Below are 115,343 nucleotides of genomic sequence, written 5' to 3'. Positions count from 1 at the left end.
CTATCAAAAGCTCGAAGCCGAACATGGTCAGGTGACGCCGATCAGCTGTACCAAGGCGTCGTTCAAGGCTCCGTTGCTCTTTGATCCGGGCACGCGGTGGTGGTATGGAACCTCACTCGACTGGGCCGGTCAGGTGGTTGAGGCGATCCGTGGCGAGCGGCTTGGCGCGGTCATGGCAGACCGGATCTTTGAGCCGCTCGGGATGTCCCAGACCACCTTTTCCCGGACCGAGGAGATGAAGGCGCGCTCTGCCACGATCCACGCGCGCGGCGAGGACGGTTCGCTGAGCCCGATGATCGGGTTTGGGCTACCGGACGCGCCCGAGGTCGATATGGGGGGGCACGGGCTATACGGCACCGTACCGGATTATCTGCGGTTCATCCGCATGTGGTTGAACGATGGCCGTGGGGAGAACGGGGATGTCCTGAGGCCCGAAACCATCCAGATGGCCAGCCTTGGCCATCTTGGCGAGGGGCTGGAGGTCGTGGGCCTCAAAACGACAGACCCGACGCTGACCAATGATGCGGAGTTCTTTCCCGGCCAGCAAAAGGATTGGGCGCTGAGCTTTATGGTCAATGCCGAAACGGCACCCACGGGGCGTCCGCCGGGTGGTCTTGCCTGGGCCGGGCTGGCCAATTGTTTCTACTGGATTGACCGCGAATCCGGTATCGGTGGATTCTGGGCCACGCAAATCCTGCCCTTCGCGGATGCGATCTCGTTTACGCGCTATCTTGAGTGGGAAACGGCCGTCTACTCTCATATGCAATCACGGGCCGCCGCTTAACCAGATCGATGGGACTTGATCACCGAGAGGGGCACAACGCCACGCCTATTCGATGGCAATCCCTGACCCGTTGGGTCGCGGGCAAAACCCTCCGGTCGAGCGATGGGCTCGACTGGGGTGGGGTAGGGTTGCGATCCTTTGAGTTTCAAAAGCAACGTGCAGAAGTGCCCGCACTTCGCGATTACACGCTGGTCTCCTACGATGCCGACCTGTCGCCGATGCGGCGCAGTTTGGACGGCAGATGGAAAGAGGCCGTCCTGGAACGCGGCGCGACGTCGCTTTTGACGCGCAAGCAGGAATCGATCTGGGATTGGGACGAGACCGCGTATGTCACGCATATCTACCTTTCCCAGGAACTGATGGAAGGGGTCGCCGAAGAAATCCTTGATGGGCAGGGCGACAACATCGATCTTCCCGATGTGCTGCACGCGAAGGATTCAGTGATCAGGAAGATTGTTGTCGCGTTCTCTCGCGAAGCGGCCTGCGGTGGTCTGGGTGGACCGCTCTATGCCGAAGCGTTGTCCCGTGACCTGATTATCCATCTGCTGCGCAGTTACGCGGCTGTCTCCTCGCCTTGGAAAAGGCCCGATGGCGACCTCAGCATCTCAATGCGGCGCCACATCTTGGAATACATCCAAGAGCATCTTGCGTTTCAGATTAGCCTCGAAGAGATGGCGGCCCAGGTGGGGCTGCCCCCCTGGGCCTTTGCACGGCGGTTCAAGACCGCCTTTGGCCAACCGCCTTATGCCTTCGTCCTGTCATGCCGGGTCGAGCAAGCCAAACGCCTGTTGATCAGCACGAGCCTGCCCCTGAGTGAAATCGCAGCGATGTGCGGGTTCTCGGACCAGGCCCATTTGACCCGGATCTTTCATCGGACCTTTGGCATGCCGCCTGGCAAATACAGGCGGCATGTTCTGTCTTGATGTCGCGCCTCCGGCTCAGGTCAGCCGGAAGCCCAGATACCCGCTCTCGGCGACATCGCGGCACTTGTCCTTATATGTATTGGCTCCGCCCGCATAGGCCAGCACCCGGCGCGGTTTGCCGTCGACATTGGAGCCGACCCACCAGCTGTCGGTCTTGGCGATCAGGGTGGCGTTGGCAATCTCGTCGTGATGGGCGACCCAGGCGTCTTCGGTCGCTTCGAGCGGTTCGATTGAGGTCTGCCCTGTTGTCCGGACATGCCGGATGCAGTCGGATATCCACTCCGTCTGCTGCTGCAAGCAGGTCGGCAGGTTGCACAGCGCCGCAGATGGCGCCAGCGGCGCGCCGGTCAGAAAGAGATTGGGATAGCCGTGCTTTTGAAGGCCCATCGTTGTGCGGATGTCGCGCCCCCAGTCTTCGCGCAGGCTGCGCCCGTCCCTGCCTCGGACATCGATCCGGGCCAGCGCCCCGGTCGAGGCGTCAAACCCCACCGCCATCACGATCACATCCAACTCGTGCAGCGTGCCGTCCTGCATGCGAATGCCCTTGGCTTCGATATGAGAGATCGCGGTTTTGCGCAGGTTGACCGCATGGACATTGTCGCGCCGGTAGGCCTCCAGATAACCGGTATCGAGAGGAACCCGGCGGGTGCCAAAGCCGTATTCGGTGGGCACCAGCGTCTCGATCAGTTCGGGATCTTTCAGCCGTTCGCGCATCTTGCCGCGCACGAACTCAGAAACCTCTTCGGACACGTCCTGCTGCGACAGGATCTCGGCGAAACCGGCCAACCATATCTTGAGCGATCCGTCCTCGTAAAGCGTCTCCAGACGCTCCAGGCGTTGCTCGGGCGTCAGGTCTGCCCAGGCGACCTCGAAATCGTACTCGAAGCCGGTGAACGTGTTGAAGAGTGTGCTGCGCAGCTCGTCAAAGCGGTCCTTATACGCCTCGACATCGGAGGGGCCGTATTTGGGGTTTTTCATCGGTATGATGTATTGCGGGGTCCGAACGAAAACCGTCAAATCCGCCACCTGCGGTGCGATTGTCTGGATGACCTGAACGCCTGTGGCGCCGGTGCCGATCACGCCAACGCGCTTGCCGGTCACGTCAATGCCGCCTTCGGGCCAGCGCGAGGTATGCAGGATGTCACCTTCAAACGTGTCCTCGCCCGGATAGAGACCGCCCAGAGGCACCGAAAGAACACCCGTGCAGGACACCAGAAACTGGGTGCTGTAGGTCACGCCCGTGTCTGTCGTCACCCTCCAGCGTGCGGTGGCCTCATCGAAATGGGCGGCCGTGACGGTCGTGCCGAAACGAATGTTCTTGCGCAGATCCAGCCGGTCGGTGACATACTGCATCCAGCGCTCGATTTCAGGCTGGCCGGGGAACCGTTCGCTCCATGACCAGTCCTTATAGAGCGCTTCATCGAACAGATACTGATAGATATAGCCTTCGGAATCGAAACGCGCGCCGGGGTAGCGGTTCCAGAACCAGGTGCCCCCGACATCGCTTGCGGCTTCGACAGCGGCCACCGAAAGGCCCTGCTCGCGCAGCTGATAGAGCTGATAGAGCCCTCCGACGCCCGCTCCGATGACCAGCGCGTCAAGCGTGACCTCGTCCTGGTCTGACGGCGCGGCCTGGGATGATGTGTTTTGATCTAGCATGGTTTCCTCCCTTTATTGTACGTGCAGGACGTCAGGTCCTGGCGCGATACAACAAGGCTAGGGAAAGACTTGCCGCCCCGTCTTGAACGATCCAGAGAGAGGCCGACGTTTCAGTCCCGCGTCACCGGCATCGGGAACAGAATCGCCCTTGGGCCTGGCCGACGATTGGCGACGCAGGCCTTAGAACGTCGCTTTGAGGTGCTCGGAGATCACGGCCTTGAGCTCCAGCCCCTCGACCTGCTCAAAGGCCAAGCCCGTCGTTCCGAGATACGTGGCTTGGTTGATCGCGGTCCAGGCATTCACCGCCAGCCTGTAGGTCCTGGATTTATCCAGATCGACCGCCGCGACATGGACATAGTCGCCGGTGCGACCCTCCAGATTCTGGGCCGTGAACTGATTGGACCGGGCCAGGATTGGCGCCAGATCCGCGCCCGAGATTTCGGTGACCAGCAGCCGTCCTCCAAACCGGACAAAGGCGTCGAAATCGTAACGGGTCAAAGGCCCCGCAGCCAAGGGCGCGCCAAATGTCGTATGGCCGATCATCGCCAGGTCCGCTTGGGTGGCGATGCGCACCGCCTCGGTCGCCACCAGGATCGATGCATGCAGATCGAGTGCCAAGGGCAGTGTCGCAATCACTTCGGTATCTTGCGCAGTAAGATGCTGGGCCTTTTGGGCATCGATCAACGCCGCGAGCGCCGCGTCGCCGCCGCTCGGGGCCACCGCTTGGGTCCGGTAATCCGTCCGGACGCCGTCCGCCCCTTTGGTCAGCGACAGCAGGCCAATCTGCGCGCCCCAGCTGCCACCGTGAAAATAGCGAACATCGTTGTGAACCAGATCGAAGCTCAGGTGATCATGCGCGCCTTGGATCACCGTCCCCGCAGGCAAAGCATCGATATAGGTCTTGTCAGGGGCAACGCCCGCATGGCTCATGATCAAGGCGAGATCGGCTCCGGCAGAGCTTTCTTCAAACGCGTCTTCAACGAACTGTGCCGTGTCCAGAAATGTCAGCGTTTCGCGAACGGCGGGGCGGTAGACAAACGGGTTCGTTGCAGCAAGCCCCAGTACGGAAATGTCGATGCCACCAAGGCCCAGCCGATCTGATATCGGTGCGAAAAACCGCCCCGTCCGGCGGTCAATCAGGTTGGAGATCACACCGATACCCGCCTGATCCGCCCGCGCCGCAAACGTCACCATGTCATCCAGAATGGCCGTTTCGTGATTGCCCAGATTGACCACGACCGGCATCTCGGCGGCGAGTGCGGACAAAAACGCCCAATCGACTGCACCGCCCGAGCGCTCGCAGACGACATTGCCCCGCTCAAAGATATCTCCGTTCAACAGCACCGCGCTGGGAAGGCCTGCCTGCGCCTTCATTGTACGGATCGTGTCCAACACAGCAGGCAAGCGGACATAAGGCGCGTGCAGGTCAGACAGGGTAAACAACACAGCGTCGGCGGCGTCCTGTGCTCCCACCGTCGACGGCAGCGCGGCTGCGGTCAACGCCGCAGCCCCTCCTGCCAACACCAGACGGCGATCCACGACAAAGCTGGCTTTCTTGGACATTGGAGCGATCCCTTTCAACGGTTTGGAACCCCATGTAGCTGATCTTGTTGTGGCCTACCGATCAAGATTGACGCAGCTATGACATGGAATGGTCTGGCGGGCCTGCGCGCCGCAAAAGGCGCATGTCCTGAACGGCCTTCCGATGACGGCACAAAATGAGACCTTCGCCAAGCCTTCAGAAAACCATACTTCGGACGCAGATCACCCGCCTTTGGGATGCGTCACGGGGCGTCATCGGCCTCAGGTCAGGGCGGTTTTCAGCGCGGCAAGCTTGTTGTTCAGATGCTCTTTCAAGAGCGTACTCAGGCGCGAGCCATCGCGGGTTTCGACCGCTTCGAGGATGCCGCGATGCTCTTCGACCGCCTCCGCCCAGCGGCTGTCCGAGACATTTGCCAGAAGGCGCGCCCGCTCGACCCGCGAGGACAGCATCGCGTAATGCTGGGCCAGCACGGGATTGCGCGCCGCGGCCATAAGGGCGGCGTGGATATCGTGATTGGCCTGAAAATACGCGGGTCTGTCGCCCGCGTCATAATATCGGAACATGTCGTGATGACGCGTGACGATCTGGGCGATCTCTTCATCCGTAGCCAGAGCGCAGGCCAGCTCCCCGGCCAGACCTTCCAGAACGGCGATCACCGGAAACGCGGCTGCCAGCTCCTCCATCGTCACGTTAGAGATGCGTGCGCCCCGGTTCGATTCCAGGATGACAAGCCCTTCGTTGGCCAGAACCTTGAGCGCTTCGCGCAATGGTGTACGCGACACACCCAGGTTTTCGCACAGTTCCCTCTCCGGCACTTTTGCGCCGGGCTCCAGTGAACCCTCCACGATGGCTTGCCGCAATCGGGTCACCAGCTCCTCATGAAGCGATGGCCGGGCCAACGGGGTCGACAGGTTCATGTTATTGGCCTCCCTCTGCAAGGGCCATTTCCAGCACGCGTGCCACATGTATGGCCTGGCGGTCAGCCCCATCGGCGATCTGGTGTCGACAGGACGTGCCATCGGCAACAATCAATGTATCGCGCGATGCCTGTCGTACAGCCGGAAGCAGATCGGCCTCGGCCATCTTTAGCGATACATCTACCGTATCACGGCCATAGCCGAAAGCCCCGGCCATTCCGCAGCAACTGGTCTCGATGACGTCCACCTCGGCATCCGGGATCCTGTCGAGGGCGGCCTGAACGTCCGGCATCACCTGATGCGCCTTTTGATGACAGTGTCCATGCAACAGGATTTTCTGACCCAGAGCCCGCAGCGGCAGGTTGACATCATGCTTGACCAGATACTCCTCCAGCATTAGGGCCTGCGCGGCGACCGTCTCGGCCCGCCCATCGGTGATCAGCGCCGGAATTTCATCGCGCAGGGTCAGCAGCGACGACGGTTCGAGCCCGATAACCGGTATGCCCGCCTCGGCATGGGGCAAAAGCGCCGCAACCAGCCGCTCGGCCTCGGCGCGGGCGTTCTCGACCAGCCCAACCGAGAGGAGCGTCCGACCACAATCCAGCGGACGCCCTCCGTGGACGGGAGTGGCCACCTGCACTTTGAGGCCAGCGGCCCTCAGAACGCGTCCTGCAGCACGCAGGTTCTCGGGCTCGAAATACCGATTGAAGGCATCCGCGAAGAGGATGACGTCGGGGTTGGGATCTGCAAATTCCGCGTCGCGGAACCGGTTGGCCGACCAGGTCGGCAGATCGCGGGCGGCCGCAAATCCGGTCAAACCCTCGGTCAGCTTTGCAAGGCCCGGCACGCGGTTGCGCAGGTTCATCAGCCACGGCGCGCGCGCGGCCCAAGGGGCATAGCGGGGCATGTAGCCCACCAGGCGGTCATGCAGGCTCAGCCCGTGCTTCTGCACCCGCGCCGCCAAGACTTCGGTCTTCATGCGCGCCATATCCACGCCGGTCGGACATTCGCGTTTGCAGGCCTTGCAGGACACGCAGAGCTTCATCGTCTCGGCCATCGCATCCGATGTCAGGGCATCCGGTCCAAGCTGCCCCGAGATGGCCAGGCGCAAGCTGTTGGCACGACCACGCGTGACGTCGCGTTCATTCCGGGTCACGCGGTAGGAGGGGCACATCGCGCCACCCTTCAGCTTGCGACAGGCGCCGTTGTTGTTGCACATCTCGACCGCGCCCTGAAATCCGCCACCTGCGCCCGGCCAGGCGGACCAGTCGAAGGCCGTTTTCAGCGCCGGGACGGAGTAGTCCGCGCTATAGCGGAACAGACTGCGGTCATCCATTTTGGGCGGGTCGACGATCTTGCCGGGGTTCAGCACCCCATCCGGGTCGAACCGCTGTTTCACATCCCGGAAGAGATCGGTGATCTCGGTCCCATACATGCGTTCATGAAACTCCGAGCGGACGATCCCATCGCCATGCTCACCCGAATGCGACCCTTTGTATTCGGCGACCAGGGCAAAGGCCTCTTCGGCGATGGACCGCATCTTCTTCACATCGTCTTCCAGCTTGAGGTTCAGAACCGGCCGAACATGTAAGCATCCGACGGACGCATGGGCGTACCAGGTGCCTTGGGTGCCGTGACGCTCAAAGACGTCGGTCAGCCGCGCGGTGTAATCCGCCAGGTCAGTCAATTCGACGGCGCAATCCTCGACGAAGGAAACGGGTTTGCCCTCCTGCTTCATCGACATCATGATGTTGAGGCCGGATTTGCGCACCTCGGCGATCTGCCCTTGCAGGCGCTGGTCGGTGATCGGTTTCACACCACCCCAGTTGCCGCCCTCACCGCTCCAGGAGAACCCCAGATCGTTCATGCGCGCTTCGATGTCTTTTAGTTTCCCGGCATTGGCCTCGGCTGAGCCTTCGTCGAACTCCACCAGGAGAACCGCCGCAGGATCGCCGTTGACGAAATTCTCGATCGTGCGCCGGAACAGTGGGATCTGCCGCGAGAGGCCAATCATCGTGTTGTCGACCAGCTCAACCGAAAGCGGGTTCAGCGCGACCAGGTGCTGGGTCGCATCCATCGCCTGATAGAAGCTGGGGAAGTGGCAGACCGCAAGGACACGCTCCCCTACCAGCGGCCAGAGCTTCAGCTCGATGGCGGTGAAATAGGCCAGCGTCCCTTCGGAGCCAACCAAGAGATGCGACAGGTTTATTGGCGCATCTCCAGGGGCCAGAGCGTCGAGGTTATAGCCGCCGACCCGGCGGTTCAGCTTGGGAAACCGCGCATCGATCAGATCGCCATGGGCCGCACCAAGACGAAGCATATCGTCCACGATCGCTTGTGCGGGATGGTTCGACAGGGTGCCGACGGGAACCTCACCGAACCGTGCCTCGGTGCCATCGGCCAGGATCGCGTCGATGGCGTGCACGTTGGACCGCATCGTGCCATAGCGCAGGGAGCGTCCGCCGCAGGAGTTGTTGGCCGCCATGCCGCCGATGGTCGCGCGCGACGCCGTCGAGACATCGACCGGGAACCACAGACCATGGGGTTTCAGCGCCCGGTTCAGATCGTCCAGCACCACGCCGGGTTCTACGATGGCGCGGCGGCCTTCGACATCAATCTCCAGAATGCGGTTGAAATGCTTGGAGTTGTCGAGGATCAGGCCGGAATTGACCGTCTGGCCACATTGAGACGTACCGCCCCCGCGCCCCGTCACCGGCATTCCGGCGGCCCGCGCGGCCTCCAGCGCGACGGAGATATCGTCTCTGGAGCGGGGAATCGCGACTGCCGATGGCATTATCTGATAGATCGATGCATCGGTCGAATAACGCCCTCGGGAAAAGGCGTCCTCAAGAATTTCCCCGGAAAACCGGCCCTTTAGCGTATCTAGCGGCATGTTTGTCTCCTCCCCGGCGACGTGGCTTGACAGCTCATCTTTTCAAATTGTATTCATAATTCAAGATTATGCATTCGGCAACACGCGTCCCTGTGTTTGAACCGGATCAGTGTGGAGGATAATCAATGACATCGAGAAAAGCCGGGCGGCACTTTCTGCAAATTCCTGGCCCAAGTGCGGTTCCTGACCGTATCCTGAGGGCAATCAGTGCCCAAACGATTGACCATCGTGGACCGGATTTCGCGGCGGTCGGTCAGGCAGCGCTTGACGGCATGAAGTCGATCTTCAAGACGCAAGTCGGCCAGGTGATCATCTATCCCGCTTCTGGTACCGGCGCCTGGGAAGCGGCCCTGATCAACACGCTGTCCGAAGGCGACCGGGTCCTGATGTATGAAACCGGGCATTTCTCGACGCTCTGGATGACAATGGCCAAACGCCTTGGCCTGGCGCCTGAGTTCATCGAAGGTGACTGGCGCGGTGGCGCGGACCCCGAGGCCATTGCAGAACGGCTGCGCGAAGACAAAGCACACCAGATCAAGGCGGTCTGCGTGGTGCATAACGAAACCTCCACCGGTTCGGTCTCGCCTATCGCGGAGGTGCGTGCGGCGATTGACGGGGTGGGCCATCCCGCACTCTTGATGGTCGATTCCATCTCGGGCCTGGCGTCGGTCGATTTCCGGTTCGATGAATGGGGTGTCGATGTCTGTGTGTCGGGCTCGCAAAAGGGTCTAATGCTGCCGCCGGGGATTTCGTTCAATTGCGTGAGCCAAAAGGCGATGGAGGTGTCGCGCAATGGCGGGATGCGCCGGTCCTACTGGGATTGGCAAGATATGACCGGCCCGAATGAAACCGGCTATTTCCCCTACACGCCCGCCACAAACATGCTTTATGGCCTGAACGAAGCGGTCGCGATGCTGCACGAAGAGGGGCTGGAAAACGTCTTTGCGCGGCATGCCCGCCATGGCCGTGCCACCCGTGCTGCCGTCCGGGCCTGGGGGCTTGAAGTGCTGTGCAGCCAGCAGGGCCAGGAAAGCGGCGTTCTGACCGCCGTGATGATGCCTGAAGGCCATGGCGCTGATGCATTTCGCGCGACGGTGCTGAAGAATTTCGACATCTCGCTGGGCAATGGCCTGTCCAAGGTGGCGGATCGCGTCTTCCGCATCGGGCATCTGGGGGATTTCAACGACGCGATGCTGATGGGCACGTTGTCGGGGATCGAAATGGGGCTGTCCAAGGCGGGCATTCCCCATTCCAGCGGTGGAACAGCGGCCGCGATGGAGGTCCTGGAGGAGGACCTTCCGCACACTCTCGCCGCTGAGTGACGATCTAGGGGACGCCCCATTTATGTGTGGCACCGGGGCGCCCTTCCAAAAACATGCCACACGATACTGACAGAATTCTTGGAGGAGAGAATATGTTGTCCCTGAAAACCGCCACCATGGCCGCCTTTATGGCAGGCACCACATTGGCCGTACCCGCGGCACTGGCGCAGGATTATCCCACGCGCACAATCGAAGTCATCCACTCTTACGGGCCTGGGGGTGGCACCGACCGGTTCATCCGCGCGGTGGGCGTGCCCTTTGAAGAGATCTCGGGCCAGTCGATGGTGCCGATCTCGATCCAGGGCGGGGGCGGGATGCCGGCCTATGCCAATTTCCAGCAACGCCGCGTCGATGGCTATACGCTAATGGCGATCAGCCCCGATCAGATCATTGCCCATGTGCTGGGCCGGATCCAGATGGACTCGTTCCAGCCGCTGGCACGCGTTCAATACGATCAGGGTATGATCCTGGTTCCCGAATCCAGCCCGTTCCAGACCATCCAGGACTTTATGGCCCACGCCCGCGAGAACCCAGGTGATCTGACCGTCGGTATCACCAATGCCGCCGGGTTCGACGACACGGTGATGGGTCTGTGGAACATCGAAACCGGCGCCGAGGTCACGACCGTGCCGTTCGGCTCGTCCGAGATGGTGTCGAACACGTTGGGCGGTCAGGTGGACGCCATGCATGAGGAATACGGGCCTGCGCGCGGCCTGATCGAATCCGGTGATATGCGCCCGCTTGTTGTCTTTTCCGATGAGCGTCTCCCGGTGCTGCCCGATGTGCCGACCGCCGTTGAGCTTGGCTATGACGTGACATTGGGACGGTGGCGTGCATTTGCCATGCCTGCGGATGCCGATCCTGCGCATGTCGAAACGCTTTATGGACTTGTGTCCGAGGCCGTGGCGACCGACGCATATCAGCAGATACAGGAACAGGCGGCGCTTCAGTATCGCTCTGTGCTGCTGGGGCCCGATGAGTTTCAGGCCTTTATCGAAAGCGAGATCGAAGTCTACACCCGCGTGCTTGACGCGCTTGGTCTGACGGACTGATCATCCTGCCTGTCGCGCATTTCTGACCGGCAACGGTTGAGAGCGCGACGGGCCATCCCAATACCTCCAAGGAATGGATACCATGGCCCATCGCCTGCTTGATCTGGCCTTTGCCAGTCTCCTGTTTGGTTTGTCGATCTTCTTGTGGTTTGTGGCGGACGGCTTTCCTGAGTCGCGCAGATTTGCCCAGGCCGACGCCGATTTCTGGCCCAAGATCATTTTCGCGACGATGGCTCTGATCACGGGCATTCTGGCGATCCGGTCCGTCCTGAGCCTGCGCCAGAGCGGTGAGGAGATGGCAGGCGCCTTTACCATGACGGCGGATTTTCGTGCCTCGGCGCTGCGCGTGTGCGCGATGGGGGCGCTGATCCTGATCTATTTCGTCGCCTTCCAGCATCTGGGTTTTATCCTCGCCACCTTCGCGTTTCTGATGCTGGCTAGCTTCGTGATCCCTTACAAAAACAACGTGACGCGGGTTATCTTCGCGGCCTGTTTCACCGTGGTCCTCGTCCTGTTCTTCACGCAGGCGCTTGAGTTGCCGCTGCCCCGGGGCAGTGGCGTTTTCTACGACCTGAACGTGCTGTTCTACTGAGCCCCGGAAGGATCCTTCACCATGTTGGAAGCATATGGCTCCGCGATCGCCTATCTTTTTGGCAACCCGTCCTCCTTTCTGCTGATCATCTTTTCGGTTGTCTGGGGGATCGCCTTCGGGTCGGTTCCCGGACTGACGGGGATCGTTGGGGTGGCCCTTCTGATCCCCTTTACCTTTGTGTTCGATCCCACCGCGGGGCTGCTTTTGCTGTCAGGCGTTTATGTGGGCTCAACCTTCGGAGGGTCGATCTCTGCCATTCTGTTCAACACGCCCGGCAGTCCCGAGGCCGCCTGTACCGCGCTCGACGGCTATCCGATGGCCAAGAAGGGGCAGGCCGGCAAAGCACTGGGCATCGCGCTGGCCTCGTCTGCGATCGGCGGGATCTTCGGAACCATCGTGCTGATGCTGCTGGCCCCGCCCATGGCGCAGTTTGCCCTGAATTTCGGACCACCGGAGTATTTCGCGCTGGCCGTTCTGGGGATTACCGCGATCTCGGCCATCGGCGGTGGATCGGTCCTGAAAGGTCTGGTTGCTGGGCTTCTTGGTCTTGGTATCGCCACTGTCGGCCTCGATCCGATCACCGGGACCGAGCGGTACACGTTCGGCAATCTCTCGCTGCTGACAGGCATAAGCTTTGTTCCGGCCATCATCGGCACATTTGCACTGGCCGAAGTGCTGCAACGGGCCGGTGAACGGACATCGACCGCAGATGTGATCACCGATGTTTCCACCAAATTGCCGAGCATGAAGGAATTCCTGGCGACACGGTATACGCTGTTGCGCTCCTCGTCGATTGGCGCCTTTATCGGTGCGCTGCCGGGTGTCGGCGCCACCACCGCTGCCTTTATCAGCTATTCCGAGGCGGTGCGTTGGTCCAAGAGGCCGCAGGACTTTGGCACCGGGGTGGCCGAAGGTATTGCCGCGCCGGAATCGGCAAACAACTCCGCCGTCGGTGGCTCCATGATCCCGCTTTTGGCCCTTGGTATCCCAGGCAGCGCGACCACAGCCGTGATGCTGGGTGGACTGACGATCCACGGGATCATTCCAGGCCCCCTGTTGATGGAGACCAACACGCAGCTCGTTTATACAGTATTTATCGGCATGTTCATTGCAAACATCCTGATGCTGGTTTTCGGGATCCGCGCCGCGCGGTACTTCGCCCTTGTCCTCAAAGCGCCCTATGCGCTGGTGGGTCCCGCGATTGTCGTGCTGTGTATGACCGGTGTCTATGCGCTGAACTCCAACATCGTCGATGTCGGCGTGATGCTTGCCATGGGCGCATTCGGCTTCCTTCTGCGGAAACTGAAATACCCCATCGCGTCATTCGTTATCGGTCTGGTCCTTGGTCCGATAGCCGAACGGAGCCTACGCCAAGGGCTTGTGATCAGCGATTATGATTACTGGGATTTCGTCTCTCGACCGATCACGGCAGTTTTGCTCATCGCCAGCCTTGTGTCGTTGATCTATGGCTTTTATGGCCAATGGAAGCGGCATCAGGACGCGCAAGCGGCCAAGATGGCCGCGGGCTAGGGCAAGTGAGGCCCAAGCGGCAGGCATGAAAGGCGCGCCCCCGGATCCCGTGCAACGGATGCCGGGGGTGAACCAGAAGACCGACATCCGATTTGGCCCTGATGCGCTGAACATTGCTCTGGAGCCCCTTTCGCGTCGGCAGGATGACCGATTAGCGTGTCCCGGCTCGGGCGACACCTCGCGGGTCTGACCGGTCCAACCGTTTCGAGCGGCCGTTCTTTGCGCCAGCACAGGACATTGTGGAACCAAACGCCCTGTCGCGCGTTGTCGTGTCAGATACCTGGTGCCGCCCTGGCGGCAATCGCAAACCGATAGGAGTTGAAAATGGTTGAGATCGCAGGACTTGGAAGTCTTATCTTGATGGCGCTGAACATCTGGGCGTTCATCTCAATCGTCACGTCAGGGGCGACCACCGGATCCAAGGTGCTTTGGTGCCTGCTGGTCCTCATTCTTCCGCTGATCGGGTTTATCATCTGGTTTGTTGCCGGGCCACGCGGTCGGCCGAGTACAGCCTGACATTGCCGAGTGACCATTGCAAAGGTGGCCCCGGTTCCAGCCGGGGCCACCTTTTTTGGGTCATAGGAAAGGCCGCTTCTTCGGTGGTTCGACCTCGGCCTGTGCCATCTTTGCAAGTGCCGCAAGATCGTTGATCTGCAAAATGCCCTCTGACCACGCGGCCAATTGACGATCGCGCAATTTGACCAGGGTCTTGTTGGTATGCACCAGCGAGAGCCCCAGCGCATCGGCCAGATCCTGTTGGCGGAACGGAAACGGCATCCGAGACCGGGAGACAAGCCCCAGCGCCTGGCCCCGCTGGAAGACCTTTAACAACGCCCATGAGACGGCCTCAATCGCGGAACGCTGGCCGATTGTCGCCAGGGCGTCGCCCAGAAAATGCTCTTCTACCGCCGAGAGCCATGTCACGTCGAATGCACGTGATGGGTTGGTCTTGAAAAAATTGTAGAGTTCGGACCGGTCAAAGACACACAAGGTCATGGCCGTTGTCGCCTCGACCGAATGCTGCATTTCTCCCATGATGCCGGCTTGCAAGCCGATAAAGTCGCCCGGAAAGATAAAATTGATGACTTGCCGATCCCCGCTGGGAAGCACCACATAGCGCAGCCCCATGCCCCGCAGCGCCGTATAGAGCTGCGGCGCGTTCGACCCTTGCGACATAATCGGGGTTCCTGGATCGACCATCAACTCACCGGATTTGAACCGCTGGGTGCTGCGGCGGTCTTCCATGGACACTTCTGAGAAGATATCTGCCCCGTGCAATGGGCACTGCTCGCAACGCGTCGCCATTCGTTTCCCTTCCTTTACGTCAGTATGTCACAGTTTAATGCGCGATACGGCCAGAGGTTCCATAATGCGATCCCAACCGTATCAAAAAGGCATCCCGCGTGAGCATTCTATTGATCGAGCAGGATCCGTTCGTCCGCACAGACATGGCGCAGGCGCTGCGTTCGGCGTTTCCGGACCTAGCGGTGATCTGCGCCGAGCGCTCTGAATGCTGCAGGATCGACAAGACGCCGTGGATCGTCCTGTCAGATCATGTCCTGAAAGAGGACGAGCCGTATCTCCAAGCTCGGCGCTGGAAGGCTGCCGAGATGGCCTTTATCTGGACCGACTCGAACGGTCGGGATACCCCGCCGCATTGGTTATGCCTGTCGCGTCCCTTCACCGATGCGATGCTCATCAGAATCGTGCGAGAGGCGCTGGGTCAAGAAGTCGTCAAGGCTTGAGCCCGGGAACAGTGCGGTCTGACGTTCCTGCACAGGTCCGGCACGGCCCGACGAAAGACCGGTCGGCCTATGCCCGATGCACTCGTGATTGCCCTGATATCGAGATCGTCGAACGGTCGCTCCACGGTACCACCCGGTAGCAGACTGCGCGCACATCGTCTTGGCACATTGCGGCGCCCGTTCATCCAAGCCATTGGCGCCAGATCCCCGACGGGTCAGGCTCAAGCCGTGCTTGCGTTGCCGCCGGTTGTGACAGCCCGATGGTCTGTTCCTCTTCAAACCGGGGAAATGTACCCCGCCTTTGCGGCGGGGCCTTTCGTTTTTCGTGGCCGAAAAGCTCTAGGCCTTCAGGGTCTCCGTTGACGAAAAGAACATCGCCTGGCTTACGGCGGAGCGCACCTGTGCCTCCGTATAGGGTTTGGAGATCAGGAACGCGGGCTCAGGGCGCTCTCCGGTCAGCAACCGTTCGGGAAACGCGGTGATGAAGATCACCGGGCGTTTGCCCTGAGCATCCAGAATTTCGTTCACGGCGTCGATGCCGGATGAGTTATCGGCCAGTTGAATATCTGCCAAAACCAGATCAGGAACATCCTTTGCGGCCAGACTGACCGCCTCTTTACGGGTTCGCGCCACGCCGGTCACGAGATGCCCCATATCGGCAACCACGTTCTCGAGATCCATCGCGATGATCGCCTCATCCTCGATGATCATTACCCGGCCCGAGACGGCGTCCTCCATCTCGCGGCGGGCCACGGTGATCAGATGATCCGCTTCGCTCTGTTCGATCTGCATGATTTCGGCGACCGCCGACACGCTGAATTCCTCGATCGTATGCAGCAACAGTGCCTCGCGGGTGTTCGCCGTCAGCTTGGAGAGGTGTTTTTGCGCTGCGGCCCGCAGCCCGGTTTCTTTGTCTTCCACTGGTGCACCGGAACTCAACCAGATCGAATGAAACACCTTATAGACCCCGATCTTGACGGTCGAGGCTTCTTCGGCAACGCTACGGTCTTCCAAGATCGCCTCAAGCGTGGCCGCAGCATAGCTGTCGCCGGTTGTCTGATCTCCGGTCAAGGCGCGACCGTAGCGCCGCAAAAGGGGCAATGCGGTGCTGACAGAAGTCGTGAAATCGACTGACGTTGTCATTTTTTGTGATCCCTTACACTTTGTATGGAACCTAACGCGTGGTCGTGCGTTTGGTTCCGGACAAACTAGATTTTTAGATCAGCCAAGAGGCAGCTTGCGGAAAATGGCGCAGAACAAGCAAAGACCCAAGGGGCAAGATACAATCGATGAGAACCTCAAACGTGTGTACCAAGACACGCTGGAAGAAGAGGTCCCTGACCGCTTTCGTGCCCTTTTGGATCAACTCAAGGCGCAGGATGCGGCACAATCCCGTCAGAGCAATGGTGATGAGACATGAATCACCCCGACCCAAGGGACGCGCTGGTGGACCATCTGCCGGCCATGCGAGCGTTTGCGACATCGCTGACGCGCAATTCCGCAACGGCCGACGATATGGTGCAGGACACCTTGGTTAAGGCCTGGACGAATATCGATAAATTCGAGGCCGGGACGAACATGCGCGCGTGGCTCTTTACCATTTTGCGCAACACGTATTACTCCAACCGCCGCAAGGCGAAACGCGAGGTGGCGGATGTCGACGGCGTTCATACGGAGTCGTTGTCGCAAAAGCCCGATCACGATGGCCGCTTGCACATGTCGGATTTCCGGGAGGCCTTTGCGAAACTGCCGGATGAGCAGCGCGAGGCATTGATCCTGGTCGGCGCCTCGGGCTTTGCCTATGAAGAGGCAGCGGATATGTGCGGCGTCGCCGTCGGCACGATCAAAAGCCGCGTCAACCGAGGGCGCAAGCGGCTTGCAGAACTGATGCATCTGGATGACGAAGAGACCATGGAACTGACCGACAGTGCGACCATGGCTGTCGTGAATGCGCGCACGAACGGTGCGATGCGATGACGCAATCGGTCGCGCTGCACAGGCGGCTGACCACCCGCGTCCTTTTCTTCCTGACACTTGCGTTGCTTCCTCTTGGCGTGATCGGCGTGTTCCAGAACCTGCGCCTGAGCGCGGAAGTCGAGCAACGAACTGAGCTGTCGCTTTTGGCACTGACGGAGCGGGCCGCCTCCGGCGAGAGACAAATCATCCAGCGGGCCTTCGGAGCCGCTCAATCGCTGAGCGGGATCGGCACCGAAGTGCTCAATGACATCGCCCGGTGCCGAGACTATGTCAGGCGCTTCAAGGCCTCTGACACGAATTTCGCCTTTGCAGGCTTTGTCGGTGTCGATGGAACAAGTACCTGCTCGACCGCATATGATGTGCTGGACTTTTCGGATTATCCCGGCTTTGCCGATCTGATCGCCTATCCTCGGCTCAGCGTCCAGGTCAACCTCAACGCGCCCGGATCGGGGCAGAGCGTGATGATCATCAACCAGCCGCATTTTGCCGACGAGGTCTTTCTGGGTTACATCTCGCTTTCGTTGCCGCTGAGGGATGTGGGGGAAACCTTTGATTTTCTGGGCGACGCCGATCCGATCGCCCTGGTTACTTTCAACGCCGAAGGCCAGCTTTTGTCGACCGAACAGGGGCGCGCCCGGGCTCAGCGTTTTCTGCCCCGAGACATATCGCTTAACAGCCTTGCCCATGGCCGGGCCCGTACGCTGATCGCCACCAGTACCGTGGGTCAGGACGTGGTCTATTCGATCGTGCCGATTGTCCCGGACGTGGTCTATGCGATGGGTGCCTGGCCGCGCAGCACGCTTACGATGTCCGGGCAGATGGCTCCGTTCGCGACGGTCGCCTTGCCGTTTTTGATGTGGCTGGCCAGCCTGCTCGTCGTGTGGTTCGTAACGGATCGACTGGTGATCCAGCATATTCAAAAACTCAACCTGGCAGTGCGGCGGTTCGCCAAGGACCGTAAAGTGCCGGTGGACCCGCAGCGTCGCGCGACACCCACCGAACTGGCCGAGCTTGAAACCGCTTTGCACGGGATGACGCATGACATCTTGCAGGACGAGGCCCGCCTCGAAGATCAGCTGCGCGAAAAATCCGTCCTTCTCAAGGAGGTGCATCACCGGGTCAAGAACAACCTGCAGATCATCTCGTCGATCATGAACATGCAGATTCGCAAGGCGCGGGCAGAGGAGACCAAGCGGGCGCTGGGGCAGGTTCAGGACCGAATCATGGGCCTCTCTGGGGTCCATCGCACGCTTTACCAGGCCGACAGCCTGACGCAGGTGAATGCGGCGACACTGATTGAGCAGATCCTTGAGCAGAGCCGCGCCATCGGTGCAGCCCACGAGAGCGATATCGCAATAGAGACCGCATTGGATGCGGTCACGGTTTTTCCTGATCAGGCGGTGCCGCTGGCGATGTTTGTCTCAGAGGCGCTGACAAACGCCATGAAGTACCTTGGCGGAGATGCGCCAAGCATTCGTTTGTCGCTGACCCATGACGATCAGAACCACGCGCGGCTGACTATCGAAAACAGCAAAGGCACGCCACAACGCGATATCCACCCCGACAGGGAAGAGACGTCAACCGGCTTGGGCCAGCAGCTTATCCGGGCTTTTGCAACCCAGTTGGGCGGACAGATTGAAGTTTCGGAGACAGACGCGCAGTATTGCCTGTCGCTGGATTTCACGGTTGAGGAGTTCAGGGAAGATCCCCTGGATTACTGAGCAATGGCCGCCAAGATTACCACCGATACATGCGACATCCTGATCACTGCGGAAGAGGCGTTCCGCGCGTTTGAAACAGCGGTCTTGCGGGCCGAGACGCGGGTCGATGCGGGATTTCGCGTGTTTGATTTCACCACAAGCCTGCGGTCAGACGAGGCCCTTGCGATTGGCGACACCTGGTTCGATTTGCTGGCTTTCAAGCTGGACCAAGGCGTTGACGTCTCGCTCAAGCTCACCGATTTCGATCCCGTAGTGGCAGGAGAGATGCATGCCCACACCTGGCGGACGATCCGTCAGGCGGCCGCATTGCGCGAGATTGTGCGCCATCCCGAGCGGTTGACAGTGCGGGCCTCGATGCATGGCGGGCGGATCGGTTGGCTGGCGGCGATCGGGCTTTGGGTCAAATCCCGCGCGCTGGTCAGCAAAGCGGCAGAGCGTTACAATAGTCTGGACGGCAGAGCAAAGGCGCTGTTTGCGCTCGAACGCCCCGGTTTGCGGCCGCTGCTTGAGGTCGATTCAACGGGGACGGCCCGCGCCCAACGCTGGCCGCCAGCGCGCCTTGTGCCCGCGACACACCATCACAAACTGGCCGTCATTGATCGCAAGACCGTTTATATCGGCGGGCTTGATCTGAATGACCGCCGGTATGACACCAAGCGTCATGACAGGGACAATTCCGAAACCTGGCATGATGTGCAAGTGATGGTGCGGGACGCCGATCTCGCCCAGGCGGCGCAGGCGCATCTGGCCGAGTTCGATCAGATCACGTCGGGACAAACCGCGCCGACCGAGCTGCCCAAACCGTTCTTGCGCACACTGTCCGCGCCCCGCGCCGCTCCGGTCCTTTCCCTGTCGCCCTCCTGCCGGACGCGAAGCATCCGACAGGCTCATCTGGATCACATCGCCGCCGCGCAGGACCTGATCTATCTTGAGACGCAATTCCTCCGCGACCGCGACATTACACGCGCCCTTTGCAACGCTGCCAGGCGCAGGCCTGATCTGGGGCTTGTCGTCGTCCTGCCCGCCGCGCCCGAAGAGGTTGCCTTTGAAAATGCGGCCGGGTCTGATTCGCGATATGGGGAATACCTGCAAGCCAAGAGCCTGCTCCGGTTGCATCGCGCATTCGGGCTACGCCTGTTCGCGGGATCCCCGGTACAGCCCATCCGCAGAAAGTCGGATGACCGGAGCACGCTCAGCAACGCGCCCATGCTTTATGTCCATGCCAAGGTCTCTGTTTTTGACGATACCGCCGCGATTGTCTCCTCTGCCAATCTCAACGGGCGCAGCCTGAACTGGGACACCGAAGCGGGCGTCGAGGTGACGGATTCGGATCTTGTGAAACATCTCAAGCAGCGGTGCATCGGGCACTGGTTGCCCGACCGGGATCTTGAGCCGTATCTGAGGGGCAAGAACACCGTCCAAGCGTGGCACACCCATGCTCGGCTGAACGCAGAGACGGCGCCCGACATGCGCCTCTCCTTTATCGTGCCTTACAAGGTTGGCCCCGCGCGGCGCTTTGGCCGGAACCTGCCGGGTGTGCCGGAGGAAATGGTCTGACGCCCGCTTGCGCAGACCTCCCCACTGCGTCCGCGTGTTTGTCTGGCAGATCACAGCACCACGAAAAAAGAGACCCATGAACCGGGGCCAGATCCAAGGCGGAGAAGACTGCCGAAAGCCGCCGCGCAACATCGCCGGGGCGATTTGATGACGGCTGGCTTTCAGCCCGGCGATGGCGACCGGGAAATGCTCAACGGATTTTTTATGAGAGAGACCGCAAGGCCAAGGCCGGGATCCGGGAAGACGCCCGTCGATGGTTTGGCAAACCTCGTTGGCCAAGGACGCGCCCTGGACGACCGGGAGAAGGAAAGCGTCGGCACCGATTGTATTGGCCCGGCCTTTGCCGGGTTGCGCGGATATCCGCTCTGCTGGTCTGGATCTGGAACCGAAGACATATATAGCGCGTTGATCTTAGACCCGACCGGACTGGAAACGTCGCTGTATGCGACAGTCGACCGGCCAGCTGCATGCACCAAGGAGCCTAACCATGTCGGCAGACCAACCCGTGAGCACCGTTGTGGCGGCACTGGAAGAGGCGACAGAGACCGACGAGGTGTGCCTGCGCGATATCCTGTCGAACTTCGGCTCGGCCTCCTTCCCGTCAATTCTGCTGTTGGCTGCGCTGTTGCTGGTTTCTCCGCTCAGCGGTGTTCCTTTGCTGTCGAGCGCTATTGGCGGCCTGATCTTCCTGGTGGCGGTCCAAGGTATGATCGGACGCACATATCTCTGGCTACCGCGCCGGCTTATGGCCTGGAAACTCAACACCGCGCGGTCCGACAAGCCCCTTGATCGCGTCCTGCGCTTTGCGGAATGGCTGGATCGCGGCACCCAGGCGCGCTTGGCTCCGTTGGTCTCGCCTCCCGCCTCACGGGTCCTTTATGCCTTCTGCGCCTTGAGCGGCATATGCTTGCCATTGCTGGAGCTTCTTCCCTTCACGTCCAGCATGATCGGGGTCGCGGTGGCCTTGATCGCAACCGGGCTTTTGGCACGCGATGGGCTGATCGCGGTCCTGGGACTGGTCACATTGGGTTTGACCTCCTTGATTCCAGCCTTCGCCTTCTCCGCGCTCTTTGCGTAATCTTCAGATCTGATCGTCCCTGTCTGCTTGCTGCGCGGACGTTGCGTCACGATCGGATCGCTGGCGGCGGCGCAGCGACCAGGATGATGAGACCGCGATGACCCCGAGTGCCACCAGGACCACCCCAATTAGTCCGAACAGGAAAATCTCGTTCGTCATGCCGCGCAGTCCTTTCATCGGGTCTGGTCAAAAACGGTTTGGCGGGGGGAAAAGTTCCGGCATGTCCCTTTGGCCGCGCGCGACCCTCATACGGATCGGGCAGCGCCGTTCACTCAGACCTACGCGACAAGCGACTGAGTGCGGCCAAAAACATAGTCATCCCAAAGAAATTCCGGCGGAATGAAACCTTCCGGCCCGCAGTTCGTTTGTTAGACAGAGGACATTGAAAGGAGACAGACTGATGAAAACCGGATTCATTTTCGCCGCGATTGTCGCCGTCGCCGCCTTGGCGTTTGGCATCTATATGGTCGACATTGAGCAGACCGAAGAGACCAGACTGCCGAAAATCGACGTGACTGTTGAAGGCGGCAACGCTCCGGAGTTCGACGCACAGATCGGCGATATTGAAACGGGCACTGAGAAGGTCACGATCAGCGTACCGACCATCGATTTCCAGAGCCCGGAAGAAGAGGCGGCGGATAACAGCTAACCGTTCCCGCCCTCACATTGAGCCATTCAAGGAGCGCTCCCTGCAACGGGTGCGTTCCATTTTTGTGAACTGAAATTGATTATTGATGTCGGCAGGGACGTTGATGCGCTCAAAAGCGACATCGCAATCGAATATGGAACCAAGTCACGCCGCCCGCGTTGAGTGGTCCGAAGGCAGTTGGCGTGGGCCAACCGCCGCCACACTTATCAGGAGGTCAGGTTCATGCTTGGTTGGGCAGCTACATTTCTCGTCATCGCACTCATCGCCGCCGTTCTTGGGTTTGGCGGTATCGCAGGTGCATCCACAGGCATCGCGAAAATACTTTTCCTGATAGCAGTCCTGTTCTTTTTAGGATCCCTTGTCGCGCGTGCTTCGCGAAGCTAACCGAAACGCTTGGGTCCAGACATCCTGTCCTGGGTCACCCTTGACCGCCCGATCTCAAGCGAAAGCTGATCGGGCGGTTTGTCGTTTTGTGGCATTCCGGTGCACGGCCCAGGCCTAGGGGTCAGCTCAAGCGACGTGCCCTTCGTCAGACCGCCCATCCCAGTCCCGAACAAAAACAGACCGCTCGTGCCGCCAAATGGGACAGGACCCCGGAAGTCTTATCCGACAGAAGGCCCCGGATCCTATTAAGAGGGCAAATCAGGGGGGCGGTGTTGATAAAAGGGCAAATGCCGGTCAGGCTCTGCCAACGGCGATTGCCGATATGGGCTGAGCCTGTGACCATCAGGGCAGGCATATCAGCGCGCCAAACCCAGACCAAAGGACGCTATGCGCAACCTGCTTCGCCTCAAGATCGTTCCCTACCTGCAAGCCGCAAGGCGGATCAGCCGGATCTTGTGGGTGCGCGTGGCGATGATTCTGGCGCTCTCCATTTTGGCGGCGCTGTCGGCCGAAGCGCTGAACCCGCTGATACCTCAAGGGCCGAAAGACCGCTTTACGTCCGCCGCGACACTACCGATCCTCACGATCCTGGCCAATAGCATGCTGGCCGTCGCGACATTCTCTCTGGGTGTCATGGTCTCGTCGCACCGAACCATGGCCGAGCAGACAACCCCTCGTATTCACCGCCTGCTGATGGAAGACACCTCAACCCAAACAATGCTGGCGACATTCGTTGGCGCATTTGCGTTTGCGCTCTCGTCGATCATCCTCTTTCGGGCAGGGTATTACAGCGACAGCGCCTCCGTCATCGTATTCGGAGCCACGGTCTTGGTGGTGCTCGCAATCATCTTTTCGCTGGTGCGCTGGATCCATCAGCTCTCGCGGATCGGCAGCATGGACTACGCGCTTGAACGGATCGAGGACACGGCTCGCGAAACACTCATTGAGATGAAAAAACATCCCAATCTGGGCGGGCAGCGACACCCCGCTGATAAGCCCGCGCCAACGGAGGCTTCCGTGGTTCCGGCCACAGTGTCCGGCTATCTGCGCCGGGTCGACATGCAACAGCTGCAAGAGCTTGCTGAATCCGGCGGCAGTGTCGTTTACCTGAGCGTGCTACCGGGGGATTTGATCCTGACGGCAGAGCCTGTTGCATATGTTACGGGATCCGCGGATCTCAAGAAGATTGCGGATTGCATCGTGATTGCAACCAACCGCAGCTATGAGCAGGATCCAAGCTATGCCATCCAGGCAATGCGTGAAACGGCGTCAAAGGCCTTGTCGCCGGGGATCAACGATCCCGGCACCGCCATAGACGTTGTAACCCGGTTGGAGCGCTTGTTGTGGGATGTGTTGCAGACCGAGCCTGTCCAAGCTCAACCTGTCTATGACCGTGTTTTTGTCAGGCCCATCCCGGACAGCATCTTGATCGCCTCGGCATTTCGAGACATCTCACGCGACGGGGCGGCCTTTGTCGACGTTTTGCTGGCCGTTTCCCGAGCCCTGTCCTCGATGTCGAGCCGGTGTGACGCTTCGGCCCGAGACGAGGTTGAGGCATTGCGGACCGCGTTGCACGAATACGCCGAAATCGGGCTGACGACCCAGTCAGAACGCGAGAGGTTTCAAGCGGGACCGGCCTAGCGCACAGACCGTCTGCGGCGCTCCGGCGCCGTCCAGAGAGCGGATTTCGAGCCTTGCGGTCCACGATCCCGCACGCCGTGGCCATTCGAAGTGCGTCCGGTTGCAGCGCCAAAGCTTCACCCGCGCAGGGTGATCCCGGACGGATTGCAAGGCGGCGCATCAAACCACCTGGATCGTTTGACCTCGGACACCTAGTCCTCCACGCTCCCTCGCATCCGTTTGACTGCGCCTCGCACCTTCTTTTCTTTCAATCGACGTTCGACCGACCCTTTGGTGGGGCGGGTCGGTCGCCGCTTCTTGGGCACCACGATCGCCTTGCGCACCAGTTCTGCCAGCCGGTCACGCGCGATCTCTCGGTTGCGGGCCTGCGAGCGGGTCTCGTCGCATTGGATCACCAGCGCCCCTTCCTTGGTCCAGCGACGCCCGGCCAGACGTCGCAGGCGGCGCTTGACCGGCTCGGTCAGCGCCGGAGACCGCTCTGCCTCAAACCGAAGCTCTACTGCCGTGGCAACCTTGTTCACGTTCTGCCCGCCGGGCCCCGAGGCGCGGACGAACTGTTCGGTCAGCTCCCACTCCGCGATCTCGATAGTGTCGTTGATCCTCAGCATGATGTCCTGATGCGTCTCGTCTCTCTGTGTCCAGGTTCCAGTTTCTCACGAAAAAGGGCCACCTGTAAGGGCGGCCCTTTCGAAAGCTTCAGGAGGGGGTGTCGGTTAGACCTCAAAGGTTAATCGACGCCACCGTGGGTGGTCATGCGACCACCAAGGGTTGCCTCAGCAGGCGACCTCCCACGTTGTCCCGACACCTCTCTCCAACATCTTTCTTGACACTGGATCACCTCCTTTCGATTTGTTGAACCTAGTCTGAGCATGGCACGGCTCTTTCCAAGCTCCAAACAAAATCGTCACACCATATGCGCGCGCCGCTCCAACCGCTGAACGATCAGGCGGAACGGGATCAGGGCGATCAGCGCGAGCGACAGCTTGACCATCCAGTCTGCGACAGCGAGCGAGACCCACAACGGCACCTCGGGCCCCATTCCCAAAAGCGGCAGAACCTCATTGGCCCAGGCGACATCTGTCGCGGGGTCGATCCAGCCCAACGTGTCCGAGAACGCAATGGAGAAGAAAAGGGCAGTGTCCACGGTCGAGCCGATCAGGGTGGAGGCCAGCGGGGCGATCCACCAGACACGATCGCGCAGGGCCGAAAAGATCCCCACGTCCAAGAGCTGAGCCGTCAGGAATGCCAGGCCCGAGCCGATGGCAATGCGGAAGGTGACCAGGGGGCCGAACTCTCCCATGATCTGGGTGCCGATGAGTGAGCAGAAGATCCCCACAAGAAACCCGATGAACACAACCGTGCGCGCAGGTCCCGCGCCATAGATGCGGTTCATCAGGTCAGTGACCAAGAACGCCAGTGGATAGGTAAAGGCGCCCCACGTCAGCCAATTGCCGAACAGATGTTGAACAAGGATGTTGGAGGCGACAACGATGGCCGCCATGGCGATGATTCCGGGAAGATGTGCGCGTGTCATGTCTGCTTTCCGTTTTGACAAGGTTGCGGAGACTTGGCCCCGAACGGGACAGCCGCGCACCTAGCCCGTTGCGCGGGATCGCGCAAGTCATTCCGTCAGGACATACTCGACGATCTGCGTGCGCATCACCGACCAGAAATTGTTATCCGCGACCATTGATACGACTAACCGACCCGTGCCGTCGCGCCACAATGACAACCCTTCGAGATTGCCGAACTGTCCGGGTCGGCTGGTGAACAACGCTAACTCATCCTCCGGTCCGTCTGGCGCCAGCGTCCATCGACGCAGGCGGGACTGAAAGCCCAGAAACGTGACGCGGCGCTCAAGCAAGTAGAAGTGCCCATCAGGCCCGATATCCGCTGATACGGCCAGAAACCCAGCCCGTTTGCGCAGGAAGAACGCGCGCTCCCAATATGCGCCGTCCCATCGCCATACCGGAAACCCCTGCCGACCGGAGCGGGGGCGCTCTGGCAGGGTGTAAAGGCGGCCTTGTGCGTCGATGGCCAGCGCCTCCATCCCGGTATTGCGCCCGAAATCGGCAAAGGCGTCCGGGACCGGCAGGCGAATGGTCCTCCCGCGTGTCAGATCATAGCGGCGCAGGCTGTGATCCTGCTCGAACGAAATGAAGAGCGCGCCATCGGTGGTCTTGGCCATACCTTCGCTGTCAGAACGTCGATTGGCGAAACGGCGGTTATTCTCATCGCTGAGCTGTACCTGGCCATCGATCTCGATACCCGTGATGTTATCTCCTGCCCGCAAGACTGTTGTCTGAAAGAGGGTGCCGCGGTCGGTCAGGACCGTCGCGCGGGTGCCGTCGGCCTCTATGACAAGGGCCGACAAGCCGCCAATACCCGGCGCCGACCAGTCATAGACACCTGTCAGCCGCGCGCCTGTCTCACCGGGCCAGACCGGGCGCAGGACGATCACGATCAGACACAGGACTATTGCGAGCGCAGGACCGAGGCGCATTGCTGTGGCAGATCGGCCAGAACCAGTTCACGCCGAGGGGTGCGCGGGGTCTTGGGGGCATTGGGATCGGGCGGCGGCGGGTTGAGAATGTTATTGACCCATTCCTGGGCATCGGCACATCCATCCCCACGCGGCGGCGGATCCTGGTCTACGCATCCGCGCATGCCCCTTGGGCAGGCCAGCCGCACATGAAAATGATAATGGTGCCCGAACCATGGCCGGATTTTCCGCAGCCATTTGCGATTGCCCTTTTCGTCATTGCACATTTGCACCTTGGCGCCCGGGAATACGAAAATGCGCGCCACCCGCGGGTCTTTGGCGGCCGCGCGCAGAATGCGGTGGTGGGCGCGGCTCCAGTCGCCGTTGACAAAGGCACCCTTGGCCCGCCGCATGGAAATCGACGAGATGTCTTCGCGTTTCGAACGGCTGAGGTTGAGGTTTGACGCGGGCAGCATCCAGATGTCGATGTCCAGCCCGATCTGGTGAGAGCGGTGCCCGCTCAGCATCGGCCCGCCGCGCGGTTGGCTGATATCCCCGATGTAAAGCCCGCGCCACCCCGGTTGGGTGGCGGCAAAGGCGCTGAGATCCTTGACGAAATCAATCGCATCCGGATGCCCCCAGTTGCGGTTCCGGCTCAATCGCATGGCCTGCCAGGTGGGGCCGGTTTCGGGCAATTGCACGGCGCCCGCGACGCATCCCTTAGCATAACTGCCCAGCGGAGTGGGCGCTTGGGCGGAGGCCGTCTTCTTCGCGCCGAACTGTTGCTTTGCCAAAGGCTCGGCCGCCGCCGGAGCGGCCAGTGCCAGGCCCAGCCCGAGAATGGAAAACAGATGTCGCAGTCTCATGCGCGCGTCTCTCCGTCCGGTTTGACCCAGATTAGCAGAAAAAGACCCAGTCCGAAAAGAAACACCAGCGGGGTAACGCCCAGCCGCTGACTGCCCGTGATGTCCGAGACCAGCGCGATCAGTGCGGGTGCCACGAACGTGGTGGCCTTGCCCGACAGCGCATAGAGGCCGAAGGCTTCGGTCATGCGTTCAGGGTTTCCTTGGCGGGTCAGCATGTTGCGGCTGGAGCTTTGCAGCACGCCACCCGCAGCCCCGATCAGAATGCCCGCCAGATAGAACATCTGGTTGGGCAGGGCCGATCCGTCGGCCACAGGCAGCCACAGGACAGAAGTCGGCGTCAGCGAGATGATCAGGAGTGCTGTCAGCATCATGATCAGGCAGCAGGTCACGATCACCGGTTTTGGTCCCACCGCGCGGTCGATATAGCCCGCGATCCAACAGAAAATCGCGCCGCTGATGGCAGCCGTGATACCGAAAATGCCGATCTCGATAATCGACCACCCCAGCACGCCCGCGGCATAGATCCCGCCGAACGTATACATTCCGTTCAGCGCATCGCGGTAGAACATCGACGACCCGAGATAGGCCAGAAGACTGGGATTGCCCGGCAGGTTCTTCAACGTGTGGATCAGTTCGGTAATGCCCGAGCCGAAGCGGTACTTCAGGCGCGGCTCATATGCGTCGTCGCGCACCCACAAAAAGAACGGGATCATAAAGACTGCGAACCATATCGCGGTCATTGGTCCCACGATACGGGTATCGGCCTTGGTGCCCGGATCCAGACCGAAGAGCGGCTCTATCCCCGCCATCGTTACCCCGTTCGGGCCTGCCTGAAACAGCATCAGCATGATGATCAACGCCACCACGCCGCCGACATATCCAAACGCCCAGCCCGAGCCCGATATCCGGCCCAGTTCGTTCTTTGGGCCCATCGAGGGGAGGTAGGAGTTGGTGAAGATCGTGGCGAACTCCATCCCGATCAGGCCGATCCCGAAAAAGGCAAGGACCATGGCAGGATCGAACGCCTCCGGTGCGCTCCACCAGGTGCCAACGGCACCGATGAAATAGAGGATCGAAAACAGCTTGATCCACGGCATTCTCTTGCCTGTGCTGTCGGCGATCGAGCCCAGGATAGGCGCAAGAATGGCGATCATGATCCCCGTGATGGTCAGGCCATACCCCCACCAGGCCTGCGCCTGTGCCTGGGCGGCCAGTTCCGGTATGCCATCCGCCATCAGATGCGCCGCCGCCGTCTGGGCGAAATAAGGACCGAAGATAAAGGTCAGCATGAGCGTATTGTAGGGCTGGCTGGCCCAGTCAAAGAAGTACCAACCCCAGATCCGTTTGCGCAATGAAATGCCGCCAACCATCGCGGGATGTGCCGTATCTGCCATGAGGCCTCGCTGTGTTTAGGCCGAATGAGACACGGGAATTGTAACAGGGGCAAGTTATTCTTTTACCAATTGGTCAACCATGGCTTTGCACGAACACTTGCCCTTTGTTCACCCGGCGCTTAGGTCAGAAGCTGAGAACAAAAGGAGCTTTGCGCCCATGCTCGCTATTTACGGTCCGCTGCAACTGATCCTCAGCGTCGTTTATTTTGTGATGATCGTACACATCATCATGAGCTGGCTGATCAATTTCCAGGTGCTGAACCTGAACCAGCCGCTGGTGTCTCAGATCTGGGCGGGGCTGAACCGGCTGCTGGAGCCGATCTATCAGCCGATCCGCCGCTTCATGCCCGATACGCGGCCGTTGGATCTGGCGCCGCTGGTTGCACTGATCATCGTGATCTCGCTCAGGGCCTATGTGCTGCCGGTGTTGTTCGGTTTTGCGTGATCTGACCTTGTTCACCGAATCTTAGTATGGGACAGTCACCCGTAAGAGCAGATAGATAAAGTCTTACAGGGTTCCCAAGATGCCGCCTGCCGCCACGCTTTTGCGCGACGTGTTTGGATTCGATGCCTTCCGCCCCGGGCAAGAAGAGATCGTTGACGCCGTATGCGCCGACCAGAATGTGCTGGCGATCATGCCAACGGGGGGCGGCAAGTCCTTGTGTTTCCAATTGCCCGCGCTGATGCGCGATGGGGTGACGGTGGTGATCTCGCCGCTGATTGCATTGATGCGCGATCAGGTTCGCGCCTTGCAAGAGGCCGGGGTTGCGGCGGGCGCGTTGACCTCTGGCAACACGCCGGAGGAGACGGATGCCGTTTGGCAGGCCCTGGAAAACGGGCGGCTCAAGCTTCTTTACATCGCACCCGAACGGCTGTCGTCCGGATCTGCGACGGACATGCTGCGCCGCATCGGCGTCAGCCTGATCGCGGTGGATGAGGCGCATTGCGTCAGCCAGTGGGGTCATGATTTCCGCCCCGACTACCTGCGCATCGGTGCGTTGCGGCAGGCGCTGGATGTTCCGCTGGCTGCGTTCACGGCGACCGCAGACGCCGAAACCCAGGTCGAGATCGTCCAAAAGCTCTTTGACGGGGAGGCGCCCCGCGCCTTTCTGCGCGGGTTCGACAGGCCCAACCTGCATCTGGCTTTTGCGGCCAAGGACAATCCGCGCCGCCAGATCCTGGGCTTTGCCGATGCCCGCCGGGGCCAATCCGGCATTGTCTATTGCGGCACGCGGGCCAAGACGGAAACGCTCGCCCTCGCCCTGCGCGAAGCGGGGCATAGCGCGTGCCACTATCACGGCGGGATGGAGGCTGAGGATCGCCGCACCACCGAACGCCGGTTTCAGCAGGAGGACGGCCTGATCGTAGTGGCCACTGTCGCCTTTGGGATGGGGGTCGATAAGCCTGATATCCGTTGGGTGGCCCATGCCGACCTGCCCAAATCCATCGAAGCCTATTATCAGGAAATCGGCCGCGCGGGCCGCGATGGCGCCCCGGCCGAGACGCTGACCCTTTTTGGGCCCGATGATATCCGCCTGCGCCGCAGCCAGATTGACGAAGGGCTTGTCCCGCCCGAACGCCGCATGGCCGATCACGCACGGCTCAATGCGTTGTTGGGGCTGGCCGAAGCGCTGGAATGCCGCCGCAAGACCCTGCTGGGATACTTCGGAGAGACCGAGGTGAGTTGCGGGCACTGCGATCTCTGCGACAGCCCAGCCGAAACCTTTGACGGCACAACGCCGGTGCGCATGGCGCTGTCGGCGATCCTGCGGACCGAAGAATGGTTCGGGGCAGGCCATCTGATCGATATCCTGACCGGTACGCTGACCGATAAGGTGCGGGCGCGTCGTCATGATGATCTGCCCACGTTCAATGTCGGCAAAGACTATGACCGGCGCCAATGGCAGGCGGTGTTTCGCCAGATGATGGGCCATGATCTGATCCGCCCCGACCCCGAACGCCATGGCGCGCTGCGGATGACTGACGCCGCCCGCCCGATCCTGCGCGGCGAGGCCCAGATCACGCTGCGCCGCGACAGCATCGCCAAGGCGCCCCGCAGACCCGCAGTCAAAATGTTGGTTTCCGAAGAGGATGCGCCGCTGCTTTCGGCGCTCAAGGCCAAGCGGCGAGCTCTGGCCGAGGCCGCGCGCGTGCCGGCGTATGTGATCTTTCCCGATCGCACCCTGATCGAAATGGCCGAGAAACGGCCCGCGACCCTGGATGACATGGCGCGCATCGGCGGGGTGGGCGCAAAAAAGCTCGATCGCTATGGCCGCAGCTTTCTTGAGGTGATCGCGGGCGATGCGCCCCCCGTGCATCCTGCACGCCAGAAACTGGCGGGGCGCGAGGCCGGATCGCTTTATGACCGCCTTCTTGAAGTGCAGGCTGACCTCGCCCGGGGTGCAAACGGCGCCGACAAGCCCTTGAGCTGTTCGGCGTCGCTTTTGGCGAAGGTGGCACAGATCCGCCCGAACAACGCCCAGACAATGGAGCAGCTGTTGGGCGAGCGCCGTGCGCAACGCTTTGGAGAGGCGTTTCTGGACGTCCTGCGCGCAGCGAGCTAAATCAAGATCCAACTTCAAACCAAGGGGGAATTCATGCTGGTCGTCATCTCACCTGCCAAACGTCTGGACTGGTCCGAACGCAACGGACCCGTCACAGAGCCGGAGTTTCAGACCGACGCGATCCGGCTTGTCAAAACCGCGCGCAATCTGACGCTGGGCGATCTGCAACAACTGATGGATATCAGCCCCGATCTGGCGCGCCTGAACCGCGACAGGTTCCGGGACTTCGCCGAAACCCCCGAGGCCGAGGCCGTGCGCCCCGCCGCGCTGGCCTTTGCGGGCGACACCTATCAAGGGCTGGAGGCGGCCACGCTGGACCCCGATGAAATGGCCTGGGCGCAGGATCATCTGCGGATCCTGTCGGGGCTTTATGGTGTGCTGCGTCCCCGTGATGCGATCCAGCCCTACCGGCTGGAGATGGGCAGCCGCCTCAAGACCCGGCGCGGGCCATCGCTCTATGCCTATTGGGGCGACCGGATCGCCAAGGCGCTGAATGCGCAGGCCAGGGCAACGGGCGCAAAGGTGTTGATCAACTGCGCCAGTCAGGAGTATTTCGGCGCGGTCGATCTCAAGGCGCTCGACCCCCGCGTGATCACGCCGGTCTTCATGGAGGACAAGGACAAGGGCCCCAAGATCGTGAGCTTTTTTGCGAAAAAGGCGCGCGGCGCCATGGCGCGTTTCGTCGTGCAGCGGCGTCTGACCGATCCCGCCGCGTTACAGGATTTTGACCTGGGCGGCTATGAGTTCCGCCCGGACTTATCGGAGGCGGACAAGCCGGTCTTCGTGCGGCCTCAGATGGCACTGAAAAAGGCGTCATAGGGGCGCGGGCCATATGCCTTTGGTTCCGGGCGCAGGGGTCGCCAACGGTTGTGCCATGCCGGTAGGAGGGCGATCGCCCAATGTGGCGCTCAAATCGGTTGTCGCAGCAGTCTGGTTTGAAGGGTGTGCCCTGAGCCGCGACTTGTGCTGCACCCTTGGCGGAGGAGCGTATCGTGGCACGTGTGCAAGAAGGTTTGCCTTGCCATGTGGCCGCGCCCCGGTCGCGCATGGACCTCAAGCCGGGCATCACGCGCAGCAGGGGATGCGCCCGATCCGCACCGCCTGGTGTTCATTCCTAGAACCGCTGTGACCACCGAGATGACCCACCCGCATGGGCAATCCGGATAGGGGCAGAGACTGGAAGCGGCCCCGCCGTGCAGTCATTGGCGGACCCAGACGGTTATCGCCGCACTGCGCATCGAAGACCGGGTCATGCTCTGCGATCTGGACGATTCAATGCACCGTGCACCTTTCGAGTTCGATGTGGAATCACAACGCGCGCCGATATGTCAGAGGGGCGGAGTGACGATGACCGGCAATCTGTCCTCCAGCAAGTCGGCATGAGCGCACGGAAATCGGCCGCTGTTCGTGCCGCCCCACGGTTCAGATCCCTCCCTGATCGAGAGGGCCTGGTCCGAACTGATGGCCCATCTCCGGCGCCTCATGGCAAGATCGCTCGATGTGCCTTTTCGCTGCATCGCACAAACACGCACCCCTTGCCGCCAGACGATCACATAAACGTCTTCACAACCCTTGGGCTTCTTGCATGTCGCGGAGCGGTGTCGTGGCGACAATTGTCGGCTCGGTATCCGTTACCAATACCGCCAAGACGGCAATGGCAAGCGGGCAGGCGGTGATCTGCTTTGATTGTCCCCGATCCAAGCATTCGGGCACATCGCAACACCCGTGACGCCACTTTGCGCCCCGGAACCTTGGTCGCTCACGGTGTGGCCTCCCGGTTCAGCGACCGAAGGTCGGTGGGCCGATGCGCGGTAATTTCATCCAGAATGACCTGCTTGCGCAGCGGTTTGGTAATGCATTTGTCAATCCCGGCCGAAAGGATTTCTGCCTGTTCGGTCTCCATCATATGGGCGGTCAGCGCCACGATCGGCACCTGGCGGCCTTGCGTGCCCTCCATCTGGCGGATGTGGCGGGCCGCCTCCTTGCCATCCATGATCGGCATGGAGATATCCATGAACACCAGATCTGGCTCAAATTCGGGGAATGCAGCAATCGCCTCTTCGCCGTTTTCGGCAAAGCGCAGGTCGACCTGTTCGTTCTTGAGCATCCGGCTCAGGATCAATCGGTTGGTTGCATTGTCTTCGGCGGCGAGAATACGCATCTTACGAGCCTGCGGGTCCAAGGGCGGCTCGGCGGGCTCCTGCCGCGGGGATCCGTCCTGGGATGTTGCCGCTTCGCGCATCGCGTCCAGCTGCGAAAACAGCGCGGCCCGGCCCACCGGTTTTTGCAGCACTCCAGCGAAAAGATCCGGTGCGATTGCCTCCATCGACTGGCCAGAAACCAGGATAACCGGCAAATCGACACCGCCCTGGCGCAAGGCTTCGGTCAACTCTACCGCACCCATGTCAGGCATGTCCTGATCCAGTATCATCGCATCGAACGGCCCATCCTGTTGCAGGGCGGTCAGCGCATCGGTGCCGCTGACGCAGGGGGTGGCGGCAATGCCAAGCTGATCCAGCCGTTTGCACAGGATGCTGCCGCTGAGCGCGTTGGTGTCCACCACGAGCACGCGTTTTAGCACATCCGACATATCCGGCGGTAAAGCGTGCGCGCCAGCCAGCGGCAGCGAAATGCGAACACCAAAGCAGGCGCCTCGCCCGGCTTCGGATTCGACCCACATTTCGCCATCCATCAGCTTGACCAGCCGCTGGACAATCGCCAGACCCAGCCCTGTCCCTTCGAACTTGCGGTTCTGGGAATCCTCAACCTGATTGAACTCGCCAAAAATGTGCTCGATTTTGTCGGCTTCGATGCCGATCCCGGTATCCTCCACCGTGATGTGAATATCGACGGTCTGTTCATTTTCGGCCAACACACCGGTCAACCGGATCAGAACATGGCCCTTTTCGGTGAATTTGACCGCGTTCCCGGCAAGGTTGGTCAACACCTGGCGGATGCGCCCGACATCACCCATGACCGAAACCGGCAGGAAGAGATCGCAATCCACAGCAAGCATCAGCCCCTTGTCGCGCGCTGCGGGTTGGAGCAACATGATGACCTCATGCACGCACCGTTCCAGATCGAAAGGTTCAGGATGCAGTGTCAGCTTTTGCGCCTCGATCTTGGAGTAGTCGAGGATGTCGTTGATGATCACCAGCAGCGCCTCGCCTGAATTCTTGATGGTCGAAACATAGAGGCGCTGTTCCTCTGTAAGATCTGTGTCGGTCATCAATTCGGCCATGCCGACGACACCGTTCATCGGCGTTCGGATCTCATGGCTCATATTCGCCAGGAAAGCCGATTTGGCTCGGCTTGCCGCCTCGGCCTTGGCGCGGGCGGCTTCAAGCTGTGCCTCATAACGGACACCGGCAGTGATGTTGAGCGCCAATGAAACCACGTCGCCGCCATGTCCGCGTTGGTCGATCAACCGGATGAACTGGTTGTTCCACAGCCGGATCACCACCGGCTCGGGCGTGGGGCATCCCCATCGCTCAAGCATCCAGGCGCGCCACTCGTCAGGCGCGCGATCTTCGGTATTGACGATCCCTTCATCGGTCATGATCTGCAGGATACGTGCATAGCTGATCCCGGGACCGACCTCCTCAAGCTTGTCAAAGACTGACAGATACGAGGTATTGGCGCCGATCATACGCCCATCCACATCGAAAAAGGCAAAGCCGTCCTGGATTGTGCGGATCGACAGCCAAAGGCGACGCTCAGCAATCTCGACCTTTTCGTTCGCGATATCCAGATCGTAGCGATAACGCTCATTCTCGTCACGGACAGTGGCAACCTCCGCCTCTGTCGCGCCAATGCGGCGGGTCAGCGCCAAGGCGTGCTGGCCCAGCTTGCGGTTCGCGGCATGTAGTTCGGCCTGCTTGAGCTCAAGCAAGCGTTCCGCTGCCAGCCGCGCGCGCCGCTCCTCCGCCAGTTTTCCAGCAAGGTTCATCCCAAAGGCTCCACCGGACGCATCGGCCCCGATCTTGTGTTCGCACCTGCCAAAATGAAACGTCAGGGTGAAGGATTCCTTAATCCAGCCAAAGGATCGCGCATCAAATCAGGTCAGCGCCCAGGGCAGAGTTGCCAGACCCCGTTGCTCCGTGTCACCCTGACCCCGGTCCTGAATGTGAGAGGTGCGAGATGGTCCGTTTGTTGATGACAGTGCTGGCATGGGGAATCGCTGCCCCGGCGCTCCTGGCTCAAACGGCGGTGCCTGAGCATCGCTATCAGGTCACGCGGGACGTGGATTTTTATGGCTCTGACCTTCAGGCGCTTTTTGATACGGATCTGACCACCTGTATCCGGGCCTGCGCCCAGGACCGCGCTTGTGCCGCATTCACCTTCAACACCCGCTCGAACGCGTGTTTTCCCAAGTCGCAAGTGACAGAGCGTACCGATTACACCGGTGCCATCTCTGCCGAAAAGATTGCCACGGACGCGGCCATTCTGGCGGCGGCCGAGGGGCGGCGTGCCGCGCTGTCTTTTCTGTCAGACGATGTGATCAGTGATGCCGCGGTCGAGGCGCAGCGGATCGGGTTTCGCCATGCAGCGCCGGGGTTCGATCTGGCGGCGGTTCTGGATGCGGTCCGCGCCAGGGAAAACGCGGACCAGGTGCAGGAGGCGATGCGCTGGATGGGAGTGGCGGTGGCACTTACGGACCGGGCGGACCTCTGGACGGACTATGCCCGGCTGAACCTGAAACTTGCGACCCAGAACAGCAACGCTCGCAACACCGCCGAGCGCCGGGCGCTTCTGGCGGCGACGAATGGCTACCTGCGCGGGACCACCGGTGCCCTGCGCGCGAATGCCTTGGTGCAACTCAGCGTCGCACTGGAGCGGCAAGGCCGGGGTCGCGATATGGTCCGCGCCTTGCGACTTGCGATGGCCGAGGCGCCGCGTGCCGATATCGAGGCTGCGCTTGAGGCCGCGATTGCGAAATACGGGTTTCGGATCGTCAGCACCCAGGTCGACAGCGATGCAGCCGCCCCGCGGATCTGTGCTGAATTCTCCGAGCCGCTGGCCAAGACGGGCATCGATTACGAGCCTTTCGTGCGGTTGCCATCCAGTGATCTGGCGGTACAGGTGGAGGGGCGGCAGATCTGTATCGACGGGCTTGATCATGGCGCGCGGTACAGCATGACGTTCCGCGCGGGCCTGCCCTCGGCCGAGGGGGAGGCGTTGTCCAAGGATACCCCGGTCACCTTATATGTACGTGACCGCACCCCGCTGGTGCGCTTTCCCGGGCGCGCTTATGTTCTGCCCAAATCTGCGGATGCCGCGATCCCCGTGGATACCGTCAACCTTACTCGGATCGAGCTGAAGCTGCGCAAGGTATCGGACCGCAACCTGCTCAGAGCGATACAAGAGGATTACTTTGGCAGGCCGCTCTCGAAATGGCAGGATGACAGCTTTGCCAGCGACATCGCCCGTCAGGTCTGGACCGGAATGGCAGAGGTGCAGGGCAATCTCAACCGCGACATGACCACCCGTTTGCCGCTGGGCGATGTGTTGGCCGATCTGCCGACCGGGATCTATGCGCTGACCGCGCGCAACCCCGATGCGGATGAATACGAAGAGGCGGGCGCAACACAATGGTTCGTCCTGTCGGATCTGGGGCTGAGCACGATAAGCGGGACGGACGGCTTGCATGTCGATGTGCGCGGTCTTTCGGATGCCGCGCCCCGTGCAGGTGTGGAGGTGACACTGATTTCGCGCGCAAATGAGGTACTGGGCCGCACCGTCACGGATAACGCGGGGCGGGCGCGGTTCGATCCCGGTCTCGAACGGGGGCAGGGGGCTTCCGCTCCGGCGCTGGTTCTGGCCGAGTTGGGCGCGGATGACATGGCCTTCCTGCCGCTCACCGATCCGGCCTTTGACCTGTCGGATCGCGGGGTGGAGGGGCGCGCGCCCGCCGGGCCGGTGGATGTGTTCCTGACGTCCGATCGCGGTGCTTACCGCGCAGGCGAGACGATTCATATCACGGCGCTTGCGCGGGACAGCGATGCACGCGGCATCGACGGTCTGCCAATGACCGCCATCCTGACGCGCCCTGATGGCGTGGAGTATGCCCGCCGCGTCTCCTCTGGCGCTGGGGCGGGCGGTCATGTTCTGGCCTTTCCGCTGGGCCTGAGCGTCCCGCGCGGCACTTGGTCCTTGACCCTAAAGGCCGATGCAGACGGCGCGGCGCTGGCCACTACTCAGATTCTGGTCGAGGATTTCCTGCCCGAGCGTATCGATTTCACCATCTCGCTGCCGGACGCCCCGCTGCGCCCCGGTGACACGCCACCGCTGACCGTCGAGGCGCGGTATCTCTTCGGAGCGCCGGGCGCCGGTCTACCGGTCGAAGGGTCCGCGGCCCTGCGTCCGGTCCGTATACTGGCGGATTGGCCCGGCTACCGGTTTGGCCGTTATGACGAAAGCACCCGGTCCCGTGCCGCGTTTTTCAGTGGCGGTCCCACCGATGCGCAGGGCCGCGCGGTGGTTCTGGTTGAGTTGCCGGAGGCCGGAGCGCCCGGCATGCCCATGCAGGCCACTGTCACCGCCCGCATCGCCGAAGGGTCGGGCCGTCCGGTCGAACGCCAGCTTGACGCACCGGTCGCGCCCTCAGGTCCGGTGATTGGCATCAAGCCACGGTTTGACGGGGTCGTCGCCGAAAGCTCCGATGCGGTGTTTGACGTGATCGCGCTGACCCCAGATCTGACACCCCAGGCGATGGAAGTGCGCTGGACCCTCAACCGGATCGAAACCCGGTATCAGTGGTATCAGCTCTATGGCAACTGGAACTGGGAGCCGATCACGCGGCGCAGCCGGATTGCAAGCGGCGAGGCCCAGATCGGGGAAGGGCCCCTCACAATCTCCGCCCCGGTCGATTGGGGCCGGTACGAGTTGGTGGTGGAGCGCAATGACGGCTCCTATGTCGCCGCCGCGCAGGATTTCTATGCCGGGTGGTATGCGCCCGCCGACAGTTCAGACACGCCCGACACACTGGAGCTGTCGCTGGATCGACCCGACTATACCCCGGGTGATACGGCCCGGCTGCGCATCGTACCGCGCTATGCCGGAACCGCGCTTGTTACCGTAGTATCAAACCGGGTGATCGACCGCCGCGCCGTCGAGGTGAGCGAGGGCGAAAACCTGATCCCGCTGGACGTGACGGAAGCCTGGGGCGCTGGCGCCTATGTCACCGCGTCGGTCATTCGGCCGATGAATGTCTCTGCCGGGCAAAACCCGGCGCGCGCGTTGGGACTGGCCTATGCCAAGATTGCGCCGGGGGATCGGCAATTGGCGGTGGCGATTGATGTCCCCGAGGTCACGCAACCGCGCCAGAGCCTGCGCGCCGGGTTGACCGCAACGGGTGCGCGGGAGGGTGACGAGGTCTGGCTGACGCTCGCCGCCGTCGATCTCGGCATCCTCAACCTCACCGGGTTCGAGGCGCCCGACCCCTCGGCCCACTATTTCGGCCAGCGCCGCCTGGGGGTCGAGCTGCGCGATATCTATGGGCGTCTCATCGACGGGATGAACGGCGCGCTGGGCCGCGTCCGGTCCGGTGGGGACCGAAATGCAGGCATGCGCATGCAATCGCCGCCGCCCACTCAGGAGCTGATGGCGCAGTTTTCGGGTCCTGTGCGCGTGGGTTCGGATGGAATGGCCTATGTGAACATCGACCTTCCCGCCTTCAACGGCACCCTCCGCTTGATGGCGGTTGCCTGGAGCCCTCGCGGAGTTGGCCAGGCAACCGCAGATATTATTGTGCGCGATCCCGTCGTGGCGACGGTCAGCCTGCCCCGGTTCCTTGCCCCCGGCGATCAGAGCCGGATGCGGATCGAGCTGGTTCATGCCGAAGGCCCCACCGGTGAGATGCGGCTACGTCTCGACACACCATCCGCCGTTAACCTCAGTGCGCGTGCGGCAGAGGTTGCGCTCAGTCCGGGCGGGACAGAGACACTGGATCTGGCGCTCAGTTCGGATCAGATCGGCGATCATCCGATCACGCTGGTGCTGGTCACGCCGGATGGCACCGAGCTGACCCAGCGCTTTGTCCTACCTATCCGTGCAAATGACCCGGAGGTCGCGGTGACGCGCCGATTCAGCCTGGGCGTTGGAGAGACGTTTACGCTGGATACCGCCGTCTTTGCCGACTTGCGCCCCGGGACGGGCAGTGCGCTGCTCTCTGCCGGGGCGCTGGCGCGGTTCGACGCGCCGGGGCTTTTGTCGGCGCTTGACCGGTACCCCTATGGCTGCACCGAGCAGGTGGCGTCCCAGGCGATGCCGCTTCTCTACCTCGGTCCGGTGGCCGAGGCGGCGGGGCTGGGGAAGGGGTCCGATATCGACGCACGCATCGCCGATGCGATCCGCCGGGTTCTGACGCGTCAGACCTCAAACGGGGCGTTCGGGCTTTGGCAGGCCGAGGCGGGTGGTGATTTCTGGCTCGACGCTTATGTGGTGGATTTCCTCAGCCGTGCGCGCCTGCAAGGGCATGCCGTGTCCGATCTGGCGTTCCGAATGGGCGTGGACAACCTGCGCAATCGTCTGAATTTTGCCGCCGATTTCGACAGTGGGGGGGAGGACATCGCCTATGCTCTGCTGGTCTTGGCCCGAGAAGGGGCCGCCGCGATGGGCGATTTGCGCTACTATGCCGACCAAAAGGCCGAGGCCTTCGCGACACCGCTGGCGCTGGCGCAGCTGGGGGCGGCGCTGGCGGCCTATGGCGATCAATTGCGTGCAGACCGGATGTTCGGTCTGGCACAAGAGAGGCTCGATAGTCAAACGGCGCAGGAACGGCCGGTTTGGCGCGCCGATTTTGGCACTGGGTTGCGTGATGCGGCCGGCGTTCTGGCGTTGGCGTCCGAGGCAGGCAGCACGGCGGTGGATACTGATGCGCTGGTCCGCCGGGTTGCGGCGCGCGACGGGCGTCGCTCGACGCAGGAGGCCGCATGGTCCCTGCTGGCGGCGCATGCTTTGGCCCAGACGCCCGCATCCGCCGGTTTGCGGGTCAATGGTGCGGCGGTCAGCGGCCCGTTTGTGCGGCTATTGGAGGATGGCATCGCGGGCGACAGCCTTGCGATCACGACGGGTGCGGCCACCGATCTGACGCTGACCACGATCGGCGTGCCGCTGGTGCCACCGCCTGCTGGCGGTACCGGTTATGCCATCACGCGCGCCTATTACACGATGGAGGGCGATGCGCTCGACCCCGCCAGCCTCATCGTGGGCCAACGGTTTGTCACCGTTCTGACGGTTGACCCTGCGTCTGACACCGGCGCGCGGCTGATGGTCGACGATCCGCTGCCTGCTGGGGTCGAGATCGACAACCCCAGCCTGCTGCGCTCGGGGGATGCCCGCGCGCTCGATTGGCTGGAGCTGTCGGAGGCCGAACATGCCGAGTTCCGCGCGGACCGGTTTCTGGCGGCGGTCGATCTCAGGGCGCGCCAGCGGGTGACGCTGGGTTATGTCGCGCGGGTGGTGACACCTGGCACATACCATCACCCCGCCGCTGCGGTCGAAGACATGTACCGCCCCCGTTATCGCGCCAATACGGACACGAGCCGGGTGACGGTGCGTCCGTGATCCGGGCCGCCCCCATCCTGTTCGCACTGGGCCTGTCGCTGGCCGTTGCGGGAGGGCTGCGCGACGCGGGTGCGCGCTGGGTGGCGACCACCGATCTACCGCCCGTGTTGGCCGAGACCTCGCGTGAGGTCGTTGACCGCCATGGCCACCTCCTGCGCGTGTTCCCGGTCGAGGATGGCCGTTGGCGGCTGGCCGTTCGCACCCATGATGTGGACCGCAGGTTTATCGAGATGCTGCTGCGCTATGAGGACCGGCGGTTCTGGCGTCATCCCGGTGTCGACCCGCTGGCCCTGATCCGCGCGGCAGGACAGGCGGTCCGGCATGGACGGGTGGTGTCGGGCGGGTCGACCCTGACCATGCAGGTGGCGCGTTTGCTGGAAAACGGCAGCACGGGCGTTTGGCCCGGAAAACTACGCCAGATCCGCGTGGCCCTGGCCCTTGAACAGCGGTTTTCCAAGGAAGAGATCTTTTCCCTTTATCTGCTGCATGCGCCATATGGCGGCAACCTCGAAGGGGTGCGGTCGGCCAGCCGCGCATGGTTCGGCAAGGATCCGCGTCGCCTGACAGTGGCGGAGGCGGCCCTTTTGGTTGCGCTGCCACAGGCACCGGAGGTGCGGCGCCCCGACCGCAACCAGGGTCAGGCGCGCGCCGCGCGCGACAGGGTCCTGACCCGTCTGGCGGATCAGGGCGTTCTGAGCCAGGCGGAGGCCGAGGGCGCGGGGCACGCCGCACTCCCCCGCCGGCAGGCCAGGTTCCCGGCGCACGCACCGCACCTGACCGAAGCCGCCTTGCGCGCCGATCAGACGGTGCATCGCCTTCGCCTGACACTGGATGGCGCGATGCAGGCGCGTCTGGAACGGCTGCTGGCCGAAGCCCTGGCGGATGCTCCGCCACAGGTGTCAGGGGCGATCCTGGTGGCCGATCACCGGACCGGTGAGATCCTCGCCTCGGTCGGCGCCCCCGACTACACGGATACGGCACGGCAGGGCTTTGTCGATATGACGCGCGCAGTGCGCTCCCCCGGCTCGACGCTTAAACCGCTGATCTACGGCTTGGCCTTCGATCAGGGTTTGGCACATCCAGAAACGCTGATCCATGACGGCCCGGTCCGGTTCGGGCGTTATGCGCCGCAGAATTTCGACGGGCAGTTTCGCGGCGATGTGCGTATCCGCGATGCGCTGCACCTGTCGCTGAACATTCCGGTTGTCAAATTGACCAGGGCGCTGGGACCCGCCCGCGTCATGTCAGCGCTTTCGCGTGCCGGAGTGCAACCGCATCTGCCGGGGGGGCGCCCGGGCCTGGCGATCTCTCTGGGCGGCCTGGGCCTCAGCCTGACCGATCTGGTGCAGCTTTATAGCGCGATAGCACGGGGCGGAGAGGCGATCCCGCTCCGTTACAGCGCCGGTTCGGTGCCGCACGGCGCGCGGATGATCTCGGCTTCGGCGGCCTGGCATCTGGGCGACATCCTGTCTGATCTCGCTGCGCCGCCTGGCGCGCCCAATGGGGCGATGGCTTACAAGACCGGAACGTCCTACGGCCACCGTGATGCCTGGGCCATTGGCTGGGACGGGCAGCATGTTGTTGGCGTCTGGGTCGGGCGGCCAGACGGCACGCCGGTACCGGGGGCGTTTGGAGCCAGTGTCGCGGCGCCAATCCTGTTCCGCGCGCTGGGCGGCATCAAACCGCAATTCGCGCCCCTACCTCCGCCGCCACCAGAGACGTTGATTGTGGGCTCTGCCACACTGCCTCAGCCTTTGCAGCGGTTCCGCCCTCCAGGAAGCGTGCAGACCGACCGCGCCGATACACCGGAGCTGACCTTTCCCCCAACCGGGGCGCTTCTGGCGTCAGGCGATGGTCCGCTTACGCTGAAACTGCGCGGCGGGGTGCCGCCCTATTCGGTGCTGACGAACGGATCACCGGTGCTGACTGGCAGCCACAGCCGGGAAATGCAGGTGCCCAGCCCCGGCCCGGGCTTTTCCGCGATCACGGTTGTGGATGCCAGGGGCCAGTCCACGCGAGTGGATATCCGGCTGAGCGACTAAGGCGTTTCTCGAAACACCCCAGGCATGACCGATCGCCCAACGCGGTGATGTCTTTGGTTCCAGCCAGCATCGGGTAGGTCATGCATGTCCGAAGATACCATAGAGCGCCCCGCCCTTATCTTGATACGCTTATCGCCTTTTGCGTTTGAAGCGCAGCCGGAAGGTCCCAGATAAGCATATGATGGTTGACCCGAGGCGCCGCAGTCTTCAGCGCCGTCCCTCGCGCAGCCATCCCGCCAGAATAAAGCCCGACGCCAACAGCAACACCAACCATGCAGGCAAGAGCGGGATCTGCGTCACATCGCTGGTCTCATAAGCCTCGCGCGGGGTCAGGCCGATCCAACCGCGCCCGGCGGCAGGGCGCCCTTCGCGCACCGACCGCAGGGTCGGGATGCCGTCTTCCAGCCGCAGGATACCGCCACGCATCGAGGTCACGACAGGCTCCAGAAGATCGCCGCTCGCGATGGTTTCCTCAAATTCGCGCGGGGCGGCAGGGCCAAGGCCGATGACGGCCTCATTCTCTCCCTCCACCAGCCGGTAGAGCCCGATCTCGGGGCCTTCGTAAAGCGCCTCGAACCGACCGGGGCTGACCTCGCGCAGCTCGACCTCCACCGCGTCGCCGACCGGCGGGGTGACGGTGACCGGCCCGATCTCTTCATCAAGGGTCCGGCGGATGATGCGCATGGTCTGGCCGGTGGCCTCGGCCCAAAGCGCTTCTTCCTCAAGCTCGGGCTCTTTCATCATCCAATGGGCCAGACGGCGCAACAGCTCCATTTGCGGTCCCCCGCCCTCGTACCCCCGGCTCCACAGCCAGGCATGATCGGAGGCCAGAAGTGCCACGCGTCCCTCCTCGACCCGGTCGAGGATCAGCAGAGGCCTTTCATCGCTCCCGGTCATGACCACATTGCCGGTTTGCGGCAGAACGTCGATCTGGCGCAGCCAGGGGCCCCAATCCTCCGCCCGCCCCAGATCGGAGGTAACGGGGTGGCGCGCACCCAGATCGGTGACGGTTGGATCGAACCGTTCCTCGATCACCCGCGCACTGGGTTGGGCGGGCAGGATCGCCGCCAGCGGGGAGCGGTAGATGCTGTCGGCGGTCGCGAAATCGGGCCCTGCGGCCACCAGCACAGCACCGCCATTGCGCACATAGCTTGAGACATTATCGAGATAGATCGCAGGCAGAATGCCGCGCCGCTTGTAGCGATCAAAGATGATCAGATCGAAATCGTCGACCTTTTCCAGAAACAGCTCGCGCGTGGGAAAGGCGATCAGGCTGAGTTCATTGACCGGCACGCCGTCCTGTTTTTCCGGCGGGCGCAGGATGGTGAAATGCACCAGATCGACCGAGCTGTCGGATTTCAGCAGGTTGCGCCAGGTGCGCCCACCCTGATGCGGCTCGCCCGAGACCAGCAGCACGCGCAGCCGGTCGCGCACCCCGTTCATCTGAATGAGGGCGGTGTTGTTGCGATCCGTGAGCTCGCCTTCGGCGGCGGGCACGGTGAACTGGATCACGTTGCGCCCGCCATGGGGCAACGTGACCGGCAGTTCCAGATCCTGCCCGATGGGCACCTCGACGCGCTGGGGTGCTGCTCCATCCACCGAGATATCCAGAGGAGCCCTGACCGCGTTGGCAGGGGCCGCGCCGCTGTCTTCGATCCGCAAGGTCAGTGTCACCGGCTCTCCGATAATGGCAAAGGCTGGTGCGTTGCGCACGATCAGGCGCCTGTCCCAGTCGCCGTCACGCCCGGAGAGCAGGACATGGAAAGGTGCGGGCAGCTCTGGCGTGCGGTCGAGATCATGAACCCGCCCGTCGGTGAGTGCGATGATGCCAGCAATGCGCGCCCGCGGCTCTTCGGCCAGCGCCTCGGTGAGGGCCGTCATCAGTTGGGTCCCTGCGTCGCCCTCGCCGTCGCCCAAGGTCACGCGGCGCAGCTCGGTGTTGCTGCGTGCTTCGATCTGCGCGGCCAGGGCTTCGGCCGCTTCATCGGTTTGCACGGGACGGTCGCTGAGCGATTGGCTGGCGCTTTGATCCTCGAGCATCACGACGATATCGGTCAGCGGTGTGCGGTCTTCCTCCTGGTACACCGGGCCGGTCAGCGCGCCCACGACCATCAGCCCGGCCAGCGCCCGCAGGCCCCAGCCCGAAAGACCGCGCAGCGCCGCCAGCAGGATTGTCGCCACCGCCACCGCCGCCACGGCCATCACTGCAGGCCAGGGGATCAGCGGATCAAAGATGATCGTTCCGGTCATTGGCCCAACCTGTCCAAAAGAGCAGGCACATGCACCTGATCGGATTTATAGTTCCCGGTCAGCACATGCATGATCAGGTTAACGCCGAACCGAAAGGCCAGCTCGCGCTGCCGTTCCCCGGTAAAGCCGCGCCCTACGGGCAAAAGCGCATTGCCCTGCGCGTCCACCGCCCAGGCCGCGGCCCAGTCATTGCCGCCGATCACAACCGGAGTGACCCCGTCATTGAGGTTGCGAAACGGCATCCCCTCGATCTGCTGGGCATCCGGGGGTGCCGCCTCCACCCAGACATCGCGGCCGATGTGGCGTCCCGGGAAGTCCTGTAAAAGGTAGAACGTGCGCGTCAGCACATGATCCGACGGCAGCGGTTCCAGCGGCGGCACATCCAGCGGTGCCGCCAGCTGTTGCAGCTTGCGCCCGTTGGGGCTGGCTGATCCGAACTGGGCGATATCGGCATCGCGGGTATCGAATACGATCATTCCGCCTGACCGGAGATATGTGTTGAGCCGCGCATAGGCTTCGACCGACGGCGTCGGCTGATCCTGCGTGATTGGCCAGTAGAGTATCGGAAAGAACGCGAGCTCATCGCGCTCCAGATCAACGCCGATAGGGTTGGCGGGCTCTACCGAGGTGCGAAAAAACAATGTATCGGACAGACCGCGCAGGCCTGCTTCTGACACCTCGTCCACCCGCGCATTTCCGGTCAGAACATAGGCCAGCACGACCTCTGCCGTGGCATTGACGGCGTCGGCCTCATCGCTTGGCTGGGCAGTGGCCTGGGGGGCCAGCGGTGCGCTCATGAGGGCCAGCACCATCGCCGCAGTCCCGATGGCGCGTGACCGCCCCAGACGCCCCGAGATGGCCAGTGCAGCAATCACATCCAGCATCAAAAGGCCAATCGCAAGGCTCAGGAGCAGACCGCCCAGCGGCAACTCGGCCCGGATTGACAGCCCTTCAACAGGGATCCGCGCAGGCCAGATTGCAGGGGACAGCCTGTCTTCGGGACCCATCACATTGCGGGCCAGGCGCCGGTCCTCGCTGTCGTAGAGTCCCGGCAGCAGATCCGGCCCTACCGGATCGGTGACCAGTGTAGGGCCATCGACCCCCGGCAGGTTGCCCGCGTCGCGCAGCCGTCCGAAGCCGTCCATCACCTGAACCGGGCTCCAGGTCGTGCCCTCCAGATCACTGGCCGTGGGGTGTTTGGAGGCAGAAGAGACCGCCAGCCGTTCCAACATCTCGACGAAGAGGCCCGACAGGGGCAGTGTCGACCATTCCGCATTGGCCGTGACATGGAACAGAACGACCTGCCCCTGGCCCAGATCCTTGCGGGTCACCAGCGGTGTGCCATCGCTCAACGCGGCGATGACCCGGTCGGCCAATGTCGGATCGGGCTGGGCCACGACCTGTGCCGTCACGGTCACGTCGCGGGGAATGGCAAGACCGAAAAACGGCGAGCCTTCCTCGAAGGGCGCCAGCTCCTTGGGTTCCCCCCAGCTCATCGCGCCGCCGACGCTGCGCCCGCCCGCGCGCAGGCGCACGGGCATCAAGGGGTGTTCATCGGCGCGGCTGACATCGCTCGCGGCCAGTCGCGGCCCGGCAAAGCGCAGGAGCATACCGCCCTCTTCGATCCAGTCAGTCAGCGCCTCTTCCTCACCCGCCGACAGGGTCGCGACATCGGCCAGCGCGATCACATCGGGGTTGGCAGGCAAGAGATCTAGGAGCGAGCCCGACAGCAGCTCCGCCGTCGGCACCAATGCCTGTTCAAGGTAATGAAGCGGAGAGAGCAGCTCCAGCCCCTCGCGATCCTCGCGCGCGGCGATCAGCGCCACCTCCCGCCGTCGCAGGCTGTCATCCGACAGTGTCGTGGCCCCGGCAGACCTGCGGCCCTGAACCTCAAAGCGCGAGATCCGCCCGCGCAGCTCGGCTGGCAGCGACAGGGCGGTGGTGGCGTCGGTTGCATCCGCCGCGAAACCGGCATCGACCGACGCAAGGATGCGTTCGGTCCCGGCCGGGTCGCGCCCGATGGCCAGGATGGTAAGATCGCGCTGGGTTCCCGACATGGCGCGGCGCGCAGTGAGTTGAATGGCACCATCCTCGAACGTGGCGGGAGCCAGGGCGATCACCGGGGCGGATGTCTGAAAGACACGGACGGCGCCGCGGGCTTCCAACTGGGCCAGCAGGGTATCACGCCCGGGAAAATCGAGCGCATCGCTGAGCCAGTACGTATCGAAAGTGGTATCCTCGAGAGCGGCGATCATCTCTGCCCCGCGGGTCGCATCGGCTTGCCAAGGGCTGGGTGCGAACCCGGCCAGGCGGCTACGCCAGACATCCGCGGCCTGAAACACCGGCTCGTCCGGGTTGGTGAGCTGGGCAATGGCCACTGGCCGCCCGGCGCGCCCGGCATCGGCGAGCTTGACCTCGACCAGGTCCATCTTGGCGGACCATTGTGCGGCGCCTGCCCAACTGCCATCGAGCAGAATCAATAGCGGACCATTGCCGCCGCGATCCTCTTCTGGGTTCAGCACAGGGCCCGCCAGCCCGAGGATAAGGGCAGCCACCGCCAGCATCCGCAGCAGCAGCAGCCACCAAGGTGTGCGGTCCGACACGCTTTCCTCATCCGTAAGCCCCAGCATCAGGGCCACGCCGGGGAACCGGCGGCGGATCGGTGCGGGCGGCACGGCACGCAGGATCAGCCACAGGATCGGCAGCGCGATCAGGCCCAGCAGCAGCCACGGCGCCGTAAACCCGATGCCCCCGAATATGGTCATGATGTGCCCCCGTCCAGCGCGCGATAAAGCCACAAGAGCGCGGTTTGCGCGCTGTCGCCGGTGTGGTGCAGGCCCAAATGCCAGCCTGTCGCGCGGGTCAACTGGGTCAGTTCGGCCTTACGCTCGGCCAACCGCTCCAGATACCTGTCCCGAAGATCTGCGGCTTTGAGCGTCTCGTGGCTGAGCGTGCCGCCGACACTTTCAAAAATGGTGCGGCCCTGAAACGGAAACGCCTCCTCGCTGGGATCGAGGATCTGGAGCAGCACGCCGCGCACCCCGCGATCGGCGGCCTTGGTCAGCGCCAAACGCACATCCGCCATGTCGCCCAGAAAATCTGAGATAAAGACCGCGCGGGCATGCGGGATCATCGCACGGTGTTCCGGTGCCGCGTAATCGCTTTGGTCATCCACGCTGAACGCTTCGGCCAGGCGCAGGATCTGTTCATTGCCCCGGCGCGGCGGCAGGGTGGTGCCGGTCAGGCCCACGCGTTCGCCGCCACGGATCAGCAGAATTGCGGTAGCCAAGGCCAGGACGCGCGCGCGCTCGGCCTTTTCGGGCAGGTTCGCCTCGGAGGCAAAGCGCATGGACGCGCCCTGATCGACCCAGAGCATTACCGATTGTGCAATCTGCCATTCACGCTCGCGAACGAACTGCACATCGCCCATCGCGCTGCGCCGGTGGTCGATCAAACGGCGACTGTCGCCGACTTGCGCTGGACGGTACTGCCAGAAATCATCCCCCAACCCCGCGCGCCGTCGCCCGTGCTCGCCCAAAAGGACCGTTCCGGCCAGGCTTTCGGCCCTCGCCAGTAAGGCAGGCAGGCGGGCTGCTTCGACTTCGGCGCGCTCGCGAAGGGTCAGGTGTGGGCTCACGCGGCAGCCTCGGTTCGGGTCAGACCTGTGGCTGTCGTCTCGATCAGCTCCGACAGGCTGTCGCCTCGGGCGCGCGCGGCAAAGTTCAACGCCATCCGGTGGCTAAGCACGGGGCGCGCCATGTCGATCACATCTTCGGCATTGGGGGCCAGACGGCCCTGCAACAGCGCGCGCGCGCGCACTGTCAGCATCAGGGCCTGAGCTGCGCGTGGGCCGGGACCCCAGGCCACGGTGTCGCGCACACGGTCGGATACGCCCGCTTCGTCGGGGCGGAACGCGCGTACCAGATCGAGGATCATATCGACCACGCCATCACCGACCGGCATCCGCCGCAACAGCGTTTGCGCGGCCAAAAGCCCGTCTTGGTCAAAGACCTGGGTCGAAGCCTCTTCGCTGACGCCAGTGGTGGCCAGCAGGATGTCACGCTCGGTCTCGCGGTCGGGATAGTCCACGTCGATCTGCACCAGAAACCGATCCAGTTGCGCCTCGGGCAGGGGATAGGTGCCCTCCTGCTCGATGGGGTTCTGGGTGGCCAGCACGTGGAAGGGCGGCGTAAGCTCGCGGTCCTGGCCCGCCACCGTCACCATCTTCTCCTGCATCGCCTGAAGCAATGCCGATTGCGTTCTGGGGCTGGCGCGATTGATCTCATCGGCCATCAAGAGCTGGCAAAAAATCGGCCCGGGTACGAACCGAAAGGACCGCGTGCCGTCGCTGGCCGTGTCCAGCACCTCTGATCCCAGGATGTCAGCCGGCATGAGGTCGGGGGTGAACTGGATGCGGTTGCCATGCAGCCCCATGACGGTCGACAGCGTCTCAATCAACCGGGTTTTGCCGAGGCCCGGCAATCCGATCAGCAACGCGTGACCACCACACAAAAGCGCAGTCAGCGTAAGGTCCACGACCCGCTCCTGTCCGATGAAGCGCTTGGTGATGGAGGCCCGGGCCTCGGCCAGTTTAGCTTCCAGCGCTTCGATTTCGGCCACCAGATCTGCGTCGTCGGACATGACAATCCTTTCCCGGGTCATATATGTTCGTTCTACAAAGTGTATCTCGCTAAAGCGAAATGGCAAAAGCAATGAGCGGACAAAAAGCCGTTATCCCCTCCGCCGAAGGCATCGCTGCCTCGGTTCGTGCAGCAAAGACACGCGGTTTGCCGCCTGTCCACCTGTGGAATCCGCCGTTTTGCGGCGATCTGGACATTCGGATCGCCCGCGACGGCACCTGGTTTTATCTGGGTACGCCGATCGGGCGGCCCGAGCTGGTCAAGCTCTTCTCGTCGATTCTCAAGAAAGAGGGTGAAGAGTATTTCCTTGTCACCCCGGTTGAAAAGGTCGGGATCACCGTCGATGATGCCCCCTTTGTTGCCGTGGATTTCGAGGTGACAGGCGATGGGCGCGATCAGGTTTTGACATTCGAGACCCAGGTCGGCGATCTTGCCGCTGCGGGATCCGACATGCCGATCCGCGTGGCGCGTGATCCGCAGACCGGAGAGCCTTCGCCCTATGTGCTCATCCGCGCCAACCTCGAAGCGCTGATCGACCGCAAGAGCTTTTATCGGCTGGTCGATCTGGGTGATCACCACGAGGGATGGTTCGGGGTCTGGTCTGGGGGGACATTCTTTCCGATCATCCCTTCGGACGAGCTGGAGGCCGCCTGAGCGTTGAGTGCCTCTGCGACAGCAGCACGCCCAGCCCGACAATGGCCGCACCAATGGCTTGCGGCCAGCTCCAGACCGCGCCGAGGGCCAGCATGATCAACATGACGTAAAAGGGGGTCGCGTTGATGTGGAACGATGCGACCGCCACGCCAAGTCTGCCGACGCTGGCGATAAACATCACCTGGCTCAGTGCCATGCCTGCCACCGCATAGATCGCGAGCAGGCCCATCTGATCACCGGCCACCGCGCGGCTTGGCCGCATCTCGAACCCTGCCAGATGTGCGCCCAGCAGCAAGAGCGCCGTCATGATGCACCCGCCCGCAAGCGTGATGGTCGAACGCCCGACGGGCGACAGTTCGGGAAAATCCCGCACTGCGGCAAAGCTGCCCAGGCAAAATAGAAAGCTTGACGCCACTGCACAAAGCGCGCCGAGGCTCAGGTCGGGCGAAAGCCCGCTGCCGCCAATGGCGACATAGCCTCCCACAACAGAGGCTCCCAGGCCAAGGATGAAGTTGCGGCGCAAACGGCGCTGGCCCGTAACCATCTCGATCAAGGTGGCGGCAATCGGGCTGGCCGAGGCGATCAGCGCCACCGTCACCGGATCCGTGTAGACCTGCGCCAGTAACAAAAGATAAGCTCCGAACCCAAAGCAGATTCCGCCCATCAGCGTGCCGCGGCCCCACCGCGCGCCAAAAACTGCCGCGCGCCCGTCCACAAGCAGCCAGACCGGTACAAGAATGGCCACCGCGATCATGAACCGCGCAGTGATCAAGGTCAGCGGCGGCCAGCTCTCCAGCAGGATCTCTGCCGCCGGAAATCCCGCCGCCCAGGTCAGCATCGAGGCCACACCGAAGGCGTTGCCCATGGCCAGCTTTGCGCGGCCCGCAGAGCCAAAGTCAGCACGGCCAGACGGATCTGGTATGGTGGTCACTCGGGCCCCCGGTTTGATGTGCAACAAATCAGTCGCAGGCATCCGCGCCCCGACGGTTTAACGCTGGCATGTCTCGCGTGGCCGGATCTGTTCCGTTTTCGACGCGATGTCGCATTCGGACCCTTGGTCTTGGTACGGGGTGGGTTTAGGCACATGGCGATTGGAGGAGGACCACATGCCACGATTCGCCGCTAACCTGACCCTGATGTTCGCGGAACTGCCCTATCTGGATCGGTTTGATGCAGCGGCGGAAGTCGGCTTCCACGCGGTCGAGATCCTGTTTCCTTATGACTGGCCAGGTCAGGAGACCCGCCGTGCGCTGCTGAAGAACGGGCTGGATCTGGTGCTGATCAACGCTCCGCCGCCGAACTATGCAGGGGGACATCGGGGGTTTGCCGCGATACCCGGGGGGGAGGCGCGGTTTCAATCGGATATCCGGCGTGTGATGCGTTATGCCGACCTGCTCAAGCCTGGTCTGATCCATGTAATGTCCGGTGCGGCCAGCGGGGATGCGGCCAGACAGACGATGGTCCGCAACCTGCAATGGGCCGCGGATCTGGCGCCTGCGCAGTGTTTTACCATCGAGCCGTTGAATCTCGACGATCAGCCGGGCTATTTCCTGAATGACTACGGATTGGCACGTGACGTGCTGGCGACGGTAGACCGGCCCAATGTCGGGTTGCAATACGATGCCTATCACGCGCAGAAAATTCATGGCGATGCCCTGGCGGTGTGGGCGGAATACGGGGCGGAGGCGGTCCATATTCAGATCGGCGACACTCCCGACCGGCGCACTCCGATGACAGGCGAGATTGATTTTGAGCGCCTTTTCGATGCCATTGACGCCAGCGGATACTCTGGCTGGGTCAGTGGAGAGTACCATCCCGGCGGGCCGACTCAGCTGACCCTGGCATGGATGTAGGGGCGGTGTGCGCTGGCGCACTGGACGGCGCGGCCAGAGTGTCGGATGAAAGGGCACCATCGCTGACCAAGGACCTGTTCATGTTACCTGCCCGCTTTGCCCCAATCCTCTTTGGCTTTTTGGTATCGGGCCTGATGTCCTGCGTCGTTTCGGGGATTGCCACGGTCAAGGCGCTGGGCATGGTGGAGGGGGTCTTTGGCGCCTGGATGGTCTCATGGAGCTTTAGCTGGGCCGTAGCGTTTCCCACTATTCTGGTCGTGGCGCCGCTGGTGCGGCGATTGGTGGCCCGTCTGACCAAACCGGCATGACGGGACCGATCACCAGGGCACCAGAAAGCGGTCGTAGGCGATGATCAATCGGGCTATGCCGGGACAATGTCTTTATCTGATCCGTTCGACATTTTTCTGACTGCCCCGCCGGGGTTGGAGGAGGTCTTGCAGGCCGAAGTGACGCAGGCGGGGTTTGCAGACCCGGTGGTGTCGCCCGGCGGGGTGACGATCCGCGGCGGCTGGCCCGAGGTGTGGCGTGCCAACCTGGTGCTGCGCGGGGCCGGTCGCGTGCTGGCACGGTTTGGCGGTTTCCCGGTGTTCCATCTGGCCCAGCTCGACAAACGCGCGCGGAAATTCGGCTGGGGCGAGGTATTGCGCCCCGAAGTTCCGGTGCGGGTCGAAGTGACGTGCAAACGCTCCAAGATATACCATGCAGGGGCTGCAAGGCAGCGGATCGAGACGGCGCTGAGCGAGAGCTTTGGTGCGCAGATCGCGCAAGATGCACCGCTCCGGATCAAGGCCCGGATCGAAGACAATTATTGCACGTTCAGTGTCGATACCTCGGGCGAGAGCCTGCACAAGCGCGGCCATAAGGAGGCCGTGGGCAAAGCCCCGATGCGCGAGACGCTGGCGGCGCTGTTTTTGCGGCAATGCGGGTATGTCGGGGACGAACCTGTCGTCGATCCGATGTGTGGATCGGGCACCTTTGTGATCGAGGCGGCCGAGATCGCACAGGGCCTGTATCCGGGGCGAAGCCGGGGATTTGCCTTTGAGCAACTGGCGCGTTTCGATCCCGATCGGTGGCAAGACATGCGACAGGCCGATGTGCCCTCTGTGACAGCTCTGCGGTTCTGCGGTTTCGACCGGGATCAGGGGGCCATCGGGATGAGCGCAGCCAATGCCGACCGCGCGGGCATCGGACATTTGTGCCGGTTCACTTGTCAACCGATCAGCGCATTGACCCGGCCTGATGGCCCGCCGGGCCTGGTTATTGTCAATCCGCCTTACGGGGCGCGGATCGGGAACAAGAAACTGCTTTATGGGCTTTATGGCGCCTTGGGCGATGTGCTGAAATCCCGCTTCTCGGGCTGGCGGGCGGGCGTTGTCACGTCTGAGGCTGGGCTCGCGCGGGCGACCGGATTACAGTTCAAGCCGCCTGGCCCCCCGGTGCCACTGGGCGGATTGAAGATCAGGCTCTTTCAGACCGAACGCCTGTAAGGGCGGCGCCGCCCAAAGTGTGCGCACGTTTCCCGGAACGGCCTAACCGAGCGGTCAATGCGCCTCGGCCCAGTTCTGGCCGTGTCCGGCATCCACCACCAGATTGACATCCAGATGGACAACCGGGTCGGCGGCGTTTTCCATGATGTCCTTGGCTCGTGTGATGGTCTCGTCGACGGCGCTGTCCTCAACCTCAAAAAGCAGTTCGTCATGCACCTGGAGCAGCATCTTGGCGGGCAGATCGGCGATGGCATCAGGCATTCGCACCATTGCCCGACGGATCACGTCTGCGGCCGTGCCCTGAATGGGTGCGTTGATCGCGGCGCGATGCGCGAACCCGGCGCGCGGGCCTTTCGCGTTGATTTCTGGTGTGTGGATCTTGCGACCGAACAGGGTCTGAACATACCCATGTTCTTTGGCAAAGGCCTTGGTGTCGTCCATATATGTGCGGATGCCCGGAAACCGCTCGAAGTAACGGTCGATGAAGCCCTGCGCCTCACTGCGTGGAATGCGCAGGTTACGCGCCAGACCAAAGCCGGAAATGCCGTATATCACGCCGAAATTGATCGCTTTGGCGCGGCGGCGGATCTCTGGCGTCATTTCGTCCAAAGGTACATCGAACATCTCTGATGCGGTCATCGCGTGAATGTCGAGCCCGTCGGCAAAAGCTTGTTTGAGGGCGGGAATGTCGGCGATATGGGCCAGAATACGCAGCTCAATCTGCGAATAATCCAGCGCAACCAGTGTCTTGCCCCCCTCCGCGATAAAGGCTTCGCGAATGCGGCGGCCCTCTTCGGTGCGGATGGGGATGTTTTGCAGGTTGGGATCGGTGGAGGCGAGCCGCCCGGTCGAGGCACCTGCAATGGCGTAAGAGGTGTGGACCCGGCCCGTTTCGGGGTTGATATGGTCCTGAAGCGCATCCGTATAGGTCGATTTCAGCTTGCTGAGCTGGCGCCAATCCAGCACGCGCGCTGGCAATTCATGCTCGGTCGCCAGATCCTCCAGCACATCCGCACCGGTGGCATAGGCACCGGTCTTGCCGCGTTTACCGCCTTCGATCCCCATCTTGTCAAAGAGGATCTCGCCCAGTTGTTTGGGTGAGCCCACATTGAAGCTTTGACCGGCCAGTTCATGGATCTCGGCCTCCAGCCCCGCCATTTTCTGGGCGAATGCGTTCGACATCCGGCTCAGTGTGTCACGGTCGACCTTGATGCCATCCATCTCCATCCGTGACAACACAGGCACCATCGGGCGTTCGAGTGTCTCATAGACCGTGGTGACCTGTTTGCGGTGCAGCTGCGGCTTGAACGCCTGCCAGAGGCGCAGCGTGATATCGGCATCCTCCGCGGCATAGGCGACCGCCTCGTCAATGGGCACGAAATCAAAGGTGCGCGCGGACTTGCCCGCCCCCAAGAGCGGCTTGATCGGGATCGGCGTGTGATTCAGATACCGTTCCGAGAGCGTGTCCATCCCGTGCCCATGCTCACCACCATGCAGCGCGTAGGACATCAGCATCGTGTCGTCGATCGGCGCCACGTCGATGCCATACCGGGCAAAGATCTTGGCGTCGTATTTCATGTTCTGCCCGATTTTCAGGACACTTGGATCCTCCAGCACCGGCTTGAGCAGTGCCAGCGCCTCATCCAGGGGAATTTGTCCTTCGGCCAACTCATCTGAGCCAAAAAGATCGTCGGTCTGCCCGGCCTTGTGGATCAGCGGGACATAGCAGGCATGCCCGGCCTCGACGCAGAGCGAGATCCCCACCAGATCGCAGAGCATTTCGTTCAGCCCGGTGGTCTCGGTGTCCACGGCGACCCACCCCCGCGCATGGATTGCTGCGATCCACCTGTCCAATGCGGCGGTATCGCTGACGCAGTCGTATCGCGCCTGATCAAAGGCGGGCGCCTCGGGCGCTGCGGTTTCGGCATCCGCGGGCCGTGCCGGGGCATCGGCGATCATAGGCGGCTCGACCCCCAACTGTTCGGCAATGCGCTTGGTGAGGGTGCGGAACTCCATCTCGGCCAGAAATCCCATCAGAGTGTCTGTGTCCGGATCTCGGACCTCAAGATCATCCAGAGTGAAATCCAAAGGGGTCTCGCAATCGAGCTGCACCAGCTTTTTTGACAGTTCGATCTGGGCGCGCTTGCCGATCAGTGTCTCTCGGCGCTTGGGTTGTTTGATCTCGGCGGCGCGATCCAGCAGGCTTTCCAGATCGCCGAATTCGTTGATCAGCAGGGCGGCGGTCTTGATTCCGATCCCCGGCGCACCGGGCACATTGTCGACACTGTCGCCCGCCAGGGCCTGCACATCGACCACACGTTCCGGGTAGACGCCGAATTTCTCGAAAACCCCCTCGCGGTCGATACGGAGGTTTTTCATCGCGTCCAGCATCTCGACCCCGTCACCGACAAGCTGCATCAGATCCTTGTCGGAGCTGATGATGGTGACCTGGCCTCCGGCGGCGCGGGCCTGCACGGCAAGGGTGGCGATGATATCATCCGCCTCATAGCCTTCCTTTTCCTTGCAGGCGATGTTGAAGGCTTCGGTCGCCTGACGCGTCAGCGGGATCTGCGGGCGCAGGTCTTCGGGCATGGCCTCGCGATTGGCCTTGTACTGATCGTACATCTCGTTGCGGAACGTATGGCTGCCCTTGTCGAAGATCACCGCCACATGGGTCGGGGCATCGGGCCCGTGATTGCCTTCGACATAGCGTTGCAACATGTTGCAAAACCCGCTGACCGCACCGATCGGCAAACCGTCCGATTTGCGCGTGAGCGGCGGCAAAGCGTGATAGGCGCGAAAGATGAACGCGGATCCGTCGATGAGATGCAGATGACAGCCTTTGCCAAAGCTCATGTGCTTTTCCTTTGCCACGAAAACCTACGGCACGATGGCATGTATCTTTGCACCAACGCCACCCGCTTCTTTGGGGTCATTCGACCGCTGCCGGAGGGGTGTATCAGACAACGCTTTCAGGCGCCCGTCTCCGGTTCAGACCTTACCCTCGAAATCGCGATGAACGTATTTGCAATCGCAATACGGACACTCGACCCAGCCTTCGGTTTCGGGGATCTGAAGCCAGACCCGCGGATGTCCCAGTGCGCCCTCGCCGCCATCACAGGCCACCCGGTAGCTGTCGACGATTTTGGTCTCTGGCGCGTCTATGGTCATGTCCGCTGGGTCCTTCCGGTTGCCGCTTCCAGGGTCTTGGAGTACCTGCTTTATGAGCCAAGCACGAAATAGGAGCAAGAGGCGGCGTGACACAGGATGCGATCCGTATCGATGGGTTGGTCAAGACCTATCGCGGCGCCAAGGGCGAGCCGGAAAAGACCGCGCTGAAGGGCGTCGATCTGGCGATCCCGCGCGGATCGGTCTTTGGTCTGTTGGGACCAAACGGCGCCGGCAAATCCACCTTGATCAATATACTCGCCGGGCTGGTGACCAAGACGTCGGGCAAGGTGCAGATCTGGGGGTTCGATCAGGACGTCAATCCGCGCCAGTCGCGCGCGGCCATCGGTGTGATGCCGCAGGAGCTGAATCTCGACCCGTTCTTTTCACCGCGCGGCGCGCTGGAGGTCCAGGCGGGTCTTTACGGTGTGCCGCGGGCGCAGCGCCGCAGCGATGAGATCCTTGCTCTGGTTGGGCTTTCGGACAAGGCAGGCGCCTATGCGCGCACGCTCTCTGGCGGAATGCGGCGGCGGCTTTTGCTGGCCAAGGCGCTGGTGCATCGCCCCAATGTTCTGGTACTGGATGAGCCGACAGCGGGCGTGGATATTGAGTTGCGCCAGATGCTCTGGGCCAATGTGCGCAAGCTCAATGACGAGGGGATGACCATCATCCTGACCACCCATTACCTCGAAGAGGCCGAGGAGATGTGTGACGAAATCGCGATTATCAATCATGGCGCCGTGGTGGCGCGCGACAGTACCCAAAATCTACTGTCGCGGATGGATGCCAAGACGCTGGTGGTCCATCCTGCGTACCCCGTGGCAGACGTGCCGGTGGGTGACGGCGTGGAAGGCCAGCTTCGGCCCGACGGCACTCTTGCGCTGACCTATCGGCGCGGTTGCATCACCGCCGAAGGCGTTCTGGATCTGGTTCGCGGGGCTGGCATTACGATCCGTGACCTGCGGTCCGAAGAGCCCGATCTTGAGGATGTCTTCCTTGCCCTGACCTCATCGCGCGGGTCCCGGCCGACTTAATGAAGGATGATCTTGCCAGTCTTCAGGACGCGCAACCGAGATCTTGGCACCGGTTGGACAGGCGTGGGAGGGTCACGTCAAGTTCGGGGCGCGGGATTGACCGTCTCGCAAACAGCGCTGACCAACCGATCTCATCGTAGGGGAGCCAGCCAGATTGTGACGCACAATCTGGTCAGAAACTGACGCAGTTTCTAGGCGCCCGGGGGCGTGGGCCAGAGCCGGGATAAGATTTTGCGTCAAAATCTTCACATTTTCTGCGTCAGAAAATGCTTCGCGTTGTGGCCGCAGCGCGCGCGGGTTAGAAGGCGCCAAAAGCCTATCGGAGCACTCTCATGCAGACCCCAAAACCCGTTGTCCTGTGCATTCTGGATGGCTGGGGCCTGTCGGACGCTACCGAGGCGAACGCCCCCCATCTTGCGCAGACCCCTCATTTCGATCGCATGTTGTCACAGGAACCTCATGCGCGCCTGATCACCCATGGTCCTGATGTGGGGCTGCCCAGCGGTCAGATGGGCAATTCCGAGGTCGGTCACACCAATATCGGAGCAGGCCGGGTCGTGGCGATGGATCTGGGGCAGATCGATCTGGCGATCGAAGAGGGCAGTTTCTTTGAAGCGACCGCATTTCAGCAGTTCATTGCTGCACTCAAACAGAGCGGCGGCACGGCGCACCTGATCGGTCTGGTCTCCGACGGCGGCGTGCATGGGCACCTCTCCCATATCCTCGCCGCAGCCAGCGCGATCTCTGCAGCCGGGGTTCAAGTGGCCATCCATGCGATTACCGATGGGCGCGACGTGCCACCGAGATCGGCCTATGGTTACCTGGGGGCCTTGGCGGAGGGACTGCCCGAAGGTGCCCGGATCGCCACTGTGATCGGCCGATACTTTGCCATGGATCGCGACAACCGATGGGGCCGCGTCAGCGAAGCCTACCGCGCGATCATGCAAGCTGAGGGGCGCCGTGCCGCAGACGCCCATACCGCGATCACCACCGCTTATAACCAAAGCGAATCCGACGAGTTCATCAGCGCGACCGTCCTGCCAGGCCATGACGGGATCGCAGAAGGTGACGGTGTCTTTTGCCTGAATTTCCGCGCCGATCGGGCGCGCGAAATCCTGGCGGCTATAGGTCAGCCGGGGTTTGATGCGTTTGACACTGGCTCACGGCCGCACCTGGCCTGTTTTCTGGGGATGGTCGAGTACTCCGACGACCACAACACCTATATGTCGACCGTCTTCCCCTCCAGCGAGATCGTGAACACGCTGGGCGCCTGGGTGGCCAAACACAATCTGCGCCAGTTCCGGCTTGCAGAGACAGAAAAGTACCCGCATGTGACCTTTTTCCTCAATGGTGGCCAGGAAGAACCCGAACCGGGCGAGGATCGCTATATGGCGCAATCTCCTGACGTCGCCACCTATGACCTGCAACCCGAAATGTCCTGCGGCGAGGTGACCGACAAACTGCTGGACGTGATTGGCGCAGGCTATGATATGATCGTTGTCAACTATGCCAACCCGGACATGGTCGGTCATACCGGGGATCTGTCGGCGGCAATCCTCGCCTGCGAAGCGGTTGACCGATGTTTGGGCCGTGTGATCGAGGCTGTGCATCAGGCTGGTGGCGCAATGATCGTTACGGCGGATCATGGCAATTGTGAAATGATGCTCGATCCCGAGACCGGCGGCCCGCATACCGCGCATACACTCAACCCCGTGCCGGTGGCTCTGATTGGGGGCCCGGAAGGCGCGCGCCTGCGCGATGGCCGGTTGTCGGATCTGGCCCCGACAGTGCTGGCGCTGATGGGGCTCGCGAAACCGGCAGAAATGACAGGGGAAAGCTTGCTGATATGAAGTTGCGCGCCGCCTGTACCGTGATCCTGCTGACGATCGGCCCTGCCATGGCGCAAGACGATCCTGCTACGGCGGCACGCGCGGCGGCAGCGCAGCTTGAACAGGCCGCGCTTTCCCTGCAAGCGGCGGATGGCGCACGCGACCGGGTGCGGGCGCTGACACAAACGGTTCAGGCCTATGAGGCGGGCCTCGCCGCAATGCGCGACGGGTTGCGCCAGGCCGCTCTGCGCGAGGGGCAGTTGCGCCGCAGGCTGGAGGCGCGCGAAGCCGAGATCGCCGATCTGCTGGGTGTGTTGCAAACCATCGGCTCCGCCCCGCCGCCGGTTCTGATGCTGCACCCCGGTGGCCCACAGGCCAGCGCCCGGGCCGGCATGATGCTGGCCGATGTCACCCCAGGGCTGAATGCCCGCGCCGCCGACCTGCGCCAGGATCTGCGAGAGGTCGAGACCCTACGCCTGTTGCAGCAATCTGCCGCGGGCACCCTGGAGGAAGGCCTGTCCGGCGTCCAGGCCGCCCGCGCCGATCTTAGCCAGGCAGTGGCGGACCGCACCGACCTGCCGCGCCGGTTCACCGAGGATCCGGTGCGCACCGCGATCCTGATATCCTCGACCGAGACGCTGGAAGGGTTCGCCAGCGGCCTGTCGGACATGACCGGAGAACAGATCGCACCATCGGCTGCCGATATCAGCGATCGGAGGGGGCAGCTTGATCTGCCGACGCAAGGTCTGGTGTTGCGGCGCGCGGGTCAGGCGGATGCGGCCGGGATCACCCGTCCCGGCATCCTGGTGGCCACGCGCCCTCGCGCGCTGGTCACAGCCCCCGCCGCCGCCACGATTCGCTATCTGGGTCCGCTCCTCGATCTGGGTAATGTCGTGATACTGGAGCCCCAGGCGGAGACGCTTTTTGTCCTGTCTGGGCTGTCTGAGGTTTATGGAGAGCCCGGTCTGGTGATCCCAGAGGGCACCCCAATTGGCCTTATGGGGGGCGCGGACCCCGAAATTGGCACAATTCTGTCAACAAGCAGTGAGGGCACTGGAACAGATCGCTCAGAAACGCTCTATATAGAAGTGAGAGAGGGCGGGGCCCCTGTGGATCCAGAGACGTGGTTCCAAACCGATAAGGATGGATAAACCAAGAGATGAAAAACTTTGTCATAGTCGCATTTGCCGGGATCATTTCAGGCGTGGTTGCCACAACGCAGGTCGCAGGCCCGCTACTGGCCCAGGAAAGCGCGCGCAACACCAATGTCTATGAGCAGCTTGACCTGTTCGGCGACATCTTTGAACGGATCCGCGCCCAATATGTCGAAGAGGTCGACGAGGCCGACCTGATCGAGGCCGCCATTGACGGGATGCTCACCTCGCTGGATCCGCATTCGAGTTATCTGTCACCCGATGATGCCGCCCAGATGCGGGTGCAGACCCGGGGGGAGTTTGGCGGGCTGGGGATCGAGGTCACCCAGGAAGAGGGCTTTGTCAAAGTCGTCTCGCCCATCGATGGCACGCCGGCGGACGAAGCCGGGATCGAAGCGGGCGATTTCATCACCCATGTGGACGGCGAAAGCGTTCTGGGCTTGACCCTCGATTCTGCTGTTGAGTTGATGCGTGGCCCGGTGGGCTCCGAAATCGTGATCACCGTTGTCCGCGAGGGCGAAGCCGAGCCGTTCGACGTGTCGATCATCCGCGATACGATCAAACTGACCGCAGTGCGCACTCGCACCCAGGGCGACACGGTCATATTGCGGGTCACCACATTCAACGACCAGACCATGCCCAATCTCGAAGCCGGCCTGAATGAACAGATCGAAGAGGTCGGTGGCTTCGATGCAATCAATGGGATCGTTCTGGACCTGCGCAACAATCCCGGTGGGCTGCTGACCCAGGCGATCAAAGTGTCGGACGCGTTTCTGGAAAAAGGCGAGATCGTCTCGACCCGTGGGCGGGCCGCCGAAGATGGCGAGCGGTTCAATGCGACTGCGGGCGATCTGGCCCAGGGCAAGCCCATCGTGGTGCTGATCAATGGCGGGTCTGCTTCGGCATCCGAGATCGTCGCAGGCGCGTTGCAGGATCACCGTCGGGCCATCGTCGTGGGCACCAAGAGCTTTGGAAAAGGGTCGGTGCAAACGGTGATGCCGCTGCGCGGCGATGGCGCGATGCGCCTGACCACGGCACGCTACTATACCCCGTCCGGCCGGTCGATCCAGGCGCTTGGCGTGTCGCCCGACATTGTCGTGGAACAGCCGCGCAGCCGTCCCAACGAGACGGAAGAAGAAGACGAAGCTGCGGCCCGCAGCCGGTCAGAGGCCGATCTTCGGGGCCGTCTAAACAATGACAGCCTCAGCGAGGACGAGGTGCGCCAGATCGAAGCAGACCGCGCCAAGGCCGAAGCTGCAGCCGCCTTGCGCGAAGAGGATTATCAACTGGCCTATGCGATCGACATCCTCAAGGGTTTGTCGGCGATGAACCCGGGCGACTGACACCACAGGTCCCATGATCCGACCCAAGAAATGGCCCCGCTCTGTCGGGGTCATTTTTTCACAGGGTCTTTAAGGTGCACCACACAGATCACAGCATTTGAAGTCTGACAAACGGCCGTCGCGTCCCGTCGGATATCGGACGCGCAGGCGCGCCAGTTCCGCTTTGTGGCGTGATTTTCACCCTCTCAAGAGGCTATGTGCAACCAACCCATGACCGCAGCTCGACCGGCAAAGGCTCCTTGCACGCATCTGTTTTGCGCTGACCTTGACAGGTCTTGGACCGTCGGTCGCGTCGCTCAGCCAGGCGTCTGCAAGGACCAAAGATCGGTCTGGGCCAATCATGCTTCTTCTGGCCCTAAATATTCCCAGGGTTTGGGACAGCGTCCCAAGGCCCGTGCGGCCGCGCACAAATAGAATAGAATGCGGCGCAGCCGCTCCGGTATCGAAGATACGCCAAGCGCCGCGTCAGAGATGAGTGGCCAACCGCGCAGCCACATCGCGGCCGCTCTGATAGGCGCCATGTGCCGTGGCTTGCCATTTGAGGGAGAAAGCTTCTCCCGCAAAGGCGACCGAGCCTGTATCCGTGCCAATCATCTGATGACGACGGGCCGCGGCACCCGGTCTGGCGGCAGAGTAGGAGCCCAGGATCAGAGGGTTTTGCGTCCAGCCCGTAACCGCCCGGCCAAGGATCAGATCCCTGAAGTCCGGGCCAAGGGCCTGGCACAGCCGGTCTTCTGCAAACTGGCGCATTGCATCGGACCCCTCCGCCAACAGGTTCCGGACCATATCCCCGGCCATGTGGACGATGATCATCGGGCTCTCACCCGCAATAACCTGAAGGTTCATCGACGCGCCGCCATCCGGGGTGAAGGTCCCAAAAAGCTTGCCCTTCAGTTCAGCAGGAAGCGCGCGCAACGCAAAGGCTACCTTTTCATACGCACCGCAGGGCACATCCGCGATCAGCGGCAGCAAATCCGCCGCGGGTCCGGGACCAAAGCGGATCGCGCCGGAGCTCAGCACATTTGTCGAGGGGGTCACGATGGCGCCGCGTACCTGCATCCCGCCCTCGGACGTTTCCAGCCGGACACCGCCCTCCGGTCGCTGATCAATCGCGCTGATCGAGACGCCGAGCCTGACGGGCAGCCCATGGGACATGTGTGCGATCAGATCGCCATAGCCCGTTGTCAGCGGCCAGTTCGAATCTGTGTCTGCATAATCCGCATAGCCCATTGCAGAGACCCGGCCGGGATCCTCGCCCGCCAGAAGGCCCAGAATGCAATGGACGTCCGGCGACCAGCGTCCGGCGTCGGGCAACACGTCGGTGATCGGCACGTCACGCCCCTCCGCGCCCGCCTGATCGACGATGTCGAACGCACGGCCGATCGCCTGGTCGGCCTCGACCAGTTCAGCCTCGCTGGCGAACCGTCCGTCGGACCACAGAACATAGTGGCACGTCTGCGCCTTCTGCCGCAGATAGCGGGCGCCCAGCCGGTCGGCCCAGGCGACCAGCGGGTTCTCATCGGCGCAATGCAACCAGTGACAGCCGTGATCCCACGCGACCGGCAGGCCCGCGCGATCCGTCAGGGCCCGTCCACCCACCCGGTCCGCGGCCTCGAGGATCTCAAAGGGAACACCGCGGGCGGCCAGTTCGAGACCGGCGCCGATCCCCGCCGCTCCGGCTCCGACGATGACAACGTGCGGTTCTGTTCGCATAGGTCAGCCCGCTTCCAGGCAATGACGGCGAAAGGCGCGTTTGAGCATATCGAGTTCGGCTCTGAGAAGCGCCATCTCGCCCCGCATATCGTCGGCCAGTACCTCCCCCGCGATCAGGGTAAAATGGTCCAGCATGGTCTCGCTCGCCGTGTCGATGACGGTAAAGGTGTGGATCCCGTCACTGATCGCATAGGCGGGTACCGGAATGGTCAGCGACCAGGTCCGACCATCATCCTGTGGCGCCAGCTCAACCCCCGGGACGATCTGATCCAGATGCCGCACCTCGATCTCCGGTGTGTCCGTTGCACCATCGTTGCGGGTCAAGACACCTTCCCAGACACCGTTGGCAAGGCGGGTTTTTGTCAGGTCGCACTGGCTCATTTCAAAGGCTCACATTGGGGCGCGCGGACGGCGCGAAAACGTCAGATCGCGCAGGATCACCTGATTCATTTCAGGTCCTTCAAAGATCAGATCCAGCCAGGCTTTCTCCACGCGCTTTTCGTTGAGGTTGGAATAGGCCAGATCGAACTCGACCATAACATTCTCCTCGTTCAGCGGCAGCTCGCGTACGAACTGTTCGGTATTGGGCCCATGTTTGATGTTGAGCCGCGCAAAGATCTCAATCCCCTTCTCGACCTCGACAATCGTGTCGATGCGCAGGATGTGATCCTTTCTCAGCCCGGAGACAGCGGCTTGGGGCATGTCGATCACAAGAGACAGAAACGAGCCGTCGAACGTGAACACATCCATGCGCAGACCATAGGGTGCCAGATCCTCCTCGCGCAGGTTGCGCAACTGGCGCAGGGTCAACTCGGAATGGGCGCAGTCATGAAACAGCGTCACCTCCGCGCCCAGCGTCGACTTGGTCTGAACCGAGGACATGCCCGGTACGGGCAGCGGCCCGCGCCAGAGTTGCGGCCGCCAGGCCCAATCGGTTCCAAAGGGTTTGGGAAAACTGTCAGAGCCGACCGTCGGCAGGGCCAACTTCTCTTCGGCGGCATAGATCACATCGTTGAGATAGGTCCGCAATTGCCGCGCCCGATAACGATAGCGGCGCAGCGATACCGGGTCGGCCTTAGGCGCCTGGCGCGCCGCATTGCGCCACCAGCGCAGCGTGCTGCTGTGCAAGACCCGATCCATGACTGTGCCAAACTGAAACGCCATTCACCCAGCTTCCGTTCTTTCGGTAGTCAAGACAATCCGTGACAAGGGTTTCCGTTCAATAAACCGGTTCTGTGGCCGCGCTGCCGCGACACCCCTTGCACCGTCTCATACCGCGGTCGCCGTGCGGGTCGCACGGGCGATGTCCTGCAAGATACGCGCCCCTTCATCGCCGGTCGCCTGACTGGTGTCAGGCGCATAAAGCGCCAGGCTGACCAACTGACCGTTCAGCACAAAGGCCGTGCGCCAGTACTGACCGCTGGTCCCGTCCACGGGCGTCTCTTGAGTACGCAATTGGGTCAGGGTCAGATCGCCCCGCTCCAGTGTCCGCAAGACCTCATCGGATCCCGGTGCCGCCGGAAACGCGCCGACATCGGCGGGGACTGTGCCCGGTTCGACCGGCGCCAGAGAGACGGTCACAATCGCCAGTTCCCAGGCTCCAAAGGTCCCTTGAACACCCAACGTGTCACAGCGCCCTAAAAGCGCAAAGCGATCCCTCAGGCTGCGCTGGTCGATGCAATAGCCCTGAGGTGTGGCCAATTGCAGCGCGCCATCGGACATCGCGGCGCGTGTGACCGGAGCTGACCCGCCGCCTGCCCCCAGCCCGGGCAGGGTCAGCGTATCGCAGGCGGCCAGAGTGGCAAGAACCGCCAGACCGACAAGACGCCGGGCCTTAGAGGTCCATATACTCATGCTTTTCAGCCTTGCCGCCGGGATGCGTGACCGCCCCCTTATAGGTGGCGCCCACCAGCTGCGCGTATTTCCAGATAGAGCCCGAGGCATAGATTGTCTCGCGCGGTCCCTTCCAATTGGCCTTGCGCTCGGCCAGTTCCGCGTCTGTCAGGGCCACGTCAAGTGTGCCTTCAATGGCGTTGATGGTGATCATATCGCCATCCTCCAAAAGAGCGATGGGCCCGCCATGAGCCGCTTCAGGCCCGACATGGCCAATGCAGAATCCACGTGTCGCCCCGGAAAATCGGCCATCGGTGATCAGCGCCACTTTCTTGCCCATGCCCTGACCCGATAGGGCCGCCGTGGTGGCCAGCATCTCGCGCATGCCCGGCCCGCCCGATGGACCCTCGTTGCGGATCACGAACACATCGCCTTCCTCATAGGTGCGGTTTTGCACCGCTTCAAAGGCGTCCTGCTCACATTCAAAGATCCGCGCCGGGCCAGTAAAGATCTGGTGCTGCGGCTCGATCCCGGCGACTTTTACGATTGCACCCTCCGGGGCAATGTTGCCTTTCAGGCCCACCACGCCGCCTGTCTTGGTGATTGGCGTCTCGATGGAATAGATCACCTTGCCGTCGGCTTCGCGGTCGATCAGATCCAACTCTTCGCCGATGCTCTTGCCACTGGCGGTCATGCAATCCTCGTGCAAGAGACCCGCCTTGCGCAATTCTTTCATCACAACAGGCACGCCGCCCGCCTCATAAAGATCCTTGGCCACGTATTGGCCGCCGGGCTTGAGATCGACGAAATAGGGGGTGTCGCGGAAAATCTCGCAGACATCATCGAGGAAGAACTCGATGCCCGCTTCATGGGCAATGGCGGGCATGTGCAGCCCGGCATTTGTCGACCCGCCGGTGCAGGCCACGACCCGCGCGGCGTTTTCCAGCGATTTCAGCGTCACGACGTCGCGCGCGCGGATGTTCTTTTCGATCAGGTTCATCACCGCGCGGCCCGATGCTTCGCTATACTGATCGCGGCTTTCATACGGTGCCGGCATCCCCGAAGAGTTGAGGAGCGCCAGACCAATCGCCTCGGAGACGCAGGCCATGGTGTTGGCGGTGAACTGACCCCCGCAGGCCCCGGCACTGGGGCAGGCCACCCGTTCCAGCACGTCGAGCGCCTTGTCGGAAAGCTGGTTGTTCTGGTGCTTGCCCACGGCTTCGAACATGTCCTGCACGGTCAGGTCGCGGTCGAGATACTCCTCTGGCACCTCATCGACATGCGGCGCCTTGCCGGGCAGGATCGAGCCGCCATAGACAAAGACCGATGGCACGTTCAGGCGCACCATCGCCATCATCATGCCGGGCAGGGACTTGTCACAGCCCGCGAGACCGACAAGCGCGTCATAGCAATGCCCGCGCATCGTCAGCTCGACCGTGTCTGCGATGGCATCGCGCGAGGGCAGCGAGGACCGCATGCCCTCATGCCCCATCGCGATCCCGTCGGTAACAGTGATCGTGGTGAACTCACGCGGTGAACCGGAGGCTTCCTTGACGCCCATTTTCACCGCCTGAGCCTGCCTGTTCAGGGCGATGTTGCAAGGTGCCGCCTCGTTCCAGCATGTGGCAACCCCGATCAGGGGCTGGTGGATCTCTTCCTCGGTCATGCCCATGGCATAGTAGTAAGACCGGTGCGGCGCGCGTTCGGGCCCTTCGGTCACATGACGGCTGGGCAATTTGGATTTGTCGAATTTGCGCGTGAGCATGGCGGACCTCCCGGAAAGCTTTGGTTCCTATTGGCAATAACGGGGCGCAAATGCGCCCGCAAGAGAGAAGGCGGGATCGGACGAACCCGGTCTGCCGCAAACAGACCAGGCCCCTTGCGCGGCTTGCGTCCTGACCGGGCAGGGCAGGGGGAGTGCTGCAGGGGACCGCTATCAGACCACGTCACGGGCAATATCCGGCCCGATGTCCGGTCCCGGAGCCGAGGCGGTCGATCATGGCGCGGTCACGCTCTTGCCTCCAGGTGCTCGCCCGGTCCAATCCGCTGGTCGTAGACGCGGGTGATCCGGTGGGTCTCTTGGGGCGATCTGGATAGCCGGAGCGGAGAGACGGTCGGCATCACGCCGATATGTCAGGACCTTGAGTTTGCCCGCGATGTCGCATTGGTCGCTGTCACCGGCTATCAGGCGAATGACCTGCATCTGACAGGTGCGCTCCGGGATCAGTTCAGCAAATTTTCGGTCAAGTTCCATAAGGATCGGCGCGTCGCCGGCTGTCCTGGAAAGGAAGGGCTGGCCAATACGCCGCCGGAGGGTGATCACAACGTCTTTTTGCGCCACGCGGGGCGCGCCAGATCATGCGATCGTCAGATGCGCCGCTGGCGGATCGGTCGTGTCAGGAGAGGTGCGGATTTGCTCTGACCGCGCTCTTTGACACGCGCGAGAACGACGATTGTGTACCGCTTGCCCAAATCGGCGAGGGGCCTGCGGATTTCATCCGGCCGAAACATGCAGCCGCGTCTGGATGTGATCTCGTGCAAATCTCTGTGCGGGGGCTTTCATCTGCCTGTGCATCAGCGCGCCTTGTAATCGGGCCCGTCCAGACATACCGTTAAGCCCCTGCCATGCAAGGGGATATCCTTCCCCCATCATGGGCTGCCGAGTTTTCAAGGCGGGATATGGAACACACATTATTTTCATTCATCTGGAGACACTCCAAGCGGGAACAGTTGCTCTTGTTGCTGGTAACAGTGGCGTCGTTCCCCTTGCTGTTTGCCACGCTGGAATTGCCCAAACGGATCATCAACGACGCGATTGGCGCACAATCCAGCACGGTCGACTTGCTGGGCTATCAGCTCAGCCAGGTGGAATTCCTGATGGCGTTGTGCTTCGCGTTCCTGGGTGCGGTGCTGGCCAGCGGGCTGGTCAAGATGCGCATCAACACGATGAAGGGCGTGCTGTCCGAACGCATGCTGCGGCGGTTCCGCTATCAGCTGCTCAGCCGGATGATGCGGTTTCCCAAACCCTATTTCCGCTCCACCAGCCAGGGTGAGCTGGTGTCGATGGTCACCTCCGAGGCCGAGCCCATGGGCGGGCTGATGGGCGATGCGGTGGCCCAGCCGGTGTTTCAGGCCGGTCAGATGCTGACCATCGTGACGTTTCTGTTTTTGCAATCGGTCTGGTTCGGGCTGGCGGCGATCGCACTGATCCCGTTGCAAGCTTGGCTGATCCCGATGCTGCAACGCCAGATCAACCAGCTGAACAAGAAACGGATCGTGCAGGTGCGCCACCTGGCCTCTGAGATCGGCGAGACGGCGGCAGGCATCGGCGATCTGCGCATCAACGGTGGCTGGCGTTATCGCAAGGCCGAGTATTCCGACCGGTTGGGGCGTCTTTTCGAGATCCGCTTCAAGATCTACCAGAAGAAATTCTTCATGAAGTTTCTCAACAACTTCATCACCCAACTGACGCCATTCTTTTTCTATTCGGTCGGCGGGTATCTGGCGATCAAGGGCGACATCACCGTGGGCGCGTTGGTCGCGGCGTTGGCGGCCTACAAGGATATCGCCAGCCCCTGGAAGGAGCTTCTGACTTACTACAACCAAGTGCAGGACATGTCATTGCGCTGGCAGATCGTGACCGAACGGTTCGAGCCGCGCAACATGATCGACGAGGCCCTTTTTGACGGTGAGCCGTCGGAGATCCCGCATCTGAACGGCGCCATAGAAATCCGCGATGTCACAATTCGCGATCATGACGGCAATACCGTGCTGGAGGACATCAACCTCGACATCCCGGCAGGCGCCCGCGTTGCGATCCAGAGTACCAGCGCGGTCGAGCGCAGCGCCTTTGCCGATCTTCTCACGCGGGAGGTTCTGCCGGTGCGTGGTTCGGTCACCGTGGCGGGGCATCCGCTCAACAGCCTGCATCAGGCCGTGCTGGCTTCGCGCATCGGTTATGCGCATTCGCGCCCCTATCTCTTTGACGGGACACTGGGCGACAACCTGCTGATGCCGTTGCGCATGAAGCCCGACCAGACCGAGCCGCCACGCGGAAAGGATCGCTGTGCGATCGAGGCGACGCGATCCGGCAACAGCACCGACCGTCTGTCGGACGACTGGATCGATCCGGAACTGGCCGGGTTGATCAGTGGCGAGGATATCCGCGACTGGTGGTTCAAGCTGGTCCAGGCAATGGGCGTGGACGAGGCGATGTTCCGGCGCTCGCTCCGGTCGCGATTCAAGCCCGATCTGCATCCTCTCCTGGCCAAACGTCTGGTTGAACTGCGCCCGCTGATCCATGAGCGCTTGCAGGAGGCGGGTTTGATGGATGCGGTCAACCGGTTCGATCCAGATGCGTTTAACCCGTCCGTGCCCTTGGGTGGCAATCTGCTCTATGCCACACCGCGCATCGAGATTTCTCAGGAAAGCCTCGCATCCGAACGGCATTTCATGACCATGATCCATGAGATCGGCCTGGCCGAAGAGGCGATCGCGATCTCATCGGGTGTCATGCAGACCCTGCGCCAGACCTTTGGCCGGGATGGAACGGATCATCCGCTTTTCCGGCGCTTGGGGATCGACGAGGATATCTATATCCGGCTCTCGTACATCGCCCAAAAGCATGAGAAAGAGGGGCGCGCCGCGCTCAGCGACGAGGAAGAGGCGCTGTTGATGACGGTCCCCTTCCTTTTGACCGCCGAAGAGATCGGACCCAGCTTTCCTGAAGAGTACAAGCAAAAGATCCTTGAGATCCGCAAGGCAAAATCCCAGCAGCTGCGCGATCTGACAGGCGACATGTTCGTGCCCGTGGATGAGCAGACCTATCTGCCCCGCCTGACCGCACTGGAAAATGCGATCTTTGGCCGGATGTCGATGCTGGCCGGGGCGCGAGCCGAAGAGGTCGAGAGCATCGTGGCCCGGGTGATGGACGATCATGGTCTGCGCCGGGCCATGGCCGAGATCATCTATGACATGCCGACCGGTCTGGGCGGGGCGAACCTGCCCACCATATTGCAGGAGCGCGCAGCCTTCAGCCGGGCGGGGATCAAGCGGCCCGATATCTTGATCCTGGACAAGGCGCTGGCCAGCCACAATGGTGCCAGCCGCGCCCAAACCCGGTCGCGTCTGCGCGAATTGTTACCAAAGACCACAATGGTTTTCATGGAAGACAGCTTTGCCAGCCCGGACAATTACGATCTTTTTGTCGAGATCAAGGATGGGCGGATCGATGGTGTCTCCATGGGTCAGCGCGAAGCGCCGGACAGTCCGGGTGCCGCCGATCTGCGGCGCAAGCAGCGCCTGATTGCGGGGACCGAACTTTTCGGGGATCTCGACGAACGAAATCAGCGCCTGTTGGCGTTCAGTGCGCAATGGTATCAGGCCAGCGCCGGTCAGATCGTGTTTCAGGTCGGAGGCAAGCCCGATGCGGCCTATCTTTGCCTTGAGGGCAGCGCCGAGATGCACTGGCCGGAAAACGATCTGGGCGCGCGTCCTATCGCGTCGATCGGACCGGGGCGCCTGATCGGCGATCTGTCGATTATCTTGGACGAACCGCGCCAGCTCAACCTGATCTCGGTGACCGACACCAAATGGCTGCGCATTGGCGCCGACGAGTTGCGCGCGGTGATCGAAAACGATCCGGCCGTGGCGCACAGTCTTTTGCGCACCGTGGCGAGCCATCTGACCGGCGCGGCCGAACTGTTGCGTCATGCCCGCCTCGATCAGGTTGGCGATCCAAGCAAACCCCTGGACCAGACAACTGAAGACGAGTTGGGCCACTAAGGTGAAGTTGCGCCGCGCCTATACCCCGCATGAGACGCTCGTGGGTCCGGCCCGCGCGCGCCTTGAGCTGTGGAGGATCTTCGCAGGCGGTATGATCATTGTGGCAACGGCCATGCTGCTCAGCTCCCTGGCGAGTTTCCTGATGTGGTTCGTGCTGCAACCCACCGGCGATGCGCTGGACGACGCGATGATGGGGCAGACACCACTGTCGCTGCTTGTTTTGCTGGGCGGGTTCATCTTTCTGACGCTTGGTACGGGTGTGGCGGTGCGGCTTTTGCATGCGCGCGGCCTGGCCAGCGTCCTGGGGCCGCGTCAGGCGGTGATCCGCGATTTTCGTCGGGTTTTTCTGGCCTTGGTGACGCTGGGTATCGTGGTGGCTCTGTTGCCGCCCTATGGCATGGGCGCGCCGCTGACCGCGAACCTGCCGCCCCTGACCTGGCTGATGCTCTTGCCTGTGTCACTTCTGGCTTTGCTGATACAAACCAGCGCCGAAGAGATCGTGTTTCGCGGGTACCTCCAGCAGCAACTGGCGGCGCGGTTCTGCTCTCCGGTGATCTGGGTCGGTGTGCCTTCGGCGCTCTTTGCGTTTGGTCATTATGTGCCGGTCGAGGCAGGGGACAACGCCCTTCTGGTGGCGATCTGGGCCGGGGTCTTCGGTGCGCTGATGGCGGATCTGACAGCGCGGGCGGGCAATCTGGGTCCTGCGATCGGGGTCCATTTCGCCAACAACCTGTCGGCCATCGTGTTGGTGTCGCTGCCCGACAGTCTGAGTGGCCTCTCGCTTTACACGATCGATATCGATATCTCCGACCCCGACACCCTCCACTCGTGGATGCCGATCGATTTTGCAATGATGATCCTGATGTGGCTGGCGGCCCGTCTGGCCATTCGCCGTTGATTGCAATTCGCACAAAGGGCGCTTATTTCAGCGATCACAAACGCCATCAGGAATGCGGGCCATGAACTGGATCACCAATTATGTGCGGCCACGGATCAACTCGATCTTTTCGCGCCGCGAGACGCCCGAGAACCTGTGGCAGAAATGCGATGAGTGCGGAACGATGCTGTTTCATCGTGAACTGTCGGACAATCTGAACGTCTGCACCAATTGCGGCCATCACATGGGCATCACCCCGCGTGAGCGGTTTCTGGCGCTTTTTGACGGTGGCATTTTCACCGAGGTGCAGGTGCCCGAGCCCAAGCCAGACCCCCTGTCGTTCCGTGACCAGAAGAAATACCCCGACCGGATGCGCAGCGCACAGAAGATGACCGGCGAAAAAGAGGCTATGCTGGTCGCCAGCGGCGAGATCGGGCGCACGCCGATTGTGGCTGCGGGTCAGGATTTCTCCTTCATGGCCGGGTCGATGGGCATGTATGTGGGCAACGCCATCATCGCTGCGGCGCAGGAGGCGGTCAAACTCAAGCGTCCGCTGATCCTGTTTTCCGCCGCCGGGGGGGCACGGATGCAGGAGGGGATCCTGAGCCTGATGCAGATGCCGCGGACAACCGTCGCGGTGCAGATGCTGAAAGAGGCGGGTCTGCCCTACATCGTTGTGCTGACCCATCCCACGACCGGCGGCGTGACCGCGTCCTATGCGATGCTGGGCGATGTCCAGATCGCCGAACCGGGCGCGCTGATCTGCTTTGCCGGTCCACGGGTTATCGAACAGACCATCCGTGAAAAGCTGCCCGAAGGGTTCCAGCGCGCGGAATATCTTCTGGATCACGGAATGCTCGACAGGGTGACGCCGCGCACACAGATGCGCGATGAGTTGATCGGACTCACCCGGATGCTGTTGGGCATGCCGCCCGCCGTCAAGGGCGATTTGCCCGCGCCGGATCCCGAAGAGGTACCGGAGCCAGCTGCCGAGGCGGCTTCGGCCCAGGATACGCCAAAGGCATGAGCGCGCCCACATCGGACGTCATCCTGGCTCGGATGATGGCCCTGCACCCCAAGATCATCGACCTGACGCTTGACCGGGTCTGGCGTCTGCTGGATGCGCTGGGCAATCCGCAGACCGGTCTGCCGCCGGTGATCCATATCGCGGGCACCAATGGCAAAGGATCCACCCAGGCGATGATCCGGGCAGGGCTTGAGGGGGCCGGGCATGTGGTGCACGCCTATACCTCGCCGCATCTGGCGCGGTTTCATGAGCGGATCCGCGTGGCCGGTTCGCTGATCTCCGAGCCCGATCTGACCGCCGTTCTGGATGAGTGTTATGCCGCCAATGGCGGCGCGCCGATCACCTATTTCGAGATCACGACCGTTGCGGCCATTCTCGCCTTTGCCCGCACGCCTGCGGACTACACGTTGCTAGAGGTTGGTCTGGGCGGACGGCTGGATGCCACCAATGTGATTGGGCGGCCCCGGCTGACGGCGATCACCCCGGTGTCGATGGACCACGAGACCTTTCTGGGCAACACCCTGCCCAAGATCGCCGGTGAAAAGGCAGGGATCCTCAAGCGCGGCGTGCCCTGCATTGTCGGACGCCAGGCCGCGGACGGGCTGGAGGTGATCGAGGCGCGGGCCCAGGCGCTGGGCGCGCCGCTTCTGGCTTACGGCCAGCACTGGCATGTGGGAGAGGAGCACGGGCGGCTGATCTATCAGGACGAAACGGGTCTTCTCGACCTGCCGCTGCCGAACCTGCCGGGCGTGCATCAGGTCGAGAATGCTGGCATCGCGCTGGCCGCCTTGCGCGGATTGGGTCTGGGCGAGCAGGCCTGCGAGGCGGCGGTGACCCAGGCCTTTTGGCCTGCGCGGATGCAGCGGCTTAGGGACGGACCGTTGGTATCGCGTGCACCCGGGGCCGAGCTTTGGCTCGATGGTGGGCACAACCCAGCGGCGGGACAGGCCCTGGCGGCCCATCTGCGCCGTTTGCCCGCACGGCCCACGCATCTGGTGGTCGGCATGCTCAACACCAAGGATATCGCAGGCTATCTTGGTCCTTTGGCCGAGGTGGCCGAAAGCCTGACAGGCGTGTCGATCCCCGGAGAGGCCAACACCGTTCCGGGCGAACAGACGGCGCGCATCGCCGCCGGTCTGGGTCTTGAGACCGATGTCGCTAACAATGTGCTGAAGGCGGTTCAAGCGATTGCGGCCAAGGACCCTGAAGCTCGGATCCTGATCTGCGGCTCGCTCTATCTTGCCGGTTCGGTGTTGCGCGAAAACGGCTGAACAGTGCTGGCGACGCAGGCTCTCTGGCTGGCACTCTTTCGGAAATCCGCCGCGCGCGCATAACCGGCCGGCCGACACACGGCTCAGGCGCCCCAATCCTCGGCCTGCATTTCGCGCAGCCGCGAGGCGGTACGCTCGAACTCGAACGTGCCTTCGCCTTCCACATAGAGCATCTCGGGTTCGGCAGCCGCCGAGCAGATCAGTCTTACCTCGGCCTCATAAAGCGCGTCAATCAGGGTGACGAAGCGTTTGGCCTCGTTGAAGTTCGACCGCGACAGGCGCGGGATATCCTCCAGAACCAGAACCCGGACAGCGTCTGCAATGGCAAGGTAATCCGCAGGCCCCAGAGGTTTGCCGCACAGCTCATAGAACGTGGCCCGTGCGACACCGTTGCGGAACGCAGGCAGAACCACCGCGCGGCCCTTGACGGCCAGAACCAGTTCGGTTGCCTTACCGCCTGCAAGATCGTCCCACACCGCCGCGATCTCGGCCCGCGCCTCCGGGCCGGTAGGCGTGAAATAGACCTGCGCCCCTTCCAGCCGGTTCTGACGGTAATCGGTGGAGCTGGAGAGTTCCCATACCACCATCTTGTCCTTAATCATCTCGATGAAAGGCAGAAAAATCTGGCGGTTCAGCCCATCCTTGTACAGATCATCCGGCACCCGGTTGGAGGTGGTCACCACCACCACCCCGGCGGCAAAGAGCGCCTCGAACAGGCGTCCCACGATCATCGCATCGGTGATGTCGGTGATCTGCATCTCGTCGAATGCCAAGAGCCGGACGGATTTGGCCACATCCGCCGCCACGGGGGCGATGGCATCATCCACGCCGCGCTGACGCGCGACATGCATTGCGGCGTGGATCTCCTGCATGAAGGCATGAAAATGCACCCGGCGCGTGGGCACATCGCCCATCGCATCGACGAAGAGATCCATCAGCATGGATTTGCCGCGCCCGACCCCGCCCCACAGATAAAGCCCCATTGGCGGCTCGGGCGCGCGGCGGAAAAACCCGCGTTTGACCGGCTGGGCAAGCGCCGTACGGATCCGCTCGAACTCCGGCAGGACGGCCTCCTGAACCGGGTCGCGGTGCAGCGTGCCTTTGGCCACGCGCTGGGCATAAAGCTCGGATATCGCTGACATGTCTCAGCCCTAGCGCCCATGGGCGGGATTGAAAAGCCACCCTCGCGCGGCTCACATCACAAATCCTCATGCGTCAGACCAGAAATCCTGAATTGACCGCGAGTCTGTCGGGGTTACTCTCCGAACTCCGAACTCCGAACTCCGAACTCCGAACTCCGAACTCCGAACAGGAGACCTCCCCGCATGCAGGATCGCGCGCCTCTCTTCACCCCGGTTCTCATGGTCGGGTGCATCATCATCATGGTGAGCTTTGCGGTGCGCGCCTCTTTCGGTGTGTTCCAGATCCCGATCGCCGATGAGTTCGGCTGGCTCAGGACCGAGTTCTCTCTGGCCATCGCCATTCAGAATCTTGCCTGGGGGATCGGCCAGCCGATTTTCGGTGCAATCGCGGAAAAGATCGGGGACCGCAAGGCGATCATCATGGGTGCGATCATCTATGCGGGGGGCATGGTGCTGACCGCGATGTCGACCACGCCGCTGGAGCATCAGCTCTATGCCTGGCTGGTTGGCTTTGGTGTAGCGGGCACCGGCTTTGGCGTGATCCTGGCGGTTGTCGGGCGGGCCTCGTCGGATGCCAACCGGTCAATGTCGCTGGCCATTGCCACGGCGGCGGGCAGCGCCGGTCAGGTCTTTGGCGCGCCGCTGGCCGAGTGGATGCTCACGATGATGAGCTGGCAGATGGTGTTCGTCTGGTTCGCGGGCGCGATCCTGCTGTTGATCCTGACCCTGCCTCTGATGCGCGCCCCGCCCATGGCCAGCAATGCCGAACTGGAAGAGAGCCTGGGTCAGGTTCTGGTGAAGGCGTTTCGCGATCCCTCCTACACGCTGATCTTTCTGGGGTTTTTCAGCTGCGGCTATCAACTGGCCTTTGTTACGGCGCATTTCCCGGCGCTGGTGACCGAGATGTGCGGCCCGATCCAGCCAGGCAGCGTGCTGCATGATATCGGGATCACCACGACCTCCGCTCTGGGAGCGGTGGCGATATCGCTGATCGGTCTGGCCAATATCGCGGGCACGCTGGCGGCGGGCTGGGCCGGGAACTATTTTCCCAAGAAGTATCTCTTGGCCGGGATCTATACCGGAAGGACGATCATTGCCGCCCTGTTTTTCATCTTTCCGATCACGCCTTTGTCGGTGATCCTTTTTTCCGTGGCGATGGGGGCGCTGTGGCTGGCCACGGTGCCGCTGACTTCGGGCTTGGTGGCGCATATCTATGGGCTGCGCTATATGGGCACGCTTTATGGGATCATCTTTTTCAGCCACCAGCTGGGCAGTTTCGTGGGGGTCTGGCTGGGCGGTCGGATGTATGACCTGACCGGCGACTACACCGTGGTGTGGTGGGTCGGTGTGGCCGTGGGCGCGTTCAGCGCCATTGTGCATCTGCCGATCCGGGAAAGACCGCTGCCCAGCCGAGCGGCTATGGCCTGAGGTTCAGCTTCCCCCTGTCGCGCAGAAAATCGGTGACGTGATGCATCACGGCATCGGTATGGGTATAGGGCAGGCCGTGACCCGCGCCCGCGATCACCTCGACCCGTGCGCGCCGGTGCCATTCGATCAGCGGCCCGGCGGCAGAGGGCGGGACCAGCGGATCGGCACCGCCGAAAACTGCCAGGGTGGGGATATTGTGCTGCGCAATCTGTATGTGATCGGCCTTGAACGTTTCAGAAAGCAATCCCCGATAGCTGGACAGCACCGCCGGCACAAAGCCACGAAAGCGCAGCTCGGCCTTTTGCCGGTCATGGATGTCGGGCACAGATGATGGCAGACCGCGTTCCGCCGCAATCCCTCTGAGGTGTTGCCCGGGATAGAACATCAGCATCAGCCAGTCGCCGATCAACGGCCATTTCAGCATCTGTTCCAGCCGCGTCGGTTGCCGCACGCGGATCCCTGCGGGGGCCAAAAGCACAAGCTGGCGAACCCGGTCGGGATGGGCCGCGGCGAATGCCGTTGCGATGGCGCCGCCCATGGAATAGCCGATGATCGTCAGATCCTGGCCGAGGTCTTGTGCCGCCAGCAACTCGTTCAGCTGTCGCAAGAAGAAGGCGCGGGTCTGGCGCCCAGGCGGCCTGTCGGAGTACCCGCGCCCGTAAAGATCATAGATCAGCACGCGGTAGCCCATCGCGGCCAGTGCCAGCGCGATGCCTTTCCACACGAATGAGGGCGTCGTCAGCCCGTGAATACACAGCGCCACCGGACCGCGTGCCGAGCCGATCCATTCGTAATGGGTCAGGCCGCTGGGCAGGGGGATCCCCTGTCCGGGTGCGGTGCGCCGGGCGGTCTCGTCCATCGGTGGGCGCAGCCTTTCGCGCAAGAACGGCCAGATCGCAATCGTGGCCAGCGCGCTACATAGAGCGACCCAGATCATTGCGTCTCGCGCCACCGCTCCAGAATGTAGCGGGAGGTCATCAGGTCCAGATGCGCGCCCCCGCCGTTCTTGAACAGCGTGATGTCGCCCGCGCGCCCCCGAATGAAACGATCAAGCGTATAGTAATCGGCCAGAATGTCGTCCCGGCTGATCACGCCCGCCCGAAGCGGCGTCTCGATCTCGCCGATATGGCCGATGGTGGTATCGAAACTATCGACATAGATCTTGGCGCGTCTCAGTGCGGCATCGTCGGCCTCGCGCATATCGGGCTTGTAGGCGCCAATCAGGTTGAGGTGCTGACCCGGGCGCAGCCAATCGCCGTGGATCACCGGCTCCGACGACATGGTGGCGGTTAGGATGATGTCGGCGGTGCCCACGGCAGCCTCCAGATCGCGCGCAACGCGCGTGCCGGGATAGCATTCGGCCAAAGCCTCCGCCCCGGCGGGGGAGCGGTTCCAGACCGTGAAACGCGCGCCGGGAAAGCCCGCGCCGAACGCCTCGATCAGCGATGCGCCCACGGTGCCTGCCCCGACGATCAGGATCTCGGACGCGTCCTCCGGGGCCAGCATCAGCGCCGCCAAAAGGCTGTCTGCCGCAGTCTTCCATTTGGTGACCAGATGGAAATCGATCAGAGCTTCAAGTGTGCCGTCGGTATCTGAGTAAAGACAGACGGCCCCATTGACCATCGGCGTGCCCTTGGCTGGATTGCCGGGAAAGATGGTGGCGGTTTTGACGGCCACGCCCATCCCGTCGATCCAGGCCGCGCGCGACAGCACGGTGTCCGTTCCGCGATAAAGGAACGTGTCGCCCACATCGGCCTTGGGCAGGGCGTGGCCTGCCTTGAAGGCCTGCGTCAGCGCGCGCCAGTCCATCAGCGCCTCGCCGTCAGTCATGGATATCGACGGAATGCTCATGCGGCCTCCTCAGCTGTCAAAAGCCCTGCCGCCACCAGCCGGTCAGCCCAGCCCTGCGGCCCCTCGAAAAGATGCGTCTGCCAGCCGCGCGCGGTGGCCGCCGCGATGTTGTCAGGGCGGTCATCGGTAAACATAAGCTCGGACGGAGCCAGGCCGCTGCCCTCTTCGACCATGGCGTAGATGCGCGGATCGGGTTTGATCACACCCATATGCCCCGAGATGAAATCGCGGTCGAAGGCGCGCAGAAACGAATAGTGACCGGCTGCGTAATCATAGCTCTGGATGCCGAAATTCGTGAGGCTGAACACCGGAATGCCTCTGGCCTGCAACGCGCCCATCAGGCGCACGGAATGGTCAATGGCGGGTGTGGCCATCTCGATCCAGCGGTCATGCCACATGCGGATTTCGTCGCGCCATTGGGGATAACCCTCGGCGGTGGCATAGATCGTATCGGTAAAATGCTGCCCCATATCGACCTTGTCGTTCATGCCGTGCAGATCGACCTGCGCGAACATCGCGCGGCGCCTGTCGGGGCCGATCACGCTGTCATAGAACCGCTCGGGCTGCCATTCGATCAGCACGTTGCCGATGTCGAAAATCACCGCTTTGGGGGTCATGGGATGTCCTTTTTGGCGGCGCGCAGTTCCCGCTCCAGCGCGTCCAGAAAACGGGAGCGGTCGGCCTTTGTAAAGCCACGCCCACCCCCGCCCGCGCCCAAGGGGTTGGCGGCGCGCAGATCCGCCATCAGATCGCGCATCGCCAGTTGCTGACCGATATTGGCCTTGGTGAACGCCGCGCCATTGTGGCGCAGCACACGCGCGCCCGCCTCGATACATTTGGCGGCCAGGGGAATGTCGCCGGTCACCACCACATCGCCGGGCCCACAGCGGTTGGCGATCCACATATCGGCCTCGTCCGGGCCTTCGGCAACGATGACATTTTCGATCAGCGGGTTTTGTGAGGGCCGTAGCCCCCCATTGGAAACGACGAACATCTGCACGCGGTGGCGGGTCGCCACACGCTCGGCTTCCGATTTCACCGGGCAGGCATCGGCGTCAATATATACGGCAGTCATGCATAAAGCGCATCGGCGTGGAACGCGAGGTGATCTTCCATGAAGGTCGAGACAAAGAAATAGCTGTGGTCATAACCCGGTTGCAGGCGGATCTGAGCCTGCTGGGGCCGCTTGGCCACAGCCTCGGCCAGGGCATGGGTCTGCAACAGCTCATAGAACTGATCGCCGGTCCCGGTATCGGTCAGGATCGGCCCGTCAAAGCCGGTCTCCCGCATCATCAGCGTTGCGTCATGGCGGGTCCATTTGCTCTCATCCGGACCCAGATAGGCGCCGAGCTGCTTGCGGCCCCATTCGCTGGCCGTGGGATGGCAGATCGGCGCAAAGGCCGAGACCGACCGGAACTGCCCTGGCAGGCCCATGGCGAGCGTCAGCGCTCCGTGCCCCCCCATCGAATGACCGCTGATCGACTGGCGCGTCATATCGACGGCGAAATGCTCGGCGATCAGCGCGGGCAGTTCCTCGGCCACATAGTCCCACATCTGGAAATGCGGCGCCCAGGGTTTCTGCGAGGCGTTGACATAAAACCCCGCACCCTGGCCCAGATCGTAGGCATCGTCATCGGCCACATCCTCGCCCCGCGGCGAGGTATCGGGGAAAACCAGCGCCAGACCATGCTCGGCTGCCCAGCTTTGCGCGCCCGCCTTGACCATCGCGTTTTCATGGGTGCAGGTGAGGCCCGACAGATACCACAGGACGGGGACCGGGCCGTGCTGCGCCTCTTCGGGCAGAAACAGGCCGAAGGTCATGTCGCAGGCGCAGGCATTGGATGCATGTGTATAGACACCCTGCACGCCGCCAAAGGCCTTGTTTTCTGACACGGGTTTCATGAGCGCTTCCTCAGATTGTTCCGCAACAGCAATACCAGCGATGCGCGGTTTGGCAACGTCTTACAGAAATGATGCGCTGACCCAGGCAATGACCACCGACACGGTGATGATCGAGATCACCGTGGACAGCAAGATCGCCGCCGATGCGCGGTGCGGTGCGACGTTGTAATGTTGCGCCAGGATATAGACATTGCCGGCCACCGGCAGGGCCGCCGCCGAGATGACGACAGCGGCCGAGAACGGATCGATCGGAAAAAGGATCAACACGCCGATGGCCACGAAAAGCGGATGCAGCCCTAATTTGCAAAAGCTGAGCCAGAGGGCGACCTGAACCCGTTCCGCCGATTTGGAAGCCAGTGACGCTCCGATTGCAAAAAGTGCACCGGGTGTGGCAGCAGCACCCAGGATGGCGAGAAACTCGTTCATCGGGCCGGGGATCGGAATGTCGAGCGCGGACCAGATCAGCCCCAGAGAGATGGCCACGATCATCGGGTTCTTGATCAGGCCAAGCCCTACGGTCTTGAGAATGGAAAGGCTCATCCGTCCGTCGCGGGAGCCGGTGATCAGGATCACAATCAGGCTGGAAAAAACGATCAGATCGACAGCCAGCACCAGCATGACCGGCCCCACAGCGGCCTCGCCAAAGATGACGGCCAGCATCGGGATCCCCAGAAAGCCAACATTTCCGATGACGGCGCATTGCGCTTCGATCGCGGTATACTGGACGTCGAGTTTGCGCAGAAAAGCCACGATAGTGGCGATCCCATAGACAAAGGCAGTGCCCCAAAGATAGCCCGCGATCAGGCGGCCATTGAAGACCTCGTCAAGCGACAGGTTTGCGGCAAATCGAAAGAGCATCGCCGACAACGCGAAGTAAAAGACGAACTTGGTGAGATAGGCGGTTGCCTCTTCACTGAAAAACCGTGTGCGTCCGGCCCAGTATCCCAGACCGATCAGCGCGAAAAAGGGAACGGTACGCAGGAAAATCTCGACCATGCCAAAGGGTTAGAGACTTGGTCGCCAAGGTGCAAGAAGCGCGATCAAGGGATCGGGAGCTGATCCTATGGGCAGAGACCGGACCGCAGGCCGTAACTCAAGCCCGGTGCGGTCGGGTAGGGGGCATAATCAAAGGCCCGCGGCATTGTCCGGTATCGCAGATAGTCGAGATTCTGATCGCTCAGCCGTGCCAAGGGATCGACCTCGAATTTCGGGTAATCCGATAAGGGGCGTGCGCCCAGACCGTTGTGGGATGGCAAGATCTGCCTGTCATGCCGCATCCACTGCTGCGCAAAGGTGAAGCGGTCGAGCCTTTGCGGATTGCGGCTTTGGAATGCTGCCAGGGATTGGCAGATCCGCAGATCCCCGACCCGAGCGTCGCGTACGGTGCCGGTCGGGGCGTTGCTCAGATCGACCAGATGCCCTTTCTTGGTGCCAAACCCTTCGATTTCAAAGGTCAGAGCGCCTGGGAGCACAAAGGCGCCGGTCCCCTCTCCTGCTCCAAAGAGGCGGTCCTCTCCCGTCCAGTCGGTGCCATATGTAAAGCGCAGCAGGAAAGTGCCGGGCGGAACCAGCACCCGAAACGGTTCACCGCCTACGATATAGGCTGACAAGGCATCGACGCCGGTCTTGGTATCGACCAGAACCACAACGTAATCGGCGCCAGGACGGCTTTTGACCACAAGCGGAAAAACCGCGGGCAGGCCGGTGCGGTTCCACATCAATCCGGCAGGCGGCCGGGAATGTGCTGCCGTCTCGTCCGCCTGCGGAGCGCTTGCCATGCCGAAGGCCAGCATCAGTGCCGCTGCGATGTACGCCAGCGCTTTCACCGCGATATGCAATTGGTCCGACACCGACATCCCCTCCTGACAAGATCCCTCAAGCCTATCAAATAAGATGTCGCCTTGCGACGAGGGTGTGCAGGAGGTGGCATTTCTCCACCGTCACCGCCTCTCTAGCCGCTGCCGATGAGGATACCGGCGGCCAGAACCAGGGCACCGCCAAGAACCACCTGAAACGCGGCGCGGAAGAACGGCGTCTCCATGTATCTGTTCTGGATCCATGCGATGGCCCACAATTCCACAAAGACAACGATGATTGCGATCACCGTCGCGGTCCAGAAATCGGTGATCAGATAAGGCAGCGCATGGCCCAACCCGCCCACCGTTGTCATCACGCCGGAGGCCACGCCGCGCTTGATCGGCGAACCGCGGCCCGAAAGCTCCCCATCGTCGGATGCGGCTTCGGTAAATCCCATGGAGATACCCGCGCCCACCGATGCGGCGACGCCAACCAGAAATGTGGTCCAGGTGTCCTGTGTTGCGAAAGCTGTCGCAAAGATCGGTGCCAGCGTAGAGACCGAGCCATCCATCAGCCCCGCCAGCCCCGGTTGTACCCAGGTCAGGATGAACTGGCGGCGGGATTTCTCGCCTTCCTGGTCTTGGATGTCGCTGTCAAACAGCCGGTCCTTGAGGCCTGCGGCGGTGGCCTGGTGCCCGGCTTCGGCTGCCGCGAGATCACCCAGCAACTGGCGTGTCGTGGTATCACTCGTGCGCTGGGCGGCTTTGAGGTAAAACTGCTGCGCGTCGCGTTCCATCGCCTCGGCCTCGGCGCGGATGCGGTCGATGCTAAGGTTTTCGACCAGCCAGACAGGTCGGCGGGTATAGTATCCTGCCACATGCTCGCGCCGGATCAGCGGAATGGTCGATCCAAACCGTTGCGTATGCAGGTCAATGAGCCGGGTGCGGTGGGTATCTTCCTCGGCGGCCATCGCCTCGAAGAGTTTGGCCGATGCCGGATAGTCCGCCTTCAGCATTTGCGCATATCCACGGTAGATGCGGGCATCGTCTTCCTCAGACGAAATCGCCAGCGCGATTATTTCCTGTTCTGTCAGGTCCTTGAAGGTTTTGCGGGCGAAGAAAGGGCGCATCTGAGAGCCTTTAATTAGAATAGTTCTAAAACGGAATATAATGACATCTGACGCGCAGGCAACCTGTAATCAGGTTGAAACTGAACTGATCGGTTTATATGGTGGCCCATAGGTGGAGGGGAGGGACTATGGCGCACGCGGCAGAGATCGTTCGCAAAGGTCGCAAGTTCGATCAGGTTCTGCAGGGCGCCCGACAGGTGTTTCTCGCGGATGGATTTGAGGGGGCCAGTGTCGACGATATCGCGCGTGCGGCGGGTGTCTCAAAGGCAACCCTTTACAGCTATTTCCCCGACAAGCGACTTTTGTTCATGGAAGTCGCGCGACTGGAATGCCTCCGTCAGGGCGAGGAATCGCTTGCCTTGATCGAGGTTGCGGCAACACCGCGAATGGTCCTGAAAGAAGCCGCAGAGCGGATGTTGGGCTTTTTGCTGTCGGATTTTGGTCAACGGGTGTTTCGGATCTGTGTGGCCGAGGCCGACCGCTTTCCCGAACTGGGGCGGCAATTCTATGAGACCGGACCGATGATGGTGCGAAACCGCCTGACGGAGTTTCTGACCGAATGTGTGGATCGCAAGCAGATGGAGATCGACGATATCGAGCTTGCTGCGGATCAGTTTGCCGAACTCTGCAAGGCTGACCTGTTTCCCCGTCTGGTGTTCAATATCGATGCCACGTTCAGCGAGGCCGAAATCGCCCGCGTGATCGATGGCGCGGTCGAGACATTCATGGCGCGCTACGCGATCTAGATCACCGCGTCTGCGGTGTTAGGCGTCAGTCGGCGCGCCGCACCTCTAATTGATTGCCTGATTTGCGCGTCTCGAACCGTTTGAGGTCTTTGACCAGATCGCTGAGTTTGGGTTTGCCATAGGTACGGGTGTCGAAATCGGGGTTATCGGCCACGATGTACTGGCCCAACGGTCCCAGCGCGTACCAGTCGCTGTCCTGGGGAATTTTCTCCATCGCGCGCAGGATCAGCGGGATCGCATCGGTGACAGGGGCCTTGCCGCTCTTGTTTGTGCTGCTGCCCTTGGCGGGCGGTTCGTCGACGATGTTTTCGATCAACACGAAACGATTGCAGACATTGCGCAGCGACTCGGGCGCCTTGGCCTCGCCAATACCGATGACATCGAGGCCCTGCTCGCGCACGCGGTTGGCCAGCGCCGTAAAGTCGCTGTCGGAACTGACCAGAACAAAGCCATCGAACCGCCCGGTATGCAGGATATCCATTGCGTCGATCACCAGGCCGATATCGGAGGCGTTCTTGCCCACGGTGTTGGCGCTCTCCTGGTGCGCCACAAGGCCCAGATCGCGCACCACTTTGGACCAGGTGCTGAGCCGCCCCGATGACCAGTCGCCATAGACCCGGCGCAACGCGGGTTCGCCGAAGGAGGTGATCTCCTTTAGGATGGCGCTTGCGTGTTTTGCCGGGATGTTGTCGGCGTCGATCAGGACGGCATAGAGCGGGCGAGTGCGGTCGGGCATTGGGCAAACCTTTGGGTTTGAGGGATCGATGGCGGCACCGGGGGTTTTCCACCCGTCGCCATTGTGGCTTGGACCAATGGCACATTCAATGGCGATCCCCCCGTCAGGCATGATCTTGGCCAGAAGGCGCGTTGGGCGCGGGTTGGGTGCCGCTGCTGCGCTCAGTAGATCACGACCGAGCGGATGGATTTGCCCGCATGCATCAGGTCGAATCCGTCGTTGATCTTGTCGAGACCCATCGTGTGGGTGATCATCGGGTCGATCTCGATCTTGCCGTCCATATACCACTCCACGATCTGGGGCACATCCGTGCGACCGCGCGCGCCACCGAATGCGGTGCCACGCCAGCTGCGGCCCGTGACCAGCTGGAACGGACGGGTGGAGATTTCCGCACCGGCCGGCGCCACGCCGATGATGATGCTTTCACCCCAGCCCTTATGCGCGGCCTCAAGGGCCGTGCGCATGACCTGAACATTGCCGGTCGCGTCGAAAGTATAGTCGGCACCGCCTTTGGTGAGGCTCACCAGATAGGGGACCAGATCGCCCTCGACCTCGGTGGGATTGACGAAATCGGTCATGCCAAAGCGGGTGGCCATGGGCACCTTGTCGGGATTGATGTCCACGCCTACGATCTGATCCGCTCCCGCAAGGCGCAGCCCCTGGATCACATTCAGCCCGATCCCGCCCAAACCGAAGACAATGGCGCGGGACCCGATTTCCACCTTGGCGGTGTTGATCACCGCGCCAATACCGGTGGTCACGCCGCAGCCGATATAGCAGACCTTGTCAAAGGGCGCGTCTGGGTGGATTTTGGCCAGCGCGATCTCGGGCAGGACCGTATGGTTGGAGAAGGTCGAACAGCCCATGTAGTGCAGGATCGGGTCCCCATCGAGCGTTGTGAACCGGGATGTGCCATCCGGCATCAGGCCTTGCCCTTGGGTTTCACGGATCGCCTGACACAGGTTCGTCTTGGGGTTCAGGCAGTATTCGCATTCCCGGCATTCGGGCGTATAGAGCGGGATCACGTGATCGCCCGGCTTGAGCGAGGTGACGCCTTCGCCTACCTCCAGCACCACGCCGGCCCCTTCATGGCCGAGGATCGCGGGGAAAAGCCCTTCGGGATCTGCACCCGACAGTGTGAACTCATCCGTATGGCAGATGCCGGTGGCCTTGATCTCCACCAGAACCTCTCCCGCGCGGGGCCCGTCGAGGTTTACGTCCATGATTTCGAGTGGTTTTCCGGCCTGAATGGCGACGGCGGCCCGGGTGCGCATGATCTTTCCCTCCCTTGGGGTCTTTGGCCCGACCGTGGGGCAAAGAGCGGGGCAAATCAAGGCCCCGTTACTCCCCGTAAGGCACCCAGATAGTCTTGACCTCGGTCGCGGCGGCAAGGAAGGTCTGGGCGTCCGCTTGGGTCCAGTCGCGCGTCCGGGCCTTGTTGACCCAGGTCCGCTTGAGATTGCCCGCCGCCTCGCGTTCGATGGTCTCGGCCAGGTCGGTGGAGGAAAAGCACCACACTGCATCGACCGCCATGTGGCCGGCCAGATGGGGAGCCAGATCGGCATGTGGGCCGGTAAGGATATTGACCACGCCGGCTGAGACATCCGAGGTGTCGAGGATCTGGTAGAGGTCCGTGGCCGCCAGTGGGAACGGGTCCGAGGCCACCAGCACCGTGCGGTTGCCCATTGCTATGGCGGGCGCCATAACGCCGATCAGGCCCAAGAGCGGCGCTTCATCCGCGCAGACCGCGCCGATGACACCGACAGGTTCATTCATCGCCAGCGCCACGCCCCGGATCGGGACGCCATGCACGCGGCCATCGTATTTATCGGCCCAGGCGGCATATGTGAAAAGCCGGTCGATGCTCGCCTCTACCTCGGCCTTGCCACCGCGTTTGCCGGTAAGCCTGTCGATGCGCCCGGCGAACTCTGCCGCACGGGCCGAGAGGTTTTCGCCGATGTAGTAGAGGATCTGCGCGCGCAGATGCCCGGTGGTTCGGGCCCAACCGCTTGCTGCCTCCGCCGCCTCCACCGCGTTGCGGATATCCTTGCGGTTGGCGATGGGCACCTGGCCCAGAAGCTGGCCCTTCCTGTCGTAGACCGGTTTGGAATAGCCACCATCGGGGCGCACCTGTTTGCCGCCGATATAGAGCTTCGGGGTCCGGTCGATCCCCTCTGCGAGGCCCTGATCGCCTTCGAACGCGGCGATTGGAACCAGCGGTTTGGCTTTGGCCCGGGGCCGGGTATAGGCGGCCAGCCCCTCCCAGCCACCTTCGCGCCCGAACCCGCTTTCGCGCACCCCGCCAAAGCCTGCGGCGGCGTCAAAGAGGTTGGTGGCATTCACCCAGACCACACCGGCCGCCAGTTTCGGCGCGATATCGAGGGCGAGGTTCACATTCTCGGTCCAGAGCGTGGCGGCCAGCCCGTAGCGGGTGTTGTTGGCCAGCGCCACCGCCTCGGCCGGGGTGCGGAAGGTGGTGGAAACCAGGACCGGACCAAAGATCTCCTCCTGCATCAGCGGGTCGGCGGTGCCGAGCCCGGTGATCAGGGTCGGCGGGTAAAAGCATCCTTGCGCTGGCAGGGGCGTGGCGGCGCGGTAGATCTCTCCGGAGGTGTTCGCTTCGACCATGCGGGCGATGGCGTCGCGCTGGACCGGGTCCACGATCGCGCCCACATCGATGCATTTGTCCAGCGGATCGCCGATGCGCAGCCCGTCCATGCGCGCCTTGAGCTTCGCATGAAACGCCTCGGACACGCTTTCCTGGACGAGCAGGCGCGAGCCTGCGCAACAGACCTGGCCCTGGTTGACCCAGATCGCATCGACCAGCCCTTCGACGGCTGAATCGAGATCGGCGTCGTCGAAGACGATATAGGGGGATTTACCGCCCAGCTCCAAGGTCAGCGCCTTGCCGGTCCCGGCGGTGGCGCGCCGGATCCGTCGGCCCACCTCGGTGGAGCCTGTGAAGGCGATCTTGTCGATGCCGGGGTGATTGACGATCATCTCGCCCACCGCGCCTTCGCCAGTGACGATGTTCACCACGCCCTTGGGCAGACCCGCCTGACGGCAGATATCGGCGAACAGCAGTGCCGTGAGCGAGGTGTACTCGGCCGGTTTCAGAACCACCGTGTTCCCCATGGCAATCGCAGGCGCGATCTTCCAGGCCAGCATCAGCAGCGGGAAGTTCCACGGGATGATCTGGCCGCAGACACCCAGCGCCTCGCGGTCGGGCAGTTCCGCGTCCATCAGCTGGGCCATACCTGCGTGGAAATAGAAATGGCGCTGGGCGAGCGGCACGTCGATATCGCGGCTCTCCCGGATGGGTTTGCCATTGTCCATCGTCTCCAGCACAGCCAAAAGCCGCGCGTGTTTTTGCATCAGCCGCGCGATGGCATAGAGGTATCGCGCGCGCCCCGGCCCACCCAGTCTTTGCCATTTGCTCTGCGCCGCGCGGGCGGCGGCGACGGCGGCATCGACATCCTCCTGCGTGGCTTGCGAAAGCGTGGCGAGCACTTCTCCCGTGGCCGGGTTGCGGCTGTCAAAGCCTGCGGCGGGCGCGGTAAAGTTGCCGTCGATGAAATGGCCGAACCGGTCGCCCTGATCGACCAGCCAGGCCAGCGCGTCAGCGGCACTTTCGGGCGCGGGGCCATAGTCCATCGCGTCGAAGATCTCTTTCACGGTCATGGCTTCTTCTCTTTACAAATACGGAACACAGGCGCTTGCCGCTTAGCCCAGCGCATGCCGATAGCGCGCCGAGTACCGCCCGGTGACATGATGCTCCAGCTGCCGTTCGATATCGCCCAAGAGCGACGACGCGCCAAAGCGGAAGAGGTCGGGCTGGAGCCAAGGACGCCCTAGCTCATCTTTCATCAGGGCAAGGTAGGTGAGCGCATCCTTGGCCTTGGAGATCCCACCGGCGGGCTTGTATCCGACGCGATAGCCGGTGCGTTGGTAATAGTCACGAATCGCGCGGACCATTGCGACTGAGACCGGCAGGGTGGCGTTCACGCTTTCCTTGCCGGTGGAGGTCTTGATGAAATCGGCCCCTGCCATCATGCAGATGAGCGAGGCGCGCGCCACATTGCGCAGCGTTCCAAGCTCGCCGGTTGCGAGGATCGCTTTGACATGAGCCTCGCCACAGGCCGCGCGAAAGGTGCTCATTTCGTCGTATAGCGCCTGCCAGTTGCCCGAAAGCACATGACGGCGCGAAATCACGATGTCGATCTCTTCGGCACCAATTGCCACGCTTTCTTCGATTTCCCTGACGCGCAGATGGAAGGGCGAGAGACCCGCGGGAAAGCCTGTGGACACTGCGGCCACGGGGATGCCGGTCCCCTCAAGCGCATCCACCGCGGCGCCGATCATGTCGTGATAGACGCAGACGGCGCCGACGGTGATCTGGCCCATGCCCAGAGCGTCGAGGATATCGGCACGCACCGGTTGGCGGGCCTTGGCGCAGAGACGGCGTACGCGGTCGTCTGTGTCGTCTCCGGCCAGGGTGGTCAGGTCGATACAGGTAATAGCCTTCAGGAGCCACGCCGCCTGAAAATCCGTCTTGACGGATCTGCGACCCGGCAGCGTAGCCGCACGGCGTTCGATGGCCGATGTATTGGCCTGCACTGAACGCACCCATTGCATGTCGAGTGGCATCCCGGGATTGCGGGCGTCCGTCACGGGGGCAAGCGGTGTCGTCGGGGTCAGGGCGGGTGTCTGCATGGCGCGCTCGTCGGATCGGGTGAAAGCAACAGGGTCGCATGGGGCCGCCGCCTTGGCAAGCTGGCCGCGCGTCCGACCCGGGTGCGGGCGGGATCCAAAGGCGCACGCTGCGCGTGCATTCCTTTTGCTGATTTGGCGCGGTGGGGCGGGCTGAGGATTTAGCTGCCGCGATAGGTGGAAAACCCGAAGGGCGAGAACAGCAGGGGCACGTGGTAATGCGCGCCCGCGTCGCTGATCCCGAAGCGGATCGGGATCTGGTCCAGAAAGCGCGGCGCCTCCGGGGGGGTGTCGGTGGCGTCGAGATAGGCGCCCGCGTCGAAGACCAACTCGTAGGTGCCCGTCTCAAAGCGGTCCTGGGGCAGGATCGGGCCATCCGTGCGGCCATCGTGATTGGTAACCATCCGGGCCAGCTGCTGCCGCTGATCTCCCTCTAGCCGGTAGAGCGTGATGGGCATTCCGACCGCCGGTCGGCCGCGCGCGGTGTCCAGAACATGGGTGGTCAGGTAGCCTGCGGCCATCGGTGTGCCCTCCGTCTTTGCCTGTCTAATATGCGCGAGCTTGGGCAAAATGCATCCCGGAAAGAGTTTCAATGATTTTTTGAAAGCGGGGCGGGATATGTTGACCTAGGCTGATGGTCGGATCACAGGGAAAGGCATCGCAATGGCGCGCTATCCGCGGGACATGATCGGCTATGGCCCTAAGCCACCGGACGCCGCCTGGCCCGGCGGCGCACGCATCGCGGTGCAGTTCGTGCTGAACTATGAGGAAGGCGGCGAGAACAATCTGCTGCATGGGGATGCCGCGTCCGAGGCCTTTCTGAGCGAGATCGTAGGCGCCGCCGCCTGGCCCGGCGCGCGCCATTGGAACATGGAGACGATCTATGAGTACGGCGCGCGCGCCGGGTTCTGGCGTTTGCACCGCGTGTTCACTGGCGCAGGTGTTCCAGTGACGGTTTACGGCGTGGCCACGGCCCTGGCGCGCGGCCCCGAACAGGTGGAGGCGATGAAGGACGCCGGTTGGGAGATCGCCAGCCACGGGCTGAAATGGATCGAGCACAAGGACATGTCCGAAGACGAGGAGCGCGCGCAGATCGCCGAAGCGCTGCGGCTGCATACAGAAGTCGTCGGAACGCCACCCCGGGGCTGGTACACAGGACGTGCCTCGATGAACACCGTGCGGCTGGCAGCAGAGGTTGTGGCGCCCGCCTATATCTCGGACACCTATGACGATGACCTGCCCTATTGGCTGCGAATCGGGGCGCGTAATCAGTTGATCATTCCCTATACGCTCGATGCCAACGACATGCGCTTTGCCACGCCACAGGGGTTCAATTCGGGCGATCAGTTCTTTGGCTACCTGCGTGACAGTTTCGATGCACTTTACGCCGAAGGGCAGGCGGGCGCGGCCAAAATGATGTCGGTCGGCTTGCATTGTCGCCTGGTTGGTCGGCCCGGGCGGGTGCAGGCGCTGCGCCGGTTCATCGACTATATCCAGGGGTTCGAGGGTGTCTGGTGCCCGCGCCGGATCGAGATTGCCGAGCATTGGGCCAGGGTGCATCCGCCGGTGGAGCGGGAGCGGCCTCACCTGATGGCACGGCCCGCCTTTGTGGAAAGGTTTGGCGGGGTGTTTGAACATTCCCCGTGGATCGCGGAACGCGCCTTTGAACTGGAACTGGGGCCTGCGCATGACACTGCGGCCGGGATCCACAACGCACTGGCGCGGGTCTTTCGCAGTGCCTCGGACGACGAACGTCTGGGCGTGCTGCGCGCGCATCCCGATCTTGCGGGCAAGCTTGCCGCGGCCAAACGGTTGACAACAGAGAGTATGTCGGAACAGGCAAGCGTCGGTCTGGATGCGCTGACGGATGCGGAACGGGCGCGGTTCACTGAGCTCAATGCGGCCTATACGGCCAAGCACCGTTTCCCCTTCATCATCGCGGTGCGCGATCATGACAAGGCGGGCATTCTGGTGGCGTTTGAACAGCGGCTGGAAAACGACACGAACTCCGAGATTGCGGAAGCCTGCCGACAGGTCGAACGTATTGCGCGATTGAGGTTAGAGGAGATGCTGTGAGCTATGCCTTCCCTCCCGGCGGACTGCCGGGCCAGCAGGTGCATCCCGAAGGCACCGCGATCTTTACCCAAAGCTATGCGGTGCTGCCCGCTATCACCCAGCGCGATATCGTAACAAGCCTGTTGCCGGGCTGGACCGGGGCGCGGGCGTGGATCCTGGCCCGCCCGCTCAGCGGGTTTGCGGAAACCTTTGCGCAATATGCGCTGGAACTGGCTCCGGGCGGTGGCAGCGACACGCCCGAGCCGGATGCAGGCGCGCAAGCGATCCTCTTCGTGGCGCAGGGCAACGCAGACCTGATCATCGACGGGGTCCTGCACGCGCTGGAGCCCGGAAGCTTTGCCTATGTGCCCGCGGGGACCAAATGGTCTTTGTGGAACCGCGGCGACCAAACATTCCAGACCCATTGGATCCGCAAGACCTGGGAACCCGCATCTGGGCTGGACAGGCCCGGGGCTTTGGTCACCCATGACCGAAAGGTGGCCCCAACCCAGATGCCCGATTGCGACGGTGTCTGGGCCACGACACGCTTTGTCGACCCGGCCGATCTGCGCCACGATTGCCACGTCAACATCGTGACGTTTCAGCCTGGCGGGCGCATCCCCTTTGCCGAGACCCATGTGATGGAGCATGGGCTTTACGTATTGCAGGGCACCGCCGATTATCTGCTGAACACCGATTGGGTCCGCGTCGGTCCGGGGGATTTCATGTGGCTGCGCGCCTTTTGCCCGCAGGCCTGCATCGCAACGGGAACAGAGCCGTTTCGGTATCTGCTTTACAAAGATGTCAACCGGCATCCCAAGTTGTGAGCCGGGATCGCGATATCGTCTGCCAACCTCTGACGGCAGTGGCGTTTGCCCCGTTCGGGGATGTCCTGGCGCTGCGTGACGCGCCTGACAGGATCATCAATGGGGGCATGTGCGGGCGCCATCACGATCTGGCGCATTTGGACTTCGGGCCGGAGGGGCGCGCAGGGATCAGCCTCTTTGACGCGCAGCCGCGCAATCTGCCCTATGCGCTCGATCTTCTCGAACGGCACCCGGAGGGCTCGCAAGCCTTCATTCCGATGACCCAGCATCCCTTCCTGGTGATCGTGTCGGAAACCGTCCATTCCAGGCCGCAGGCTTTCCTGACGGCACCGGGGCAGGGCGTTAACCTCCATCGCGGCACCTGGCATGGTGTTTTGACCCCGCTCGCGGCGCCGGGCCTGTTCGCCGTGATCGACCGGATCGGTGCGGGGGACAATCTGGAGGAACACGTCCTCGATCCGCCCTGGCGGATCGTTGCGGGTGAGGGCGGAGGGAGGGCGGTATGAACGAGATGACCGATCTTGTGGAGGCCCAGGCCACCACGCTGGCCCGTGTGACCGATTTCGTGCTGAATCTGAGGCCCAAAGAGGTGCCAGACACCGTACGGGACCGCGCGGCGCTTTTGTTGCTGGACACATTAGGGATCTGCATCGCCTCTGCACCGATGCAGGCCGGGGTGCTGGGCCGTGACGCGGCGCTGAGGCTTTATGGCACGACAGACCCCGCCTTTGGTGCAAGGATGCTCTTTGACGGGCGGACGGTCAGCCTTGCAGGCGCAGTTTATGCTGCGGCCACTCAGATCGACAATCTGGATGGCCATGATGGCTTCAACCCGGTCAAGGGGCATGTGGGCGTGGTCGTGGTGCCTGCACTGGCGGTGCTGGCGCAGTCCCTGCCTGATCTTGACGGGCCCGAGGCGCTGACTACGCTGGTGATGGGCTATGAGGTGTCGGGCCGGGCGGGGCTGGCGCTGCATGGGACGGTCACGGATTATCACACCTCCGGGGCGTGGAACGCGCTGGGTGTGGCGGCGATGGCCGCGCGGCTGAGGGGGCAGTCCCGCGAGATACTGCGCGAGGCGCTGGGCATTGCCGAATATCACGGGCCGCGCAGCCAGATGATGCGCGAGATCGCCAATCCAACAATGCTGCATGATGGATCGGGCTGGGGCGCCCTGGCGGGGATGAGCGCCGCGGTTCTGGCCGAGAGCGGCTTTACCGGCGCGCCCGCGATCACGGTCGAGGGGGTCGAGGCCGCGCGTCACTGGGCCGATCTGGGCCAGGAGTGGCAGACAGCGGTGCACTACATCAAACCTTACCCGATCTGCCGCTGGGCTCATGCGGCGATTGATGCGGCGCGCGAGGTGGCGAACACCCATCAGGTGCGCCACGATCAGGTCGCACGCATTGTGATCCGCAGCTTTGCCAATGCCGTGGCGCTTTATCCAGGCATGCCCGACACCGCCTCGCAGGCGCAGTATTCGCTGCCCTTCGCGGTGGCCGCGATGCTGGTGCACGGGCGGATCGGGCTCGAGCAGATCTCGGCTGAGGGGCTGAGCGATCCGGCGGTGGCAGGCCTTGTCGCACGCACGGCGATGGAGGCCACGGCGGAGCATGAGGCGCTTTTCCCCAAGCATCGCACGGCGGATGTGGATCTTGTTCTAACCGACGGGCGGGTGTTGAATTCCGGCATGACCCATGCCCGCGGCGGGCCGGAGCGCCCTTTTGGCGGGGCCGAGATCGCGCGCAAATACATGGATTTCGCAGCCCCCGTCATCGGAGAGGTGCGCGCGACCGCAATCCGGGAGGCCTGTCTGGGACTGAGCGCGGACCACAGCCGGTTTGCCGATCTGGGGCGCTTGCTGGTCGCGCCGGTAAGCCGATGAAGACGCCAACTGTCATCATCAGTACGCGCCAGCCGCAACGCACCATCGACATCGTTCAGGCCGGGCATCCCGATCTGGAGATCCATGGCTGCGACAGCCTTGCCGCGTTACCTGATCTGATCGCGCGGACAGGCGCCGAGGTGGTCTATTCCATCCGCTTCGATGCAGTCACGCCCTTCCCCCGCGCGGCATTGCTGCAAAGCGACACGGTGCGCTGGCTGGCCGTGGGCGGGTCGGGCACCGATCATCTGGGTGCCTGGGATCCGAGCCATGTCACCGTGACCAATTCGGCGGGCAGTGCGGCGGATATGATGGCCGAATATGCCCTTGGCACGATGCTGTCGTTCTCGCTGGGCCTCAGGACGTTTCAAAAGGCGCAGGTGCGCCGCGAATGGCTGGGCGGCGCGCGGGTGCGGCCCATCGAGGGGGCGACGCTGCTGATCGTGGGATTGGGTCAGACCGGCTGTGCCACCGCCCGACGGGCCAAGGCGATGGGGATGCAGGTTCTGGGCGTGCGCGCGCGACCGCAGGAGACACCCCATGTGGATGAGGTGCACGGGATCGCGGCGCTGCCGGATCTGTGGCCGCGCGCCGACTACATCCTCGTGTGCGTCCCGCTTTTGCCCTCGACAGGAGGGATGATCGGACTGGCGGATTTTGCGGCGATGAAACCCGGTGCGGTGCTGGTCGACGTCTCGCGCGGCGGGGTTTGTGACGAGACCGCTTTGATCCACGCGCTGGAGAACGGACCACTGGCCGGTGCGGCGCTGGATGTGTTCGCGACCGAACCGCTGCCCACAGACAGTCCGCTTTGGGCCATGGAGCATGTGATCATCACGCCCCATTGCTCCGGTGTTTATGACGGCTGGTACGCCCGGACCGCCGAGATGTTTGTCAAGAACCTGAACCGTTATCGGCGCGGCGAAACGCTGAGCAATATCGTCGATCCAGCGCGAGGATATTAGGCAACCCTGTCTTTGGATCGGGAGATGTCGCCCGATCCGTCCCCGCACTGGCAATAATCGCTTGCAGCCGGTCATCCTCGGCTGTGACGTGAAACCAAAATATGAGGGACACACCATGACCGACACAGCTCCATCCGCCTTCAGCGATCCCGACAGAACGCCACCGCTGGCGCAGGCGGTGCCTTTGGGCCTGCAACATGTGCTGGCGATGTTTGCCTCCAACGTCACGCCGTCGATCATCGTGGCGGGCGCGGCGGGGCTGGCCTTTGGCGGGGCCGAGCAGGTGTATCTGATCCAGATGGCGATGCTCTTTGCTGGGATCGCGACGCTGTTTCAGACCATCGGAGTGGGGCCGGTGGGCGCGCGGCTGCCGATCATGCAGGGCACCAGTTTCGCCTTTGTCGGCGTTCTGGCCGGGGTGGCGGCAACCCAGGGGCTGGGTGTGGCGCTGACCGCCTGTCTGATCGGCGGGACGCTGCATTTCTGCCTGGGCGCGTTTATCTCGAAGATACGCTGGCTGTTTCCGCCGCTGGTGACGGGGCTGGTGATCCTGGCCATCGGTCTTTACCTGATCCCGGTGGCGATCAAATACGCCGCCGGTGGGGCCGCCACCTTTCAGATGGAGGCCGAGAGCTTTGGCTCTCTGATGCACTGGACCGTTGCCTTGTCGGTTGTCATCGTGGCGCTGGCGCTGAAATTCTTCACTAGGGGCACCTTGTCGAACGCGGCCATTCTGGTGGGTCTGATCGTCGGCTATGTGCTGGCGTTCCTGTTTGGCATGGTCAGCTTCGATCCGGTAGCCAATGCCGCCTGGATCACCGGGATCACGCCGATGCCTTACGGGTTCGAGTTCAGCCTCGGCGCGGTGATCGCCGTTACGCTGGTCTCGGTCGTCTCGGCGATCGAGACTGTCGGCGATACCTCGGCCACCACCAAGGCAGGCGCGGGGCGCGAGGCCACGGATCGCGAGATTTCCGGCGCCACCTATGCCGATGGTCTGGGCACAGCGGTGGCGGCGGTGTTCGGCGGGCTGCCCAACACGTCGTTCAGCCAGAATGTGGGCATCGTGGGCATGACCGGCATCATGTCGCGCCATGTGGTCACCATCGGGGCGCTGGTGCTGATCCTCTGCGGGCTCTTGCCCAAGGTGGGCGCGGTGATCGCCTCCATGCCGCTGCCGGTGCTGGGCGGCGGGGTAATCGTGATGTTTGGTATGGTCGCTGCGGCCGGTATGAACGTGCTGAGCGAGGTCAAGATGAACCGCCGCAATATGGTGATCATCGCGGTCTCGCTTGCGGCCGGTCTGGGCCTCAACCTGGTGCCCACGGCGGTGCAGTACCTGCCGGGCGTGGTGCAGACACTGGCCACCTCGGCCGTGGCGCCCACGGCGTTGGTGGCGATCGGGCTCAACCTGCTGTTGCCCGACGAGGTCTGACAGGCGCCGTGCATTCACCTCGTCCCTTGCGGCCGGGCCGATATGCGAGCATTCTCGATTTGATCAAATGCCGGAGGCTTCCCCATGAAAGACGACAATTTCCTGCGTGCCAACAACGCTCAACATCTGTGGCACCCGATGGGGCATCCCGGTGACCTCAGATCTCACGCGCCAACGATCATCACCGGAGCGGAGGGGTCCTCGATCACCGATATCGACGGGCATCGGACCATAGATGCGGTGGGCGGGCTGTGGTGTGTGAACCTGGGCTATTCCAACGACACGGTGAAAGAGGCGATTGCCAAGCAGCTTTACGATCTGCCCTATTACTCGGCCTTTGGCGGCACCTCGAACCCGACCGCGATCGAGGCGTCCTATGCGGTGCGCGAATTCTTTGCCGAGGACGGCATGACGCGGGTCTTTTTCACCTCCGGCGGGTCCGACAGTGTCGAGACCTGCCTGAGGCTCGCCCGGCAGTATCACCGCCTGCGGGCAGAGCCGGGCCGGACCAAGTTCCTGTCGCTGAAAAAGGGCTATCATGGCACCCATTTCGGCGGCGCTTCGGTGAATGGCAACAACCGGTTTCGGATCAATTACGAGCCCTTGATGCCAGGCTGTTTCCATCTGCCCAGCCCCTATCCCTATCGCAACCCGTTTGGCGAGGCCGACCCGGCCGTTCTGGCCCAGAACATCGCCGCCGCGATGGAGGATGAGATCGCGTTTCAGGGGGCAGGCAGCATCGCGGCCTTCATCATGGAGCCCATTCAGGGCGCGGGCGGTGTGATCGTGCCGGATGCGTCCTTCATGCGTCTGATGCGCGAGATCTGCGACCGGCACGGCATTTTGATGATCGCCGATGAGGTGATCACCGGCTTTGGCCGTTCGGGGGACTGGACAGGCTCGCGCCATTGGGGCGTGCAGCCCGATATGATGTGTACGGCCAAGGGCATCACCAGCGGCTATTTCCCTGTGGGGGCCGCGCTGATGAACGACAAGGTCGCCGAGGTGTTCGAGAATGCCGGAGAGGATGGCGGGATCTATCACGGCTATACCTACTCTGCCCATCCCGTAGGGGCCGCCGCTGTGACCGCATGTCTGTCAGAGACGCTGAGGCTGGATACCAAAACCAATGCCGCGGCGCGGGGGGCCCAGCTTTATGAAGGTATGCTGGCCTTGCAGGAGAAATACGATATCATTGGCGATGTCCGGGGCGGGCACGGGCTGATGACAGGGGTCGAGCTGGTCTCGGACCGTGCCGCAAAAACACCGATGGACATGGCCACGATGAAACGTATCCACACAGCGACATATGAGGCCGGGGCCATGGTGCGTCTGGGCATGCACAATATCCTGATGTCGCCCCCACTGGTGATCACCGAAGCCGAGGTGCAACAGATCATCGACGGGCTGGACGCCGGGTTTGCCGCTGCGTGATGGTCGACCGATGCGGATGCGATAGGCTGTGCGACGTCACTGCCCGCCGCATCCGCTTGGCAGGCTGAGAGGGCCCTGGCCATGCTGCGCCCGCCACTGACGATCACGGATACCAAAACCGTTTTCCAACAGGCCGAGATCCGGGCAGAGTATCTGGTGGCCTGGCTGCGCCTGGGGCTGTCCGGCACGCTGCTGGCCGCGATCGTTCTGGCGCTCGCCGCGACGGAGATTCCGGTCGGCGCGGATCTGCGGGCCGATGATGTTCTGGTCCGGCAACTGATCTTTGCCGTGGGCACGATGGCGGCCTATTTTCTGCTCGGGCTGGCGTGTCTTCTGGCGATCCGCAAAGGCCGGTTCCGGCCCTGGATGGTGTGGCCCTCGGCGGCGGGCGATTGCCTCTTCATTCTGGTCAGCATCTGGCTCAGCCTCGTCAATACCGGGTTTCAGGGTGACTACATCGTCGTGCTGCCCACCTTGTGGCTGGTTCCGGTGGTGCTCGCCTGTGGTGTGCTGCGGTTCAACCCGGCGCTTCAGGCCTTTATCATTGTCGCATTGGTTCTGGGGCTCTTGGTCGTTGACCGGCTTGCCAAGGGGATGCCAGAACTGACCGATTTCCGGGTGCTGGGGTTTTTCTTTGACGGGCCGCCCAATATCATGCGGCTGGTGATGATCGCTCTGGCAGGCGGGGTACTGGTGGTGGCAACCTACCGGATGCGGGCCTTATTCCTGCGCACCCTGACAGAGGCCGAAGGCCGCGTGAACCTCACCCGCTATCTGCCCGCCGAAGTGGCGCCCGAACTGGCCCGTGCCGGGCTGGACGCGTTGCAGACCGGATCGCGGCAACAGATGGCGGTCATGTTTGTCGATATGCGGGGTTTTACCGGGCGGGCCGAGGCGATGCGCCCTGAGGAACTGAGTGCATTCGTCACCCAATACCGGCGCCGGATCACCGATACCGCGCGTGCCCATGGCGGGATCATCGACAAATTCATGGGTGACGCGGTCATGATCGTCTTTGCCGCAGGCGATGTCCCGCAACAGGCGGCTGCGCGCGCGATCCGATGCGGTCAGGCCATTCTTGCAGCGATTGCAGATTGGGACCAGCAGGGCGCGCCCCCGGTCCAGGTCGGTATCGGTTTGCATTGGGGTGTGGTCTTTGCCGGTGTCGTCGGCGATCACGAGCGGCTGGAATACTCTGTTTTCGGCGATACGGTCAACATTGCCGCTCGGTTGGAGGCGTTGACCAAACAAGGTGCCTTGCCACTGATCGCGTCTGCCGACCTTTTGGATCAGGCTGCGGCGGATCGGTCCGGGTGGCACCTGTTGCCACCGACCGAACTGCGCGGTCGCTCGGCCCCTTTGCAGGTCCTGGGCTGGCGCACCGCGGTGCGCACATAAAAAAACCGGCGCCGAGGGAAAGCGCCGGTTTTCTCCGAGGTCTTGGGGCTTCGTCTCAGATCCGAAGGAACGGCTGAGCAATTCTCGGCAAGAGTGCTTTGAATTGCAATGGGCCATCTGTAACGGCCAGACAAATGCAATCCTCTCCGATGTCGGCCACGGGCGTATGATCAAGGTCGCTGTCGGCAATTTCGACATCTCCGCGTGCGAAATAGACACCGTCGTCGATAAAGGCGCCTTGCAGCACCATGGTCATTTCAATGCCGTTATGCCCGTGATCGGGCATCGCCGCACCTGCGGGGATCAGCAACAGGCGGGCCGAGGCGTCTTTGCTGGTGGGCAGGATCGCCTGCTTCACACCCATCCCGACCGAACGCCATTTGACCGCGCTCAGATCACCGCCCACGTAATCCTGCAAAGGACCGGGCAGGACACCGCCCTTGCGTGGAGGGGCTTCCGCCTTGCCGATGTCGATATCGCCGCTGGCGATCAGGGCCATGGTGGCGGCCAGCGCATCCTCCGACAGCGCCACCGGGGCTGTCCTTGCATCCTCCAGCACGGCCCCCCCTACGGCATCAAAGCTTTCCAGCCGCGCGCGGCATTCGTCGCAGAGCGACACATGGCTGGCGACCATGAGGTTAAACGCCTCCGGTAGCGTCGCCGCTGAATAGGCCATAAGGATGTCATCACTCAGATGATGGTTAATCGGTTTCATCTTTCCACTCATTTCATTGCATGACGCAAGCGATCCAGCGCCAGTCTTATCCGCGATTTTATCGTGCCCAAGGGGAGGCCCGTTTCCTCGGCAATCTGGCTGTGGCTCAGATCGCCGAAATAGGCGCGCTCGATCAGATCCCTTTGCGTGTCCGGCAGATTCAGCAGGGCCTGGCGGAGTTGTCTGCTTTCTTGTTGCATCGCCAGGCTGTCCGCCTGGTCCGGTTCCGCTTCTGGGCCCCATGTGAGCTCTTCTGGCTCGGGGCGTCTTTGCTTTCTCAACAGATCGATCTTGCGGTTCCGGGCGATGGTGAAAATCCAGGTTGCCACCGACGCCCGCGCGGGATCGAACATATGCGCTTTGTGCCACAGCGTTGCCATGACCTCCTGCGCGCATTCCTCGGCCAATGTCGCATCGGCCCCCGATTTCATCAGGAACGCTTTGACCCGAGGGGCAAAATGACGGAACAGCTCGGCAAACGCCGTCTGATCCCGCTCGTCCCTGACCCGCTCGATCTGGGGTATCCAGTCAGAGCGCGCAGTCGTTCTTGTTTCAGCGATCACGCGTTTGGTCACCTGTTCTGTCCGTTTTGCACCACCCCCCAAGGCAGGCCCGCCAGCGACGATGCGCTTGGTCATTGCAGGATCAACTGTGATCATCATACTGCAATTACGGGCATGCCTTCGGATCGGATCACAATAAATAGACGAATTTCTTTTACATCCAATCCCGGAAAGACCCCGTACATCCTCAACAGTAGCTATATCTGGAGACAATCCCACTATGCCATTCGAACTCGGCGCTGGCGCGCCCAAGAAAATAGCCGTGATTGGTGCCGGAATTTCCGGCATGGGTGCGGCGTTCATGCTGGGCGATGGCAATAATGTGACGCTGTTTGAGGCAGAGCCAAGGCTGGGGGGGCATGCACGGACCGTGATGGCGGGCAAACGTGGCGATCAGCCCGTCGATACAGGGTTTATCGTCTTCAACTACGCCAACTACCCGCACATGGCCGCGCTTTTTGAACAATTGGACGTGCCGGTCACCAAAAGCAACATGAGCTTTGGAGCTTCGATCGGCGGGGGACGCCTGGAATATGGGCTGCATTCGGCAGATGCGCTGTTTGCCCAGCGCGCCAACCTTGTCAGGCCCGAGTTTCTGCGGATGGTGCGCGATATTTTTCGGTTCAACAAGAATGCGCTGCGCATCGCGCGGGAGCGGCCTGACCTGACCATTGGTCAGTTCATGGAGCATCTGGGCTCGGGCCCGTGGTTCCGCGACTATTATCTTTTGCCGCTGTCTGGCGCGATCTGGTCAACGCCAACGGAACGGATCATGGATTTCCCGGCCCACGCCATGGTGCAGTTCTTTGAGAACCATGCATTGCTGCATCACTCCGGCCAACACCAATGGTACACCGTCGATGGCGGCTCGATTGAGTATGTGCGCCGTCTGGAGCAAGCTATGATCGGCCGCGGTGTCGACCTGCGCCTGGGCGCGCCTGTGCAATCGGTGCGCCGGACCGTGACCGGCGTCGAGGTCAAGGCGGGGGGCGGCGACTGGGAGATCTTCGACGAGGTTGTCTTCGCCACCCATTCGGACGATTCGCTGAACCTGCTGGCCGACCCCTCGGGCCCGGAACAGCGTGCGCTGGGTGCGATTGCCTATCAGCCGAACGATATCGTGCTGCATGCCGATGTGGATATGATGCCCAAACGGCGCAAGACCTGGGCCAGTTGGGTCTATACCGAGGACGCAACGGCCAAATCGGACAGAATTGACCTGACCTATTGGATGAACTCGCTTCAGCCGATCCCGCAGGACGACCCGCATTTCGTGACACTCAACACCAAACGCACCATCCGCGAAGAGCTGATCTATGATCAGGTCACACTGCGCCATCCTGTCTATGATCTGGCCGCGCTGGCCGCGCAAGAGGATGTCCGCGCGTTCAACGGCACCAATCACACCTGGTTCTGCGGCGCCTGGATGAAGCACGGTTTTCACGAGGATGGCTTGTCCAGCGCTGTCGATGTGGTCGAGGCGATCCGCCGTGCCGCGTCCGTTCAAGCGGCCGCAGCATGACCTCGCTGGTGGATCACATCCAAGGCAGCACCTATCACGGGCGCAAGGGGGCGGTGACAAACGCGTTCCGCTATTCCATTGATTACGTGATGGTGAACGCCGAGGCGGAGGTGCGAACGCCGCGTCTTTTCAAGCGCAATACGCGGGGCGTCTGTTCGCTGCTTGACAGCGACCATGGCGGCGCGCCTGGTCAGGGTGAAGGCGCCGCATGGGTGCGCGATGTCCTGCATGAGTACCAGTTGCCCAGCCCGAACCGGATCATGCTGCTGGCTCAGCCCCGGTTCTGGAACCATGTGTTCAACCCGGTCAGCTTTTGGATCTGTTACAATGCCCAGGATGAGATCACCGCGATCATCGCTGAGGTCACGAACACCTTCGGCGAACGCCACTCCTATCTCTGCAACCATCCCGATAGCCGTCCGATCCTGCCCACCGACCGACTGCGCGCGGACAAGATTTTCTATGTCTCGCCGTTTCAGAAGATCGAAGGCGGGTACGAGTTCCGTTTCGACATTCGCGATGATCGGGTTGGGATCTGGATTGACTACAGCGATGAGGGCGCGGATGGGCTGATTGCCACCCTGACCGGGCGCCGTGCCGAGATCACCAATCGCTCGATCCTGCGCGCACTGATCCGCCGCCCACTGGGCTCGCGCCGGGTGCAGGCATTGATCCACTGGCAGGCGTTGAAACTCTGGATCAAGGGTGCCGTCTACCGTGTACGGCCCACGCCACCCGACAGTGAGGTGTCGCGCGGATGACCGTTGTCGCGGCCCATAGACCGGCGGACCGCCTGTCGTCCTATGCGCTGTTCGCGGCGCTTCTGGCTGCGGCCGGGCTGCCGATCTATATCCACGCTCCGAAATTCTATGTCGATGAATACGGCGTGAGCCTGGCCGCGCTGGGCGCGGTTCTGTTTGGGCTGCGGCTGATTGATGTGGTGCAGGATCCCCTGCTGGGGCGGTTGTCGGAACGGTATCGCCACAAACGGTCCTTGGCTGTGGGTATTGCGCTTGTGATCATCGCGGTTGCGATGCTGGGCCTTTTTGCCATCACTCCGCCGATCAGCCCGCTGATCTGGTTCGCGGCGATGCTGACGGTGGTGTTTTCGGCCTTTAGCTTTCTGACAATCAACTTTTACGCCCAGGGTGTGCTGAAAGCCGGTCAGCTCTCGGGCAGCGGTCATCTGCGGCTGGCGCGCTGGCGCGAGACGGGGGCTCTGCTGGGTGTGTGCCTTGCGGCGATTGCGCCGGTGATGCTGGGCGCCGTGATGGACCGCCCGTTTGCGGGATTCGCGGTCGGTTTCGCAGTTGTCGCGCTGATGGCGCTGATGGTCATGCGCGACGAGTGGGGGGCAGGTCATGCCGATGCCTCCCCCGGGTTTGGCGTGGTGCTGCGCGATCCGCTGGCGCGGCGTCTATTGCTGATTGCGCTCCTCAACGCCGCGCCCGTTGCCGTGAGCTCGACACTGTTTCTGTTCTTTGTGGAAAGCCGGTTGCAGGCTCCGGGGATGGAGGGGCCGCTCCTGTTGTTGTTTTTCCTCTCTGCCGCTGTGGCTGCGCCGCTCTGGGGCAAGCTTGCCGAACTCTACGGAGCTAAACAGGTCCTTTTGGCGGCGATGGTTCTGGCCATTGTCGCTTTTGGCTTTGCGATTACGCTACAGGCGGGCGATGTCGCGCTGTTTGCGCTGATCTGCCTGGCTTCGGGCGCAGCACTGGGCGCAGACCTGACGCTGCTGCCTGCGATGTTCGCCACACGTATGTCGCAGATCGCGCCGTCGGCCTCCGAGGGGTTCGGGCTGTGGTCTTTCGTTTCGAAATTCACCCTGGCCTTTGCCGCAGCTTTTTTGTTGCCCGCGCTCGAGGCATCGGGGTTCCGGGCCGGGCCCGATAACCCGCAAGATGCGCTTGCGCTTCTCAGCCTGCTCTATGCCGGCGTGCCCTGCGCGCTCAAGGTGTTTGCCATCATCCTGTTGGCACGCACAAAAATGGAAGGGACCGTCTGATGGATTCTCTGCTTTTGGTGGTATTGGGCGGCGCGATCGTGCTTGCTCTTGGGTATGTGAGACGGCGTCTGTGGTCTTTCACGGCGCAAAAACCCGGCGATTACAGCGAAGGGCAGCCACAGTTCGATCTGCGCACCCATCTGAACGGACCGGTTGTTTGCGAGGGGGTGATTTACGGGCCAATGGGCCGGGTGACTTCACGCTTCGTGGCCGATTTCCATATGACATGGACCGGAAATATCGGCGTTATGACAGAGCATTTCCGGTACGATGACGGCTCCACACAGGACCGTGAATGGCACCTGACGCTGGGCAATGATGGGCGGATCAAGGCGGAGGCGGCCGATGTGGTGGGCACAGGAGCGGGTGTGCAAACCGGTTCGGCGGTGCAGCTAAAATACCGCATCAAGCTGCCCGACGGGTCGGGGGGGCATGTGCTCGATACCGTTGACTGGATGTATTTGGCGCCCAACGGCACGATTGTAAACCGGAGCCAGTTCCGCAAGTTCGGTATTCAGGTGGCCGAGTTGGTCGCCACGATCAGGCCGGCGCCGGTGGAGCACAAAGAGGCCGCATGAGAACCTTCAAAGGCAAGACCTATTGGCTGGTTGGCGCGAGCGAAGGGTTGGGTGCGGCCCTTGCACGCAAACTGAGCGATGCAGGAGCGCATTTGATCCTGTCGGCGCGGTCGGAAGAGACGCTGAACACATTGGCCGAAACGCTCAACGGCGAGTCCTCCGTCGTGCCTGTCGATGTATCAGATCCCGCCAGCGTCGCCCGTGCGGCAGACGCCGCAGGCGAGGTGGACGGCATCGTGTTTCTGGCAGGCGTCTACTGGCCGATGCCCGCCACGCAGTGGGATGCAGAAAAGGCCACGGCAATGGCCGATGTCAATTTCACCGGTTTGGTGCGGGTGATGGGCATCGTGGTGCCTCGGATGGTGGCGCGAGATGCAGGTCATATCGTGATCACCGGCTCATTGTCGGGCTTTCGCGGCCTGCCCGGCGCAATTGGCTATGCCGCCTCGAAGGCCGGCACAATGGCGCTGGCTGAAAGCATGTATGCGGATCTCAAGACAACCGGTGTCGCCGTGCAACTGGCCAATCCGGGCTTTATCAAAACGCGGTTGACGGAAAAGAACAGCTTCAACATGCCGTTTATCATGGAACCAGAGGAGGCCGCGGAGGAAATGCTTGCGCATATGCGCACGGATCGCTTCAAGAAGAGTTTTCCAAGGGTCTTTTCATGGGTGTTCCGGCTGAGCCAATTTATGCCGGATTGGATGTATTACCGCTTGTTTGCGTGAGATAGATCAAAGACGCCGCCTGCCGCGCACCGCAGAACAGTGATAGATATGCGAACAGGAGGAACTTGGATATGGATAACCTGTCCACGGGAAAGATAGCCCAGGTCATACTCATGAGCCGTGAGTTGGACCGCGCGGAGGCTGAGTTACGCGCCTTCGTTGACCAGATGACCGAGGACGAACAGTCCGAGTTGGTTGCGGTCATGTGGATCGGGCGCGGTAGTTTTGAGGCGGAGGAGTTTGCCGAGGCTGTCCAGACGGCGATGGCCGAAGCGACCACCCCATGTGCCGATTATCTGATTGGAACGCCGCATTTATCCGATCATCTTGAGAACGGGCTCGAAGCGCTGGGCATTTCGGCCACCGACGAAGAAGACGCGGTGATGTAATCCAAAGGAGCGCCTTCGGCGCACGCCATACTTGGATTTGGAGCGGGTGTCTGAGGGTACGGATTTTTTTGGCAATTGTCATGTCTTTGCGACTGTCAAGCAGTCGTATTTTTGGCGAGAAGAAACAGGAGACGGATCCCCTGTTTCTTCTCGCTCTTAAGTACGCAACCCGAGATCCGCATTCTCGATGGCGCCAACCAATTCAGCGACTGGGCTCACCTGAGACGATCGGCAACTGCCAGATGCTGAGCCAGCCGGTCTATCTCGGCCATCCAGTCCTCTACCAGTTTCGGATCCGAAGGGGCGGCGTGAACGCCCGCCGGCATTTGCCGGGCCAGGGCCGATTTGACGGCCAGTGACACCGGAACGGAGACCAGCCGGGCCATTGCCGTACCGCGCGCATCCCCCCAGGCATCCATCACATAGGTTTGATGCCAGACAGGGACGCCGTCCTGATCGGCCTTGAGGTCGACGCAAAGAACCACCCGATCGGGTTCGCCCTCGTCATAGGCGTTTTCAGTCCAGAACTGATCGGACATCTCTTTGAGCCGGGCTTCGCCTTCTGGACCTTCGAGCGTTTCGATTTCGTTGAAGACCGGACCCCATGCTTCGGCCCAGCCATTCAGACGCAAGGTTCCGCGCACGAAGTCACGCACCGCCCAGCCTGGGTCGAAATTGTAGTCCTGCATGAATGGCAAGCTGTCGCGGTTCGGGTAAACCTCGAACGCTTCGGGGGTCGGCAACGGGGCGGTGTAGCTGCTGATCGCGTCCCAGGGCCGGTCCACGCGCAGTTCGGAAAAATCCCGGATCGAGCGCGAGGGCGAGCGCAGTGCCTTGAGCACGCCCAGAGGCGACCAGCTGAATTTATAGCGGAACGGGTTGGGATGTTTGGGCACGCCGCCGCAATAGGAGGTGAAGCTGATCTGATGTGCCCGATCATAGGCCTGCGAGCCCCGATACCTGGCCACCAGCGCATGCGCCATCAGGTGGTCGATCCCAGGGTCGAGGCCGACCTCGTTGATCAGCATGACACCTGCGGTGCGGGCCCTTTCATCCAGCGCGCGCATGTCTGGCGCGATGTAGGAGGAGGAGACGAAATGGGCCCCTTTGCCGATGGCGCGCTCTGCCAGGGGCACGTGCCAGTCACCGGGCAGCATGGACACCACAACATCATCCGGCGCAAGCTCGGCCTCCAGCGTGTCGATATTGAACGCGGCGATGCGGTCGGTCAGATCGCCGACGGCCTCGAGGGCCTTGGCCGTCGTGCGGTTCCAGACCTTGACGTCGTGACCCTCTTCAATCAGTCGTCGCAACCCCGGAATGGCCGAGAGGCCGGTTCCACACCAATGCACGGTCATGGCGTTATCCTTCCCAAATGTTCATTGAATGTCGCGGCGGCGCGGCCCCAGATGCCGCCGTCCAGACTGCCGAGTGTCAATAGCGTCGGCAAGAGCTGATCGGCGTAGTCCTGCGAGCTTTCCACCGGCAGGAGCGATGGCAGATTGTCGATCGCGGTCACGTCCAGAGGCGGGGTTGCATGCACGCGCAGAGCGGGCTCATCCCAACTGGTGGTGCGGTCATAGACTTTGATGGGAGAGAAAGCGCTGTCGGGATCGCACGCGATATCGCCGATCACGGCCAGGCGGCGGGCGCCTGTCTTGGCACTGGATGGCACGAAGACCGGGGTTCCGGGGCGCGCCAGGATGCAGTTGAGAAAGATATCATGCTCCAGCACCTCGGGGAACGGGCCACCGCTGGCGGTTTCTGCCATGTCCCAGCGGGTCACCGCAACGCCCATCGCAGTGCACAGATCGGCAGCCCCGGTGCCGACGCGGCCAAGGGCGCCTATCACGATGGCGGTGGGGCGGTGGGTGCCCGTGGCCAAAAGCTCGGCCTGGAGGTCGGCCAGCAGGTGGGTGGAGCTGTCATAGGTGGAAACGGGTCCACAGAGTCTGCCTTTTTGCTGCGCCGCCCAGCATTTCAGGGCAACGGCAGCACCTGCATAGCCCGCCCAATAGCCAAAGGCGGCGACGCGGCGACCCCTGTCATCCACCAGATATTCCAGATCATAGAGTGTGCCGCCGCCGTCGCGGAACCTGCGCAGGAGCACCTGGCCTGCGGGTTGTCCTTTGAACGCGTGACCGAACAGGATGTGCCGGTGGGCCAAAGGGGTGCCATCGTCGGGCAACTCCTTGAGGCCGAAAATGATCGCATCGGACGGTGCGTTGGGCCAGCTGTTTTGCGGGGCGATGGTACAGCCTGCCGCTGCATAGCCGTCGATAGGGATGGCGCGGACCGAACTTTCCTCGACTGTCACGTCTATTCCCGCGTCGCGCAGCGCGCGCGCGCCTGCGGGTGTCAGGCCGACGCGTTCTTCGTTGGGGCGTTGTTCCGCCCGGACCCAGAGATGTGTCATCCGGCTCCTCCTTTGCTCATAAGATCCCATCCGACAGGGTCATGCGAACCGAGGGGCGGTCCCACATCGCTGTCTCAAACGCCGAGAGCTTCGGGAAATTGCCGATATCCACGCCATCGCCCGGCAACCAGGTCAGCACGACAAAGAGGTACGGATCGGCCAGCGTAAACCGATCCCCCATGATATAGGGTCCCTGCATTACGTGATCTTCGAGATACTGCGCACTTTCCGCCATGGTCTGAGGCACTTTTTGTTTCATATCCGCCCAGGAGCGCGCCTCATCCGCCCAGCGCATGCCTCGTCCGCCATGAGCGTGGTTCACATGCATGGTGCTGGCCAGATACGTCATGGCGCCGCGCATCTGTGCGGCCTCGAACGGATCGTCGGGAACCAGGCCCGTTTCGGGCCGGATCGCAGCGATATAGTCGAGGATCGCGGCCGTTTCGGTCAGAACGCCTTGCCGGGTTCGTAGGGCTGGAACGCGACCCTTTGGATTAATCGCCAGATAGGCCGCTGTGCGATGCTCCTTTTTGGCGAAGTCGATCCTGTGGCGGTCGTAATCCACCTGTGCCTCGTTCAGGGCAATCGCGACGGCGGCGGCGATGGTGCCGGGGGCATAGTGCAGCGTCAGCATGATCCGGGACCTGTGTTGCGATCAGATATGGGTTTGGGCGAAATGCCGGTCTGGGTGATCGAGATGCGGCACCGCATTGAACAGAACTGGAGACAGCGCGTCCCCGATCGGGCGCAGGCGGTGGACGGAGGTATTCATGATCGCCAAGGTCACGCGCGCCATAGCAGGCACATCCAGCCCCATGACCTGGCGCATCGCCATCGAGATCAGCCCGCCCGATGTGACGACCAGTGCGGGGCCGTCGCCCTCGGCAATCTCGTGCAGGGCCGACATCACCCGGGTCTCGAAGGCGGCAAAGCTTTCGGGTGGGTTTTCAATCTGATCGTCCCGCCAGGCAGTAAAGACCTTGGGCAGATGGGTGACAAAGCTCTCGCGTTCGGACGGGGCGGGGATGCCGTGTTGCTCTTCGAGCAGTGTGGCGAGGGTAAAATACTCCAGCTCGTTCAGGCGGTCGTCACGGGTGATGTTGTCGGCATAGCCCATGCTCTCGGCGGTTTCGATATGCCGGGTGAGCGTGCCGCAATAAACGCGCGGATGATGCGCGTTCGAGGCGCGCAGGTGATCGCCCAGCCAGGCCGCCTGCTGATGGCCCAGCGGGCTGAGCCGGTCATAGCTTGCCTCGTCCCGGGCACCGGTATTTGCCTGGCCGTGGCGGATCAAGGTAATGTGGGACATGGGGCGGGGCCTTTGGGTTTGGGTTTTGCCTGACTTAACGGGCCTTGGCGCGGGTGGGAAGGGCAGGACCCTCAGCGTGGCGCATATTTTGCAAGATGAGGGGTGTGGCGTTCGCATCGGAAACGCGGGTGGCGGAAATTCGGCAAGGGATGTCGGGATTGGGAGTCCCGCGCCGCTGCTTGGTTGATCTATAGTGATGCAACGCGAATGGGAGGGCGAGATGTCCGAGACGATCAGGTTCATGCTGGACGGACAGGAGGTTCAGGTCGAGGCCGGGCTGACAATCTGGGAGGTGGCCCATGGCCGTGGCCTGGTGATCCCGCATCTGTGCCACACGCCTGCGCCCGGATATCGGCCTGACGGCAATTGCCGCGCCTGCATGGTCGAGATCGAAGGGGAACGGACGCTGGCCGCCTCGTGCATCCGCGAACCTGCCGAGGGCATGGTCGTCATCACGAATTCGGCACGCGCCAGAAATGCCCGCAAACTGGTGGTCGAGATGCTGGTGGCCGATCAGCCCGAGCGTTCGGTGGCGCATGACAGGTCCTCGCATCTGTGGGACATGGCCCAGGCCAATGGCATCTCAGAAAGCCGGTTTCCCAAGCTGGAAGAGGGGCGCATCCCGCTTTTGGACGACAGCCACGTGGCGATGCGGGTCAATCTGGATGCCTGTATCCAGTGCGGTTTGTGCGTGCGGGCCTGCCGCGAGGTGCAGGTCAATGACGTGATCGGCATGGCGGGACGGGGGCATGACGCCTATCCGGTGTTCGATATGGGCGATCCGATGGGTGACAGCACCTGCGTGGCCTGTGGCGAATGCGTGCAGGCCTGCCCCACCGGTGCCTTGATGCCCGCCACGGTTCTCGATGACCAGCAGCAGGGCGACAGTGCCGATTTCGACGACGAGGTCGAAAGCGTGTGCCCCTTCTGCGGAGTGGGCTGTCAGGTCTCGCTGAAGGTCAAGGAAGGTCGGGTGAAGTATGTCGATGGCATCAACGGTCCGGCCAACGAAGGGCGGCTCTGCGTCAAGGGGCGGTTCGGGTTCGACTATATCCACCACGATCACCGCCTGACCAAACCGCTGATCCGGCGCGAGGATGCGCCTGCCAAGGGTCTGAATGTCGATCCCGCGAACTGGCAGACGCATTTCCGCGAAGCAAGCTGGGAAGAAGCGCTCGATTTCGCGGCAGGTCGGCTGAAGGGCCGGGGGCGTGAGGTCGCCGGATTCGGCAGTGCCAAATGCACCAATGAAGAGGCGTATCTGTTTCAGAAGATGATCCGCCAGGGCTTTGGCCACAACAACGTGGATCACTGCACGCGGCTGTGTCATGCCTCCTCCGTCTCGGCACTGATCGAGAATGTGGGCTCGGGCGCTGTGACCGCGACCTTCAACGAGATCGAGAATGCCGATGTGGCGATCGTGATCGGTGCCAACCCGATCGAGAACCACCCCGTCGCGGCCACTTACTTCAAGCAGTTCACCAAACGGGGCGGCAAGCTGATCGTGATGGATCCACGGGGGCAGGCGCTCAAACGCTTTGCCACGCATATGCTGCAATTCCGTCCCGGCGCGGATGTGTCGATGCTCAACGCGATCATGCATGTGATCGTTGAGGAAGCGCTTTACGACCAGCAATATATCGAGGCCTATACCGAAAACTGGGAAGCCGAAAAGGCGCATCTGGAGGGGTTCAGCCCCGAGGCGATGTCCGAGATCTGCGGCATCGACCCCGAGACGCTGCGTGCGGTCGCCCGGGACTTTGCGACTGCCAAGTCGGGCATGATCTTTTGGGGTATGGGGATCAGCCAGCATATCCACGGTACCGACAACTCGCGCTGCCTGATCTCGCTGGCGCTGATGTGCGGCCATGTGGGGCGTCCGGGTACCGGGCTGCATCCCCTGCGTGGGCAGAATAATGTACAGGGTGCATCCGATGCGGGCCTGGTGCCGATGTTCCTGCCCGATTACCAGACAGTGACCGATGATGGGGTCCGCTCGGCCTTTACCGATGTTTGGGGAACCGGTGATTTTTCCAACCAAAAAGGCCTCACCGTGACCGAGATCATGGATGCCGTGCATGATGGCGACATCAAGGCCATGTATATCCTGGGCGAGAATCCCGCGATGTCGGACCCGGATGTGGTCCATGCGCGCGCCGCACTGGCCAAGCTGGATCATCTGGTGGTCCAGGACATCTTTCTGACCGAGACGGCCAATTATGCCGATGTGATCCTGCCGGCCTCTGCCTTTGCCGAGAAATCCGGCACAGTGACCAACACCAACCGTCAGGTCCAAATGGGCCGCGCCGCCATCGCCCCGCCGGGCGAGGCGAAGGGGGATTGGTGGATCGAAGTGGAACTGGCCAAGCGGCTTGGCCTGCCCTGGGACTACCGCTCCCCTGCGGATGTGTTTGCCGAGATGAAGCTCAACATGAACTCTCTCGATAACATCACCTGGGCGCGGTTGGAGCGTGAGAACGCGGTAACCTATCCGTCGCTCTCGCCCGAGGATCCGGGCCAGGCGATTGTCTTCGGCGACGGCTTCCCGCGTACCGATGGGCGGGCGCGGTTCACGCCCGCTTCTGTGATCCCACCGGATGAGGCGCCGGATGCCGAGTATCCGATGATCCTGACCACCGGGCGCCAGTTGGAGCATTGGCATACCGGGTCGATGACCCGGCGCGCTACGGTTCTCGATGCGGTAGAGCCGGAGGCCAATTGCTCGCTTCATCCCAAGACGCTGCGCCGTTTGGGGGTGGAGCCGGGCGGCATGCTGCGGCTGACCACGCGGCGGGGCGCGATCGAGGTGATGGCGCGGGCCGACCGTGCGGTGGCCGAGGATATGGTGTTTTTGCCCTTCGCCTTTGTGGAGGCCGCGGCGAATATTCTGACCAATCCCGCGCTTGATCCTTATGGCAAGATCCCGGAGTTCAAGTTCTCCGCCGTGCGGGTCGAGGCCGTCCAGGGGCATGTGGCCGCAGAATAAGGTCTCTGGGCCGCACCCCGCCCGGGATCAAGCGCGAAGCGCGCCGGGCAGCGCCTGCCCGTTCCGGCGGGCTGGCGCTTGGGTCAGGGCGCGCGGTCGTCTGAATGGGGGATGGGTTTGGTTGCCATCGAGTGCCTTGAAGAGATGGTGCAGCGCCATCCCACGGGCAGGCGCTGCCCGGCGCACCCGACCTTCCTAAAGACGTTTGGTGACACCGGGCGCGCAGTTCGCCGACTTATCGGCTTTCATTCTGCGTAAGACGCGCCTAGCGTTTCGCGAACGTCTATTTATCTGGCATCTGCAATGATCGACCCCGACCGCTTCCTGTCCGACCTGCATGCCCTGCGCCAATTCGGAGCGTCCGGCGTCGGCAAGGGCGTCGTCCGGCCCGCCTATTCCGACGCGGATGTCGCCGCGCGGGAATGGCTGGCCACACGCATCCGCGAGGCGGGGCTGATGCCGCAATGCGATCCCATGGGCAACCTCTTCGGGCTGCGTGACGGGCCGTCCCTCCTGATGGGCTCGCATACCGATACCCAGCCCGAGGGGGGCTGGCTCGACGGGGCCCTGGGGGTGATCGCGGCGCTGGAGATTGCGCGGAGCCACGCCCATGTCTCCTTCGTCAGTTTTCAGGATGAGGAGGGGCGGTTTGGCGCGCTCACGGGCAGTTCGGTTTTCAGCGGTGCGATCAGCCAGGATCAGGCCGATCTGATGACGGCCAAGGATGGCACCAAACTGATCGACGCACGCCAGACATTGGCCGCAGGGACCCATATCGATCCGGCGCGGTTCACCGGCTATATCGAGATGCATATCGAACAGGGCCCGGTTCTGGATGCCGAGGGCGACAGGATCGGGGTGGTGACCGATATCGTGGGCTCGCGGCAGTTGGAGGTCACTCTGACCGGGCAGCAGAACCACGCGGGCACCACGCCGATGCATATGCGGCGCGACGCGTTTCAGGCGCTTTCGGCGGTCAATGCCGCCCTCAACGACCGGTTCCGCAATGTGGTCACGCCGCGCACTGTCTGGACCATCGGCCATGTGACGCTGCACCCCAACGCCTCCTCCATCGTGCCGGGGCGCGTGTCGTTCTCGGTCCAGTGGCGCGATGCCGATACCGATCGTCTGGCGCTGATGGAGGCGATTGTGCGCGACACGATCGCCGAGATTGCCGCGCAGACGGGTATGGAGGTGGCGCTGCACGGGTTGCGTGCGCTGGAGCCTGTGGCGATGGATCCCACCCTGCGCGCTGCGCTGGAGGCGGGGGCCGAAGCGGTCAGCCCGGGCGCGTGGCGCCTGATGCCGTCCGGCGCTTTGCATGACGCGACCAATGTGGCGCGGGTGATGCCGGTGGCGATGCTTTTCGTGCCCTCCATCGGTGGCATCAGCCACGATTTCGCCGAGGATACGGCAGAGGCCGATCTGGTTGCGGGCCTTCGGGTTCTGGCCTAAGCGGCGGCATCGCTGGGATCATAGACGGTCCGCTGCCCGTCGATGAGCCGGGTCTTGCGCCGCTGCCATGCCGCTTTGGCGGCATCTGGGGGATGGTCTAGGGTCTGTTGAGATTCAGGATTCCCAACTAGCGTGAGTTCTGATTCAACCTTCCAAAAGGGAGGTCTGAATGGAGACGAGCAGATTTGTTATCCGCGATCATCAATGGGCGAAGATGGAACCGCATTGCCTTGGGCTCAAGGCGCATCCTGGGCGCACTGGCAGTGATCCGCGCCTGTTCATGGAAGCGGTGTTCTGGATTGCGCGCACCGGATCGCCGTGGCGCGATGTGCCGCCCGGGTTCGGGAACTGGAATACGACCTATCGCGGGTTCCGGGATGGGGCAAGAGCAGGGGTTTTGGAACGCAGGTTAAATACGTGGGGGGGGCACCCAAACGG

Annotated in this window: 97 protein-coding genes and 1 pseudogene (1 of these 98 running past the window's edge); 53 read left to right on the top strand and 45 right to left on the bottom strand. The window is 62.3% G+C overall.

The features are described from left to right. Window positions 1-784: the 3' portion of a serine hydrolase domain-containing protein gene (locus HEP69_RS10720; protein ID WP_290558518.1), read on the top strand. 416 nt of this gene lie to the left of the window's left edge; 784 of the gene's 1,200 nt are visible here — the last part of the coding sequence; its start codon lies beyond the left edge, outside the window; the stop codon is at window positions 782-784. A gap of 164 nt (window positions 785-948) precedes the next feature. Next, a complete protein-coding gene (locus tag HEP69_RS10715; RefSeq protein WP_290558517.1) occupies window positions 949-1,707 on the top strand; it encodes an AraC family transcriptional regulator in 759 nt (252 codons plus the stop codon). A gap of 15 nt (window positions 1,708-1,722) precedes the next feature. On the opposite strand, the gene HEP69_RS10710 is transcribed toward HEP69_RS10715, so the two are convergent. The 4 genes from HEP69_RS10710 to HEP69_RS10695 all read right to left on the bottom strand — a co-directional run bounded on the left by HEP69_RS10710 (window position 1,723) and on the right by HEP69_RS10695 (window position 8,719). Then, complete coding sequence (locus HEP69_RS10710) at window positions 1,723-3,366, bottom strand: NAD(P)/FAD-dependent oxidoreductase (protein WP_290558516.1); 1,644 nt, start codon at window positions 3,364-3,366, stop codon at window positions 1,723-1,725. 180 nt (window positions 3,367-3,546) lie between these two features. After that, window positions 3,547-4,929 carry a 5'-nucleotidase C-terminal domain-containing protein gene (locus tag HEP69_RS10705; protein WP_290558515.1) on the bottom strand — a complete coding sequence of 461 codons (1,383 nt, stop codon included), beginning with the start codon at window positions 4,927-4,929 and terminating at the stop codon, window positions 3,547-3,549. 240 nt (window positions 4,930-5,169) lie between these two features. Beyond that, a complete protein-coding gene (locus HEP69_RS10700; protein ID WP_290558514.1) occupies window positions 5,170-5,826 on the bottom strand; it encodes a GntR family transcriptional regulator in 657 nt (218 codons plus the stop codon). A gap of 1 nt (window position 5,827) precedes the next feature. After that, entirely contained in the window at window positions 5,828-8,719 is a 2,892-nt protein-coding gene (locus HEP69_RS10695) for an FAD-binding and (Fe-S)-binding domain-containing protein (RefSeq protein ID WP_290558513.1), read from the bottom strand. 125 nt (window positions 8,720-8,844) lie between these two features. On the opposite strand from HEP69_RS10695, the gene HEP69_RS10690 reads away from it, so the two are divergent. The 5 genes from HEP69_RS10690 to HEP69_RS10670 all read left to right on the top strand — a co-directional run bounded on the left by HEP69_RS10690 (window position 8,845) and on the right by HEP69_RS10670 (window position 13,731). Continuing rightward, complete coding sequence (locus tag HEP69_RS10690) at window positions 8,845-10,041, top strand: aminotransferase class V-fold PLP-dependent enzyme (RefSeq protein WP_290558512.1); 1,197 nt, start codon at window positions 8,845-8,847, stop codon at window positions 10,039-10,041. 92 nt (window positions 10,042-10,133) lie between these two features. Next, window positions 10,134-11,093 (top strand): tripartite tricarboxylate transporter substrate binding protein, encoded by a 960-nt coding sequence (locus HEP69_RS10685; protein ID WP_290558511.1) that lies wholly within the window; start codon window positions 10,134-10,136, stop codon window positions 11,091-11,093. Between the two features lie 82 nt (window positions 11,094-11,175). After that, complete coding sequence (locus HEP69_RS10680) at window positions 11,176-11,685, top strand: tripartite tricarboxylate transporter TctB family protein (protein WP_290558510.1); 510 nt, start codon at window positions 11,176-11,178, stop codon at window positions 11,683-11,685. A gap of 21 nt (window positions 11,686-11,706) precedes the next feature. After that, complete coding sequence (locus HEP69_RS10675; protein ID WP_290558509.1) at window positions 11,707-13,215, top strand: tripartite tricarboxylate transporter permease; 1,509 nt, start codon at window positions 11,707-11,709, stop codon at window positions 13,213-13,215. 324 nt (window positions 13,216-13,539) lie between these two features. Beyond that, entirely contained in the window at window positions 13,540-13,731 is a 192-nt protein-coding gene (locus HEP69_RS10670; protein ID WP_290558508.1) for a PLD nuclease N-terminal domain-containing protein, read from the top strand. A gap of 60 nt (window positions 13,732-13,791) precedes the next feature. Here the strand turns inward: HEP69_RS10670 and HEP69_RS10665 are convergent, their stop codons facing one another. Then, window positions 13,792-14,520 (bottom strand): Crp/Fnr family transcriptional regulator, encoded by a 729-nt coding sequence (locus HEP69_RS10665; protein ID WP_290558507.1) that lies wholly within the window; start codon window positions 14,518-14,520, stop codon window positions 13,792-13,794. 98 nt (window positions 14,521-14,618) lie between these two features. Between HEP69_RS10665 and HEP69_RS10660 the strand changes: the two genes are divergently transcribed. After that, window positions 14,619-14,960, top strand: a complete 342-nt coding sequence (locus HEP69_RS10660) for a hypothetical protein (RefSeq protein ID WP_290558506.1) — start codon at window positions 14,619-14,621, stop codon at window positions 14,958-14,960. A 339-nt stretch (window positions 14,961-15,299) separates the two neighbouring features. Here the strand turns inward: HEP69_RS10660 and HEP69_RS10655 are convergent, their stop codons facing one another. Next, on the bottom strand, window positions 15,300-16,103 hold the full coding sequence (locus tag HEP69_RS10655) for a response regulator (RefSeq protein ID WP_290558505.1): 804 nt from the start codon (window positions 16,101-16,103) through the stop codon (window positions 15,300-15,302). Window positions 16,104-16,206: 103 nt separating this feature from the next. On the opposite strand from HEP69_RS10655, the gene HEP69_RS10650 reads away from it, so the two are divergent. The 5 genes from HEP69_RS10650 (at window position 16,207) to HEP69_RS10630 (ending at window position 21,293) form a co-directional block, all read left to right on the top strand. Continuing rightward, entirely contained in the window at window positions 16,207-16,380 is a 174-nt protein-coding gene (locus tag HEP69_RS10650; RefSeq protein ID WP_290558504.1) for a NepR family anti-sigma factor, read from the top strand. After that, the gene (locus HEP69_RS10645) at window positions 16,377-16,937 is read left to right on the top strand and encodes an RNA polymerase sigma factor (RefSeq protein ID WP_290558503.1); all 561 of its coding nucleotides are present in this window, start codon (window positions 16,377-16,379) and stop codon (window positions 16,935-16,937) included. Before HEP69_RS10650 ends, HEP69_RS10645 begins: the two co-directional genes overlap by 4 nt. Next, window positions 16,934-18,658 carry a sensor histidine kinase gene (locus tag HEP69_RS10640; RefSeq protein WP_290558502.1) on the top strand — a complete coding sequence of 575 codons (1,725 nt, stop codon included), beginning with the start codon at window positions 16,934-16,936 and terminating at the stop codon, window positions 18,656-18,658. Before HEP69_RS10645 ends, HEP69_RS10640 begins: the two co-directional genes overlap by 4 nt. 3 nt (window positions 18,659-18,661) lie before the next feature. Continuing rightward, a complete protein-coding gene (locus HEP69_RS10635; RefSeq protein ID WP_290558501.1) occupies window positions 18,662-20,215 on the top strand; it encodes a phospholipase D-like domain-containing protein in 1,554 nt (517 codons plus the stop codon). A gap of 487 nt (window positions 20,216-20,702) precedes the next feature. After that, window positions 20,703-21,293 carry an exopolysaccharide biosynthesis protein gene (locus HEP69_RS10630; RefSeq protein WP_290558500.1) on the top strand — a complete coding sequence of 197 codons (591 nt, stop codon included), beginning with the start codon at window positions 20,703-20,705 and terminating at the stop codon, window positions 21,291-21,293. Window positions 21,294-21,296: 3 nt separating this feature from the next. Here HEP69_RS10630 and HEP69_RS10625 read toward each other — a convergent pair whose 3' ends face one another. Next, window positions 21,297-21,452: a hypothetical protein gene (locus HEP69_RS10625; RefSeq protein ID WP_290558499.1), complete on the bottom strand. Its 156-nt coding sequence runs from the start codon at window positions 21,450-21,452 to the stop codon at window positions 21,297-21,299. Between the two features lie 241 nt (window positions 21,453-21,693). Here HEP69_RS10625 and HEP69_RS10620 point away from each other — a divergent pair, with 241 nt between their 5' ends. The 3 genes from HEP69_RS10620 (at window position 21,694) to HEP69_RS10610 (ending at window position 23,967) form a co-directional block, all read left to right on the top strand. Next, complete coding sequence (locus HEP69_RS10620) at window positions 21,694-21,942, top strand: hypothetical protein (protein WP_290558498.1); 249 nt, start codon at window positions 21,694-21,696, stop codon at window positions 21,940-21,942. A gap of 222 nt (window positions 21,943-22,164) precedes the next feature. Next, a complete protein-coding gene (locus HEP69_RS10615) occupies window positions 22,165-22,326 on the top strand; it encodes a DUF1328 domain-containing protein (protein WP_290558497.1) in 162 nt (53 codons plus the stop codon). A 387-nt stretch (window positions 22,327-22,713) separates the two neighbouring features. After that, window positions 22,714-23,967 carry a DUF2254 domain-containing protein gene (locus tag HEP69_RS10610; protein WP_290558496.1) on the top strand — a complete coding sequence of 418 codons (1,254 nt, stop codon included), beginning with the start codon at window positions 22,714-22,716 and terminating at the stop codon, window positions 23,965-23,967. A gap of 191 nt (window positions 23,968-24,158) precedes the next feature. On the opposite strand, the gene arfB is transcribed toward HEP69_RS10610, so the two are convergent. The 5 genes from arfB to HEP69_RS10585 form a co-directional block, all read right to left on the bottom strand. Beyond that, window positions 24,159-24,575 carry an alternative ribosome rescue aminoacyl-tRNA hydrolase ArfB gene (gene arfB, locus HEP69_RS10605; protein WP_290558495.1) on the bottom strand — a complete coding sequence of 139 codons (417 nt, stop codon included), beginning with the start codon at window positions 24,573-24,575 and terminating at the stop codon, window positions 24,159-24,161. Window positions 24,576-24,871: 296 nt separating this feature from the next. Next, on the bottom strand, window positions 24,872-25,501 hold the full coding sequence (locus HEP69_RS10600) for a queuosine precursor transporter (RefSeq protein WP_290558494.1): 630 nt from the start codon (window positions 25,499-25,501) through the stop codon (window positions 24,872-24,874). Between the two features lie 87 nt (window positions 25,502-25,588). Continuing rightward, on the bottom strand, window positions 25,589-26,470 hold the full coding sequence (locus HEP69_RS10595) for an esterase-like activity of phytase family protein (protein ID WP_290558493.1): 882 nt from the start codon (window positions 26,468-26,470) through the stop codon (window positions 25,589-25,591). Further along, window positions 26,443-27,315: a penicillin-insensitive murein endopeptidase gene (mepA, locus tag HEP69_RS10590; protein WP_290558492.1), complete on the bottom strand. Its 873-nt coding sequence runs from the start codon at window positions 27,313-27,315 to the stop codon at window positions 26,443-26,445. Before mepA ends, HEP69_RS10595 begins: the two co-directional genes overlap by 28 nt. After that, window positions 27,312-28,709 (bottom strand): MFS transporter, encoded by a 1,398-nt coding sequence (locus tag HEP69_RS10585; protein WP_290558491.1) that lies wholly within the window; start codon window positions 28,707-28,709, stop codon window positions 27,312-27,314. Before HEP69_RS10585 ends, mepA begins: the two co-directional genes overlap by 4 nt. 157 nt (window positions 28,710-28,866) lie before the next feature. Here HEP69_RS10585 and HEP69_RS10580 point away from each other — a divergent pair, with 157 nt between their 5' ends. The 3 genes from HEP69_RS10580 (at window position 28,867) to yaaA (ending at window position 32,092) form a co-directional block, all read left to right on the top strand. Further along, complete coding sequence (locus HEP69_RS10580; RefSeq protein ID WP_290558490.1) at window positions 28,867-29,154, top strand: YggT family protein; 288 nt, start codon at window positions 28,867-28,869, stop codon at window positions 29,152-29,154. Window positions 29,155-29,233: 79 nt separating this feature from the next. Continuing rightward, a complete protein-coding gene (gene recQ / locus HEP69_RS10575) occupies window positions 29,234-31,273 on the top strand; it encodes a DNA helicase RecQ (RefSeq protein WP_290558489.1) in 2,040 nt (679 codons plus the stop codon). Window positions 31,274-31,306: 33 nt separating this feature from the next. After that, a complete protein-coding gene (gene yaaA / locus HEP69_RS10570) occupies window positions 31,307-32,092 on the top strand; it encodes a peroxide stress protein YaaA (protein ID WP_290558488.1) in 786 nt (261 codons plus the stop codon). A gap of 940 nt (window positions 32,093-33,032) precedes the next feature. Here the strand turns inward: yaaA and HEP69_RS10565 are convergent. Next, window positions 33,033-35,222, bottom strand: coding sequence for a response regulator (locus tag HEP69_RS10565; RefSeq protein WP_290558487.1), 2,190 nt, complete (start codon window positions 35,220-35,222; stop codon window positions 33,033-33,035). 191 nt (window positions 35,223-35,413) lie between these two features. Here HEP69_RS10565 and HEP69_RS10560 point away from each other — a divergent pair, with 191 nt between their 5' ends. Together HEP69_RS10560 and pbpC are read left to right on the top strand one after the other, a co-directional pair. Beyond that, window positions 35,414-40,840 carry an alpha-2-macroglobulin family protein gene (locus tag HEP69_RS10560; RefSeq protein WP_290558486.1) on the top strand — a complete coding sequence of 1,809 codons (5,427 nt, stop codon included), beginning with the start codon at window positions 35,414-35,416 and terminating at the stop codon, window positions 40,838-40,840. Beyond that, a complete protein-coding gene (gene pbpC, locus HEP69_RS10555) occupies window positions 40,837-42,882 on the top strand; it encodes a penicillin-binding protein 1C (RefSeq protein ID WP_290558485.1) in 2,046 nt (681 codons plus the stop codon). Before HEP69_RS10560 ends, pbpC begins: the two co-directional genes overlap by 4 nt. 207 nt (window positions 42,883-43,089) lie before the next feature. Here the strand turns inward: pbpC and HEP69_RS10550 are convergent, their stop codons facing one another. Genes HEP69_RS10550 through HEP69_RS10535 form a run of 4 tightly spaced genes read right to left on the bottom strand, consistent with a single transcriptional unit; the run spans window position 43,090 to window position 49,773 of the window. Beyond that, window positions 43,090-45,132, bottom strand: a complete 2,043-nt coding sequence (locus HEP69_RS10550; protein WP_290558484.1) for a hypothetical protein — start codon at window positions 45,130-45,132, stop codon at window positions 43,090-43,092. Then, window positions 45,129-47,897, bottom strand: a complete 2,769-nt coding sequence (locus tag HEP69_RS10545; RefSeq protein WP_290558483.1) for a DUF4159 domain-containing protein — start codon at window positions 47,895-47,897, stop codon at window positions 45,129-45,131. The genes HEP69_RS10550 and HEP69_RS10545 overlap by 4 nt, the downstream gene beginning before the upstream one ends. Then, window positions 47,894-48,769, bottom strand: coding sequence for a DUF58 domain-containing protein (locus HEP69_RS10540; RefSeq protein ID WP_290558482.1), 876 nt, complete (start codon window positions 48,767-48,769; stop codon window positions 47,894-47,896). The genes HEP69_RS10545 and HEP69_RS10540 overlap by 4 nt, the downstream gene beginning before the upstream one ends. Further along, a complete protein-coding gene (locus HEP69_RS10535; RefSeq protein WP_290558481.1) occupies window positions 48,766-49,773 on the bottom strand; it encodes a MoxR family ATPase in 1,008 nt (335 codons plus the stop codon). Before HEP69_RS10535 ends, HEP69_RS10540 begins: the two co-directional genes overlap by 4 nt. A gap of 71 nt (window positions 49,774-49,844) precedes the next feature. Between HEP69_RS10535 and HEP69_RS10530 the strand changes: the two genes are divergently transcribed. Beyond that, window positions 49,845-50,426 (top strand): DUF1285 domain-containing protein, encoded by a 582-nt coding sequence (locus tag HEP69_RS10530; RefSeq protein WP_290558480.1) that lies wholly within the window; start codon window positions 49,845-49,847, stop codon window positions 50,424-50,426. Here the strand turns inward: HEP69_RS10530 and HEP69_RS10525 are convergent. After that, window positions 50,395-51,357: a DMT family transporter gene (locus HEP69_RS10525; RefSeq protein WP_290558479.1), complete on the bottom strand. Its 963-nt coding sequence runs from the start codon at window positions 51,355-51,357 to the stop codon at window positions 50,395-50,397. The two genes, HEP69_RS10530 and HEP69_RS10525, sit on opposite strands and share 32 nt — an antisense overlap. Before the next feature lie 175 nt (window positions 51,358-51,532). On the opposite strand from HEP69_RS10525, the gene HEP69_RS10520 reads away from it, so the two are divergent. From HEP69_RS10520 to HEP69_RS10510, 3 genes are all read left to right on the top strand, one after another. After that, window positions 51,533-52,279, top strand: coding sequence for a TIM barrel protein (locus tag HEP69_RS10520; protein ID WP_290558478.1), 747 nt, complete (start codon window positions 51,533-51,535; stop codon window positions 52,277-52,279). 80 nt (window positions 52,280-52,359) lie between these two features. Further along, entirely contained in the window at window positions 52,360-52,587 is a 228-nt protein-coding gene (locus HEP69_RS10515; RefSeq protein WP_290558477.1) for a DUF2798 domain-containing protein, read from the top strand. Between the two features lie 66 nt (window positions 52,588-52,653). After that, entirely contained in the window at window positions 52,654-53,766 is a 1,113-nt protein-coding gene (locus HEP69_RS10510; protein ID WP_290558476.1) for a class I SAM-dependent RNA methyltransferase, read from the top strand. A gap of 54 nt (window positions 53,767-53,820) precedes the next feature. Here HEP69_RS10510 and polA read toward each other — a convergent pair whose 3' ends face one another. Next, entirely contained in the window at window positions 53,821-56,622 is a 2,802-nt protein-coding gene (gene polA, locus HEP69_RS10505) for a DNA polymerase I (protein ID WP_290558475.1), read from the bottom strand. Window positions 56,623-56,757: 135 nt separating this feature from the next. Beyond that, window positions 56,758-56,937, bottom strand: a complete 180-nt coding sequence (locus HEP69_RS10500; RefSeq protein WP_290558474.1) for a zinc-finger domain-containing protein — start codon at window positions 56,935-56,937, stop codon at window positions 56,758-56,760. An 86-nt stretch (window positions 56,938-57,023) separates the two neighbouring features. Here HEP69_RS10500 and HEP69_RS10495 point away from each other — a divergent pair, with 86 nt between their 5' ends. The 4 genes from HEP69_RS10495 (at window position 57,024) to HEP69_RS10480 (ending at window position 62,294) form a co-directional block, all read left to right on the top strand. Continuing rightward, the gene (locus HEP69_RS10495; protein ID WP_290558473.1) at window positions 57,024-57,968 is read left to right on the top strand and encodes an ABC transporter ATP-binding protein; all 945 of its coding nucleotides are present in this window, start codon (window positions 57,024-57,026) and stop codon (window positions 57,966-57,968) included. A gap of 332 nt (window positions 57,969-58,300) precedes the next feature. Next, a complete protein-coding gene (gpmI, locus tag HEP69_RS10490; RefSeq protein WP_290558472.1) occupies window positions 58,301-59,818 on the top strand; it encodes a 2,3-bisphosphoglycerate-independent phosphoglycerate mutase in 1,518 nt (505 codons plus the stop codon). Continuing rightward, window positions 59,815-60,948 carry a peptidoglycan DD-metalloendopeptidase family protein gene (locus tag HEP69_RS10485; RefSeq protein WP_290558471.1) on the top strand — a complete coding sequence of 378 codons (1,134 nt, stop codon included), beginning with the start codon at window positions 59,815-59,817 and terminating at the stop codon, window positions 60,946-60,948. Before gpmI ends, HEP69_RS10485 begins: the two co-directional genes overlap by 4 nt. Window positions 60,949-60,956: 8 nt before the next feature. Further along, entirely contained in the window at window positions 60,957-62,294 is a 1,338-nt protein-coding gene (locus tag HEP69_RS10480; protein ID WP_290558470.1) for a S41 family peptidase, read from the top strand. Between the two features lie 465 nt (window positions 62,295-62,759). On the opposite strand, the gene HEP69_RS10475 is transcribed toward HEP69_RS10480, so the two are convergent. From HEP69_RS10475 to ilvD, 5 genes are all read right to left on the bottom strand, one after another. Further along, a complete protein-coding gene (locus HEP69_RS10475; RefSeq protein ID WP_290558469.1) occupies window positions 62,760-64,007 on the bottom strand; it encodes an FAD-dependent oxidoreductase in 1,248 nt (415 codons plus the stop codon). A 3-nt stretch (window positions 64,008-64,010) separates the two neighbouring features. Continuing rightward, a complete protein-coding gene (locus HEP69_RS10470) occupies window positions 64,011-64,388 on the bottom strand; it encodes a hypothetical protein (protein ID WP_290558468.1) in 378 nt (125 codons plus the stop codon). Between the two features lie 9 nt (window positions 64,389-64,397). Beyond that, window positions 64,398-65,171, bottom strand: a complete 774-nt coding sequence (locus HEP69_RS10465; protein ID WP_290558467.1) for a DUF6478 family protein — start codon at window positions 65,169-65,171, stop codon at window positions 64,398-64,400. Window positions 65,172-65,276: 105 nt separating this feature from the next. Further along, window positions 65,277-65,861 (bottom strand): hypothetical protein, encoded by a 585-nt coding sequence (locus tag HEP69_RS10460; RefSeq protein ID WP_290558466.1) that lies wholly within the window; start codon window positions 65,859-65,861, stop codon window positions 65,277-65,279. Beyond that, window positions 65,842-67,605 carry a dihydroxy-acid dehydratase gene (gene ilvD / locus HEP69_RS10455; protein WP_290558465.1) on the bottom strand — a complete coding sequence of 588 codons (1,764 nt, stop codon included), beginning with the start codon at window positions 67,603-67,605 and terminating at the stop codon, window positions 65,842-65,844. The genes HEP69_RS10460 and ilvD overlap by 20 nt, the downstream gene beginning before the upstream one ends. Window positions 67,606-68,004: 399 nt before the next feature. Between ilvD and HEP69_RS10450 the strand changes: the two genes are divergently transcribed. The 5 genes from HEP69_RS10450 to HEP69_RS10430 all read left to right on the top strand — a co-directional run bounded on the left by HEP69_RS10450 (window position 68,005) and on the right by HEP69_RS10430 (window position 74,799). Continuing rightward, window positions 68,005-68,262, top strand: a complete 258-nt coding sequence (locus HEP69_RS10450; RefSeq protein ID WP_290558464.1) for a hypothetical protein — start codon at window positions 68,005-68,007, stop codon at window positions 68,260-68,262. 257 nt (window positions 68,263-68,519) lie between these two features. After that, window positions 68,520-71,624, top strand: coding sequence for an ABC transporter transmembrane domain-containing protein (locus HEP69_RS10445; RefSeq protein ID WP_290558463.1), 3,105 nt, complete (start codon window positions 68,520-68,522; stop codon window positions 71,622-71,624). Between the two features lies 1 nt (window position 71,625). Continuing rightward, window positions 71,626-72,522 carry a type II CAAX endopeptidase family protein gene (locus HEP69_RS10440; protein ID WP_290558462.1) on the top strand — a complete coding sequence of 299 codons (897 nt, stop codon included), beginning with the start codon at window positions 71,626-71,628 and terminating at the stop codon, window positions 72,520-72,522. A 61-nt stretch (window positions 72,523-72,583) separates the two neighbouring features. After that, window positions 72,584-73,528: an acetyl-CoA carboxylase, carboxyltransferase subunit beta gene (gene accD, locus HEP69_RS10435; protein WP_290558461.1), complete on the top strand. Its 945-nt coding sequence runs from the start codon at window positions 72,584-72,586 to the stop codon at window positions 73,526-73,528. Continuing rightward, the gene (locus HEP69_RS10430) at window positions 73,525-74,799 is read left to right on the top strand and encodes a folylpolyglutamate synthase/dihydrofolate synthase family protein (RefSeq protein WP_290558460.1); all 1,275 of its coding nucleotides are present in this window, start codon (window positions 73,525-73,527) and stop codon (window positions 74,797-74,799) included. Before accD ends, HEP69_RS10430 begins: the two co-directional genes overlap by 4 nt. An 83-nt stretch (window positions 74,800-74,882) precedes the next feature. On the opposite strand, the gene zapE is transcribed toward HEP69_RS10430, so the two are convergent. Continuing rightward, window positions 74,883-75,941 (bottom strand): cell division protein ZapE, encoded by a 1,059-nt coding sequence (gene zapE, locus HEP69_RS10425; protein ID WP_290558459.1) that lies wholly within the window; start codon window positions 75,939-75,941, stop codon window positions 74,883-74,885. 183 nt (window positions 75,942-76,124) lie between these two features. Here zapE and HEP69_RS10420 point away from each other — a divergent pair, with 183 nt between their 5' ends. Further along, window positions 76,125-77,369: an MFS transporter gene (locus HEP69_RS10420; protein WP_290558458.1), complete on the top strand. Its 1,245-nt coding sequence runs from the start codon at window positions 76,125-76,127 to the stop codon at window positions 77,367-77,369. Here the strand turns inward: HEP69_RS10420 and HEP69_RS10415 are convergent. From HEP69_RS10415 to mbfA, 8 genes are all read right to left on the bottom strand, one after another. Continuing rightward, window positions 77,359-78,306, bottom strand: a complete 948-nt coding sequence (locus tag HEP69_RS10415) for an alpha/beta hydrolase (protein WP_290558457.1) — start codon at window positions 78,304-78,306, stop codon at window positions 77,359-77,361. The genes HEP69_RS10420 and HEP69_RS10415 overlap by 11 nt on opposite strands. Continuing rightward, a complete protein-coding gene (locus HEP69_RS10410; protein ID WP_290558456.1) occupies window positions 78,303-79,220 on the bottom strand; it encodes an ornithine cyclodeaminase in 918 nt (305 codons plus the stop codon). Before HEP69_RS10410 ends, HEP69_RS10415 begins: the two co-directional genes overlap by 4 nt. Then, entirely contained in the window at window positions 79,217-79,837 is a 621-nt protein-coding gene (locus HEP69_RS10405) for an HAD family phosphatase (protein ID WP_290558455.1), read from the bottom strand. Before HEP69_RS10405 ends, HEP69_RS10410 begins: the two co-directional genes overlap by 4 nt. Beyond that, entirely contained in the window at window positions 79,834-80,295 is a 462-nt protein-coding gene (locus HEP69_RS10400) for a YaiI/YqxD family protein (protein ID WP_290558454.1), read from the bottom strand. Before HEP69_RS10400 ends, HEP69_RS10405 begins: the two co-directional genes overlap by 4 nt. Continuing rightward, a complete protein-coding gene (gene fghA / locus HEP69_RS10395; protein WP_290558453.1) occupies window positions 80,292-81,122 on the bottom strand; it encodes an S-formylglutathione hydrolase in 831 nt (276 codons plus the stop codon). Before fghA ends, HEP69_RS10400 begins: the two co-directional genes overlap by 4 nt. A gap of 60 nt (window positions 81,123-81,182) precedes the next feature. Then, the gene (locus HEP69_RS10390; protein ID WP_290558452.1) at window positions 81,183-82,118 is read right to left on the bottom strand and encodes an AEC family transporter; all 936 of its coding nucleotides are present in this window, start codon (window positions 82,116-82,118) and stop codon (window positions 81,183-81,185) included. 65 nt (window positions 82,119-82,183) lie between these two features. Next, window positions 82,184-82,972 (bottom strand): hypothetical protein, encoded by a 789-nt coding sequence (locus HEP69_RS10385; protein WP_290558451.1) that lies wholly within the window; start codon window positions 82,970-82,972, stop codon window positions 82,184-82,186. Window positions 82,973-83,073: 101 nt separating this feature from the next. Next, the gene (mbfA, locus tag HEP69_RS10380; RefSeq protein ID WP_290558450.1) at window positions 83,074-84,048 is read right to left on the bottom strand and encodes an iron exporter MbfA; all 975 of its coding nucleotides are present in this window, start codon (window positions 84,046-84,048) and stop codon (window positions 83,074-83,076) included. A gap of 128 nt (window positions 84,049-84,176) precedes the next feature. On the opposite strand from mbfA, the gene HEP69_RS10375 reads away from it, so the two are divergent. Beyond that, window positions 84,177-84,794, top strand: a complete 618-nt coding sequence (locus tag HEP69_RS10375) for a TetR/AcrR family transcriptional regulator (protein WP_290558449.1) — start codon at window positions 84,177-84,179, stop codon at window positions 84,792-84,794. Between the two features lie 25 nt (window positions 84,795-84,819). Here HEP69_RS10375 and HEP69_RS10370 read toward each other — a convergent pair whose 3' ends face one another. From HEP69_RS10370 to uraH, 5 genes are all read right to left on the bottom strand, one after another. After that, complete coding sequence (locus HEP69_RS10370; RefSeq protein ID WP_290558448.1) at window positions 84,820-85,530, bottom strand: NYN domain-containing protein; 711 nt, start codon at window positions 85,528-85,530, stop codon at window positions 84,820-84,822. A 161-nt stretch (window positions 85,531-85,691) separates the two neighbouring features. Beyond that, window positions 85,692-86,804, bottom strand: coding sequence for an S-(hydroxymethyl)glutathione dehydrogenase/class III alcohol dehydrogenase (locus HEP69_RS10365; protein WP_290558447.1), 1,113 nt, complete (start codon window positions 86,802-86,804; stop codon window positions 85,692-85,694). Window positions 86,805-86,871: 67 nt separating this feature from the next. Next, window positions 86,872-89,211: an aldehyde dehydrogenase family protein gene (locus HEP69_RS10360; protein WP_290558446.1), complete on the bottom strand. Its 2,340-nt coding sequence runs from the start codon at window positions 89,209-89,211 to the stop codon at window positions 86,872-86,874. A 42-nt stretch (window positions 89,212-89,253) separates the two neighbouring features. Further along, a complete protein-coding gene (gene deoC / locus HEP69_RS10355) occupies window positions 89,254-90,243 on the bottom strand; it encodes a deoxyribose-phosphate aldolase (protein WP_290558445.1) in 990 nt (329 codons plus the stop codon). 158 nt (window positions 90,244-90,401) lie between these two features. Beyond that, the gene (gene uraH / locus HEP69_RS10350; protein ID WP_290558444.1) at window positions 90,402-90,761 is read right to left on the bottom strand and encodes a hydroxyisourate hydrolase; all 360 of its coding nucleotides are present in this window, start codon (window positions 90,759-90,761) and stop codon (window positions 90,402-90,404) included. A 142-nt stretch (window positions 90,762-90,903) separates the two neighbouring features. On the opposite strand from uraH, the gene puuE reads away from it, so the two are divergent. From puuE to HEP69_RS10310, 8 genes are all read left to right on the top strand, one after another. After that, a complete protein-coding gene (gene puuE / locus HEP69_RS10345; RefSeq protein WP_290558443.1) occupies window positions 90,904-92,316 on the top strand; it encodes an allantoinase PuuE in 1,413 nt (470 codons plus the stop codon). Continuing rightward, complete coding sequence (locus tag HEP69_RS10340; protein ID WP_290558442.1) at window positions 92,313-93,122, top strand: bifunctional allantoicase/(S)-ureidoglycine aminohydrolase; 810 nt, start codon at window positions 92,313-92,315, stop codon at window positions 93,120-93,122. Before puuE ends, HEP69_RS10340 begins: the two co-directional genes overlap by 4 nt. Then, a complete protein-coding gene (locus HEP69_RS10335) occupies window positions 93,119-93,628 on the top strand; it encodes an ureidoglycolate lyase (protein WP_290558441.1) in 510 nt (169 codons plus the stop codon). Before HEP69_RS10340 ends, HEP69_RS10335 begins: the two co-directional genes overlap by 4 nt. After that, the gene (locus HEP69_RS10330) at window positions 93,625-95,007 is read left to right on the top strand and encodes an MmgE/PrpD family protein (protein WP_290558440.1); all 1,383 of its coding nucleotides are present in this window, start codon (window positions 93,625-93,627) and stop codon (window positions 95,005-95,007) included. The genes HEP69_RS10335 and HEP69_RS10330 overlap by 4 nt, the downstream gene beginning before the upstream one ends. Next, the gene (locus HEP69_RS10325) at window positions 95,004-95,972 is read left to right on the top strand and encodes a D-2-hydroxyacid dehydrogenase (protein ID WP_290558439.1); all 969 of its coding nucleotides are present in this window, start codon (window positions 95,004-95,006) and stop codon (window positions 95,970-95,972) included. The genes HEP69_RS10330 and HEP69_RS10325 overlap by 4 nt, the downstream gene beginning before the upstream one ends. A gap of 115 nt (window positions 95,973-96,087) precedes the next feature. Beyond that, complete coding sequence (locus HEP69_RS10320; protein ID WP_290558438.1) at window positions 96,088-97,407, top strand: nucleobase:cation symporter-2 family protein; 1,320 nt, start codon at window positions 96,088-96,090, stop codon at window positions 97,405-97,407. Between the two features lie 84 nt (window positions 97,408-97,491). After that, complete coding sequence (locus HEP69_RS10315) at window positions 97,492-98,841, top strand: aminotransferase class III-fold pyridoxal phosphate-dependent enzyme (protein WP_290558437.1); 1,350 nt, start codon at window positions 97,492-97,494, stop codon at window positions 98,839-98,841. 81 nt (window positions 98,842-98,922) lie between these two features. Further along, entirely contained in the window at window positions 98,923-100,239 is a 1,317-nt protein-coding gene (locus tag HEP69_RS10310) for an adenylate/guanylate cyclase domain-containing protein (RefSeq protein WP_290558436.1), read from the top strand. 55 nt (window positions 100,240-100,294) lie between these two features. Here the strand turns inward: HEP69_RS10310 and HEP69_RS10305 are convergent, their stop codons facing one another. Together HEP69_RS10305 and HEP69_RS10300 are read right to left on the bottom strand one after the other, a co-directional pair. After that, entirely contained in the window at window positions 100,295-100,954 is a 660-nt protein-coding gene (locus HEP69_RS10305; RefSeq protein WP_290558435.1) for a ChrR family anti-sigma-E factor, read from the bottom strand. Window positions 100,955-100,962: 8 nt separating this feature from the next. Continuing rightward, complete coding sequence (locus HEP69_RS10300) at window positions 100,963-101,805, bottom strand: sigma-70 family RNA polymerase sigma factor (protein ID WP_366111314.1); 843 nt, start codon at window positions 101,803-101,805, stop codon at window positions 100,963-100,965. On the opposite strand from HEP69_RS10300, the gene HEP69_RS10295 reads away from it, so the two are divergent. The 6 genes from HEP69_RS10295 (at window position 101,738) to HEP69_RS10270 (ending at window position 106,739) form a co-directional block, all read left to right on the top strand. Then, window positions 101,738-103,039 carry an FAD-dependent oxidoreductase gene (locus tag HEP69_RS10295; RefSeq protein WP_290558434.1) on the top strand — a complete coding sequence of 434 codons (1,302 nt, stop codon included), beginning with the start codon at window positions 101,738-101,740 and terminating at the stop codon, window positions 103,037-103,039. The two genes, HEP69_RS10300 and HEP69_RS10295, sit on opposite strands and share 68 nt — an antisense overlap. After that, window positions 103,036-103,800: a DUF1365 domain-containing protein gene (locus HEP69_RS10290; protein ID WP_290558433.1), complete on the top strand. Its 765-nt coding sequence runs from the start codon at window positions 103,036-103,038 to the stop codon at window positions 103,798-103,800. The genes HEP69_RS10295 and HEP69_RS10290 overlap by 4 nt, the downstream gene beginning before the upstream one ends. After that, a complete protein-coding gene (locus tag HEP69_RS10285) occupies window positions 103,797-105,044 on the top strand; it encodes an MFS transporter (RefSeq protein ID WP_290558432.1) in 1,248 nt (415 codons plus the stop codon). Before HEP69_RS10290 ends, HEP69_RS10285 begins: the two co-directional genes overlap by 4 nt. Next, window positions 105,044-105,622, top strand: coding sequence for a DUF3833 domain-containing protein (locus HEP69_RS10280; RefSeq protein ID WP_290558431.1), 579 nt, complete (start codon window positions 105,044-105,046; stop codon window positions 105,620-105,622). The genes HEP69_RS10285 and HEP69_RS10280 overlap by 1 nt, the downstream gene beginning before the upstream one ends. Next, window positions 105,619-106,350 carry an SDR family NAD(P)-dependent oxidoreductase gene (locus HEP69_RS10275; protein ID WP_290558430.1) on the top strand — a complete coding sequence of 244 codons (732 nt, stop codon included), beginning with the start codon at window positions 105,619-105,621 and terminating at the stop codon, window positions 106,348-106,350. Before HEP69_RS10280 ends, HEP69_RS10275 begins: the two co-directional genes overlap by 4 nt. Window positions 106,351-106,421: 71 nt before the next feature. After that, on the top strand, window positions 106,422-106,739 hold the full coding sequence (locus HEP69_RS10270) for a DUF3775 domain-containing protein (RefSeq protein WP_290558429.1): 318 nt from the start codon (window positions 106,422-106,424) through the stop codon (window positions 106,737-106,739). A gap of 215 nt (window positions 106,740-106,954) precedes the next feature. On the opposite strand, the gene HEP69_RS10265 is transcribed toward HEP69_RS10270, so the two are convergent. Genes HEP69_RS10265 through HEP69_RS10250 form a run of 4 tightly spaced genes read right to left on the bottom strand, consistent with a single transcriptional unit; the run spans window position 106,955 to window position 110,464 of the window. Then, window positions 106,955-108,097, bottom strand: coding sequence for a saccharopine dehydrogenase family protein (locus HEP69_RS10265; RefSeq protein WP_290558428.1), 1,143 nt, complete (start codon window positions 108,095-108,097; stop codon window positions 106,955-106,957). Continuing rightward, the gene (locus HEP69_RS10260; RefSeq protein ID WP_290558427.1) at window positions 108,094-109,155 is read right to left on the bottom strand and encodes a saccharopine dehydrogenase; all 1,062 of its coding nucleotides are present in this window, start codon (window positions 109,153-109,155) and stop codon (window positions 108,094-108,096) included. Before HEP69_RS10260 ends, HEP69_RS10265 begins: the two co-directional genes overlap by 4 nt. A 16-nt stretch (window positions 109,156-109,171) precedes the next feature. Continuing rightward, window positions 109,172-109,786: a glutathione S-transferase family protein gene (locus HEP69_RS10255; protein WP_290558544.1), complete on the bottom strand. Its 615-nt coding sequence runs from the start codon at window positions 109,784-109,786 to the stop codon at window positions 109,172-109,174. A 24-nt stretch (window positions 109,787-109,810) separates the two neighbouring features. Beyond that, entirely contained in the window at window positions 109,811-110,464 is a 654-nt protein-coding gene (locus tag HEP69_RS10250) for a histidine phosphatase family protein (RefSeq protein WP_290558426.1), read from the bottom strand. 220 nt (window positions 110,465-110,684) lie between these two features. On the opposite strand from HEP69_RS10250, the gene fdhF reads away from it, so the two are divergent. The 3 genes and pseudogenes from fdhF to HEP69_RS10235 all read left to right on the top strand — a co-directional run. Further along, a complete protein-coding gene (gene fdhF, locus HEP69_RS10245; RefSeq protein ID WP_290558425.1) occupies window positions 110,685-113,450 on the top strand; it encodes a formate dehydrogenase subunit alpha in 2,766 nt (921 codons plus the stop codon). 303 nt (window positions 113,451-113,753) lie between these two features. Further along, complete coding sequence (locus tag HEP69_RS10240; protein ID WP_290558424.1) at window positions 113,754-114,905, top strand: hydantoinase/carbamoylase family amidase; 1,152 nt, start codon at window positions 113,754-113,756, stop codon at window positions 114,903-114,905. Between the two features lie 247 nt (window positions 114,906-115,152). After that, window positions 115,153-115,343: pseudogene (locus HEP69_RS10235) on the top strand (transposase); the annotation flags it as partial.

The sequence above is a fragment of the Aestuariivita sp. genome (assembly GCF_021404545.1).
Classification (GTDB): Bacteria; Pseudomonadota; Alphaproteobacteria; order Rhodobacterales; family Rhodobacteraceae; genus Aestuariivita.
Note: the sequence above shows the minus strand (reverse complement) of the source record. Positions and strands in the feature narration are given on the sequence as shown.

Excerpts from the sequence above, each read along its gene's own strand:
- HEP69_RS10710 (WP_290558516.1), bottom strand. The coding sequence starts at position 3,366 with ATGCTAGATCAAAACACATCATCCCAGGCCGCGCCGTCAGACCAGGAC.
- HEP69_RS10705 (WP_290558515.1), bottom strand. The coding sequence starts at position 4,929 with ATGTCCAAGAAAGCCAGCTTTGTCGTGGATCGCCGTCTGGTGTTGGCA.
- HEP69_RS10700 (WP_290558514.1), bottom strand. The coding sequence starts at position 5,826 with ATGAACCTGTCGACCCCGTTGGCCCGGCCATCGCTTCATGAGGAGCTG.
- HEP69_RS10695 (WP_290558513.1), bottom strand. The coding sequence starts at position 8,719 with ATGCCGCTAGATACGCTAAAGGGCCGGTTTTCCGGGGAAATTCTTGAG.
- HEP69_RS10690 (WP_290558512.1), top strand. The coding sequence starts at position 8,845 with ATGACATCGAGAAAAGCCGGGCGGCACTTTCTGCAAATTCCTGGCCCA.
- HEP69_RS10685 (WP_290558511.1), top strand. The coding sequence starts at position 10,134 with ATGTTGTCCCTGAAAACCGCCACCATGGCCGCCTTTATGGCAGGCACC.
- HEP69_RS10680 (WP_290558510.1), top strand. The coding sequence starts at position 11,176 with ATGGCCCATCGCCTGCTTGATCTGGCCTTTGCCAGTCTCCTGTTTGGT.
- HEP69_RS10675 (WP_290558509.1), top strand. The coding sequence starts at position 11,707 with ATGTTGGAAGCATATGGCTCCGCGATCGCCTATCTTTTTGGCAACCCG.
- HEP69_RS10670 (WP_290558508.1), top strand. The coding sequence starts at position 13,540 with ATGGTTGAGATCGCAGGACTTGGAAGTCTTATCTTGATGGCGCTGAAC.
- HEP69_RS10665 (WP_290558507.1), bottom strand. The coding sequence starts at position 14,520 with ATGGCGACGCGTTGCGAGCAGTGCCCATTGCACGGGGCAGATATCTTC.
- HEP69_RS10655 (WP_290558505.1), bottom strand. The coding sequence starts at position 16,103 with ATGACAACGTCAGTCGATTTCACGACTTCTGTCAGCACCGCATTGCCC.
- HEP69_RS10650 (WP_290558504.1), top strand. The coding sequence starts at position 16,207 with ATGGCGCAGAACAAGCAAAGACCCAAGGGGCAAGATACAATCGATGAG.
- HEP69_RS10645 (WP_290558503.1), top strand. The coding sequence starts at position 16,377 with ATGAATCACCCCGACCCAAGGGACGCGCTGGTGGACCATCTGCCGGCC.
- HEP69_RS10640 (WP_290558502.1), top strand. The coding sequence starts at position 16,934 with ATGACGCAATCGGTCGCGCTGCACAGGCGGCTGACCACCCGCGTCCTT.
- HEP69_RS10635 (WP_290558501.1), top strand. The coding sequence starts at position 18,662 with ATGGCCGCCAAGATTACCACCGATACATGCGACATCCTGATCACTGCG.
- HEP69_RS10630 (WP_290558500.1), top strand. The coding sequence starts at position 20,703 with ATGTCGGCAGACCAACCCGTGAGCACCGTTGTGGCGGCACTGGAAGAG.
- HEP69_RS10625 (WP_290558499.1), bottom strand. The coding sequence starts at position 21,452 with ATGACGAACGAGATTTTCCTGTTCGGACTAATTGGGGTGGTCCTGGTG.
- HEP69_RS10620 (WP_290558498.1), top strand. The coding sequence starts at position 21,694 with ATGAAAACCGGATTCATTTTCGCCGCGATTGTCGCCGTCGCCGCCTTG.
- HEP69_RS10615 (WP_290558497.1), top strand. The coding sequence starts at position 22,165 with ATGCTTGGTTGGGCAGCTACATTTCTCGTCATCGCACTCATCGCCGCC.
- HEP69_RS10610 (WP_290558496.1), top strand. The coding sequence starts at position 22,714 with ATGCGCAACCTGCTTCGCCTCAAGATCGTTCCCTACCTGCAAGCCGCA.
- arfB (WP_290558495.1), bottom strand. The coding sequence starts at position 24,575 with ATGCTGAGGATCAACGACACTATCGAGATCGCGGAGTGGGAGCTGACC.
- HEP69_RS10600 (WP_290558494.1), bottom strand. The coding sequence starts at position 25,501 with ATGACACGCGCACATCTTCCCGGAATCATCGCCATGGCGGCCATCGTT.
- HEP69_RS10595 (WP_290558493.1), bottom strand. The coding sequence starts at position 26,470 with ATGCGCCTCGGTCCTGCGCTCGCAATAGTCCTGTGTCTGATCGTGATC.
- mepA (WP_290558492.1), bottom strand. The coding sequence starts at position 27,315 with ATGAGACTGCGACATCTGTTTTCCATTCTCGGGCTGGGCCTGGCACTG.
- HEP69_RS10585 (WP_290558491.1), bottom strand. The coding sequence starts at position 28,709 with ATGGCAGATACGGCACATCCCGCGATGGTTGGCGGCATTTCATTGCGC.
- HEP69_RS10580 (WP_290558490.1), top strand. The coding sequence starts at position 28,867 with ATGCTCGCTATTTACGGTCCGCTGCAACTGATCCTCAGCGTCGTTTAT.
- recQ (WP_290558489.1), top strand. The coding sequence starts at position 29,234 with ATGCCGCCTGCCGCCACGCTTTTGCGCGACGTGTTTGGATTCGATGCC.
- yaaA (WP_290558488.1), top strand. The coding sequence starts at position 31,307 with ATGCTGGTCGTCATCTCACCTGCCAAACGTCTGGACTGGTCCGAACGC.
- HEP69_RS10565 (WP_290558487.1), bottom strand. The coding sequence starts at position 35,222 with ATGAACCTTGCTGGAAAACTGGCGGAGGAGCGGCGCGCGCGGCTGGCA.
- HEP69_RS10560 (WP_290558486.1), top strand. The coding sequence starts at position 35,414 with ATGGTCCGTTTGTTGATGACAGTGCTGGCATGGGGAATCGCTGCCCCG.
- HEP69_RS10550 (WP_290558484.1), bottom strand. The coding sequence starts at position 45,132 with ATGACCGGAACGATCATCTTTGATCCGCTGATCCCCTGGCCTGCAGTG.
- HEP69_RS10545 (WP_290558483.1), bottom strand. The coding sequence starts at position 47,897 with ATGACCATATTCGGGGGCATCGGGTTTACGGCGCCGTGGCTGCTGCTG.
- HEP69_RS10535 (WP_290558481.1), bottom strand. The coding sequence starts at position 49,773 with ATGTCCGACGACGCAGATCTGGTGGCCGAAATCGAAGCGCTGGAAGCT.
- HEP69_RS10530 (WP_290558480.1), top strand. The coding sequence starts at position 49,845 with ATGAGCGGACAAAAAGCCGTTATCCCCTCCGCCGAAGGCATCGCTGCC.
- HEP69_RS10520 (WP_290558478.1), top strand. The coding sequence starts at position 51,533 with ATGCCACGATTCGCCGCTAACCTGACCCTGATGTTCGCGGAACTGCCC.
- HEP69_RS10515 (WP_290558477.1), top strand. The coding sequence starts at position 52,360 with ATGTTACCTGCCCGCTTTGCCCCAATCCTCTTTGGCTTTTTGGTATCG.
- HEP69_RS10510 (WP_290558476.1), top strand. The coding sequence starts at position 52,654 with ATGTCTTTATCTGATCCGTTCGACATTTTTCTGACTGCCCCGCCGGGG.
- polA (WP_290558475.1), bottom strand. The coding sequence starts at position 56,622 with ATGAGCTTTGGCAAAGGCTGTCATCTGCATCTCATCGACGGATCCGCG.
- HEP69_RS10500 (WP_290558474.1), bottom strand. The coding sequence starts at position 56,937 with ATGACCATAGACGCGCCAGAGACCAAAATCGTCGACAGCTACCGGGTG.
- gpmI (WP_290558472.1), top strand. The coding sequence starts at position 58,301 with ATGCAGACCCCAAAACCCGTTGTCCTGTGCATTCTGGATGGCTGGGGC.
- HEP69_RS10485 (WP_290558471.1), top strand. The coding sequence starts at position 59,815 with ATGAAGTTGCGCGCCGCCTGTACCGTGATCCTGCTGACGATCGGCCCT.
- HEP69_RS10480 (WP_290558470.1), top strand. The coding sequence starts at position 60,957 with ATGAAAAACTTTGTCATAGTCGCATTTGCCGGGATCATTTCAGGCGTG.
- HEP69_RS10475 (WP_290558469.1), bottom strand. The coding sequence starts at position 64,007 with ATGCGAACAGAACCGCACGTTGTCATCGTCGGAGCCGGAGCGGCGGGG.
- HEP69_RS10470 (WP_290558468.1), bottom strand. The coding sequence starts at position 64,388 with ATGAGCCAGTGCGACCTGACAAAAACCCGCCTTGCCAACGGTGTCTGG.
- HEP69_RS10465 (WP_290558467.1), bottom strand. The coding sequence starts at position 65,171 with ATGGCGTTTCAGTTTGGCACAGTCATGGATCGGGTCTTGCACAGCAGC.
- HEP69_RS10460 (WP_290558466.1), bottom strand. The coding sequence starts at position 65,861 with ATGAGTATATGGACCTCTAAGGCCCGGCGTCTTGTCGGTCTGGCGGTT.
- ilvD (WP_290558465.1), bottom strand. The coding sequence starts at position 67,605 with ATGCTCACGCGCAAATTCGACAAATCCAAATTGCCCAGCCGTCATGTG.
- HEP69_RS10445 (WP_290558463.1), top strand. The coding sequence starts at position 68,520 with ATGGAACACACATTATTTTCATTCATCTGGAGACACTCCAAGCGGGAA.
- accD (WP_290558461.1), top strand. The coding sequence starts at position 72,584 with ATGAACTGGATCACCAATTATGTGCGGCCACGGATCAACTCGATCTTT.
- HEP69_RS10430 (WP_290558460.1), top strand. The coding sequence starts at position 73,525 with ATGAGCGCGCCCACATCGGACGTCATCCTGGCTCGGATGATGGCCCTG.
- zapE (WP_290558459.1), bottom strand. The coding sequence starts at position 75,941 with ATGTCAGCGATATCCGAGCTTTATGCCCAGCGCGTGGCCAAAGGCACG.
- HEP69_RS10420 (WP_290558458.1), top strand. The coding sequence starts at position 76,125 with ATGCAGGATCGCGCGCCTCTCTTCACCCCGGTTCTCATGGTCGGGTGC.
- HEP69_RS10415 (WP_290558457.1), bottom strand. The coding sequence starts at position 78,306 with ATGATCTGGGTCGCTCTATGTAGCGCGCTGGCCACGATTGCGATCTGG.
- HEP69_RS10410 (WP_290558456.1), bottom strand. The coding sequence starts at position 79,220 with ATGAGCATTCCGTCGATATCCATGACTGACGGCGAGGCGCTGATGGAC.
- HEP69_RS10405 (WP_290558455.1), bottom strand. The coding sequence starts at position 79,837 with ATGACCCCCAAAGCGGTGATTTTCGACATCGGCAACGTGCTGATCGAA.
- HEP69_RS10400 (WP_290558454.1), bottom strand. The coding sequence starts at position 80,295 with ATGACTGCCGTATATATTGACGCCGATGCCTGCCCGGTGAAATCGGAA.
- fghA (WP_290558453.1), bottom strand. The coding sequence starts at position 81,122 with ATGAAACCCGTGTCAGAAAACAAGGCCTTTGGCGGCGTGCAGGGTGTC.
- HEP69_RS10390 (WP_290558452.1), bottom strand. The coding sequence starts at position 82,118 with ATGGTCGAGATTTTCCTGCGTACCGTTCCCTTTTTCGCGCTGATCGGT.
- mbfA (WP_290558450.1), bottom strand. The coding sequence starts at position 84,048 with ATGCGCCCTTTCTTCGCCCGCAAAACCTTCAAGGACCTGACAGAACAG.
- HEP69_RS10375 (WP_290558449.1), top strand. The coding sequence starts at position 84,177 with ATGGCGCACGCGGCAGAGATCGTTCGCAAAGGTCGCAAGTTCGATCAG.
- HEP69_RS10370 (WP_290558448.1), bottom strand. The coding sequence starts at position 85,530 with ATGCCCGACCGCACTCGCCCGCTCTATGCCGTCCTGATCGACGCCGAC.
- HEP69_RS10365 (WP_290558447.1), bottom strand. The coding sequence starts at position 86,804 with ATGCGCACCCGGGCCGCCGTCGCCATTCAGGCCGGAAAACCACTCGAA.
- HEP69_RS10360 (WP_290558446.1), bottom strand. The coding sequence starts at position 89,211 with ATGACCGTGAAAGAGATCTTCGACGCGATGGACTATGGCCCCGCGCCC.
- deoC (WP_290558445.1), bottom strand. The coding sequence starts at position 90,243 with ATGCAGACACCCGCCCTGACCCCGACGACACCGCTTGCCCCCGTGACG.
- uraH (WP_290558444.1), bottom strand. The coding sequence starts at position 90,761 with ATGGCCGCAGGCTACCTGACCACCCATGTTCTGGACACCGCGCGCGGC.
- puuE (WP_290558443.1), top strand. The coding sequence starts at position 90,904 with ATGGCGCGCTATCCGCGGGACATGATCGGCTATGGCCCTAAGCCACCG.
- HEP69_RS10330 (WP_290558440.1), top strand. The coding sequence starts at position 93,625 with ATGAACGAGATGACCGATCTTGTGGAGGCCCAGGCCACCACGCTGGCC.
- HEP69_RS10325 (WP_290558439.1), top strand. The coding sequence starts at position 95,004 with ATGAAGACGCCAACTGTCATCATCAGTACGCGCCAGCCGCAACGCACC.
- HEP69_RS10320 (WP_290558438.1), top strand. The coding sequence starts at position 96,088 with ATGACCGACACAGCTCCATCCGCCTTCAGCGATCCCGACAGAACGCCA.
- HEP69_RS10315 (WP_290558437.1), top strand. The coding sequence starts at position 97,492 with ATGAAAGACGACAATTTCCTGCGTGCCAACAACGCTCAACATCTGTGG.
- HEP69_RS10310 (WP_290558436.1), top strand. The coding sequence starts at position 98,923 with ATGCTGCGCCCGCCACTGACGATCACGGATACCAAAACCGTTTTCCAA.
- HEP69_RS10305 (WP_290558435.1), bottom strand. The coding sequence starts at position 100,954 with ATGAAACCGATTAACCATCATCTGAGTGATGACATCCTTATGGCCTAT.
- HEP69_RS10295 (WP_290558434.1), top strand. The coding sequence starts at position 101,738 with ATGCCATTCGAACTCGGCGCTGGCGCGCCCAAGAAAATAGCCGTGATT.
- HEP69_RS10300 (WP_366111314.1), bottom strand. The coding sequence starts at position 101,805 with ATGCCGGAAATTCCGGCACCAATCACGGCTATTTTCTTGGGCGCGCCA.
- HEP69_RS10290 (WP_290558433.1), top strand. The coding sequence starts at position 103,036 with ATGACCTCGCTGGTGGATCACATCCAAGGCAGCACCTATCACGGGCGC.
- HEP69_RS10285 (WP_290558432.1), top strand. The coding sequence starts at position 103,797 with ATGACCGTTGTCGCGGCCCATAGACCGGCGGACCGCCTGTCGTCCTAT.
- HEP69_RS10280 (WP_290558431.1), top strand. The coding sequence starts at position 105,044 with ATGGATTCTCTGCTTTTGGTGGTATTGGGCGGCGCGATCGTGCTTGCT.
- HEP69_RS10275 (WP_290558430.1), top strand. The coding sequence starts at position 105,619 with ATGAGAACCTTCAAAGGCAAGACCTATTGGCTGGTTGGCGCGAGCGAA.
- HEP69_RS10270 (WP_290558429.1), top strand. The coding sequence starts at position 106,422 with ATGGATAACCTGTCCACGGGAAAGATAGCCCAGGTCATACTCATGAGC.
- HEP69_RS10265 (WP_290558428.1), bottom strand. The coding sequence starts at position 108,097 with ATGACCGTGCATTGGTGTGGAACCGGCCTCTCGGCCATTCCGGGGTTG.
- HEP69_RS10260 (WP_290558427.1), bottom strand. The coding sequence starts at position 109,155 with ATGACACATCTCTGGGTCCGGGCGGAACAACGCCCCAACGAAGAACGC.
- HEP69_RS10250 (WP_290558426.1), bottom strand. The coding sequence starts at position 110,464 with ATGTCCCACATTACCTTGATCCGCCACGGCCAGGCAAATACCGGTGCC.
- fdhF (WP_290558425.1), top strand. The coding sequence starts at position 110,685 with ATGTCCGAGACGATCAGGTTCATGCTGGACGGACAGGAGGTTCAGGTC.
- HEP69_RS10240 (WP_290558424.1), top strand. The coding sequence starts at position 113,754 with ATGATCGACCCCGACCGCTTCCTGTCCGACCTGCATGCCCTGCGCCAA.